Annotated in this window: 98 protein-coding genes, 1 tRNA gene and 1 other RNA gene (1 of these 100 cut by a window edge); 60 read left to right on the top strand and 40 right to left on the bottom strand. The window is 40.6% G+C overall.

All coding sequences use genetic code 11. The features are described from left to right. Positions 1–49 precede the first annotated feature (49 nt). Positions 50–1,183, top strand: coding sequence for a zinc-binding metallopeptidase family protein (locus ACYVIL_RS06605; RefSeq protein ID WP_460311965.1), 1,134 nt, complete (start codon positions 50–52; stop codon positions 1,181–1,183). 136 nt (positions 1,184–1,319) lie between these two features. On the opposite strand, the gene ACYVIL_RS06600 is transcribed toward ACYVIL_RS06605, so the two are convergent. Next, positions 1,320–2,054, bottom strand: a complete 735-nt coding sequence (locus ACYVIL_RS06600) for a peptidase (protein WP_303473594.1) — start codon at positions 2,052–2,054, stop codon at positions 1,320–1,322. Positions 2,055–2,245: 191 nt separating this feature from the next. Between ACYVIL_RS06600 and ACYVIL_RS06595 the strand changes: the two genes are divergently transcribed. Beyond that, positions 2,246–3,700, top strand: coding sequence for a circularly permuted type 2 ATP-grasp protein (locus ACYVIL_RS06595; RefSeq protein ID WP_303473596.1), 1,455 nt, complete (start codon positions 2,246–2,248; stop codon positions 3,698–3,700). Between the two features lies 1 nt (position 3,701). Continuing rightward, on the top strand, positions 3,702–4,622 hold the full coding sequence (locus ACYVIL_RS06590; RefSeq protein WP_303473598.1) for an alpha-E domain-containing protein: 921 nt from the start codon (positions 3,702–3,704) through the stop codon (positions 4,620–4,622). A 58-nt stretch (positions 4,623–4,680) separates the two neighbouring features. Here ACYVIL_RS06590 and ACYVIL_RS06585 read toward each other — a convergent pair whose 3' ends face one another. From ACYVIL_RS06585 to ACYVIL_RS06560, 6 genes are all read right to left on the bottom strand, one after another. Further along, positions 4,681–4,830 (bottom strand): entericidin A/B family lipoprotein, encoded by a 150-nt coding sequence (locus tag ACYVIL_RS06585; RefSeq protein ID WP_460311964.1) that lies wholly within the window; start codon positions 4,828–4,830, stop codon positions 4,681–4,683. A 543-nt stretch (positions 4,831–5,373) separates the two neighbouring features. Further along, on the bottom strand, positions 5,374–6,357 hold the full coding sequence (locus tag ACYVIL_RS06580; protein ID WP_460311963.1) for a DUF3080 family protein: 984 nt from the start codon (positions 6,355–6,357) through the stop codon (positions 5,374–5,376). A 98-nt stretch (positions 6,358–6,455) separates the two neighbouring features. Next, on the bottom strand, positions 6,456–6,668 hold the full coding sequence (locus ACYVIL_RS06575; protein WP_303473603.1) for a CPXCG motif-containing cysteine-rich protein: 213 nt from the start codon (positions 6,666–6,668) through the stop codon (positions 6,456–6,458). A gap of 8 nt (positions 6,669–6,676) precedes the next feature. After that, on the bottom strand, positions 6,677–7,420 hold the full coding sequence (locus ACYVIL_RS06570) for a pteridine reductase (protein WP_460311962.1): 744 nt from the start codon (positions 7,418–7,420) through the stop codon (positions 6,677–6,679). Between the two features lie 107 nt (positions 7,421–7,527). Next, positions 7,528–8,388 carry a fructosamine kinase family protein gene (locus ACYVIL_RS06565; protein ID WP_460311961.1) on the bottom strand — a complete coding sequence of 287 codons (861 nt, stop codon included), beginning with the start codon at positions 8,386–8,388 and terminating at the stop codon, positions 7,528–7,530. A gap of 94 nt (positions 8,389–8,482) precedes the next feature. Next, a complete protein-coding gene (locus tag ACYVIL_RS06560) occupies positions 8,483–9,157 on the bottom strand; it encodes an START domain-containing protein (protein ID WP_303473609.1) in 675 nt (224 codons plus the stop codon). Positions 9,158–9,340: 183 nt separating this feature from the next. On the opposite strand from ACYVIL_RS06560, the gene thrS reads away from it, so the two are divergent. The 10 genes from thrS to ACYVIL_RS06510 all read left to right on the top strand — a co-directional run bounded on the left by thrS (position 9,341) and on the right by ACYVIL_RS06510 (position 19,655). Continuing rightward, positions 9,341–11,257 carry a threonine--tRNA ligase gene (gene thrS / locus ACYVIL_RS06555; protein ID WP_460311960.1) on the top strand — a complete coding sequence of 639 codons (1,917 nt, stop codon included), beginning with the start codon at positions 9,341–9,343 and terminating at the stop codon, positions 11,255–11,257. A 4-nt stretch (positions 11,258–11,261) separates the two neighbouring features. Continuing rightward, a complete protein-coding gene (infC, locus tag ACYVIL_RS06550; protein ID WP_303473613.1) occupies positions 11,262–11,816 on the top strand; it encodes a translation initiation factor IF-3 in 555 nt (184 codons plus the stop codon). 141 nt (positions 11,817–11,957) lie between these two features. Beyond that, complete coding sequence (gene rpmI, locus ACYVIL_RS06545; RefSeq protein ID WP_216047299.1) at positions 11,958–12,155, top strand: 50S ribosomal protein L35; 198 nt, start codon at positions 11,958–11,960, stop codon at positions 12,153–12,155. Between the two features lie 18 nt (positions 12,156–12,173). Next, positions 12,174–12,530, top strand: coding sequence for a 50S ribosomal protein L20 (gene rplT / locus ACYVIL_RS06540; RefSeq protein WP_216047298.1), 357 nt, complete (start codon positions 12,174–12,176; stop codon positions 12,528–12,530). A 189-nt stretch (positions 12,531–12,719) separates the two neighbouring features. After that, entirely contained in the window at positions 12,720–12,989 is a 270-nt protein-coding gene (locus ACYVIL_RS06535; RefSeq protein WP_303473618.1) for a FeoA family protein, read from the top strand. Positions 12,990–13,058: 69 nt separating this feature from the next. Then, a complete protein-coding gene (gene feoB, locus ACYVIL_RS06530; RefSeq protein ID WP_460311959.1) occupies positions 13,059–14,909 on the top strand; it encodes a ferrous iron transporter B in 1,851 nt (616 codons plus the stop codon). Between the two features lie 349 nt (positions 14,910–15,258). After that, positions 15,259–16,239 carry a phenylalanine--tRNA ligase subunit alpha gene (pheS, locus tag ACYVIL_RS06525; RefSeq protein ID WP_216047295.1) on the top strand — a complete coding sequence of 327 codons (981 nt, stop codon included), beginning with the start codon at positions 15,259–15,261 and terminating at the stop codon, positions 16,237–16,239. 14 nt (positions 16,240–16,253) lie between these two features. Next, a complete protein-coding gene (gene pheT / locus ACYVIL_RS06520) occupies positions 16,254–18,641 on the top strand; it encodes a phenylalanine--tRNA ligase subunit beta (protein ID WP_460311958.1) in 2,388 nt (795 codons plus the stop codon). A gap of 4 nt (positions 18,642–18,645) precedes the next feature. Beyond that, positions 18,646–18,945: an integration host factor subunit alpha gene (locus ACYVIL_RS06515; RefSeq protein WP_303473625.1), complete on the top strand. Its 300-nt coding sequence runs from the start codon at positions 18,646–18,648 to the stop codon at positions 18,943–18,945. A 122-nt stretch (positions 18,946–19,067) separates the two neighbouring features. Further along, positions 19,068–19,655 (top strand): hypothetical protein, encoded by a 588-nt coding sequence (locus ACYVIL_RS06510; RefSeq protein WP_460311957.1) that lies wholly within the window; start codon positions 19,068–19,070, stop codon positions 19,653–19,655. A gap of 64 nt (positions 19,656–19,719) precedes the next feature. Here ACYVIL_RS06510 and ACYVIL_RS06505 read toward each other — a convergent pair whose 3' ends face one another. Continuing rightward, complete coding sequence (locus ACYVIL_RS06505; RefSeq protein ID WP_460311956.1) at positions 19,720–22,335, bottom strand: bifunctional diguanylate cyclase/phosphodiesterase; 2,616 nt, start codon at positions 22,333–22,335, stop codon at positions 19,720–19,722. Between the two features lie 616 nt (positions 22,336–22,951). On the opposite strand from ACYVIL_RS06505, the gene nagZ reads away from it, so the two are divergent. Both nagZ and ACYVIL_RS06495 read left to right on the top strand, forming a co-directional pair. Then, positions 22,952–23,953, top strand: coding sequence for a beta-N-acetylhexosaminidase (gene nagZ, locus ACYVIL_RS06500; RefSeq protein ID WP_460311993.1), 1,002 nt, complete (start codon positions 22,952–22,954; stop codon positions 23,951–23,953). After that, positions 23,943–25,322: an SLC13 family permease gene (locus ACYVIL_RS06495; RefSeq protein ID WP_303473634.1), complete on the top strand. Its 1,380-nt coding sequence runs from the start codon at positions 23,943–23,945 to the stop codon at positions 25,320–25,322. Before nagZ ends, ACYVIL_RS06495 begins: the two co-directional genes overlap by 11 nt. A 17-nt stretch (positions 25,323–25,339) precedes the next feature. On the opposite strand, the gene ACYVIL_RS06490 is transcribed toward ACYVIL_RS06495, so the two are convergent. The 4 genes from ACYVIL_RS06490 to ACYVIL_RS06475 are packed head-to-tail and all read right to left on the bottom strand — an operon-like array spanning position 25,340 to position 31,316. Next, positions 25,340–25,870 carry a cob(I)yrinic acid a,c-diamide adenosyltransferase gene (locus ACYVIL_RS06490; RefSeq protein ID WP_460311955.1) on the bottom strand — a complete coding sequence of 177 codons (531 nt, stop codon included), beginning with the start codon at positions 25,868–25,870 and terminating at the stop codon, positions 25,340–25,342. A gap of 18 nt (positions 25,871–25,888) precedes the next feature. After that, entirely contained in the window at positions 25,889–27,226 is a 1,338-nt protein-coding gene (locus ACYVIL_RS06485) for a CsiV family protein (protein ID WP_460311954.1), read from the bottom strand. After that, positions 27,223–30,714: a transcription-repair coupling factor gene (gene mfd, locus ACYVIL_RS06480; RefSeq protein ID WP_460311953.1), complete on the bottom strand. Its 3,492-nt coding sequence runs from the start codon at positions 30,712–30,714 to the stop codon at positions 27,223–27,225. The genes ACYVIL_RS06485 and mfd overlap by 4 nt, the downstream gene beginning before the upstream one ends. Beyond that, on the bottom strand, positions 30,714–31,316 hold the full coding sequence (locus tag ACYVIL_RS06475; protein WP_303473642.1) for a PilZ domain-containing protein: 603 nt from the start codon (positions 31,314–31,316) through the stop codon (positions 30,714–30,716). The genes mfd and ACYVIL_RS06475 overlap by 1 nt, the downstream gene beginning before the upstream one ends. Positions 31,317–31,571: 255 nt before the next feature. Here ACYVIL_RS06475 and ACYVIL_RS06470 point away from each other — a divergent pair, with 255 nt between their 5' ends. Both ACYVIL_RS06470 and ACYVIL_RS06465 read left to right on the top strand, forming a co-directional pair. Next, positions 31,572–32,771, top strand: a complete 1,200-nt coding sequence (locus ACYVIL_RS06470) for a lipoprotein-releasing ABC transporter permease subunit (protein ID WP_460311952.1) — start codon at positions 31,572–31,574, stop codon at positions 32,769–32,771. 139 nt (positions 32,772–32,910) lie between these two features. Continuing rightward, entirely contained in the window at positions 32,911–33,474 is a 564-nt protein-coding gene (locus tag ACYVIL_RS06465; protein ID WP_303473646.1) for a phosphoribosyltransferase, read from the top strand. A 56-nt stretch (positions 33,475–33,530) separates the two neighbouring features. Here ACYVIL_RS06465 and ACYVIL_RS06460 read toward each other — a convergent pair whose 3' ends face one another. Together ACYVIL_RS06460 and xthA are read right to left on the bottom strand one after the other, a co-directional pair. Then, positions 33,531–34,184: an energy-coupling factor ABC transporter permease gene (locus tag ACYVIL_RS06460; protein WP_303473649.1), complete on the bottom strand. Its 654-nt coding sequence runs from the start codon at positions 34,182–34,184 to the stop codon at positions 33,531–33,533. Next, positions 34,185–34,994: an exodeoxyribonuclease III gene (xthA, locus tag ACYVIL_RS06455; protein WP_460311951.1), complete on the bottom strand. Its 810-nt coding sequence runs from the start codon at positions 34,992–34,994 to the stop codon at positions 34,185–34,187. It lies immediately after the preceding gene. Between the two features lie 181 nt (positions 34,995–35,175). Between xthA and recC the strand changes: the two genes are divergently transcribed. Genes recC through recD form a run of 3 tightly spaced genes read left to right on the top strand, consistent with a single transcriptional unit; the run spans position 35,176 to position 44,107 of the window. Continuing rightward, positions 35,176–38,544 carry an exodeoxyribonuclease V subunit gamma gene (gene recC / locus ACYVIL_RS06450; protein WP_460311950.1) on the top strand — a complete coding sequence of 1,123 codons (3,369 nt, stop codon included), beginning with the start codon at positions 35,176–35,178 and terminating at the stop codon, positions 38,542–38,544. Next, the gene (gene recB / locus ACYVIL_RS06445; RefSeq protein WP_460311949.1) at positions 38,541–42,197 is read left to right on the top strand and encodes an exodeoxyribonuclease V subunit beta; all 3,657 of its coding nucleotides are present in this window, start codon (positions 38,541–38,543) and stop codon (positions 42,195–42,197) included. Before recC ends, recB begins: the two co-directional genes overlap by 4 nt. Further along, complete coding sequence (gene recD / locus ACYVIL_RS06440) at positions 42,191–44,107, top strand: exodeoxyribonuclease V subunit alpha (protein WP_460311948.1); 1,917 nt, start codon at positions 42,191–42,193, stop codon at positions 44,105–44,107. The genes recB and recD overlap by 7 nt, the downstream gene beginning before the upstream one ends. Here recD and ACYVIL_RS06435 read toward each other — a convergent pair. Then, the gene (locus ACYVIL_RS06435; protein WP_460311947.1) at positions 44,104–46,317 is read right to left on the bottom strand and encodes a tetratricopeptide repeat protein; all 2,214 of its coding nucleotides are present in this window, start codon (positions 46,315–46,317) and stop codon (positions 44,104–44,106) included. The two genes, recD and ACYVIL_RS06435, sit on opposite strands and share 4 nt — an antisense overlap. A gap of 199 nt (positions 46,318–46,516) precedes the next feature. Here ACYVIL_RS06435 and ACYVIL_RS06430 point away from each other — a divergent pair, with 199 nt between their 5' ends. Further along, positions 46,517–47,038: a M15 family metallopeptidase domain-containing protein gene (locus ACYVIL_RS06430; RefSeq protein ID WP_460311946.1), complete on the top strand. Its 522-nt coding sequence runs from the start codon at positions 46,517–46,519 to the stop codon at positions 47,036–47,038. A 149-nt stretch (positions 47,039–47,187) separates the two neighbouring features. Here ACYVIL_RS06430 and ACYVIL_RS06425 read toward each other — a convergent pair whose 3' ends face one another. Next, complete coding sequence (locus ACYVIL_RS06425; protein WP_460311945.1) at positions 47,188–51,477, bottom strand: hypothetical protein; 4,290 nt, start codon at positions 51,475–51,477, stop codon at positions 47,188–47,190. A gap of 120 nt (positions 51,478–51,597) precedes the next feature. On the opposite strand from ACYVIL_RS06425, the gene ACYVIL_RS06420 reads away from it, so the two are divergent. The 3 genes from ACYVIL_RS06420 to ACYVIL_RS06410 all read left to right on the top strand — a co-directional run bounded on the left by ACYVIL_RS06420 (position 51,598) and on the right by ACYVIL_RS06410 (position 55,428). Beyond that, positions 51,598–51,981 (top strand): DUF2750 domain-containing protein, encoded by a 384-nt coding sequence (locus ACYVIL_RS06420; RefSeq protein WP_303473665.1) that lies wholly within the window; start codon positions 51,598–51,600, stop codon positions 51,979–51,981. A gap of 140 nt (positions 51,982–52,121) precedes the next feature. Continuing rightward, the gene (locus tag ACYVIL_RS06415; protein WP_460311944.1) at positions 52,122–53,819 is read left to right on the top strand and encodes an aminotransferase class V-fold PLP-dependent enzyme; all 1,698 of its coding nucleotides are present in this window, start codon (positions 52,122–52,124) and stop codon (positions 53,817–53,819) included. Positions 53,820–53,871: 52 nt separating this feature from the next. Next, positions 53,872–55,428 carry a bifunctional GNAT family N-acetyltransferase/carbon-nitrogen hydrolase family protein gene (locus ACYVIL_RS06410; protein WP_303473669.1) on the top strand — a complete coding sequence of 519 codons (1,557 nt, stop codon included), beginning with the start codon at positions 53,872–53,874 and terminating at the stop codon, positions 55,426–55,428. A gap of 23 nt (positions 55,429–55,451) precedes the next feature. On the opposite strand, the gene ACYVIL_RS06405 is transcribed toward ACYVIL_RS06410, so the two are convergent. After that, a complete protein-coding gene (locus ACYVIL_RS06405) occupies positions 55,452–56,708 on the bottom strand; it encodes a glycosyltransferase (RefSeq protein WP_460311943.1) in 1,257 nt (418 codons plus the stop codon). A gap of 106 nt (positions 56,709–56,814) precedes the next feature. Here ACYVIL_RS06405 and ACYVIL_RS06400 point away from each other — a divergent pair, with 106 nt between their 5' ends. Then, a complete protein-coding gene (locus ACYVIL_RS06400; RefSeq protein ID WP_460311942.1) occupies positions 56,815–57,840 on the top strand; it encodes a 2-dehydropantoate 2-reductase in 1,026 nt (341 codons plus the stop codon). Between the two features lie 112 nt (positions 57,841–57,952). After that, the gene (locus ACYVIL_RS06395) at positions 57,953–58,801 is read left to right on the top strand and encodes an HDOD domain-containing protein (RefSeq protein WP_303473795.1); all 849 of its coding nucleotides are present in this window, start codon (positions 57,953–57,955) and stop codon (positions 58,799–58,801) included. A gap of 15 nt (positions 58,802–58,816) precedes the next feature. Here the strand turns inward: ACYVIL_RS06395 and ACYVIL_RS06390 are convergent, their stop codons facing one another. Then, positions 58,817–59,626 carry an acyl-CoA thioesterase gene (locus tag ACYVIL_RS06390; protein ID WP_303473675.1) on the bottom strand — a complete coding sequence of 270 codons (810 nt, stop codon included), beginning with the start codon at positions 59,624–59,626 and terminating at the stop codon, positions 58,817–58,819. A gap of 258 nt (positions 59,627–59,884) precedes the next feature. Here ACYVIL_RS06390 and ACYVIL_RS06385 point away from each other — a divergent pair, with 258 nt between their 5' ends. Beyond that, on the top strand, positions 59,885–61,210 hold the full coding sequence (locus ACYVIL_RS06385; protein WP_303473677.1) for a spinster family MFS transporter: 1,326 nt from the start codon (positions 59,885–59,887) through the stop codon (positions 61,208–61,210). Between the two features lie 106 nt (positions 61,211–61,316). Here ACYVIL_RS06385 and ACYVIL_RS06380 read toward each other — a convergent pair whose 3' ends face one another. Beyond that, a complete protein-coding gene (locus tag ACYVIL_RS06380; RefSeq protein ID WP_460311941.1) occupies positions 61,317–61,616 on the bottom strand; it encodes a hypothetical protein in 300 nt (99 codons plus the stop codon). Positions 61,617–61,852: 236 nt separating this feature from the next. On the opposite strand from ACYVIL_RS06380, the gene ACYVIL_RS06375 reads away from it, so the two are divergent. Continuing rightward, positions 61,853–62,656 carry an alpha/beta fold hydrolase gene (locus ACYVIL_RS06375; RefSeq protein ID WP_460311940.1) on the top strand — a complete coding sequence of 268 codons (804 nt, stop codon included), beginning with the start codon at positions 61,853–61,855 and terminating at the stop codon, positions 62,654–62,656. 66 nt (positions 62,657–62,722) lie between these two features. On the opposite strand, the gene glgC is transcribed toward ACYVIL_RS06375, so the two are convergent. After that, the gene (gene glgC, locus ACYVIL_RS06370; RefSeq protein ID WP_460311939.1) at positions 62,723–63,985 is read right to left on the bottom strand and encodes a glucose-1-phosphate adenylyltransferase; all 1,263 of its coding nucleotides are present in this window, start codon (positions 63,983–63,985) and stop codon (positions 62,723–62,725) included. Between the two features lie 228 nt (positions 63,986–64,213). Between glgC and ACYVIL_RS06365 the strand changes: the two genes are divergently transcribed. The 3 genes from ACYVIL_RS06365 to ACYVIL_RS06355 are packed head-to-tail and all read left to right on the top strand — an operon-like array spanning position 64,214 to position 66,674. Next, positions 64,214–65,152 (top strand): GlxA family transcriptional regulator, encoded by a 939-nt coding sequence (locus tag ACYVIL_RS06365; protein WP_303473686.1) that lies wholly within the window; start codon positions 64,214–64,216, stop codon positions 65,150–65,152. A 12-nt stretch (positions 65,153–65,164) separates the two neighbouring features. Further along, positions 65,165–66,130, top strand: a complete 966-nt coding sequence (locus tag ACYVIL_RS06360; RefSeq protein WP_460311938.1) for a nucleoside hydrolase — start codon at positions 65,165–65,167, stop codon at positions 66,128–66,130. Between the two features lie 16 nt (positions 66,131–66,146). Then, positions 66,147–66,674 (top strand): SRPBCC family protein, encoded by a 528-nt coding sequence (locus tag ACYVIL_RS06355; protein ID WP_460311937.1) that lies wholly within the window; start codon positions 66,147–66,149, stop codon positions 66,672–66,674. 701 nt (positions 66,675–67,375) lie between these two features. On the opposite strand, the gene ACYVIL_RS06350 is transcribed toward ACYVIL_RS06355, so the two are convergent. Both ACYVIL_RS06350 and ACYVIL_RS06345 read right to left on the bottom strand, forming a co-directional pair. Further along, positions 67,376–67,669 carry a type II toxin-antitoxin system RelE/ParE family toxin gene (locus ACYVIL_RS06350; RefSeq protein ID WP_460311936.1) on the bottom strand — a complete coding sequence of 98 codons (294 nt, stop codon included), beginning with the start codon at positions 67,667–67,669 and terminating at the stop codon, positions 67,376–67,378. Further along, entirely contained in the window at positions 67,669–67,908 is a 240-nt protein-coding gene (locus ACYVIL_RS06345) for a type II toxin-antitoxin system ParD family antitoxin (protein ID WP_460311935.1), read from the bottom strand. The genes ACYVIL_RS06350 and ACYVIL_RS06345 overlap by 1 nt, the downstream gene beginning before the upstream one ends. 182 nt (positions 67,909–68,090) lie before the next feature. On the opposite strand from ACYVIL_RS06345, the gene ACYVIL_RS06340 reads away from it, so the two are divergent. Further along, complete coding sequence (locus ACYVIL_RS06340; RefSeq protein WP_460311934.1) at positions 68,091–68,387, top strand: hypothetical protein; 297 nt, start codon at positions 68,091–68,093, stop codon at positions 68,385–68,387. 221 nt (positions 68,388–68,608) lie between these two features. On the opposite strand, the gene ACYVIL_RS06335 is transcribed toward ACYVIL_RS06340, so the two are convergent. Then, a complete protein-coding gene (locus ACYVIL_RS06335) occupies positions 68,609–68,752 on the bottom strand; it encodes a hypothetical protein (RefSeq protein WP_303473798.1) in 144 nt (47 codons plus the stop codon). 147 nt (positions 68,753–68,899) lie between these two features. Between ACYVIL_RS06335 and ACYVIL_RS06330 the strand changes: the two genes are divergently transcribed. Together ACYVIL_RS06330 and ACYVIL_RS06325 are read left to right on the top strand one after the other, a co-directional pair. After that, positions 68,900–69,394, top strand: a complete 495-nt coding sequence (locus ACYVIL_RS06330; RefSeq protein ID WP_460311933.1) for an AAA family ATPase — start codon at positions 68,900–68,902, stop codon at positions 69,392–69,394. Positions 69,395–69,862: 468 nt separating this feature from the next. Continuing rightward, positions 69,863–70,534: a cold shock domain-containing protein gene (locus ACYVIL_RS06325; RefSeq protein WP_303473690.1), complete on the top strand. Its 672-nt coding sequence runs from the start codon at positions 69,863–69,865 to the stop codon at positions 70,532–70,534. Positions 70,535–70,791: 257 nt separating this feature from the next. On the opposite strand, the gene ACYVIL_RS06320 is transcribed toward ACYVIL_RS06325, so the two are convergent. Both ACYVIL_RS06320 and ACYVIL_RS06315 read right to left on the bottom strand, forming a co-directional pair. Next, positions 70,792–71,031, bottom strand: coding sequence for a DUF2061 domain-containing protein (locus ACYVIL_RS06320; RefSeq protein ID WP_303473691.1), 240 nt, complete (start codon positions 71,029–71,031; stop codon positions 70,792–70,794). A 273-nt stretch (positions 71,032–71,304) separates the two neighbouring features. Further along, a complete protein-coding gene (locus ACYVIL_RS06315) occupies positions 71,305–71,889 on the bottom strand; it encodes a DUF922 domain-containing Zn-dependent protease (protein ID WP_303473692.1) in 585 nt (194 codons plus the stop codon). A gap of 212 nt (positions 71,890–72,101) precedes the next feature. On the opposite strand from ACYVIL_RS06315, the gene ACYVIL_RS06310 reads away from it, so the two are divergent. Together ACYVIL_RS06310 and ACYVIL_RS06305 are read left to right on the top strand one after the other, a co-directional pair. After that, positions 72,102–73,514 (top strand): substrate-binding periplasmic protein, encoded by a 1,413-nt coding sequence (locus ACYVIL_RS06310; RefSeq protein ID WP_460311932.1) that lies wholly within the window; start codon positions 72,102–72,104, stop codon positions 73,512–73,514. 19 nt (positions 73,515–73,533) lie between these two features. Continuing rightward, the gene (locus tag ACYVIL_RS06305; RefSeq protein ID WP_460311931.1) at positions 73,534–74,754 is read left to right on the top strand and encodes a glycine betaine ABC transporter substrate-binding protein; all 1,221 of its coding nucleotides are present in this window, start codon (positions 73,534–73,536) and stop codon (positions 74,752–74,754) included. A 47-nt stretch (positions 74,755–74,801) separates the two neighbouring features. On the opposite strand, the gene ACYVIL_RS06300 is transcribed toward ACYVIL_RS06305, so the two are convergent. The 6 genes from ACYVIL_RS06300 to ACYVIL_RS06275 form a co-directional block, all read right to left on the bottom strand. Beyond that, the gene (locus tag ACYVIL_RS06300) at positions 74,802–75,704 is read right to left on the bottom strand and encodes a hydroxymethylglutaryl-CoA lyase (RefSeq protein ID WP_460311930.1); all 903 of its coding nucleotides are present in this window, start codon (positions 75,702–75,704) and stop codon (positions 74,802–74,804) included. 5 nt (positions 75,705–75,709) lie between these two features. Further along, on the bottom strand, positions 75,710–77,740 hold the full coding sequence (locus ACYVIL_RS06295) for an acetyl/propionyl/methylcrotonyl-CoA carboxylase subunit alpha (protein ID WP_460311929.1): 2,031 nt from the start codon (positions 77,738–77,740) through the stop codon (positions 75,710–75,712). Beyond that, on the bottom strand, positions 77,737–78,558 hold the full coding sequence (locus tag ACYVIL_RS06290) for an enoyl-CoA hydratase/isomerase family protein (RefSeq protein ID WP_460311928.1): 822 nt from the start codon (positions 78,556–78,558) through the stop codon (positions 77,737–77,739). Before ACYVIL_RS06290 ends, ACYVIL_RS06295 begins: the two co-directional genes overlap by 4 nt. A 13-nt stretch (positions 78,559–78,571) precedes the next feature. After that, positions 78,572–80,179 (bottom strand): carboxyl transferase domain-containing protein, encoded by a 1,608-nt coding sequence (locus ACYVIL_RS06285; protein ID WP_460311927.1) that lies wholly within the window; start codon positions 80,177–80,179, stop codon positions 78,572–78,574. Between the two features lie 72 nt (positions 80,180–80,251). After that, complete coding sequence (locus ACYVIL_RS06280) at positions 80,252–81,421, bottom strand: isovaleryl-CoA dehydrogenase (protein WP_460311926.1); 1,170 nt, start codon at positions 81,419–81,421, stop codon at positions 80,252–80,254. 12 nt (positions 81,422–81,433) lie between these two features. After that, a complete protein-coding gene (locus tag ACYVIL_RS06275; RefSeq protein ID WP_303473702.1) occupies positions 81,434–81,856 on the bottom strand; it encodes a MerR family transcriptional regulator in 423 nt (140 codons plus the stop codon). A gap of 320 nt (positions 81,857–82,176) precedes the next feature. Here ACYVIL_RS06275 and ACYVIL_RS06270 point away from each other — a divergent pair, with 320 nt between their 5' ends. Both ACYVIL_RS06270 and kynU read left to right on the top strand, forming a co-directional pair. Continuing rightward, positions 82,177–83,061: an alpha/beta fold hydrolase gene (locus ACYVIL_RS06270; protein ID WP_460311925.1), complete on the top strand. Its 885-nt coding sequence runs from the start codon at positions 82,177–82,179 to the stop codon at positions 83,059–83,061. 38 nt (positions 83,062–83,099) lie between these two features. Then, a complete protein-coding gene (gene kynU / locus ACYVIL_RS06265) occupies positions 83,100–84,371 on the top strand; it encodes a kynureninase (RefSeq protein ID WP_460311924.1) in 1,272 nt (423 codons plus the stop codon). A gap of 70 nt (positions 84,372–84,441) precedes the next feature. Here the strand turns inward: kynU and ACYVIL_RS06260 are convergent, their stop codons facing one another. Next, a complete protein-coding gene (locus ACYVIL_RS06260; protein WP_303473705.1) occupies positions 84,442–86,079 on the bottom strand; it encodes a response regulator in 1,638 nt (545 codons plus the stop codon). Positions 86,080–86,404: 325 nt separating this feature from the next. Between ACYVIL_RS06260 and ACYVIL_RS06255 the strand changes: the two genes are divergently transcribed. The 4 genes from ACYVIL_RS06255 (at position 86,405) to gmhB (ending at position 89,853) form a co-directional block, all read left to right on the top strand. After that, positions 86,405–87,562, top strand: coding sequence for an acyl-CoA dehydrogenase family protein (locus ACYVIL_RS06255; RefSeq protein ID WP_303473706.1), 1,158 nt, complete (start codon positions 86,405–86,407; stop codon positions 87,560–87,562). 109 nt (positions 87,563–87,671) lie between these two features. Beyond that, complete coding sequence (locus ACYVIL_RS06250) at positions 87,672–88,433, top strand: SDR family oxidoreductase (RefSeq protein WP_303473707.1); 762 nt, start codon at positions 87,672–87,674, stop codon at positions 88,431–88,433. Positions 88,434–88,501: 68 nt separating this feature from the next. Further along, complete coding sequence (locus tag ACYVIL_RS06245; protein WP_303473708.1) at positions 88,502–89,317, top strand: putative RNA methyltransferase; 816 nt, start codon at positions 88,502–88,504, stop codon at positions 89,315–89,317. Further along, on the top strand, positions 89,317–89,853 hold the full coding sequence (gene gmhB, locus ACYVIL_RS06240) for a D-glycero-beta-D-manno-heptose 1,7-bisphosphate 7-phosphatase (protein WP_303473710.1): 537 nt from the start codon (positions 89,317–89,319) through the stop codon (positions 89,851–89,853). The genes ACYVIL_RS06245 and gmhB overlap by 1 nt, the downstream gene beginning before the upstream one ends. 1 nt (position 89,854) lies before the next feature. Here the strand turns inward: gmhB and ACYVIL_RS06235 are convergent, their stop codons facing one another. Both ACYVIL_RS06235 and ACYVIL_RS06230 read right to left on the bottom strand, forming a co-directional pair. Further along, positions 89,855–91,387: a DUF3413 domain-containing protein gene (locus tag ACYVIL_RS06235; RefSeq protein ID WP_460311923.1), complete on the bottom strand. Its 1,533-nt coding sequence runs from the start codon at positions 91,385–91,387 to the stop codon at positions 89,855–89,857. Further along, positions 91,388–91,612: a YejL family protein gene (locus tag ACYVIL_RS06230; protein ID WP_303473712.1), complete on the bottom strand. Its 225-nt coding sequence runs from the start codon at positions 91,610–91,612 to the stop codon at positions 91,388–91,390. A 121-nt stretch (positions 91,613–91,733) separates the two neighbouring features. On the opposite strand from ACYVIL_RS06230, the gene yejK reads away from it, so the two are divergent. The 4 genes from yejK to ACYVIL_RS06210 all read left to right on the top strand — a co-directional run bounded on the left by yejK (position 91,734) and on the right by ACYVIL_RS06210 (position 95,052). Next, on the top strand, positions 91,734–92,783 hold the full coding sequence (gene yejK / locus ACYVIL_RS06225; protein ID WP_460311922.1) for a nucleoid-associated protein YejK: 1,050 nt from the start codon (positions 91,734–91,736) through the stop codon (positions 92,781–92,783). Positions 92,784–92,884: 101 nt separating this feature from the next. After that, on the top strand, positions 92,885–93,760 hold the full coding sequence (locus tag ACYVIL_RS06220; protein ID WP_460311921.1) for a 6-pyruvoyl trahydropterin synthase family protein: 876 nt from the start codon (positions 92,885–92,887) through the stop codon (positions 93,758–93,760). Next, on the top strand, positions 93,753–94,565 hold the full coding sequence (locus tag ACYVIL_RS06215; RefSeq protein ID WP_460311920.1) for a M23 family metallopeptidase: 813 nt from the start codon (positions 93,753–93,755) through the stop codon (positions 94,563–94,565). Before ACYVIL_RS06220 ends, ACYVIL_RS06215 begins: the two co-directional genes overlap by 8 nt. Before the next feature lie 85 nt (positions 94,566–94,650). Beyond that, complete coding sequence (locus ACYVIL_RS06210) at positions 94,651–95,052, top strand: hypothetical protein (protein ID WP_303473716.1); 402 nt, start codon at positions 94,651–94,653, stop codon at positions 95,050–95,052. A 172-nt stretch (positions 95,053–95,224) separates the two neighbouring features. On the opposite strand, the gene ACYVIL_RS06205 is transcribed toward ACYVIL_RS06210, so the two are convergent. Beyond that, positions 95,225–97,012 carry a M61 family metallopeptidase gene (locus tag ACYVIL_RS06205; protein WP_460311919.1) on the bottom strand — a complete coding sequence of 596 codons (1,788 nt, stop codon included), beginning with the start codon at positions 97,010–97,012 and terminating at the stop codon, positions 95,225–95,227. A 256-nt stretch (positions 97,013–97,268) separates the two neighbouring features. Between ACYVIL_RS06205 and ACYVIL_RS06200 the strand changes: the two genes are divergently transcribed. The 4 genes from ACYVIL_RS06200 to ACYVIL_RS06185 all read left to right on the top strand — a co-directional run bounded on the left by ACYVIL_RS06200 (position 97,269) and on the right by ACYVIL_RS06185 (position 100,643). Continuing rightward, positions 97,269–97,949 (top strand): flagellar brake protein, encoded by a 681-nt coding sequence (locus ACYVIL_RS06200; protein WP_303473718.1) that lies wholly within the window; start codon positions 97,269–97,271, stop codon positions 97,947–97,949. A gap of 121 nt (positions 97,950–98,070) precedes the next feature. Next, the gene (locus tag ACYVIL_RS06195) at positions 98,071–98,532 is read left to right on the top strand and encodes an Mpo1 family 2-hydroxy fatty acid dioxygenase (protein WP_460311918.1); all 462 of its coding nucleotides are present in this window, start codon (positions 98,071–98,073) and stop codon (positions 98,530–98,532) included. Between the two features lie 217 nt (positions 98,533–98,749). After that, entirely contained in the window at positions 98,750–99,829 is a 1,080-nt protein-coding gene (locus ACYVIL_RS06190; RefSeq protein WP_303473720.1) for a sensor histidine kinase, read from the top strand. After that, the gene (locus ACYVIL_RS06185) at positions 99,819–100,643 is read left to right on the top strand and encodes a LytR/AlgR family response regulator transcription factor (RefSeq protein ID WP_460311917.1); all 825 of its coding nucleotides are present in this window, start codon (positions 99,819–99,821) and stop codon (positions 100,641–100,643) included. The genes ACYVIL_RS06190 and ACYVIL_RS06185 overlap by 11 nt, the downstream gene beginning before the upstream one ends. A 189-nt stretch (positions 100,644–100,832) precedes the next feature. Here the strand turns inward: ACYVIL_RS06185 and ACYVIL_RS06180 are convergent, their stop codons facing one another. After that, a complete protein-coding gene (locus ACYVIL_RS06180; RefSeq protein ID WP_460311916.1) occupies positions 100,833–101,831 on the bottom strand; it encodes an ATP-dependent 6-phosphofructokinase in 999 nt (332 codons plus the stop codon). Positions 101,832–102,043: 212 nt separating this feature from the next. On the opposite strand from ACYVIL_RS06180, the gene ACYVIL_RS06175 reads away from it, so the two are divergent. The 3 genes from ACYVIL_RS06175 (at position 102,044) to ACYVIL_RS06165 (ending at position 106,243) form a co-directional block, all read left to right on the top strand. Continuing rightward, positions 102,044–102,895, top strand: coding sequence for a DUF6279 family lipoprotein (locus tag ACYVIL_RS06175; protein ID WP_460311915.1), 852 nt, complete (start codon positions 102,044–102,046; stop codon positions 102,893–102,895). 264 nt (positions 102,896–103,159) lie between these two features. Next, a complete protein-coding gene (locus ACYVIL_RS06170) occupies positions 103,160–105,232 on the top strand; it encodes a TonB-dependent receptor (protein ID WP_460311914.1) in 2,073 nt (690 codons plus the stop codon). Between the two features lie 87 nt (positions 105,233–105,319). Further along, positions 105,320–106,243: a DMT family transporter gene (locus ACYVIL_RS06165; protein ID WP_460311913.1), complete on the top strand. Its 924-nt coding sequence runs from the start codon at positions 105,320–105,322 to the stop codon at positions 106,241–106,243. 88 nt (positions 106,244–106,331) lie between these two features. Here the strand turns inward: ACYVIL_RS06165 and ACYVIL_RS06160 are convergent, their stop codons facing one another. Beyond that, the gene (locus ACYVIL_RS06160; RefSeq protein WP_460311912.1) at positions 106,332–107,339 is read right to left on the bottom strand and encodes a LacI family DNA-binding transcriptional regulator; all 1,008 of its coding nucleotides are present in this window, start codon (positions 107,337–107,339) and stop codon (positions 106,332–106,334) included. Between the two features lie 146 nt (positions 107,340–107,485). Between ACYVIL_RS06160 and ACYVIL_RS06155 the strand changes: the two genes are divergently transcribed. The 3 genes from ACYVIL_RS06155 (at position 107,486) to ACYVIL_RS06145 (ending at position 112,225) form a co-directional block, all read left to right on the top strand. Then, positions 107,486–109,267 carry a sodium:solute symporter family transporter gene (locus tag ACYVIL_RS06155; protein ID WP_460311911.1) on the top strand — a complete coding sequence of 594 codons (1,782 nt, stop codon included), beginning with the start codon at positions 107,486–107,488 and terminating at the stop codon, positions 109,265–109,267. Positions 109,268–109,343: 76 nt separating this feature from the next. After that, positions 109,344–111,407, top strand: a complete 2,064-nt coding sequence (locus ACYVIL_RS06150; RefSeq protein ID WP_460311910.1) for a DUF4962 domain-containing protein — start codon at positions 109,344–109,346, stop codon at positions 111,405–111,407. Between the two features lie 53 nt (positions 111,408–111,460). After that, a complete protein-coding gene (locus ACYVIL_RS06145) occupies positions 111,461–112,225 on the top strand; it encodes a 2,5-didehydro-3-deoxy-L-galactonate 5-reductase (protein WP_460311909.1) in 765 nt (254 codons plus the stop codon). A 106-nt stretch (positions 112,226–112,331) separates the two neighbouring features. Here the strand turns inward: ACYVIL_RS06145 and ACYVIL_RS06140 are convergent, their stop codons facing one another. The 3 genes from ACYVIL_RS06140 to ACYVIL_RS06130 form a co-directional block, all read right to left on the bottom strand. After that, positions 112,332–112,637 carry a hypothetical protein gene (locus tag ACYVIL_RS06140; RefSeq protein WP_303473730.1) on the bottom strand — a complete coding sequence of 102 codons (306 nt, stop codon included), beginning with the start codon at positions 112,635–112,637 and terminating at the stop codon, positions 112,332–112,334. A 221-nt stretch (positions 112,638–112,858) separates the two neighbouring features. Further along, positions 112,859–112,994, bottom strand: a non-coding RNA gene (locus tag ACYVIL_RS06135) — RtT sRNA. Between the two features lie 45 nt (positions 112,995–113,039). Further along, positions 113,040–113,124 (bottom strand) — tRNA-Tyr (locus ACYVIL_RS06130). A 97-nt stretch (positions 113,125–113,221) separates the two neighbouring features. On the opposite strand from ACYVIL_RS06130, the gene ACYVIL_RS06125 reads away from it, so the two are divergent. The 4 genes from ACYVIL_RS06125 to ACYVIL_RS06110 all read left to right on the top strand — a co-directional run. Continuing rightward, the gene (locus ACYVIL_RS06125; RefSeq protein ID WP_303473731.1) at positions 113,222–113,692 is read left to right on the top strand and encodes a VC2046/SO_2500 family protein; all 471 of its coding nucleotides are present in this window, start codon (positions 113,222–113,224) and stop codon (positions 113,690–113,692) included. Positions 113,693–113,809: 117 nt separating this feature from the next. Next, the gene (trhO, locus tag ACYVIL_RS06120) at positions 113,810–114,802 is read left to right on the top strand and encodes an oxygen-dependent tRNA uridine(34) hydroxylase TrhO (RefSeq protein ID WP_303473732.1); all 993 of its coding nucleotides are present in this window, start codon (positions 113,810–113,812) and stop codon (positions 114,800–114,802) included. A 67-nt stretch (positions 114,803–114,869) separates the two neighbouring features. Further along, entirely contained in the window at positions 114,870–115,118 is a 249-nt protein-coding gene (locus ACYVIL_RS06115; RefSeq protein WP_460311908.1) for an EF-hand domain-containing protein, read from the top strand. 87 nt (positions 115,119–115,205) lie between these two features. Continuing rightward, positions 115,206–115,343: the 5' portion of an FMN-binding negative transcriptional regulator gene (locus tag ACYVIL_RS06110; protein WP_460311907.1), read on the top strand. It continues 480 nt past the right edge of the window; only the first 138 of its 618 coding nucleotides appear in the window; its start codon is at positions 115,206–115,208; the stop codon falls past the right edge of the window.

The raw sequence follows: 115,343 nt of genomic DNA, 5'->3' as shown, positions 1-115,343 counted from the left end.
CTAATATGCGGCTTTAGATATTGTACTAAAGTGAACTTTTCATTTTAGGTTGAAGTTGTATCAGGACGCATTTTTGAAAACATTTACATGCCAATGTGGGAATACATTACATTTCGCGAACGTTCAATGCGTATCGTGTGGTTTAATGTTGGGTTTTATTCCGCAAGAAAACAGGCTGAGTGCTTTTACCACTAATCAGTATGGTAATTTACAAGCCTCCAGCAATGGTAAGTTATATAAACAGTGTAAAAATTATTCTGAGCACAATGTTTGCAACTGGATGGTTCCCCTCGAAGATGATCATGATTATTGCGTTTCCTGTCGACTCAATGAGGCAATTCCTGATTTAAATGATCCTGAAAATAAAGCCTTATGGGCGAAAATGGAACAGTCAAAAAGACGTTTGTTGTACACCTTATTAAAACTCAATTTACCCCTTGTTGATCGTGTGCAGGATCCAACCAATGGATTAGGCTTTGCATTTTTAAGAGACAAAACTCAAGATTCATTTGGCAATGAATTGACGGTGAAAAGCTTTGTGACCACAGGCCATGCAAATGGATTGATCACCATTAATCTAAATGAAGCAGATGATTCGGCTCGCGTGGATATGCGCGAGAAAATGAATGAGCGATATCGCACACTGCTTGGCCATTTTCGACATGAATCAGGGCATTATTATTGGGATAGATTGATATCCGGCACAGATAAAATAGATGAATTTCGCAGGTTGTTTGGTGACGAACGATTAGATTACGTGCAATCTATGGAAAGTTACTATCAAAATGGCCCTAGCGAAAATTGGCAGAGTGTCTGGATAAGTGCCTATGCCAGCATGCACCCCTGGGAAGATTGGGCCGAAACCTGGGCACACTATTTACATATGCTAGATACCCTTGAAACTGCAAATGATTACGATTTTTCGATTTCAGGTAATAAAATAGCCAGCCCGATACCGAATACCGATAGCGTCATCGACCAAATTTATACTTCAACCTCGTTCACCCACTTGTTTAATGATTGGTGTCAATTGACTAAGGTATTGAATGCTCTGAATAGAAGTATGGGCTTAGATGATGCTTATCCTTTTGTTATTTCTATATCTGCCCTAGATAAACTGCGATTCATTCATGAAGTAGTATTAGATACTGATATGCTTAAATTAACAGAAGGGGCCGCTTGAACTCGGGGCGCTTTTGTATCTGTACCTTCACTTTTTGATAAACTGATGATGAATCAGTGATTCAACTGAAATTACCATTGTTTCTTCTAACCCCGTATATCTTCGGTCTTTGCCTAATGACACCCTAGGGGAGAAGTTACTTCTCCCAATCGAAACGGGGGAGGTTCTCAAACGCTTTCTTTAGCCCTTCGTTCCACTGCTTCTGCACTGATCTGTACATGTTACTATTTGTGGTCAATACGTTGTGATAAGGCTCTTCAATATGGTCATTGCGATGAATCGCTATTTCAATTGGTGGCCCAACAGAAATGTTACTGCGGATTGTGGAGTCTAATGAAACGATTGCACATCTAGCTGCGTCTTCTAAAGAAGTACTAGGGGTAATAATACGGTCTAAAATAGGTTTTCCATATTTATTTTCGCCTATTTGCAAATACGGTGTTTCATCTGAGGCAGAAATATAGTTTCCTTGGGGGTAGATTAGGAAAATCTCACTTTTATTCCCTTTAATTTGGCCCCCTAATAAAAAGCTAGATTCATTGCTGGTCTTTGACTTCTCCATGGCGTCCGCATGGCGATTTTGTTCCTGTTGACTCAAGTCACCAATATACTGGGCTACTTCATGAAGATAGTTTCCTCGACTGATATCAAAGTCAGCGTTGGGATTTGCTAAGTCGCGCTTTATGGCGTTAATCACCGCTTGAGAAGTGGCTAAACTGCCAGAGGTGGTTAACACTATTGTGCGATTATCTGGAAACACGAAGGTCGTCATTTTACTGTAAGTGGCAACGTAATCTACCCCTGCGTTTGTGCGAGAGTCAGAGGCAAAAACTAAACCTTTATTCAAGGCAATGGCTAAACAGTAAGTCAATTGGCTTCCTTTTGATGTTGTGGTGGTTAAAAACCTTTGGTTATCGACAAAATCTTGTTCTTATAACTCTTTTTCGATATTTTGAACTCTGGTGAAATTAAAAACAATAGAATTTTAAATATAGCATCTATCAAATCATAACTAGTTGAGTATACTGATATAAAACAACAATAAATCAGCGCGGAGGATCTATGGCGATTAGATGGGGAAACTATGCAATAGGTCAATTCTACGATGAGCTGATACAGGGGCGTTCTAAACCCAGAAAACATGCAAAAGATTTGTGTGATTATCTCAAAGGGTTATCCGATAACGAAATAAAAGAGTATAAAGCGGCCTCTGATTCTGCTATTCAAGTCATGGGAATTACCTTCAGAGTATATAATGATGAAGAGGGATCGATTGACCGAGCTTGGCCTTTCGATATTGTTCCACGCCTTATTGAACTCAAAGAATGGCAACAAATTGAACTGGGCCTTAAACAACGAGTGAAAGCCCTGAATATGTTTATTGATGATCTCTACAATGATCAGAACATAATAAAAGATGGAGTGTTTCCAGCCGACTTATTAAAGAAATCGAAAAACTTTTTAAAAGATTGTATTGGCGTAAAACCACCGCAGGGGATATGGGCGCATATTTGTGGCTCTGATTTGGTAAGGGACCACAATGGCACTTTTTACGTTCTAGAAGACAATTTACGTGTTCCGTCAGGTGTTTCATACATGCTTGAAAATCGCCAGGTAATGAAACGTGTTTTCCCTGAAATGTTTGAAAAGTACAATATTCTTCCTATCGATAATTACCCTTCAGACTTATATGACATGTTGGCAAGTCTGTCGCCACGGGATGTAAAAGAGCCTGAAATTGTCGTACTCACCCCTGGAATTTATAATTCAGCTTATTTTGAGCATGCTTATTTGGCCCAACAAATGGGGGCTGAATTAGTTACCGGTGATGACTTAGTGGTTAAGGATGATGATTGCGTTTACATGAGAACCATTAACGGATTGAGTCGTGTAGACGTGATTTATCGTCGAATCGATGATTGGTACATAGATCCGGAAGTATTCCACCCAGATTCTCAATTAGGTGTTCCTGGGATCATGCGAGCATGGAAAAAAGGCAATGTAGGTTTAGCCAATGCACCAGGTTCCGGGGTTGCCGATGACAAAGTTGTTTATAGCTATGTTCCAGACATTATCAAATACTATTTAAATGAAGAGGCATTACTGCCGAACGTTCCAACCTATCGTTGTATTAACCCCGATGAACGTGAGTATGTTTTAGAAAATATTGAACAAATGGTGGTCAAACCGGCAAATGAATCCGGGGGTTATGGCATGTTGATTGGTCCACATGCATCGAAAAGAGAACATCAGAAATTTCGCCAATTAATAAAAAAAGATCCACGCAATTATGTGGCACAACCCATGTTACTGCTGTCAACGGCACCCACTTTGATAGATAACAAAGCGGAAGGTCGTCATTTGGATTTAAGGCCATTCATTTTAAGCGGGCAAGATATTAAAGTTACCATGGGAGGGTTAACCAGAGTTGCAATGACTAAGGGCTCTACAGTGGTTAATTCATCCCAAGGTGGTGGTAGCAAAGATACATGGATTGTTGATATGGAGGGCGATTAATATGTTGTCACGTGTAGCCAGTAATTTGTGTTGGATGGGGCGTTATCTGGAACGTGCGGAAAACACCGCAAGACTAATTAATGTTAACTTTAATTTACTATTAGATCTCCCGAAAAGTATTGTTCTAGGTTGGGAGCCCCTAGTTGATATTGTCTCTAATCGAGACGAGTTTTACGCTAAATACCAAGAAGCCAATGAGCGTAGTGTTTTGAATTTTATGGTGGGGGATACTAAAAATTTAGGGTCTATTGTGAGCTCATTAAATGCTGCACGAGAAAACGCTAGAACTATCCGTGAAATTATTCCTAGAGAGGCTTGGGAACAAATTAATGAGTTGTATTTGTTTGCCCACAGCAATCGTCAAAAAGCCATCGCTCGACGTTCTCGCTATGAATATTTGACGGAAATTATTGAGTCAAATCAGAAAATAACCGGCATACTTGTTAGCACAATGACCCGCGATGAAGCTTATCAATTTTTGCGTATAGGTCGCAATTTGGAAAGAGCCGATATGACAACGCGGATCATTGATGTGCGTTCGGCATCCTTAGTGCAAGATATGGAAACAGAACAATCCGCTTTAGAAAACCTGCAATGGATGAGCGTGTTAAAGTCACTGACTGCTTATCAAATGTATCGTCGAGAAGTGCGTTTCAAAATTCGACGCCCCGATGTTTTAAAGTTTCTTATGTTGGAGAGCCGCTTTCCCAGAGCACTGATTCATACTTTGCAACAGGTTGAATATTGCTTGCGGGAACTGCCTAACTACGAGCAGTGTGTGGAAATGACGTCAATGGTAGAAAAGCAATTGATGGAAGCGAACCCGCAATTACTTATTCAAGATAAACTTCACGAATTTATCGATGAAATGCAACTTGGTTTGATTAAGGTATATAACAAGATAGACGAAACCTACTTTTAATCATGTTTGTATTTAGCTAAAAAGGCTCAACATTCACCAGATGTTGAGCCTTTTTTCGTTAGTTTGCCCCATCGTTGGCTGCGTCTTGTATTGCATCGCCTGCGCTTTCGATATCTTTACCAGCACCTTCTATGGTGGCGCAACCTGATAGTAAGAGTAGGGGGGTGATTAATGTAACAATAATTTTAGTTTTTGATTGTAAATTCATAATGTTGCCTCACTGAAATTAAACAGGGTATTTTCGTTTTCGCAAAAACTTCATTTTGCTTAAACTCGCTTTCCAGTATTCATAAAGCGAGTATAGTGCCAATAGTTAAGTTTATGAAAATTAACAGGTTTATTTTTTTGTTAATATTTTGAGGGTAAAGCTTTTTGCATTTTTTCATACAAATCGGAAGATTTTACACATCAACACTAATGAAAATGTAGCCGATTTAGATTACGCATTTGTTGGTCAAAGACGATCATGTTGATAACTGTGGTAGAGCTTCCCCCATTGCCATGAAAGCCCTAAATTGCATAGTTTTAATTGAATTTCACTTGGCTGGTCAGCACTGTTTATAGGTAAATCTGACGATAAATAGCGCACTCGCCAAATTCCAATGTTTGCGTCCCGCTGAAACTGAATCTTGCCGATCAATTGATTTTGTTTATAAACAAAACAAGTGCGTTTTGAGTAGCGAATTTTACTGGTCTGCATAACTGTTATTATATACAGTATTGTGTGTTTGGCTAGATTTTTTCTGAATCACTAACAGCGATTAAACAGCTCTTGCCACAGGCTCTTATGGATACGAAGTGCCTCAATATAATCTTCAAAATCTAACTCTCTTTGTCCTAGAAAATCTGTGAATGGTTTCGCCAGTATTGGGTTTTCCTGCAACTTTTTAAAATGAGGCGTTAGTAGACTGGCAACATCAATTAAACGATCAGTTGTTGGTTGTATCTTCTTTATAAAAGTGTCGTCGTATAATTTTTTAAGGTTTTCTAATTGAGTGGAAGTGGCGGTAGACGTGCATGAAACGTCATTAAACTGTTGCTGTAAGTGCTTATTCATATCATTAAGCCAACGCGTCAACTGTCTTTGCGAGTACCATAATTGCGCCGCCAACGACTGTTTTCGCAAAGTATTTAATGCCGATTCTAAGTTTTCTATATCTGATGCTGTAGGTGAGTAAAGGGCAACTAATAGTCTTAGGGAGTCTTGATAGCTGTGTAGTTGTTGTTGGCCTATTTGGCTAAATAGTTCTGTTTTGGTAGTAAAAGAACCCCTGATTTCGCTACTGTGTAGGACCATGTGCGCCCAAACCAAAGGCAGCATTTGCTGTTTCTGCGCTATCCATTGCCTTAACTGTTGTTGCTTATCTTTTTCATGAGTGCGTTGAAGGCAGTCTCTAAGACCCTGTATTAATTGAACTTCATAGGCAAACCGTTTAGAGGGCAATTGAACCTTGCCCAGCGCCGTATTTCGTTGTGCTATTAACAGGGAAACAGAGCAATGTTTTAAACCATAAAAGTCACTTAGCTTTATGGTGGTTTCAGGAATGATAACTTTGATGTCCTCTGAAGAGGGATAGCGAATAGCGACGCGGTCAGTGTTAAGCTGTATTGCAATGTTAAATTCGTCACTAATTTGATTTTGGTAATCACGAAAATTTGACTGAATAGAGTGTTGACCGCACGCATTAACTAACATTAAGCAACAGAAAAGTAGCAGCAACTGAACAGTTGACAAATGAACCCCCTTTTTGGCCTGTTTAAAGTCGCGTCTGCTATGGCTTTAAACAAGCGCAGTAAATGATGTTAATTATTAGCTTACTTTAAATGGCTACTCTAATAAAACTGCTCATCATCCGAATTAACCTTAATTTGAAGTTTATGGTTAAGCTCATCAATATGCAGTTTAACGTGAAACTCGTGACAACAATTTGGACATTCTTCAAAAAAGTCTTGATCACCATTACTGCAATCGACTCTTATATGCAGGTGATGCCCGCACTCTGGACAAGTAATGGTTTGTTCGGTTTCAAATACTTCAGTACTCATTAATTCTCCTATGCGACACTAGGGTTCGCTATGCTACGACCTCCATCAACCGCTAATATCTGTCCGGTGACATATGAAGCCGAGATTAGAAATGCGATTGCTTCAGATATATCTTTTTCGCTGCCTAATCGGCGCAAAGGTATCTGCGACAGAATCGCACTTTTCTCATTTTCAGGTAGAGCAGTGTCTGGCCACAAAATTGCGCCAGGAGCAACACCATTTACACGAACTTGAGGGGCTAATTCCTGTGCAAGTGATTGGGTCAGGGTCACTAAAGCTGCCTTCGCCATGCAATATATAGTATGGCCTGACAATGGACGTTGTGCATGAATATCTACCATATTGATTACAACGCCTTGATTTTGTATAAGTTGTTTTTGCAACTTTTGAATTAAAAATAGTGGTGCTTGGGCGTTACTCCCCATGAGAGCTTGCCAATCTGTTGAGTTGAAGTTGTTCAAAGGAGTAGGGTAGAAAGCAGAGGCGTTATTAATTAACACATCTATGCGCCCAAAGGCGTCAATTGCTGATTGGGCAACCCTATTTAATTCTTTTAAGTTGCATAGGTCGCCTTGAACCCATTTTGCTGAGTCAGCACGTTTTTCATTTAATTGTGTGGATAAATCTTTCACTTGTTCAATTGAATGGTGACAATGCAATACTATTCGATATCCTAAATTATGTAGAAATTTTGCGCTGTATGCGCCAAGACGCTTCGCGCTTCCGGTAATAAATACGACTTTGTTTTCCATAATGCCTAATTGTTTACGTTAGTGTTTCAGTTAGTATGGTTGAGAAGATTATCTGGGAAAGAATTTAGGTACAAGTTTGCTTTTAGCTTTGCACCCTGCTGCATGATTTAACCTTGCATGTTTTTCAGTATTGATTTCGCGGTTTGCAGATAAGTGCCACCAAATAACAAGGCGTGATTTAAAATATGGTAGAGCTGGTATACCGGCTTTCTGTAGGCATATTCATTACTCAGTGGCCACACTGTATTATAGCCATCATAAAATGCCCCTGGGAATTTGTTGAATAGTTCGGTCATCGCAATATCTGTTTCTCTATCGCCATAATAAAATGCCGGATCAAATATCACCGGCAAGTCATGTTGAAACCCTGTATTACCTATCCATAAATCACCATGCAGCATAGAAGCGGCTGGATTATGGCCATGTAATAGTTTTTCAACAGAAACCACTACCTCATCGATTGCTGCAAGAGCATGCCCTTGTTCTGCCAGAAGCTGAAGCAGGTAACCAATACGCTGCTCGGCAAAAAATTGTGGCCACTTCTTGGTCCAGGGATTAGGTTGAGGAGTTAGGCCAATAAAGTTATCTTCTTGCCAGCCAAACATGTTCTGAGTTTGAGTTTGGTGCATGCAAGCTAATTTAGAGCCAAAGCTATACCAGCTCTGCTCATTTCCTTGGGCTAACCGCAGGTATTCTAATACTAGGTAACTTTTGTTTTCTGACACCCCATAACAGATCACCTTAGGTGTTTTGAAAATATTAGCTTTTGCAATGTGTTCTAAGCCCTCAGCTTCAGCACTGAAATTTAATATTTTATCTTCATCATTGAGTTTAACAAAAAAACGTTTGTGACCGTCTGAAATTCGGTAGGCGCTGTGAGAATCGCCTTCGGTTATTTCTCGGATATCATCACAAATAAATTCTTGGTTTAATTGTTGACTAATTTGCTCGCTAACAAAATGCCACATAGTTTTGACTTAATTTAGCTGTAAATCCTGAGTATGGAACACGCAAAAATAATTGAAGGTATTTTTAATTATTAAAATGCGCTTATTATAACTTTTAGTGATTTGGTGAAGGTGGTGCACCTAAGGTTTCTCCTAAATTGCGAAACGTTTTAAACATAGAAGATAGGGCTAATTTATTGGCGAGCCAAATGGGAATATTACCTGAGGGCTCACCATAGCCGATATACTCAATCTTCATTTTATTAGTCCCAGTGCTTTGTATTAGCCAATTGCCTTTCACATTCTGCATCTGAACATATGAAGGGCGGGGGGGATAATGCTCAGAATAATCTTCTATTCGAATCCGAATGGTCTGGCTTTGAGGATCAATTTCAGTGAAAGACTGAGTTATCATTTCTCGGTTTTTGACTGGCCAAGGCGCGTTGAAAGTGGTTCTAACTATTTTCTCAGTAGTTGAAGAGGTGGTAAGAATTTCAACTTTTTCGCAATTATCAATCCAACTGGCGGCTATGTCTGTATTGTCTAGAAGGGTTAAAAAATCGTTGGGTTGGCCATGAACTAAAACAGAGGCTTTAAGCCAAACATAACCACTTTTGTCTTTTGTTGTATGTAGACTGACATGTTCTTTTTGTTTAACCAACAACCACTTTGCGTTTGCAGGCTCAGCAAAGGTTTGAATAGGTAACATCAAGGAAAAGCAGGCAAAGGCATATTTTACGTATGCAATTGTCTGTTGTGATTGCATCGCCAGCAACATTTTAGGTATCATATAGCCTCCTCCCTGATCGTAGCAGGGCTGATTTTTTTATTAACTTATCTATTTTTCGGTTTAAGTTACTTAAACACCCATATTTGGGTGTTTTTTATTGCTTATACATTAAGAGCCGAAAAATAACTTTATAATTCACAAGTGGCGCTTGGTAGGTGTCACCACTGTGTAAAGGATTATTCAATGCTTACAATTACGCTTCCTGATGGCAGTCAACGCCAGTTCGAACATTCCATTTCTGTATTAGATGTAGCCAATGATATTGGACCAGGGTTAGCGAAAGCTACCATCGCTGGCAAAATAAATGGCGAACTGGTCGATGCAGTCGACATGATCACCGAAGATGCTAGTTTACAGATTATTACCGCCAGAGATGAAGAAGGTCTAGAAATTATTCGTCATTCCTGTGCGCATTTGATTGGACACGCCATTAAACAACTCTACCCAGATGTGAAAATGGCCATAGGTCCAACTATTGATAACGGTTTTTATTACGATATCGATATGGAACATTCTTTAAATGAAGATGATTTGTTAAAACTTGAAAAGCACATGTTGAAGCTGGCTAAAACCAGTTATGACGTAGTCAAGAAGAAAGTGAGTTGGCAAGAAGCTCGGGATACCTTCGAAGCCCGTGGCGAGACTTATAAAATGGAAATTTTGGACGAAAATATCAGTAAAGATGACCGTCCAGGACTATACCATCATGAAGAATATGTCGATATGTGTCGTGGTCCTCACGTACCTAATATGCGTTTCTGCCAACACTTTAAAATTATGAAAGTGGCTGGGGCGTACTGGCGTGGCAACAGTGATAACAAAATGTTGCAACGTATTTACGGCACGGCTTGGGCAGACAAAAAACAACTTAAAGCTTATCTCAATCGTTTAGAAGAAGCGGAAAAGCGTGATCACCGTAAAATTGGTAAAGCCCTTGATTTATTTCATTGGCAAGAAGAAGCGCCAGGTATGGTGTTTTGGCACAACGATGGTTGGAGCATATACACCGAGCTAGAAAAGTACATCCGTGAAAAACAACGTGAATATGGCTTTGGTGAAGTGAAAGGGCCCTTGATGATGGACCGTGTACTTTGGGAAAAGTCTGGCCATTGGGACAAATATGCGGAAAACATGTTTACCACTGAGTCAGAAAAGCGCGAGTATGCTATCAAACCGATGAACTGTCCGGGTCACGTCCAGATTTTTAATCAAGGCTTGAAATCCTATCGCGATTTGCCGTTGCGTATGGCCGAATTTGGTTGCTGTCACCGTAATGAACCCTCTGGTGCATTGCACGGTTTAATGCGCGTTCGCGGCTTTACACAAGACGATGCGCATATTTTCTGTACTGAAGATCAGATTGAAGCAGAAGTCGCAAGTTGCATTGAAATGATTTACGAAGTCTACAAAGTCTTTGGATTTGAAAAAATTGTAGTGAAATTGTCGACTCGTCCTGAAAAACGGGTTGGTTCAGATGAAGTCTGGGATAAAGCGGAACAAAAATTGGCCGATGCACTCACGTCAAAGAACATTGATTTCCAATATTTGCCAGGAGAAGGGGCGTTTTATGGTCCTAAAATTGAATTCACTCTACATGATTGCTTAGATCGAGCTTGGCAATGCGGTACCGTGCAGCTTGATTTCTCCATGCCTGAGCGTTTAGGCGCGACTTATGTTGCCGAAGACGGTGAGCGTAAAGTGGCTGTTATGATCCACCGTGCAACATTAGGCTCGTTAGAGCGTTTTATCGGTATCTTGACAGAAGAATACGCCGGTTTGTATCCAACATGGTTGGCACCCACACAAGTTGTGGTAATGAATATTACCGACAAACAGGGTGAATATGCGGCAAATGTAGCGAAAAAATTACAACAAATTGGAATTAGATCGAAGTCGGACTTGAGAAATGAGAAGATAGGCTTTAAAATCCGCGAGCACACTCTTAGACGTGTTCCATTTTTATTAGTCGTAGGCGACAAAGAAATGGAAGCAAACGAAGTAGCGGTGCGCTCTCGCAAGGGTGATGACCTCGGTAAATTCTCAATAGAAGGGTTTATGGAGTTGATTAATCAACAGGTCGCATCTAAGCAATTAGATTAATTTCGTGGAGGAACGACATATTAAAGGCGCTAATAATAAGGCTCAAGGCGATAAAGCCAACATCAATGAAGAAATCACAGCGACGGAAGTTCGCTTAATTGGTAAAGAAGGTGAACAGCTAGGGATAGTATCTCTAGGAGAAGCTCAAACTCTCGCCGACCAAGCTAGTTTGGATCTAGTAGAGATAAGTCCGAACGCTGAGCCGCCTGTATGTAAGGTAATGGATTACGGAAAGTTCCTTTTCGAGAAGAGTAAAGCTCAAAAAGAGCAGAAGAAGAAACAAAAGCAAATTCAGGTCAAGGAGATTAAATTTCGCCCTGGCACTGATGAAGGCGACTACCAGGTAAAACTGCGCAACCTGCGTCGCTTTCTAGAAGGAGGTGATAAGGCCAAGGTAACGATTCGTTTTCGCGGACGTGAAATGGCCCACCAAGAGATCGGCATTGAGCAACTGAAACGTGTTCGCACGGATTTAGAAGACATTGCCAACTGCGAGTCTTTCCCTCATAGGGTAGAGGGTCGTCAGATGATCATGGTGCTTGCCCCAATTAAGAAGTAGTAAAGGTTTACAAGTAACTGAGGACCGTAAAATCGGATCTGCACCTTAAGTTCACCTTGCTACTATGTTGAAACATCGACCCCAGAGTAGTCATGCAAAGCATGTCCTCAAGTGTGGTCTTAACAATGCGGAGTTTTAGCAATGCCTAAAATGAAATCCAATAGTGGAGCAGCCAAGCGTTTTAAAAAAACCGCTTCAGGTCGTTTCAAAAGCAAGCAGTCTCACTTGCGTCACATTTTGACCAAGAAGAGCTCTAAGCGTAAACGTCACTTGCGTGGCAAGAAATTAGCCCATTCAGCTGACACTGCGTTGATTCAACGCATGTTACCTTACGTTTAAAGCACAGGAGACTAAAAAATGGCAAGAGTAAAACGTGGTGTAGTTGCCCGTGCCCGTCATAAGAAGGTACTAAAGCAAGCCAAAGGTTATTACGGAGCTCGTAGTCGAGTTTATCGCGTTGCTGTCCAGGCAGTAACAAAAGCAGGTCAATATGCATACCGTGACCGTCGTCAGCGTAAGCGTCAATTCCGTCAATTATGGATTGCACGTATTAATGCTGCGGCACGTCAAAATGGCATGTCTTATAGCCGTTTCATTAACGGTTTGAAGAAAGCGTCTGTCGAAATCGATCGTAAGATCCTTGCAGACATCGCTGTGCATGATAAAGGCGCGTTTACTGCATTGGTTGATGCAGCAAAAGGCGCATTGGCTTAATTTTTTAACAATTAAGTTTAAGTTCTTTCGGAAAAAGGCGAACCAGGATGGTTCGCCTTTTTTCGTTTTAGGTCTTCAGTAGCCAAGCTCGGAGGATAAGGTGAAGCAAAGTAAACAGCTAAACCCTTAAAAAAAGTGCAAAGAGGCTATTCAGAACTTGCCTTTTAGTATGAGTTTATAAGATAATAAATGAAAATAGTTCTCATTTGTGGTCAGTTAATTATGTTGCAAAATACAGTGTGGGAACTTCCTACAAAAAAATCCGCTAAAATCGTTGGATTACAAAATGGATTGTCGGTTGCGATGAGTAATCGACTCAAAGAAATGGGCTTTTGTGACGGAGAGACTATCTCATGTCTAAAACAATGTCCGTTTAATGGTCCAAAGGTCGTGGAGTTGGGTGGAGCTATCTTGTCAATTGACAAAGAAATAGCACAAAATATCAAAATAAAAATGTAACGCAAATTCGACGAAGTAATTTAACCGTTATTTTCTACATTACTAATTCTCACTAAACAGGTACCCGTAGTGTCTTCAACTGTTTCAGATAATCATAATAGTGCTCAACAAAAGGTCGTTTTAATTGGGCGGCCGAATAGCGGTAAAAGTTTACTGTTTAACCAATTAACTGGCTTGCAGCAAAAAGTGGCTAATTTCCCTGGTGTCACAGTAGAGCTGAAGTCTGGAAAAATGAAAGATCTAACCATTGTTGATTTTCCGGGAACCTATTCATTACACAGTTTTTCTCAAGATGAGCAAGTGGCAGTAGACGCAATTTACAAAGCCTTAGATAGTGATGAGACTAGTTTAATCGTCTGTGTTTTGGATGCATCTCGCCTTGAACGCAGTTTGGTATTTGGTTTACAAATTCAAGCATTAGCTAAAAAGCATAATAAAGGCTTTGTGTTTGTAATTAATATGATCGATGACGCATTGCGTTTTGGTCATGAAATTGATGTACAGGGACTTTCCGCAGAATTAGGCTCGCCAGTTTTTGCATTGTCGGCAAAAACACTTATAGGATTATCTGAGTTTCAACAAGCATTACCTGATTTAGTCGAACAACAGACCTGTACTCCACAAAACGTGTGTGAAAATCATGATGAGGTGATAACACAAAGTCGCCACCTCGCTTATAAATACGGCATGAACGCCAATGTTGTGTTAAAACAGCAAAATAGAATTGATCAATTCCTACTGCATAATTGGTTGGGTGGTATCGCTTTCATGGCGATTATGTTCCTGTTGTTCCAAAGTATATTTACCTGGGCCACGCCGTTAATGGATGCAGTAGAAAGTGGCATAGGTATACTGGCTACTTTTGTGAGTGGCGCACTCCCAGAGGGGGTTATAAATGACTTCTTAAATGATGCAATTTTTGGCGGTGTGGGTTCTTTCTTAGTCTTTGTACCGCAGATTATGGTGTTAACCTTTATCATAGGGTTGTTAGAAGACAGTGGTTATCTAGCCAGAGCGGCGCTAATTTGTCATAAACCCTTAAGTTTCTTTGGTTTGTCTGGTCGAAGTTTTATTCCTTACTTATCGGGTCATGCCTGCGCCATACCCGCCATTATGGCGGCACGTACAATTGAATCACCTCGTAAGCGTTTGATTACAATGATGACGATTCCCCTCATGTCATGTTCTGCACGCTTACCCGTTTATGCCTTGTTAATTGCCGTATTTATTCCACAAACTCAGTATCTAGGCGGATTAGTGAATACCCAAGGTATGGTGTTTTTTGGTTTGTATATGACCGGCATCATGACAGCACTGATTGTCAGCTTTGTTATGGATAAAATGCACTTTGCAGACGGTGATAAAAGCGAAATGCCATTTATATTGGAATTACCCAGTTACCGTTTACCCCATTGGAAACCACTGATGTATCGCGTATTTAATAGCGCTAAGTATTTTATACGTCGTGCCGCTCCGGTTATTTTTATGGTTGCTGTGGGGATCTGGTTTTTGGGGTATTTCCCAATCCATGAAGGGGGATTAGAAAATTCTTATTTAGGTCATATTGGTCACTTTATTGAACCTTTGTTTGAACCTCTTGGTGTGGATTGGCGTTATGGTGTCGCTATTCTGATGTCCTTCTTAGCCAGAGAAGTATTTGTGGGTACCTTAGGCACTTTGTTTGGAATTGAAGGTGCAGATGAAAATATTGCTGGTTTGGCTGCCAATATCCAAAACGATGGTTTAACCTTTGGTGCTGGAATGGGCTTACTAATCTTTTATGTTATTGCCTTACAATGCGTGGCTACAGTTGCAACCATTAAAGCTGAAACCGGTAGTCAAAAAATTGCCTGGGGCTTAGTGGTCGGTTATGGGGCACTTGCTTATTTAATGGCCTTTATAGTGAATTCTATTTTTTAAGTATAACTTCATTACAACCAGCATTAAGTCATCTGATATCGACTTTTTGAAACATGTAAAAATACAAAAAAGTGACAATATGATTGTCACTTTTTTTGTTTTACCGCCATTCAAATTGTTCATTATTAGTTAAATATAATTTCACTAATTTACTGAACTGCCAGCTTTCACCCTTATTTATCTTCCTTATCACCTAAATATACAAAAAATTGTTGATCAAACATAGCCTGATGCTAGCTATAAAGGTCTGATTTCGTGTAGAATTACCGGTTCTTTTTCAAAGTACACTTATCAGGTTTGTGAAGATAGGCCTTTAATTTATTAAGTAAAATTCCAATCCGAGGAAGCTATGGATCTCGACGCCATAATTGAACAGGCACAAATTAAAATTAACGATGCACAAGATGCGGCCACTTTAGACGCTGTGAGAGTAGAGTTTATGGGTAAAAAAGGTCATATGACTGATTTACTCAAAGGACTCGGAAAGTTATCTGCTGAAGAGCGTCCTATTGCCGGACAAAAGATAAACTTAGCGAAGCAAAAAATCCAAGGGCTTATTTCAGTTCGTGGTGAATATTTGCGAGATGCTGAGCTCAACGCAAAACTAGCTGGTGAAACCATTGATGTTACCTTACCCGGCAGAACGGAAAACTTAGGTGGATTACACCCCGTAAGTCGTACTATTCGTCGAATAGAAAGCTTCTTTGGAGAGCTTGGTTTTACAGTGAAATCTGGACCAGAAGTAGAAGATGGTTTTCATAATTTTGACGCATTGAATATACCGGCTAATCACCCGGCTCGAGCTGATCACGATACCTTTTATTTCAATCCTGATGTGATGCTTCGTACGCAAACATCAGGTGTGCAAATTCGCACTATGGAAGTTGAGAAGCCGCCACTGCGAATAATCTCTCCAGGTCGCGTATACCGAAATGACTATGACCAAACCCATACGCCTATGTTTCATCAGGTTGAAGGCTTGATGGTTGATAAAAATGTCAGTTTTGCTGAGTTAAAAGGCGTTTTACATGACTTTTTAAATAACTTCTTCGAGGCCGACTTGCAAGTTCGTTTCCGTCCATCTTACTTTCCATTTACAGAGCCTTCTGCTGAAGTGGATGTGATGGGACAAAACGGCAAATGGTTGGAAGTGTTAGGGTGCGGTATGGTTCATCCAAATGTCTTAAGAGCAGTCAATATTGACCCAGAAGAATATACTGGATTTGCCTTTGGAATGGGGGTAGAGCGTCTAACCATGTTACGTTATGGTGTGAACGATCTCCGAGCCTTTTTTGAGAACGATCTTCGTTTTCTTAAGCAGTTTAATTAAGAGTATTCGAACAAATGAAATTCAGTGAAAAGTGGTTGAGAGAATGGGTTAACCCAGCGGTATCAACGGAACAATTATCAGAACAGCTGAGTATGGCCGGCTTGGAAGTTGATGGACTTGAACCCGTAGCAGGCGAGTTTTCAGGTGTTCTAGTGGGCGAGGTTGTCGAGTGTGGGCAACACCCCAATGCAGATAAATTACGTGTAACTAAAATTAATATCGGTCAAGATGAGTTAATTGATATTGTTTGCGGTGCGCCAAACTGTCGTCAGGGTATCAAGGTTGCCGTAGCAACGGTTGGCGCTGTGCTGCCAGGGAACTTTAAAATTAAAAAAGCCAAATTACGTGGTGAGCCTTCCTTTGGCATGTTGTGTAGTTTTTCTGAACTGGGCATTAGTGAAGATCATGATGGTATTATTGAACTACCGAGTGACGCACCTGTTGGCCAAGATATCCGTGACTACCTAGCATTAGATGACGTTACTATCGAGGTGGATTTAACCCCTAATCGTGCGGACTGCTTAGGAATTAGAGGTGTTGCGCGAGAAGTGGGTGTTTTGAATCAGGTAGAAGTGACAACACCAAAGATTGAAAGTGTTGAGTGTCAAATTGACGATACTCGTGACATCCAACTTGCTGCTCCAGATGCTTGTCCAAGATACTTAGGACGAGTGATTAAAGATATTAATGTTAATGCGTCATCGCCGTTGTGGATGCAAGAAAAACTTAGACGAAGCGGTATTCGTAGCATTGATCCTGTGGTAGACGTAACCAATTACGTGTTACTCGAACTGGGTCATCCAATGCATGCATTTGATTTGGATAAATTAGATGGTGACATCATTGTCCGTTTTGCAAATGAAAAAGAAACGTTAACCCTTCTTGATGGTAATGAAACGACTTTGAAAACCAATACATTGGTCATAGCCGATCAACGTAAAGCCTTAGCTATGGCGGGTATTTTTGGTGGTTTACAATCAGGTGTTACTGCTGAATCCAAACACATATTTTTAGAAAGTGCGTTTTTTGCGCCAGATGCAATTATGGGTAAGGCCCGTCAATATGGTTTACATACTGATGCATCCCATCGTTATGAACGTGGCGTTGACCCACAATTACAACGCGTGGCAATGGAGCGGGCAACCCAACTTCTTGTTGAGATTGTTGGTGGTAAAGCTGGCCCTATTACTGAGTCAGTTAGTCAAGAACATCTACCAGCAGAAAAGACCATCGAATTACGCGCTGCTCGTCTTACTCGTATCCTTGGGATCCATGTTGAAGACTCGAAAGTAACAGATATCCTTATGCGCTTAGGGTTAGAGGTTAATTTTTCTAACAATAAGTGGAGTGTTGTTGTTCCTGCGTATCGTTTCGACATCAGCATTGAAGAAGATTTGATTGAAGAGATTGCCAGAGTATACGGATACAACAGTATTCCAACCATAGCGCCTACGGCGAAGTTAAAAATGTCAGTCCATAAGGAACAAAACCTTAGTGTAGACAGACTAAAACAAACATTGGTTGAGCGTGATTATCAAGAAGCCATTACGTATTCGTTTGTGGATCCTAAGGTACAAAGTGCTTTATTTCCTGACATGATTGGCATGCAACTGCCACATCCAATTTCTTCGGATATGTCTGCGATGCGAGTTAGTTTATGGACAGGATTATTACAGTCGGTGTCCTATAATCAAAAACGCCAACAAAGTCGCGTTAGATTGTTTGAGACGGGGCTGCGATTTGTACCAGATAGCAGTGAAAAAACCGGTGTAAGGCAAGAAGTCGTGATCGGTGGTGTTATCTGCGGTAACCGCAACAATGAACATTGGAATGTGGAAGATCGCGCCGTTGACTTTTACGATATTAAAGCAGATGTAGAAGCGCTATTACAGACCACAGCGAATCTTTCTGAGTTTAGTTTTAAGGCTGCTGAACACTCAGCTCTTCATCCTGGTCAAAGTGCGCAAATATATCGTGGCCAAGAATTGGTTGGCTATGTGGGAGCTGTTCACCCAAAATTCACTAAAATTTTGGGCCTAAACGGTAAAACCTACGTATTTGAACTTGATTTTAATGCAATCGGCGGTAAAAAATTGCCTATAGCACAAGAAATTTCAAAATTTCCTGCTAATAGACGTGACATTGCCATCGTTGTAGAGGAAGATAAAGTTGTAGGTGAGATAATTTCTTACATCGAAAAATTTGGCGGAAATCAACTAGTTGGCCTAAACTTATTCGATGTGTACAAAGGTAAGGGAATAGAGGCCGGTTATAAAAGCTTGGCAATCTCTCTTATTTTACAGGACCAAACAAGAACGCTTGAAGAAAATGACATTCAAGCGGTAGTTGAAGATATTCTGTCCCAGTTAGCAGAAAAGTTCGGGGCATCATTGAGGGAATGACTTTATGGCGTTAACCAAAGCTGAAATGGCTGAACATTTATTCGAAAAATTGGGTATTAATAAGCGGGATGCTAAAGATCTTGTTGAATCATTTTTTGAGGAAGTCCGAGAGGCACTTGAAGACGGAGAGCAAGTAAAATTATCCGGCTTCGGCAACTTTGATTTACGTGAAAAAAATGAGCGTCCAGGTAGAAACCCTAAAACTGGAGAAGATATTCCCATTAAAGCACGCAGAGTTGTGACCTTTAGACCAGGTCAAAAACTAAAAAGCCGTGTTGAAAATACGGAACCTTCAGACTCCTAGAGCAAACTGGTCACACCCTTAACGCCATAAGGGTGTGAAACCTAACAAGTAAATTTCATTGTCGCTGACTTCTAATCAGGAAGTTGACTGAACCCGCTGATTAAACAGAAATAGTAATATCCATGTCTAAAAATCTTATACTGATTGCCATCGTAATTGTTGCAGCTATTATTGCGTTGACACAATTGAACCATTTCAATTTGGATTTAGATTCAACGACTGACACAACACAAGGGCAATCGGAAAAACAGCCAAGTTCAATTAAACAATACTCATACAATGATATTTTGAATAATGATGAGTTCAAACAAAGTATGCAGCAAGCCGTTGAAAATAACGATATGGAACTTGCTAAATCATTACAAAAAAGAGCTATTGAAATAGCTGAAGCAGCCAACTTGCCCGATACCGAAATGTCGCTAATATCAGGGGATAATGGACTGAGGTTTATGCAGTTTTTAGCCAGTAGACAACTTTTTGTAGATAAATTCCAGAAATACTACCTTAGTTTCAAAGATATTCAGCAGTTAAAGCGTGATTATCCTGAAGCACAAGATTTGTTTGAGCGTTCTGATGAACTGATTGACAAAAGAGACAAACAAATTCAGGCATTAGCAGAGCAACTTGCGCAAGAAAGTGGTGAAGAGGTTGAGATGTATGTGCAGTTGGCGAAGGAACAATGGCAAGAGCGTCAGTCAAAGATCCCTTAAAAGCAGATATTAAAACCAAAATTATTAGAATATAGCACTATCACTAACGAATTAGTGAGGCTGTTTAATCCTCAAATCTCCAAACTTTTTCTTTTTCCCAGCTTGTGATCCAATTTGGTATTTTACTCGCCAACATAGGTTTAGCGATTCCATATCCTTGGGCCAATTCACAACCTAGATCTAATAGCGCTTTACCATGAGCAATGGTTTCCACACCTTCTGCGATTACTTTTCGCTGGAAAGCATTGGCTAGGCTTACCACACCTTGAACAATGGCTAAGTCATCATTATCTTCCAACATATCACGCACAAAGCTCTGATCTATCTTAATTAGATATGCGGGTAAACGTTTGAGATAGGTTAATGAAGAGTAACCAGTGCCAAAGTCGTCAATGGCAAATCGAACTCCTAGCTCTTGGCATTGGATCATTGTTGTTGAGACAAGGCCAGTATCGTGCAAAGCACTGGTTTCAAGTATCTCCAGTTCTAAACGGTTTGGATTGACTTTAGGGTGGGCGCTTAATAGCGTCGCTAAACGAGAGGTAAAATTACTTTGCTGTAATTGATAAGCACTAATGTTAACACTAATGGGCACATCTAAACCTATTTTTCGCCATTGGTGTAGTTGAGACAACGCATTTTCAATAACCCATTCGCCCACCTTTAAACTGATGCTGTGTCCTTCTATCAAGGGTAAAAATTCTAACGGTGGTATCAGAGTATTGTCACTACGTTGCCAACGTATAAGTGCTTCAGCGCCAATAACCTTGCCTGTTCGCATGTTAATTTTGGGCTGGTAATGCAATAGGAATTCACTATTGTCTAAGGCGAGTTGTATATTCTCTATACTTTCACGTTGAGTATTAATGGCCATATCATGGGCAATATCAAACTGGTGATAGCGATTTTTACCGGCTTGTTTAGCCATATACATAGCTTGATCTGCATGTCGAATGAGTTGATCGGCATCTACATTGTCATGGGGATAAAGCGTCACGCCAATACTGGCTGAAACTTGCATTAACGCATCACCGACTTTGACGGGATCTGACGCTGCCTTTAATAACCGTTTTAACACCAGCTCAGTATCTTCAAATTGGTGTAAATCAACCATTACGGCAATAAATTCATCGCCGCCAATGCGTGCCAGAGTATCTCCTTCACGAAGGGCGTCCTTCATGCGTTGTGATACAGCTATGAGCAGTTCATCTCCTACATTATGCCCATAGGTATCATTGACGCTCTTGAAGCCATCTAAATCCATAAATGCAACGGCTAACGACTGATTGCGTCGCTCACACTGCATTGTTGCTTGTTTTAACCTATCTGCTAACAATACTCGATTAGGTAGGTTTGTTAAGGCATCATAGTGGGCTATGCGCTCAAGTTGTCCTTGATATGTTTTCATCGGCGTAATATCTGTGGACAATGAAACATAATGCAGAATTTCACCTGCGGCATTCTTTACTGCACTGATGGTGACTAATTCTGGATATATTTCGCCATTTTTACGCTGACTCCAAATTTCGCCGCGCCAATGACCGTGGGTCTTGACGGTATTCCACACTTCTTTATAAAAATCTGCGGGGTGACGATCGGAGCGAAAAATACTCGGGTCTTGGCCTTGAACATCTTGGAGTGAATATCCAGTTATCTGCGTAAAGGTATCGTTGATTTCAATAATTTTTACATTGGAATCGGTAATCATGATGCCTTCTTGGGCATGGGTAAATACGCTTGCCGCGCGTTCGAGTTTTTCTTCGGCTTGTTTTTTTTCTATGGCAATACTGGCCAAATTTGCAGTTTGTTCGATTAGCAACAGATCTGCGCTAGTCGGTCGGTGGGATTTTTGGTGATAGATTGCAAATGTCCCAAGCACATTCCCATTAGTGGAACGTATTGGCTCTGACCAACATGCACCTACGTCAGCCGCTTTTGCGAGTTCTTTATATGGGGCCCAGTAAGGGTGGCTCTCAATATCATCTACAATCACCCGTTTATTTGTAAACGCTGCCGTTCCACAAGATCCGACGCCAATACCAATCTCTATGCCGTTAAGTGCGTCATTATAGAATTGGGGTAAGCTGCTAGCGGTGCCAATAACTAAACGTTTTTGCGATTCGTCAAGTAATAAAATGCTACATAGCATTTTTGGATTTTCTTGTTCTACTACCCGAACTATGGCGTTCAAAATGTCATTTAAAGGCTTGCCCCGGGAAATCAGTTCCAACACATGACGACCCGACTTTACCCGCATCTCCGCCTGTTTGCGTTGGCTAATGTCGTGAATGATACCGACTAAAAAATGTTTTCCATGGGAGTCGGTAAAGCGGTTTTTTTTGGTCAGTATGGTTTTTTCTTCGTTTCCTTCTACGGTCAATGTTTCTTCACATAGAATTTCTTTTCCTGTTTTTAACACCTCTTTGTCAATGGTTAAAAAATGCGCTCGTTCTTTAGCCGTGACTCTTTCTTCAAGTGTTTTGCCTAATACTTCTTTTCTTGTCAGCCCGAAGAGCTTACAAAATGCATCGTTTACAAGTAACAATCTGCATTCTTGGTCTTTAACAAAGAGTGGGTCGCCTGTGATATTGAAAGCAGCATTAAAGTACTTTTCAATTTCTCTTGGTTTTTCAAAAAATTGATGCAACGGAGGAGCATTTTTAGGCTTATTCGATGTCATGATACAAACTCCCAGTCAGATAATGTTTAGCAAAAGATATAGACTAATGCGGCTGACCTTTGTGACGATTTAACATTTTTGGTTCTGATACGCATCAACCTCGAATGCTATTATATTTTCCTTGGAATTAATGTTAATTATACATTGGTTATAGACAACTAGCATAAAGTTTACGAAATAAAGATTATCCCATCAAAAATTATGCTGGTCTTTGAGTGAAAATCTATTGCTAAGTAACTCGATGGCGTAAGTTGAGTATTATTAAAGAATGATTGATTGCTAATTAGCGTTAATTTTAGTTGGTTTATAAAGATTCATTAAGCTAGCTCTTAATACTAAGCCAGGTTAGGGTGAAAATAAGAAAATACTTTCCGCAGATCACACATAGCATATTCTGCTGTTACTTTTATGAAGGCATTGTGTCTAAAGTGCTTTGATTGAATAGCAATATGCGAATGCATTACTTAGAAAAACAGAAAAACAGAAAAACAGAAAAACAGAAAAACAGAAAAACAGAAAATCGAGAATGGTGAATTTAACTTTCGTTATGTTATTCATTCTTATATAGTTTTATTTATATCATCAATTTGCTTAAGAGGCCCCAATGGGACCAATAATGCTAGATGTCGAAGGGTACGAAATCAGTCCCGAGGAAAAAGACATCTTAGATCATCCACTAGTTGGCGGAATCATCTTATTTTCGCGAAATTATCACGATCAATTACAACTGAAAGCCTTGGTTACTGAATTACGCAAAAATGCCCGTAATGATGTGTTAATTGCCGTTGATCATGAGGGCGGCCGGGTACAACGTTTCCGCGACGGATTTAGTGCGATTCCAGCCATGGGCAGCTTATGTAGCAAAGATGAAAATCTCACCGAAAGGATTTTAGCCCAGTCTACAACCTTTGGTTGGCTGATGGCAGCGGAATTACTCGCCTTTGATATTGACATGAGTTTTGCACCAGTGTTGGATATACACGGTATATCGGACGTTGTTGGCGACCGCAGCTTTCATCAAAATTCTCAACATGTGATCTCTCTTGCTGGCGCGTTTATACAAGGCATGCACAACGCCGGTATGAAGTGCACAGGCAAGCACTTCCCAGGTCATGGGAATGTAAAAGAAGACTCCCATGTGGCAATGCCGGTAGATAGTCGTAGCAAAGAAGAAATATTTCAACTAGATATGACGATTTTTGACAAGCTAAATCAACAAGGCTTGTTAGATGCAGTGATGCCTGCTCATGTTATTTATCCTGATGTTGATGCCTTACCCGCAGGTTTTTCGCCTACTTGGGTTGGTCAAATTTTACGTAAACAACTAGGATTTAACGGTGTGGTTTTTACTGATGATCTGTCGATGCAAGGGGCAGTGCAATTGGGCTCAATTGTAGAGCGTGTCAAAACCGGTTTAAATGCTGGCTGTGATATGGCATTGGTTTGCAATAGTCCCAAAGATGCTGCTCAGGCTATCGATGGTTTACCCAGTGATTATACCTCTACGGGACGCGCAAAAAGCATGCGCAAGAAGAAGGTTTTAGATTTCCAACAATTACGAAAGACCGATAAATATCAACAGGCACTAAAAACACTAGGCGAATTTTGTGAAGCTTAATTATCCGGTTATTTGTATTGCATTTGTGATTTCTGCTGCGGTTTATACAGGTTTATATTTATTTTTGCAGCAAGATCACCTTATTGCCATTACCGCTTCTATCACCTTGTTCATTGCCACATTATGGGTATCAGAAGCCTTGCCCATTCCGGTAACCTCACTAATCCCATTTTTCGCCTTTCCAATGGCGGGAGTGATTACCCATAAAGAAGCCGCATCAGCACTTGGCAGCCATGTGATCTTGCTATTGATGGGGGCCTTTATGTTGTCAAAATCGTTGGAGCGCTCTAATGTCCACAGTCGATTAGCATTGTATATGATAAGAATGACGGGAAGCCAAAGTCCCAGACGTTTAGTATTAGGTTTTATGTTAACCGCCGCTCTTTTGAGTATGTGGATTTCTAATACAGCGACAACCTTGATGTTGCTGCCCATAGTTTTGGCTATTGTTCCCCACATAAAACAGCAAAAGATCGTTGTTGCTTTGTTGCTGGGAATCGCTTACTCAGCAAGCTTAGGCGGGGTAGGTACACCAATAGGAACTCCGCCAAATATTATTTTCATGAGCGTTTATGAAGAAGTTCAGGGGCATGAAATTGATTTTTTACAGTGGATGAAGACAGGTGTGCCCGTTGTCATTATTGCGATTCCCCTAATGGCAATCTGGCTAACCCGTGGCTTAAAAACCATGGAAGATTGTCATTTACCGAAAGTTGGACGTTGGCAAATAGCGGAAAAACGCGTATTGATTGTCTTTTCCTTTGTCGCGTTAGCGTGGGTATTAAGACCTTATTGGACAAGCTGGTTAAATATGCCTTTTGTTGGCGATAGCACCATTGCACTATTAGGGGTAGTGCTAATGTTTCTAGTGCCAAATGGAAACTTAACAAAATACGGTAAAAAGGAAACTCTTTTGGATTGGCCTACTGCCAACGATATTCCATGGGGAATGTTACTGCTATTTGCCGGAGGTATTTGCATCGCTAAGGCATTTAGCGCTTCTGGTTTGAGTGAGGTAATGGGAGGCTGGTTAAATGGATTGTCAGCGCTTCCTGTCCCTATATTAGTTTTGTCAATTTGCCTTTTTGTGACCTTTCTTACGGAGATAACATCCAATACCGCAACCGCGACTTTGTTGATGCCCATTTTAGCTACAGCAGGCATCGCTGCAGGTGTTGATCCTGCGCTCTTAATGATGCCAGCAGCAATGAGTGCCAGTTGTGCCTTTATGCTACCGGTAGCCACCGCGCCAAACGCCATCGTTTATGGCACGGGTAAATTCAGTATTCAAACCATGGCCAGAGAAGGGTTTATGTTAAACATCATTGCCGCTTTAGTTATCACTGGTGTCAGTGTTGTGACTTTCTAAGTAAATTGAAACGCTATCTAGGAAACCTTTGTTTCTTCGACGACGTAGTGATGGTTAATCGCTCTGGCCAATACAAATAAGTAATCTGACAATCTATTTAAGTATTGTAAACAAATATCAGGTACTGGATAGTTTGTCAGTAAAGCCACCAAGCGTCTTTCTGCTCTTCTGGCTACAGTTCGACAAACTTGCGCTTGTGCAGCAATAGGATGACCGCCGGGTAAGATAAAGTGGGTTTGTGGCGCTAATTGAGCCTGTAAAGTATCGATATGGGTTTCAATGGTTGTAAGGGCGCTATCGTTTAAAGCCGCATTGTCTGAAATGGCAAACCCGATTTGAAACAAGTTTTTTTGAATATCCGTTAATAATTCAGTCTCAGCGCTGATCACCGGACAAAGACTATTGCTTATTAACAGGCCTACATTGGCATTCAGTTCATCTAAGCTTCCATAGCACTCTAAAACATCATCGTTTTTAGGCAAACGAACGACTTTATCCGCATAAATTTGGGTTTTACCTGTATCGCCTGTTTTTGTATAAATTTTCAAATTAATTGCTCTTTAATTTTAATGGTTATCAAATGAAGCAGGTAAATCATAACGTCTGATTTGGATAATCATGCCGAACAACGGATGATCAAAATAATGCACTTGCTTGCTGATCACGCGGCGTAATTGCTTAAATGGGTAGCTTTGTAATCGGTCTGGTTGGGGTAAAGATTGCTGTACCTGATTTGCTGCAGCGTCTTCTCTGAGATACGCCGGAGAGTCAAAAACCGGTGCTCTGAAATCAATATCACTATCGATATGCAGGTACGGTGTACGCTGAATATAACGCAAAAAGACTTTCACTGTGCCATCTAATTCCCAAATATCATTACTATTTAGCGCTGCATCGTCAGAGGATACTTGGTTTTCATTGAGCACATCTAAGGCTGGCAATTTAAATTCAAATTTGTCATCTTCTAAAGCCAATTTAATGTGTTCAATTAAATCCGTTTGTTGATCTTGTGGTGCCTGCTCAATTGCAGTTAAGCCAAATGAAGTGATGCCTTCGCTCTGATCAACTGACAACCTGTCTGCCAAGTTAGTCAGTGGTGAATTATTGCTATCTTCTTTCAGCCTTAAACCCGTTAAGGCATCGTATTCTTGACCATAGTTTTTGCCTGCAAATAAGTGCAGTGCTATGGCGTCATCTTGGCCGAAAACAGTTTGCTGTCGCCAGCCCATATGAAGAATGGTTGATAACCCTCTTTGTCGATTAATGTCTCTTGCCAGCTCATTTAATTCAAAGCTATCAGATGAAAGTAATTGGGTTGCATGTAGCGCCGGATCTTCAACATGACTTATTACGCTGGGGACTTTTTCAATGAAAGGTTTTAGGGGCTTTTCACCTTCTATTCGACATAAAAGATTGTCCGGTAATCTGACGGGTTCTAACGGCAAATCAAGTTGCCAGATATCCAGATAAGCCAACGAGTCTGTTGGATTTTCATTTTTGTCTTTCTTAATAAATTGCTCTTTATCAAATGCTACAAAGTTACCAAAGCTGTCGTTGAGTATGATTTCAGAACTGATAGTTTGTTGCTGTGAGGGTTTTGAAAAACACAATGGAAGCCCAACGAATACCTGTTCTAAATCAGGATATAGGTAGTCATGTAAGTTTTCAAAACCGACAGGGGGAGTAATAGTGCTTATTTTGTCAGGAAATTTTTCGACAATAGAGGATGGGTCGATATTGCGTTTGTAGACAATCACTTCCACATCAAACCACCACTGTTTTTCTTGACTGCTGGCAACACCGCTAATTGACAAAAATAGCCCAGCTAACATGGCTTTAGGGATGTACGCCTGACTTAATCTAAAACATTTTTGAGAACAGAACACTGCTAATCTACCTTTCATGCTGCTTTTACCTGACGGCTAAAATCATTCAGTAAGTTTTCGATAACGTCTATTCGGCTTTGAGCTGAATCATTGTTAATGATGACTTTTAATTTATCTGGACCTTCTAATTTAAACTTATTAGGTTTCGTTTGAATCATACGGATAATATAGCCAGGTTCAATTTTAGTGGCGTCTGAAAATTCAATTACAGCACCTTTAATTGTTGCATCTATTTTATTTATTCCCACTGATTTAGCTTGAAGTTTTAATTCCGCGACTCTAACTAAATTCTTAGCAGCATCGGGCAATAAACCGAAACGATCAATCAATTCAATTTGAAATTCTTTTATTTCGGTTAAATTGGAACATCCTGCCAGCTTTTTATACAAAGATAATCGCGTGTTTACATCCCCAATATAATCTTCAGGTAACAATGCGGGTATGCGCAGTTCAATTTCAGTTTGTGCTGACAGAGCATCATCTAAAGAGGGTTCTTTACCAGCTTTTAGGGCTTCTACAGCTTGTTCCAGCATATCCATATACAAAGAAAAACCAACGGTAGCGATTTGTCCAGATTGATCGTCACCTAACAATTCTCCTGCACCGCGAATCTCCAGATCGTGTGTGGCTAACGCAAATCCTGCACCCAAATCTTCCAGGTTAGCAATGGCATCTAAGCGTTTTTGTGCATCCTTGGTCATTCGCTTGGGTGGCGGAGTGAGCAAATACGCGTAAGCTTGGTGATGGGAACGACCCACACGACCGCGTAATTGGTGCAACTGAGCCAAGCCTAAATGATCAGCTCTATCCATAATTATGGTATTCGCTGATGGCACATCTATGCCAGTTTCAATGATTGTTGTACATACCAACACATTAAAGCGTTGGTGATAAAATTCGCTCATCACTCGCTCTAGTTCACGTTCTCGCATCTGTCCATGTCCAACGGCAATGCGCGCCTCGGGGACAATCTCAGCAATTTCAGCTGCGGTTTTCTCAATGGTATCCACTTCATTGTGAAGAAAATAAACCTGTCCACCGCGCAATATTTCCCGCATTATTGCTTCCCGCAGAAGCTCTTTACTGCGTTGATGAACAAAGGTTTTAATCGCCAAACGTTTAGCCGGAGCTGTGGCAATAATGGATAAATCACGCATCCCGCTGAGTGCCATATTCAAGGTTCTGGGTATTGGCGTTGCAGTGAGTGTTAAAATATCCACATCTGAGCGCAAGGCTTTGAACTTTTCTTTTTGACGCACGCCAAATCGATGTTCTTCGTCAATAATAACCAAACCTAAATCATTAAATTTTAAATCATCCTGCAATAATTTGTGGGTACCAACAATAATATCCACTTTGCCATTGCCAATACCTTCGATCACTTGCTTTTGTTCTTTCCCTGTAACGAAACGCGATAACACTTCAATTCGAAAAGGGCAGTTCGCAAATCGATCTTTGAAGTTCTCAAAATGTTGCTGTGCGAGCAAAGTAGTGGGCACAAGTATGGCAACTTGTTTACCTTGATTCGCTGCCAGAAAAGCCGCGCGCATAGCTACTTCTGTTTTACCAAAACCAACATCACCGCAAACCAATCTATCCATGGCATTCGGGCTCCCCATATCTTGAATGACTGCATTGATGGCTTGTAACTGATCGTCTGTTTCTTCAAATGGAAAACTATCGGCGAAAGCTTGGTATTCTGGCCAGTCAATTTTATAGGCAAACCCGGGTTTAGCTGCTCTTTTAGCGTACACATCTAATAATTGCGCTGCTACATCGCGGACTTTTTCCGCTGCTTTTTGGCGCGCTTTGCTCCAAGCATCTGAGCCGAGGTTATGCAAGGGAGCGTGATCTAAATCGCCGCCACTGTATCGACTGATTAAATGTAATGAAGCAACAGGTACATAGAGCTTCGCTTCCTTAGCATATTCGATGGTCAGATATTCAGTGGTTAACCCCCCGGCATCTAGGGTTTGCAAACCTAAGAAGCGTCCCACACCATGTTCTAAATGGACAACGGGCTGGCCTTGTGTCAGTTCAGCAAGATTACGTATGATTGCACTTTCATCGGTAGCCTGACGTTTTTCTCGTAAGCGTCGTTGACTTACCTTATGGCCTAGCAGCTGGGTTTCGGTGATAAATGCCAACTCGCCATCAGCCTCTAAAAGCTGGAAACTGTTCTCTGCCAAACCAATGGCTATACCAATAGGTTCGTGGCTAGCTAAGAAATCATGAATGTTTTCAAACGCTTTAACTTGAATTTGCGCTTTATGTAAAATCTCTAAAAGACTTTCTCGCCGCCCTTGAGATTCCGCACAAAACAGTACTTTTTGACCTTTGTTCTGCCAGTTTTTAACGGATTCTTTTATACTCGTCCATGGCACTTTATTTTGATGCTTAATGGCTATTTCGCCAATATCATCCGTGGCTAGATTGATTCTGCCTGCCTTTTCTTCCAATTTTTGGCTAGATAAATTGATTCGAGGCCATTGTTTAAACCCCGAAAATAGCTCTTCATAACGTTGGAATATTTGTTGCGGTGGCAATAGCGGACGATCAGGGTTGTAACGGTGTTGTTCATAACGTTCATTTAAATCTGCCCAGTAAAAATCACATGCCGAAGATAAATCACCATAGGTCATGAGTAAGGTGTTAGGGTGCAGATAATCAAACAAAGTCGCTGTGTCATCAAAAAACAAGGGTAAATAGTATTCAATACCACCTGGCATGAGTCCTTTGCCCACTTGGTAGTATATTGAATTTTTACTGTTATTGGCGTCAAAAGCATTGACGTAGTTTTCACGAAAGCGTTTTATGGCTTCTTTGTCCGTTGGAAACTCTCTGGCTGGTAATAAATTAATACCTTCAACTTTGTCACCAGAGCGTTGATTGTCTGGATCGAAGTGACGAATTGAATCAACTTCATCATCGAACATGTCAATTCGAAACGGTTGATTGCTGCCCATGGGGAATAAATCAATAATGCTGCCTCGAATGCTGAATTCACCATGCCCCATGACCTGATTTACGTGTTGATACCCCGATTTGTTTAAACTGAGTCTAAACTCATCTATATCTAAGGTTTGCCCAGTTTTTAATATCAACAAGTAACGCCCCAAAAAGTCTACGGGGGGCATTCTGAGTAATAAGGTGTTTACCGGCACAATAAAAATGCAGCGTTTATTCTGGGTCAGCTCAAATAAGGTTTCTAAGCGTTGGGAGATAATATCCTGATGGGGAGAAAAGTTATCATAAGGTAAGGTTTCCCAATCGGGTAACAACTTTACTTCTAACTGGTCGTCGCCGGCACCGGCGAGAAAAAAGTGCAGTTCTTTTTCCAGTTTTAATGCCGTTGGGGTGTCTGCAGTAACCAATAGAGTGGAACCAGGATTACGTTTAGCGCCATTAGCAATTGCCAATGATAAACTACTACCATGCATATTGCCCCAGTGCACAATATTGCCGGATTTTTTAGGTAACTCAGGGGTAAAAATACTTATTGTCATTAATTTGAATCATTGTTTTGTTGTTTCGAGCGGGCGCGAAGTTGCAGTGTCTGCAAATGTAAACTGGCTCTAACTAGCAGTTCTTGGTCTTCTTCGCGAATTCGCCTAAAGAGTAAATAAATATGGTAATCGTCACCATTAGGTTCAGCTTTGATGACTTCTGAATAACAATAAACAGCAGCGGACTCTTCAGTTAAAAATACTTTGAGTTCTACAACTGTGCCTTCAGCCAAGGGGGCATCTCGTTTTAATATAATGCCTCCACCGCCAAATTCCACCGACATATATCGATGTTTTGGATCATCTTGTTGCTGCAGAATATAAGACATCATCAAATCTATTTTTTTATTTTGATGATTGAGAAAATCAGTGAGATCTTTGGCATGTTCACTCAGATTACGTAACGGCCTAATAGCTTGCGAGTCAACATTTGATACTTCTGCAGCAATTTTAAATGCATAGGGCATTTGACTCACTAAATCTTCTAAATTGGGAAGTTGAAAATCATCACTGACAGGAGTCATATTCACACTGAGTTGATGTTTTATGGTAAAAAACTCATGAAACTGAGCCATTTTTTGTTCCAAACTAAGTGGATCCATGTATTCCCCATTTGATTCGATTTTAACGACTTTGTTTTGATAAATTTAGTTATCTATTAAATTACTTCAATTTAACCCCATAGTCGCTGTAAGTCTTTGATTATAGTTTACCAAATTGAGCTAATTTTGTTTCTTGTTTAGCTGATCTCAAACACGTATTATGCCAGTTTATGGTTCACAATGAACAGCCAAAGGCTAAATATTGTGTTCAATATGTTGGTTTAATTGATTTCCAAAAAGGCTAGATACCCAAATATGTCTTATCCTGTATCCACCTTTATCGGCTTTAGATACGCAAGAGCCAGTAAAAGTAGTCATTTTATTGCCTTTATTAATTTGTTCTCTGTGGTCGGTATTGCGTTAGGGCTCATTGCCCTGATCACCGTTTCATCCGTTATGAACGGATTTGAATTGCAATTGAAAAATAGAATGTTAGGCATTACGCCTCATATAGTCGTTGATACTCGTCAAGCTACACCTGACAAAATCACTCAGTTGGCGGAAATTGAAGGGGTAGAAGGGGTTTCCGCTATTATTGAAAGTGAAGGGATTGTGCAATCTCGCCGGGGTATCCAAGGCGTGCAAATACATGGTGTTTCAGCAGATTTTATGCAGCAACATTCTATCGTTGCTGAGAATATGATTTTTGGGCAGTTTGGGCAACTAAAGGCCGGGCAATACAATATAATATTGGGCCGAGCGCTGGCCAGTAAGCTCAGTATCCGTCCTGGTGATCAAGTGCGCATAATATCAGCTGGTGCTAGTTCTTATTCTCCCATGGGCAGATTGCCCAGCCAGCGCTTGTTCACAGTAGTGGGATTATTCGATTTAGCATCCCAGTTAGACGATAAAGTGGTGTACATTGATATCCAAGATAATGCCAAATTATTGCGTAAATCGGCAGATAAGTTACAACAAACCCGATTATTTTTAGAAGACGCTTTTCAATACCAAAAAGTTGAACAGCAAATCGATCTACCCACTGTGGATTGGCGAGTGCGACAAGGCCCTTTATTCGACGCGGTAAAAATGGAAAAAAACATGATGTCGTTGATGTTACTACTCATCATTGCTGTAGCAGCGTTTAACATTGTTTCGGCATTAGTAATGGTGGTCACTGAGAAACAAGGCGATATTGCGATTCTACGTACTCAGGGAATGCGCGGCAGCAGCATCATTGTTATCTTTTTAATCAATGGTCTATATAACGGCATTAAAGGAACGGTTATTGGTCTGATCTTGGGCATTTTACTGGTCACCCAGTTAAATGCGATTTTAACGGTTTTAGGGATACCAATTGCGGTAGGAGATGGACAGGGTTTGCCTGTTGATATTCGTTGGCAGCAAATTGTTTCTCTGGTAATACTGTCCATAGGTTTGTGTTTTATTGCAACCCTTTATCCAGCGTACAAAGCGTTAAAGGTGCAACCTGCTGAAGCATTAAAATACGAGTAGGGGATAAATTGGCTAGGATTTCTCAACACTTTATCCAATGCTTTCGCTATAATTGTCAACAGACAGAAAAATCCTACTCAAAAAAACAACAGGTTTTAGCCAAAACCGTTTTTGAGTCTTTGTAAATTAAGGTTAATTAATGCAAAAAACGTATATAACTGCACAAAAATTGTTGGAAGATTCTTTTCGTTTAGCGGCAAAAGTTTATCAAGACGGATTTCGTCCGCAATTTATTGTCGGTATTTGGCGTGGGGGAGCTCCCATTGGTATTGCAGTGCAAGAATATTTTGATTATAAAAAAGTAGAAACTGATCATATTGCAGTACGTACTTCTTCGTATTATGGGATTGATAAACAGTCTAAAGAAATCAAAGTACACGGCCTACATTATTTAATTGAAAATGCCAACGCAAGCGATGGGTTATTGATTGTAGATGATGTGTTTGATTCAGGACGTAGCGTAAATGCACTCATTGAACAAATTAAAAAGCTTTCAAGACTGAATATGCCCGGAGATATCCGAGTCGCCTGCCCGTATTACAAACCAGAGAATAATAAAACTGAAATGGTGCCAGATTATTTCATCCATGAAAGTGATGAGTGGTTGGTTTTCCCCCATGAAATTTCAGGTTTAACACCGGATGAAATTATTGAAGGTAAAACGGATCTAAAAAACGTTCACGATATTTTGTTTGACGAGTAAGTCACAAATTTGTTGAACAAAGGGCGGCATTATCCGCCCTTTTTTAGTTTTTGGATTCACTTGCCATGTAAGTAGTATTTATCGTAAAAAGTGTACACCCACGTAGGCTTGTAGATGACCAATATGGTCATGGTCCAGCCGTTGAGCATACCTTCAGACATCAGCAATAAAGGTATTAACAGCAAGTAAGAGTTGTACAGTGTGTCGGCGTCATAAATACCATCCACATAATAATAACCAGCCATTAGTAGCATTTTTACTGCGATCATCGCGGCACCTGCGAAAAACGAACAGACAAACACATACACAAAAAAGTGTCTGGGAAATTTGTGAAAGGAAAAGTTGTAAATCAAATAACTGGTTACGATGGGAATGCTGATCCCCAAGACACCATTAATCCCGAACATGTGCCAACTGTCATAACCCGCTACGGTAGACACAATGAGGGTGCAAAACCCGGCTAATAGTGCCCAGCGTAAGCCCAGCAATAGAGTCATCGCGGTAAGCCACAAAAAATGAACATCCAGTCCAGGCTCCACGCCAACTCGGAAAAGCCATAAACCAAAAACGGACACTGACGAGCCAAGGACTAAATGTTGTAGCTTTTTGTTCTGCTTAAATTGGGCGAAAGATACCCGTGTTAAAACAAATCCAATGCCGAGTACATAAATAAGCCAAGCTGCACTTTGAAGTATGGTTAAATCAAACATTTAAAACTCGTAGGTTGCCCAAATTGGCGCGTGATCTGAAGGCTTTTCAATTCCTCTAAGCTCATAATCAATGCCTGCTTCTAAGAGCTTTTCATGGAGTTTGGGGGTGGCCAAAATTAAATCAATGCGTAATCCTCGATTGTCATTGAATCCCTTAGAACGATAGTCAAACCAGCTGTATTGTTCGCCACCAGCAGGATTTAATGTTCTAAAACCATCTTCGAATCCCCAATCAAATAACGTATTTAGCCATTCACGTTCTTCTGGCAAAAAGCTACACTTTTTCGTTCTTAACCAACGTTTACGGTTCTCTTCACCTATGCCAATATCCAGATCTGTGTGGGATATATTCACATCGCCCATTACGATGACATTTTCATCAGGAGTATGGTTTGCGTTTAAATACCCCATTAAATCTTTATAAAATTTACGTTTCGCTGGGTATTTCGTCTCATGGGTTTGATTTTCACCCTGGGGGAAGTAACCATTTAAAACGCTTACTTTCTCGCCATTGGGTAATGGATAAGTCACCATGATCATTCGTCGTTGGGCATCTTCTTCATCGCTAGGAAAACCATACTGCACGTCAATAGGCTTTTCTTTGCAAAGCATCGCCACACCATAATGACCTTTTTGCCCATGGAAATAAACGTGGTAACCCATTGCAGTGACATCTTCCACAGGAAATTGGTCGTTATGTACCTTGATTTCTTGCAGTCCTATGACATCGGGTTGATGTTTTTCGATAAGTGCCTGCAATTGATGCAATCTGGCTCGAATACCGTTTATATTAAAGGAAATAAATTTCATGTTTCTACCATCGACTAAAATTTGCCGATGATTCTAACAAACAAAGCTACTGAGTTGAAAATAAAGATAGTCAGCGGTTTTGAAAACGCGGTTATTTGTGATTGCTGGAACTGGTTTAAACGCGCTAACATAACTTCTGATAAACCGATAAGTTGTGGAATAAAATGGAAAAGGGTGTTGTGTGTTACATTTAATTCAGTCAAATAAAATGGAAGTGTTACTGGCTGATTTGTTAGATAAGTTATCACCAAAGTCGTCGCCAGACGTTTTCCAACAGCAATCGTATAGCGAAAATTTGAACGCTTTACTTATTCCTGACACCATCATTGTACAGAGCCCGGGTATGGCGCAATGGATTAAAATTGCCATTGCCGAAACTCTAGGCGTGGCGGCTAACATCGAATTTCCACTACCGTCGAGTTATATCTGGCAACAATACAAATGCTTTTTTAATGATTTGCCTGAAACTTCCGCATTTACTAAACCTAATATGGTTTGGAAGTTAATGAGTATTCTTGAAAATTTTCTAGACGCCCCTGAATTTAGTGAAATTAATCTTTATTTAAATGGAGACCGAGACCTAAAGTTCTATCAACTCTGTCAAAAAATCGCCGACGTGTACGATCAATATCAAGTGTATCGGCCCGAGTGGATTAACCTGTGGGAAACCGGAGAAAACAGCGTTGATGGTAAGGTGCTCACTTCACACCTTTGGCAACCCATTCTTTGGCGCGCCTTGGTGGCACAAACCCAAAAACTACATGAGTCTGTTTATCATCGTGCCAATTTGCACGCGCAGTTGCTTCAACGAATCGCACAAAGTGAGCCGGAGTCTGAGCAAAAGCCGCTGTACGTGTTTGGCATATCTACCTTGCCACAACAACAACTAGACGTATTTCAAGGTTTAGCTGAACATCGTGAAGTATTTTTGTTTTGGTGTAATCCCAGTCAACATTTTTGGGGCGACATTGTGGATGAAAATACCTTGAGTCGGCATAAACTAAAAGAAGGTGACACCCACTCAGAGCGCAGTGCATTGTATGACGTGGGCAACCCGTTATTGGCGAGTTGGGGAAAGCCCGGGCGTGATTATTTTGAAATGCTAATGGAAAGTCATGCACAACCCACTGATATATTTGTTGAGGTGCAGCCCAATACATTGTTGGATTGGCTACAGCATGAAATATGTGAATTAACCATGCGTGATACGCAGCCGCCATTGCATGCAGATGAGTTATTGAGTAATGGGCTGGCTTACCCCAAAATTGAAATAACAGAAAATGATAAATCGCTGCAAATTCATAGTTGCCATTCGAAAGTCAGAGAGCTTGAGTTGTTACACGACCATTTACTGCAACATTTTTCGCAAGATGCAGAATTAAAGCCTTCGGATATTGTGGTAATGATGCCTGATGTGGCGGCTTACGCCCCTTATATCGATGGCGTTTTTGGCAGTGCGGAGTCTGAGTTGTTTATTCCCTATGGTATTTCTGACCGCAACGCCTCCCAAGAATCTCACATTATAGAAAGCTTCATTAATTTATTGAGTTTACACCACAGTCGCATCAGCCTGTCTGAATCACTGGTGTTTTTAGAAATCCCAGCTATCCAAAAATGTTTCGATATTGCTGCCAATGAATATGAAGATATCCGCGATTGGTTAATTGAAGTTGGTTTCCGTTGGGGGTTGAGTGGTGCGGATAAACACCGCTGGTCGGTGCCAGAGGAACCACAAAACACACTGATTTTCGCACTTGAACGTTTATTGTCAGGTTACGCATTAAGCGGAGACTTTCTATTTGCCCGGGCCGAATCTGATAGCCCACCCATTGCCCCATACAAGAATATAGAAGGACAACGTGCCATAGCCCTAGGGAAGCTATATCGTTTTGCTTTATTACTGCAGGATATACTCACCTTTTGCTCAACAAGCGACACCTTAGATAATAAGGTAAAACAGAGTTTATCTTTTATCGAGTGCATTTATGCGGTTGATGAAAATGAGCAGGTCTATTTAAATCAATTACGTCAAGCATTGGAGAGTATTCAGGGGCACGTTAAACAGTTTAATCAACAAGTGAGTCAGGACATTTTTGTGGCCGAATTATCCCAACGCCTGCAAGACAAAGGGGTAGGGCAGCGCTTTTTAGCTGGCAAAGTGAATTTCTGTACTTTAATGCCAATGCGCAGTATTCCCTTTAAATTGGTCTGTTTACTGGGGATGAACGACCAGGACTATCCACGTCAAACTGTGCCAATCGGTTTTGATTTAATGCGTGAAAGCCAAATCCGTAGAGGGGATCGCTCCAGAAGAATGGACGATCGTTATTTGTTTTTAGAGGCAATCTTATCTGCTCGTAATGAGTTATATATTAGCTTTCTAGGCAATAGTAGCCGCGATAACTCAGAACGAAACCCTTCGATTTTGGTGACTGAGTTATTAGATTACTGCCAGCAGGTATTTTGTCTTGAAGACACGCTAGCTTTGCCAGTTGAGCAAACCCAACAACAACTCAATGGCCACTTACTACAAAAACACGGTTTACAGCCATTTTCAAAACAGTATTTTGATAACAGCAACAGCCTGCAAAGTTATCAGTCGATTTGGTTAAACGTATTAAATGCGAAAATGATCGAAAGTGAAAACGCTCACTTTTTTAATCACAGCTTACCCAGTCAATTAGAAGATGATGGCCCAGTGGTAGAATTGAATGATTTGATTGCGTTTTTCCAAAATCCCCCAAAGTATTTCTTTCGTCAACGTTGGCGAACTAATTTATCGTTGTACTTTAATGAATTGGTAGATGAAGAACCTTTTGAAATTGATTCTTTAACCCGGTTTCAGTTAAATGAAAGCATGTTAGAGGCAATGCTCAAACATGATATGGATGAAGCGGCCTTTAAACAACAGTTTTATGAAGACTACCTGGCACAAGGCAAGCTACCTACAGGTACAGCAGCACCTTTGAGTTTTCAACAAGTTTGGCAAGCATCTGAGACCCTTCGTAGCCAATTGATTGATAATGTGAAAGCTAAAAAAGCCAGTTTAGTGGAAGTTGATCTCGTGTTAGCTAACGGCACTATTCAAGGTTGGTTAAAGCAAATTTATAGCACTGATTTAGTGCTATACCGAGGGGCTAAAATGCGCGGTAAAGATATCATTGAACTTTGGTTGAAATGGCTATGTTACTGCGCATCCTCTGAACGAAACAGTGGTGTAGCGCGGTATTTAAGTATTGAAAAACCTTTCGAGCTGTCGATTGTACCCCAAAAGCAAGCATTAGCTCTGTTAACCAGTTTACTAACGATTTATAGGGAAGGTTTGAATAAACCTCCTATGTTTTTTGCTAATAGCGCGAAAAAATGGTTTGAGACCCAAGATATAGACAAAACCTTAGCTGAGTTTAATGGCTCGAACTTTAGTACAGGTGAAGGTCAAGAAACCAATATTCATCGAGTATGTCCTGATTTATCCGTTAACTTTGCTGAATTTCAGCAACTGAGTGAAACAATTTTAGCGCCAATTTTTGATTATAAGGTATCGAAATGAACCCTCTTGATACTTATTCCTATCCACTTTTAGGCGCATCGCTTATTGAAGCGAGTGCAGGCACGGGTAAAACTTACACCATCGTTAACTTGTATTTACGCTTATTGCTGGGACACCAATGCGAGGGGTTAAGGGATGCAAAATCCCATCAACGCCTGGGGTTGGGTGTTGAGCAAATTTTAGTGGTGACCTTTACCAATGCTGCTACAGCAGAGCTTAAGCAGCGCATAGGTCGACGTTTACAAACTGCTTATTTGGATTTTTATCGAGGTAGCAGTAGCGACGACTTTATTCAGCAGTTAATCGACGATACCTCTGATATTGAATTGGCATGTGAAACTTTGTTGCTAGCGTCTCGACAAATGGATGAAGCTGCTATTTTCACTATTCATGGTTTTAGTCAGCGCATGTTGTCGGAGCACGCGTTTGCCAGCGGTAGCGTGTTTGATGAGCAGTTGGAATTAGATCAATCGACCTGGATACAACAAGCGGTAGAAGACTATTGGCGCAGTGCCATTGTTCCTTTGTCAAAAAACATGGTTGAGTACATTCGTAATATTTGGTCCGGGCCCGAGCAATTAATTAAGTCGTTAAAAGGGATTTTGGAGCGCGAGTTTTTACCCAGTAAACAGGTAACAATCGCCGATGCCCAAGACTTATTAGCGCAACTCAATGAGCAAACAAATAGCCTCAAACAGTGGTGGCTGACGGAAAATGTCTCAGCGCAATTACAGCAAGCAAAACTTAAAGGGAATACTAAGCTTGGCAAACCTAACATCTATCACAGCATGGACGCATTCTGCCAAAGTGACTCTTTGGTTTGTCCTTTCGACAACGGATGGACCGACTTTTTCCCAGAAAAAGTGGCAAAGGCCCGGTCTAAGGCTAGCCCTGAATTAACAAATCTGGATTTCCAACGATTTGAACTCACTGAAACGCTGCGGCAAACATTCATCAGTACACTGAGTATTGGCGTTCAAAATAGTGCGTTAGTACAGGTACGAAGTAACTTAGAAGAGTTTAAAGCTAGAAGCAGTAAACTATCGCCCAATGACTTACTTACCCGTTTAAATGATGGTTTGCTGGGGGAAAATGGTGCAACGTTAGGGGAGCTCATTCGTCAGCAGTTTCCCGCCGCCATGATTGATGAGTTTCAAGATACCGATCATTGTCAATTGAGTGTATTCAGTCAAGTTTATCCACTTCACGACGACCATCAATTGGCTTATTCATTAATAATGATTGGTGATCCTAAACAGGCAATTTATGGATTCAGAGGCGCGGATATTTACACTTATATTCAAGCTAAGCAGCAGATTGGCAGTCAAAAGCAGTTTACCTTGGCAACCAATTGGCGCTCTCAGCAAGCCTTGGTTGATGCCGTCAATCAATTATTCGTCAACAGTGAAAATGGTTTTCTGTTTGACCAGGCCATTCCATTTTTACCGGTCGCGGCGGCATCTTCGTCTACGCAATTGCGCACTAATGAAAGCCACTACGCCAGTTTAACCTTCTATCACTTACAGGGTGCCAAAGAGATAATCAGTAACAAAGATGCTAAAAATGAGTTAGCTGGTCATACAGCCAATATCATCGTCGATTTGTTGCAACAGGGTGAATTAGTAAAACAAATAGAAGATGAACAGCAAAAATGCAAACTGAAAGCCGGAGAATGTTGTGTTCTGGTGAAAGATCGAAATGAAGCCAATCTAGTTAAACAGGCATTGGCGATGCGGGGAGTCGATAGCGTATTTTTGGTTCGCCACAGCGTTTATGCTACTGAAATTGCCATGGATTTATACCGACTTCTAGATGCCTTAGTAAACCCGTCTGATGAGCGACGAATTAAAGCCGCGTTGACCAGTGAACTCATGTGTTTTAACAGTGATGAACTAGATCAGTTATTTACCGATGAATCAGCATGGCAGCAGATTGTGGAATCATTTGTTCATTGGCAACATAACTGGCAGCGTTTTGGCATTATGATGGCGCTAAACCAAGTTATGCAGCATTTCAATGTGTATACCCGCTTGATGACACATTGCAATGATGGCATGCGCCGTTTAACGGATCTCAGGCATTTAGTGGAAATGTTGCAGCAGCAAAGTGCTGTCACCCCAGGTGATAATCAACTGTTGTATTGGCTAGGGCAACAGATACAGCAGCCGGACCATAACAATGAATCCCATCAATTACGTTTGGAAACCGATGGTAATTTGGTACAGATCATTACTATTCATGCTTCCAAAGGGCTAGAATTCCCTTATGTCTTTGTACCTTTCGGGTGCTCTTTTAAGCTTGCAACTGAGGCACTATTCCATGATCAAAATTTAGATTTGACCATGGATTTTGAAAATACCCCTGAAAATCTGGAGAAAGCAGATTTTGAACGTTTGGCCGAAGATACTCGGCTGTTATATGTTGCGCTCACCCGCGCGGTTTATAATTGTTTTGTAGGCGTGTGGAATCCATCTATGGGGAAAAGTCAGTCTCGTTCTGGTTTATTTCATTCTGCACTAGGTAAATTACTGTGCTCGGCAAGCAGTGAGCCAAGCAACACTTATATCGGGCAACAAATTCGCAGTTTGCAGACTATTGGGGACATCGGTTACCAAGAAGTGTCTGTTGGCGCGGAAGTATTGCAATATCGGGGAGAAAAGTCCCAAGATGAAGCCCACTTGGCAGTTAATCAACTAGACACTCCCATTGATGGCAATTGGCGAATTACCAGTTATTCGGCTATCGCGCGCAACCAATTTCACGTTGAACATGAGCAGCCTGGAACCGATGAAAGTGAAGGGGAGGATACTATTGATCCTAATCACGTTGCAGAACTTGGCAACAATCCTTTAACCGCTGAACAACCATGTCTAAATCGATTTGAGTTTACCCGCGGCGCACAAGCAGGTTCGTTTTTGCATGGTGTATTAGAAAATATTGATTTTCAGCAACCCAGTCAACTTTCGCAGATGATAGAGCAACAGGGGAGTTGGTTCGGTATTGATCCTCAGTGGAACGCTACTGTAGAAAGCTGGCTGACAGAGGTGTTAAACACCCGAATAGCCCTTCCTACTACACAAAATGCGAATCTTGAGTTTAGTCTGGCATCTTTGAGCAAAGCTCAGGTTTGTCCAGAAATGGAGTTTCATTTACCGCTTAAATCAGTTCAAGCAGAGCCTTTCAATCAATTGATCAACAAAGTATTTAAGACCAGCAAGCGGCAATATCAATTTTCTCAATTACATGGGATGTTAAAAGGTTTTATCGATTTAACCTTTTGTATTGATGGGTGTTTTTACGTTGCAGACTATAAATCTAATTACCTAGGGTCAGATTATGCTGACTACAGCGAAGAGAAAATGCAAAGAGCCATGGTCGAGCATGATTATCACTTGCAGTCTTTACTCTATGTTTTAGCTTTGCATCGTTTTCTGAAAAGTAAGTTAATCGATTACGATTACGACCGGCACGTTGGTGGAGCCTATTATTGGTTCTTGCGTGGAATGTCTGAGTATCATAAGGGCAGTGGAATTTATTTCTACAAACCAGAAAAAAGTATTATTGAATCCTTAGATAGGCTTTTCCAAGGAAATCCCGAAACGTCCATAACGTCCCAGCAAAGCAGTACTCAGGAGCAGATGGATTTATGGTAAATAGTCTATTGAATACGCATTTTTTTGATCGCTGTAAAGGTGAGATTAGCGCTCTTGGCCTGTCAGATTTAGACAGTGCGTTTGCGCATTTTATCTATCAGCATGAAAAGCACTTAAATGACAAAATCGCGTTGTTGGCAGGTTTGGTGAGTCAACGTTTGAGTCAACAGCATAGCTGTTTAAACTTAAATGAACTCTCCTATAAGCAGCTTAAATTGCTGGGTTTTTCGAATATTAACGAGCTGATTGATGCACTTAATGAGAGCTATTGCGTTTCAGCTTCTAGTAATGAAGATCCTCAAAAACCACTCATATTTGAGCAAAATGCGGTGTATTTACAGCGTTATCATCAATACGAACTAGGCTTAACCCATATTATTCAACAAAAATTAAGGGTAGAAACTAACGTATCTGTTGAAATTGTGAAACCGATTATTCATGAATTGTTTGCACAGCCTAATCAGAAAACATCCACAGAGCAGGTTGAGCATTCACTATTACAAGTACAAACAGAAATAGATTGGCAAAAAGTGGCCGTTGGCATAGCGGCAACACGCAATTTTAGCCTGATAACCGGCGGACCTGGTACCGGTAAAACCACCACAGTGGCAAAACTATTGGCTTTGTTATTTGCCCTGCAAAGGTCTGATGGGAAAGAACTAAAAGTACAATTAGTTGCGCCAACGGGGAAAGCGGCGGCCCGTTTAACCGAATCCATAGTCTCTGTTGGACAAAAACTACCAAAAGCCTACCAAGCAGGACTAGATCTGCAAACAAGTACCATTCATCGGCTGTTAGGGACACAAACGGGCAAAATTGAGTTCAAACATAATGCCGAAAATTTATTGCATATGGATGCATTGATTGTGGATGAAGCTTCAATGGTCGATTTACCCTTAATGTACAAATTACTTAGTGCCGTTCCCAAGCAAACAAAAGTAATATTACTAGGTGATCATAACCAGCTTTCCTCCGTTGAGACTGGCAGTGTGTTGTCTGATATTTGTTATGCGGCCTTGCTAGGTAAAACAAACCCCGAATATTCAGTTCACACCGGACAACAAATTACGCAGATGTGCGAGCAACATATTCCTCAACGAACAGATGATAAGGTGAACAGCCCTATTGCCGATTGCTTAGTTAAGCTACAAAAAAGTCATCGATTTCCATCCGATAGTGGCATTGGTTTGTTGGCTGAGAAAACCATTGAGGGTGACGTAGATGGCGTGTTATCAGTGCTGTCGGATAGTAATCAGGAAACCTTAAGTTGGTATCAAGAGGGCAATATAAATATATTTGCCCGTCAGTATGCTAGTCAATTAAATGCCTATTTTTCGTCTGTGAAAAAAGCGGATTTAAAGCAAGGCTTTGTGCACCTATTAAATCAGCAAATCCTGTGTGCCCATAAATCCGGTGAGTGGGGAGTGGACAATATTAATTATCAGGTCACTTTGGAGTTAGACCGCCAAGGCTTTATTTCAAAGGATGAAAAAGATTACGTAGGCAGACCTATTATGCTAACACGCAACGACCATAACTTAGGGTTGTTTAATGGTGACGTCGGTATTGTGATGCCGGATCCTGAAAACCCAAAATTAAAAAAAGCTTGGTTTAAAACCGCAGAAAGTGGTTTCAAGGGGGTGCTGCTGAGTCGTTTACCGGAACATCAACCAGTTTATGCAATGACTATTCACAAAAGCCAGGGGTCAGAATTTAATCACGTGTACCTGTGTTTGCCTGATGTCAGATTAAACCCTGGGGCTAAAGGCTTAAGTCGTGAATTATTTTATACCGGACTCACGCGGGCCAGGGAAACCTTTGTCTTATATAGCGATCCACAAAGCCTGCAAACGTGTATCAATAATGTCTGTCTGCGTAGCAGCGGCTTAGCACAAAGGCTATCTGATTAGATGTCTTCGCCCATTGACGTCAAGGAAAGCGAGTTGTTGGAGTCTTGAATATTGCCAGTAGGCACTATCCAAACAGGATTAGGTGACGCTAATTGGGCTTTAATTTGGCCTTGATATGTATCCCTCAATGCTCCCATGGCATTTTGGGTGTCTTGGAATTCGGGATCACTTCTTACCTCATCAAAAATAGGATCGATAAAGGTCATAACATAACCCAAAGATATCATTCGCTGAATCCATCTATAACTTTGTAGTTTGTTGCCGGTGAGCATTGCCAATAAGGTACGTTGTTTAATCTCATTGACGCTATCAACTTGCTCAGTGGGTTTATCCTGCAGGTAATCAGATAGCATGCTTAACAGCTGTTCGTTGTTTTCTCCTAACACTTTTCGGGTTTGTGCCAAAGCAATCATAAAGTCCGCGCTGGCTGCGCTTTCAATCGGTCTGTCGAGTAATTGGTAAGCTTCAATATACCCGTTGACAATTTGATTGGTCTTTTCATAGTCTCGCAAATAATATAAAAACCAGGCAATATCTGTCATGTCTTTCACCTTGCTTAGCTGCTTACTTGCTAAGCCTAGGTCGTCTGTGTAAATGCCATACCAAACCTGGCTTGTCGCGCTGTCGTTATACCAGAGGGCATGCTGATATAGCCCCACTAAATTGTACAATCTTGCTAAGTTTCTGTTGATGCTGGTACTTTGTTGATTCAAGGCATAAGCGCTTTGTAGCATGTTATGTGAGTTGGAATAGTCTCCATTTTTAAACGCCAGATCGGCTAAAACACTATAGCCAAAGGGCTGATTAGGGTGCAGTCTAACTAAGTCGTCACCAATGATTTTGGCGTTAATTTTATCGTCAATGAATAAATAAATACGGCCCAGATTACTTAAAATATTACTCGACAACGGATCCAGCAATCTTGCTTTCTTGTACTGTTTTATTGCTGCCTGTAACTTACCTTGCTCCCACAAAATACCGCCTAAAAGAAAATAAGCATTGGCATAATTATGATTGGCTTCAATGGCTAAGGTGGCATAGTGTTGCGCTTGTTTGATGGAAGCGGCTGTATTTTTATCTTTAGCTAAGTATGCTGCTCCAGAGAGTACCTCTGCAGAGTTAGGCGCTAACTCAAGTGCCCGGGTCACTAGCGGTGTCGCCTTTTGTTGGGATGCTTGTTTATCCATACCGGCGTAAGCTTCCATCAACAAATAGGTTTCAGATAAACCGGAGTAGGCTGGGGCGAAATTGGGATCTAAATCAATGACCTTGGTAAATTTCTGAGCGGCTAGGGCTAAACTTTCCGGTGAGCGTAACTTTTGACTTTCACGGGCTTGCAAATAAAGTTCATAGGCTTCTAAAGACAGAGTTTTATCGGAGTCTTTTAACGGCACTACCGTCAATTTACCTTTCAGTTGTTGAATTATTTTACTGGCTATTTCGTCTTGTACGGCAAATAAATTTTCTGCTGATAGGGGACGATCATATGTTTGTGACCAGATATGCTCATCGGTTTGCCCATTAATCAGTTGAGCCGTAATGCGGATAGTATTACCCGACTTTCGTATGCTTCCTTCTAAGATGTGTGCCACGTTAAGGGCTTTGGAGATTTCACTTACGGTTGAATCTTTGTCAATAAATGCAAAAGAAGAAGTGCGGGAAACAACTCTTAGTCCTTTGATACGGCTTAATAAATTAAGCAACTCTTCAGAAATACCATGACCAAAATAGCGTTGGTCATTACTTGCAGAAAAGTCGTCAAAGGGTAATACGGCAATTGACTGGGTGGCAGAGCTGGAAACCGGATTGATTGGTGGCTTTGGACTAGGCTGCTGATTTTCTGTATTGGCATCGACCAAGGAGGTCTTTCCCAAATGCAGCCACATAAAGGTGATCAGCCCTGCGCTAATTATTCCCGTAAGCGTAAAAACAGTAATGGTATTTTTGGAATTGACCCCTTTACTTAATGCAGGGTTTTTGGGAGTGCGAACCAGTCCTTTGGCGGTAAACTGAAAAATCCAAGCGAGCAATAGTGCAATAGGAAAGCCAAAAATAACTAAAATGGTCGCCACTGTGTCAAACCATACAGGTAAGTGCAATGCACTTTCCAGTACAACGGCTAATTGCATAATTAACCATCCAACCACCGCATAACCTGCGATAACATTGAATACATTGCGTCTTCTCAACTCTGCAATAAAGACACTCATTAGGTTTCCTTTTGATGACAATGTCTTGTGGATGACGTAAAACTTTTATTAAAAGTATAAACCAAGGTGGTTAAAAAATATGCAACTATTGAGTTTAAGTGTAAAGTAATGATGTTTATAGTGATTTTTTAAAGTAGTGCATAAAAATTTAACGCAATATTTGCGTTTTTTTAAAAGCAGGAACATAAGGAAAATAATCATGACACTCAATACGCTTCTTAACAACTTACACCCTATCATGCGTGAAAAAGTACAAGGATTGATTACCCATCTTGGACAAAAAGATAATCCTATACAGTTAATTGAAGGCTACCGTACGCCGGTGCAACAACAAGAACTTCACACCCAAGGAGCCGCTGAAAAACCTTGGTTGTCTGTATTTCAATATGGTCTGGCGTGTAAATTTGGGGTAGTGCTCCCACAGCAAGGAACACCATTAGAGAGTTCTGAATTAGATAATTATTGGGCACAATTTCACAAATTCGCCAAAGCTGCTGGTCTGGAAATTATGGATTCTGAACCTTCTCAATTGCAGTTTCCTGGGGTGAGTGCTGAGGCATTAATCAAAGGTCAGTATCCTGCTGGTGGGGATGAAAGTTGGCAAAGTAACTTAGAGTTGCATATTACCTATTGGAATGAATACCCTAAACCTCCCGTGCCAATGTTAGGTAATACGCCTATTTCTCATTTAAATGAGCGAGATGAAAAATCCACTCAATAAGCTGTTGCCCTCATTATCCCTAGTACCCTTATAGCCGTGCTTGGTTACCTTGTAGTGTGGTAACCATGGCGGTTAGCCCGGTAACTAGTGCTGTCACTTTTAAATTATTAGGGGGCAGTTCCACTTATGACGACCTCGGTGTTGAAACGTCATTCTCGCATTTGCCCGCGCAATAGGTTGGCACTGTTGGTGACACTGGCAATCGTGCCCAATACACCGGCCATTGACGCTGCAATGATATAGATTGACTCCCCAGAGGTTAGGGCAATACCGCCAATAATTAATATGATGATAACGCCGAGGGGAAGTCGATAATTTTTCCACAAACCTTCTTCGCCTTGTTTCACCAATTGGTTCAATGTTGCTTTTGTCTCTGCATGTAAAATGAAATGGGTAAAACTACGGTTTATGACTTCAATATTGCCTTTACGGACGGTAATTAACCCATTTAATGCTAAGTGTTCAATCATTTGGGTGTTGGCAGGATTGAGTTTCTGACGTTTAGCTAAATTCAGCAACGCCAGTTTCTCTGCACTTGAACATGATTCCCACTTAAATCGATAAAGGGCTTCTGCATTAAGCAAAATATAGTTGATAGTACTCCAGCGGCTTTCAATGTTTAGTTGTTCATCTCGCCTCCAAACATGGTTCCAGGAGTCTTGTTGTTCCCCTTGTTCAAATTCCTCTTGCAGGAATTGCAACTCTGGAAATCCATTGACTTCTTCTCTGACCATTTGCCAGTCAATACCTTGCTTAAAGCTATCGGGGATCACAACGATAAAGTCCATCAAACATTCTGCCCAGGATAGATATTCGGCGTGATCCAGCACGCTGCTCTGATCTAACATTAGTGGATCTTTCATTTTCACTCGTTGTAGACTGTGGAACCCCGTAAAAATGGTAAAACTATCCAGTTGTCCTGATAGGGTTAGGGATTTTATCTCCATGATTAATTCGAGTAATAATTGTCTAAATTTACTTTTTTCCAGACAGGTCTCTATATCCCAAATTTCAACGGCGATTTTGCCACTCTCTTTTTGCACAATATTCAGTTTTAAATTAGGCAAAAAGCTATTTTCCACACTGAAGTTTTGTAAACAGGGGCTCATTGAAAATAAGGTCTCAAACCCAGCTAGGAGATGGGTTACTGGGCGATCCTTATCAGTATTCGCTTCTTGTAAAGCAATACTTCGTAGTAGTAGAGATAATCCAATGCCATTTAATTTAATGGTGTCACATTCAATTTTTAAGTTGTGGTTGCGCTGCTCTAACTGCAATGTTTGGACTGAACGCGTCATTCTATTGATATGCTGTAAAAAGCGTTCAGGGCAATACAAGCGATTCCACAACAGTTGTGTATTAAACCGAAACCATGCCCAGATAATTACCGCGAAAAGCGCAATGTAAAATAAGATAGAACTGACTAACCCCTCAGGCTCAGTGTGCTCGAATGTTCGAAAATCAGAGTTTGGCTGATAATTAGCGGCAAGTTCCCGGTCTAGAATATAGATATTTATCCATTGCCATAAGTAAGTGGCGCTAAACACCGAACTTAAACTAGGATAATCGTCTGGGTGAATTTGGGTTGATAGATTCTGACAATCTCCGCCTTTAGAGGTTAAGTGCTGACGCCAATTCGAGTCAATTGGAAGTAAGTTAACGGGTGGTATGCGATTTGACGTAATTGAATTGGGATAGCGGCTCAAGCCGATAGAATTGATTTCTTGACGTTCATAATTAAGCCAGTTACAAGCAAGTTGTTGATAGTGAAAGTTGATGGATTTTTCTGGGGTATTCGCGGTTTTTTGTAGATACAAAAAGTGAATTGCTATGGCTATTAGCACGGCCACAATTAATTGTCTTGAACCGCGTTTTGCAGAGTGCAAGGTCGAAGTATCTAGTTGATTAAAAGGGAAACAAAAGTGATTGTAACAGCCTCGATAAACAAAGACCGTGGCAATTGATAACCCTATAATCGGCAACCAGAGTGACCAATTTATACCTTCAAAGTGGTTAAAAAGGGAGTCGATATTATGCCCGATGAAATACAAACAATAGCTTGCACTAAAAAGTACAGAGCTGACTAACATGACCAGTCGTACATTAAGTTTGGCTGGTAATCTGAGTTTTTCTTTAAGGGTACTGGTCCAAATAAAATGGCGAACGGCGTATATTCCCATGACCATCAAGGCAATAATCACCGCGAATGTGGTCATTACATAAAGAAATTGATTGGTCATAAAGGTTTGTAAGCTATCGTTGGGGTAGAAAACGACAATTGCCCACCTGTCGACGGCGGTGCTGGAAATGGCAAAGCGTCCACTTTGTCCATGGTATGTGCCTTGCAGAAGTTCTTTTCCTAATTCGGGATAATGATCTAAGCCTGCTTTGAGCCATTTACTGAGGGCTGAATGATTATCCCCGGTAAAATACAAATTTTCGACTAAGGAACGGCTTGAATCATTGTGAAATAACACGTTCCCAGTACTGCGATCAACCACCATGTAATTAAAGTCGTACGGCGGAGATTGACCTAAGGTCATTGAGGGCAATAGTACATCGGCAGCCAAAATATAATCATAGGTTTTGCTATTTTTTAGGGGGGAGATAGGCATTGAGATTGTTGTACCGCGAGTACCATTGGTTACATTTAATAAACGCTGAATAAAAACGTTTTTGAATAGGGTAGAAGAGGCACTTGTGGACTCAACACCTTGTTCGTCAATTTGTGGGGATGAATTATTCGCCTGAACGCTGGGTACGTGTCTTTCAATATCCCAGCCTTTTTGATCTCGCACTTTTTTATAATAGTTTCGATGTGACAAATTAAAGGTTGCCGGTAAGGCATTGCTCTCTTGAAAATTCAAAGACGGAAGCACCGAGTTGCCTTCTTTGTTGATGGCGAATGAGGATAATATGCTACGGGATTGATGTTGTAAAAATGGCGCTACAACTGAAGTGTTCAATGATTCTTCAGGAGTAAGTTCAAGCTTCTGATTATTGGAATAAAAATCTAAGGTGACATCGTCAGCTTTGTTTGAACGAAAGGCTTTCAACATCACATTTATCGCATGCTCATCGAATGCTAACTGCATAAATTGCGGATCATCTGGGGATAGTGAGCAATCGTAATTGATATCATAGGTTTTATTTGGGGTACTGGCACTACCCGGCAGCCAATAAGCAGGTTTGCCGTTAATACAATGTTCTGCATTGAGACTGAGAATCGCTTTTTTCATTGATTGGTTAAAGGTATTGAGGTCGTCACTTGTAAAGTCGGTATAAGCTTGCGAAAACGCTGAAAAAGTCCCTAAGGTTTGCAGAATCTCCGTATAAAAGGTTTTATATTGTTCTAATCGAGTGAAAACGTCATTGATATCTTTTCGTAGTTTTTGGTCTAAATAATGGGCGTATTCAGTCGCTTTTTGATCTTTTTCTAATTGCAATAATGACTTTTGCATGTAGCCCAATGCTAAGGCTATGATGACAACAAAAAAAGCGTAACTTGAAGCCACTGTCAATAACCGAAATGAGCGAGTAATAGATTGATTTTGTGGCAGTAAAAATAACTTTAATAAGCACCATATGAACAATAAACTCACTAGGGTGACAACCAACAAAGACAGGTTCCAATCGTTATTTTCCCTATTGCTGAGTTTGCTTTGTGGTAGTAACCCCACAAGATATAACTTGTCCAGTTCTACTATTTTCTTCTGATCACCGTCTTTTTCTACAGCAGAGGTTTTTTTCAAGGGTATTTCTAATGCAAATGGAAATACAAATACGCGAAATTCACCATAGGATATTTTCATGTCTACATGATTGCTGTAACTGGGTAGGGGCGGAGTATCGGAGCTTTCACCTGCTTTCTCAGATTCACTGAAGTTAAACTGGAACTGCTTGTTCTTCCGTTGTATTTGTTGGTTAATACTGCGTAACTCAACGATGGAAATGGTATTTTCATCCCCCACAGTCGCAATCACTTTACCGTCTTTATCTGCGAATAAATACTGGCTGAATCCTCTCTTTGGATTGGGAAGAATATCTTCAAAAGATAATTCCGCTTGGAATGGTTCGTTCTCAGTCTCTAAATCAGCGCTAACCAGTAACGTTTGTCCCGCGATGGAGTATTGAAAACCATCAGCATGTAAAAGGTTTTGTTCCGAATCGGCTTTTCGGGTATAACTCGGAAGCAATGAGCGTATGGATGAAACACCCTCTTTGTAGCGGTGCATACTGTCTAATTTATTTAAATTTTCTTTAAATTCATTGGAAGCTTCATAAAGCACTCTATAATAGTCATGGTTAGCGGTGCGATCCTTTTGATTTAGAAGAGTGTAGTAACCTAATGCTGCAAAGATCAGCAGAATCAAAACGCCATATACCCAAGTTTTTCGATTGGGTGAGGCAAAAGACGATTTCACAGTTTCCAATGGCATAATAATTTTCCCTATTAGGATAATTAAGCTATCAAATTGTGTATTTTGCAAGCTAAATGATTAAATTTTGGTCTAATAAGTTGCAGTTAATGAAATTTGGCAATGTAAAAGGAAAATGTGATGCCAGAACCATCTACGGAAGAGTTTATTAATATCAGTAAATTACAACCTGAAGCACGCTTTGAATATGCGTTATCTAGAATCATTGAAAGCAAAGAGTTGTGGGGATTGTTTGGTGAAAATGGTTGGCTTTTACTTCAAGCAGAAGAAGACGCCTGTTTACCCATTTGGCCCAGTGAATCCTTTGCGAAAGCATGGGAGAAGAATGATTTTCCAGATTGTAAGCCTAAACAGATCACGCTGGATGATTGGTTACAACAATGGTTACCTGGAATGGAAAAAAATGGAACTTTGATATTGGTCTTTCCACTGAGTGAAGACGAAGAAGGCATTATGCTTGATGCTAAAGAGTTGACCGAGTGTTTTGAGGAGCAAATGGAATAGCTATTTATGACACAGAAAATAGAATGAAACTATCTTCCTTATTCTTCTGTTTTCACCTTGTTTGTGAATATCACCCAGAAAAACGTTCTGGGTGATATTTAAACTGATTTTCACCCATATTAGTGCTAAATAATACCCCTATGAAAGATACTTCTCTACGTCATCTGTTTCCGTTTTTTCAACATGCAAATAATGCTGAACTAATCTATTTTGATAATGCTGCAACTACCCAGAAGCCGCAGAGTGTGTTGGCCAATATTCACGATTATTATGTATTTAAAAATGCCAATGTGCATCGTTCGTCATTTGCGTTAGCGAATCAGACAACGGCTGATTTTGAAGATGCTAGGGCCTATGTTCAGCAATTCATCGGGGCGCAACAAAAAGAGCAAATTGTATTTACCAAAGGTGCAACTGAAAGCATCAATTTGGTTGCTAAATCATTAGCTGAAATAGACTTTCCTGCAGGCGGCCGTATTTTACTATCTGCCACAGAACATCATGCCAATATTGTTCCTTGGCAAGTGCTTGCAGATAAAAAGAACTTACAAATCGATGTGATCCCCATTGATCAGTCTGGGGTTTGGGATCTAGAAAAAGGATTGGCTCTGTTAACGGAGAAAACCTGTATTGTTGCTCTAGCATTGGTGTCAAATGCCCTAGGCAGTATTCAACCAATTGAACCATTTCTAGTTAAGGCCAAAGCCTTGAATGCGATTTCCTTAATTGATGCTGCACAAGCTGTTGCACACTTGTGCATAGATGTAACTAAGTTAGATTGTGACTTTTTGGTGTTTAGCGGTCATAAGGCATTTGCTCCAACCGGCACAGGCGTGCTCTATGGCAAACAAAAAGCACTTGAAAAGTTACCGGTGTTTCTCACCGGCGGTGAGATGGTCAAAACCGTTGACTTTCATTCAACCACTTATCAGCCTAGCCCTCTGAAGTTCGAAGCCGGGACCCCACATATCGAAGGCATTTTAGCCCTCAAAGAAGCGTTGGCGTTTATTGATAACCACCGAAGCCAAATTATTCAACATGAAACAGCATTAATCGATTATTTACTCACTCAGATTAAAACCATACCTGAGGTTAGTGTGTATGGCGATCTAGAGAATAGAATTGCGACCTTATCGTTTACCGTAACAGGCCAGGATAGTCAGGATATTGGTATTTTGCTTGCTGAAAAAGGAATAGGCCTAAGAGTAGGGCATCACTGTGCCATGCCGATGATGAAAGCACTGAACATTTTGGGCACCATTAGGGTGTCGTTAAGTTGTTACAATACCTTTGCTGAAATCGAATTTTTTATTGCTCAACTAAAAGCCGCCATTCATCAGTTACAGCAACCTGATGCTACCCATGTAAATCACCAAGATAATAGCCGTAAAACAAACATAGGGTCAGAGAGTCGCCCTATTTTAAGTGATGCTAAGCAAGCGATTCCATTAACGGATTCCATCAAATCTGCTCGGGGATGGGATCAAGTTTTTCGGCAAATTATGTTGGCGGGAAAAACTCTGGCCCGTTTAGCTGAAACCAAAAAAACGCCTGATTCAGAAGTATTTGGCTGCGAGTCTCAGGTATGGCTGGTTTGCCAAACCAGCCCTTCCAATCGTTTAATATTTGAAGTGGATGCAAGCAGTAAAATAGTCCGCGGGCTGTTAGCTATCATTTTAGAACCCATCCAAAACCAAACGGCAGAATTTGTTTTAGCATTTGATTACAAATTATATTTGTCTGAGATACAGTTAGACCGACACCTTAGTGAATCCCGTGGCAATGGTCTTGCCGCGGTAATTGAGAAAATCCAAGATTATGCCAAGAAACACGGCTAAACCTTGGATTTAGTTGTGCTTAGCAATTCTGAAGCCTAATGATAGGAAATATATGTCTCAAGAAAATGAAGTCAAATTACTCGCTCGAAATCTAACCGAATCTGATTTTGACGTGCTCAAAATTATCATGAACAAGGTTTACCCCAATTTAGGAGGCTCAATTACCAAAAAACGTTACTTGGCGATGCTAAAAATCTTCAGGGATGGTCAAATCTGCATCGAGGATGACGGTAAAGTGGTGGCCGCGGCTTTTTCAGTTATTGTGGATTACGATAAATTTGGTGATGAACATACCTATGATGAAATTACCGGGAATTCGTATTTAACTACACACGATCCCAATGGTGATGTTCTTTACGGAATTGAGGTGTTTGTCGATCCAGAGTACCGAAATTTACGACTTGGCAGACGGCTTTACGAGGCGCGTAAAGAGTTGTGTCAAAGTTTAAATTTACGCGCCATTATTCTAGGTGGACGTATTCCCAACTATAAAAATCATAGCCATGAACTTTCGCCTCAAAAATATATAGAAGCGGTGAAACGCAGAGATTTATATGATCCCATTCTAACCTTTCAATTATCCAATGATTTTGAAGTAAAACGCGTTCTGCGTGGTTACATGCCTGAAGACAAAGAGTCTGAAGGGTATGCAACGTTGTTGGAATGGTTCAATATCTATTATGAACCTAAAGAACGTAAGCTCTTTGGTCATCAAAAAGATTCAGTGCGAATTGGTTGTGTGCAGTGGCAAATGCGTGAAATGGAAAGTGTGGAGGAGTTGCTACAACAGTTCGAATATTTTGTCGATGCTTTGTCAGACTATCGTTGTGATGTGGCGCTTTTCCCTGAGTTTTTTAATGCTCCGTTAATGGGGCTGGGTGATCAGAGCTCCTCAATTGAAGCCATTAAGCATTTATCAACCTATACCGAAGAAATACTTAATGCAGTTTCCCACATGGCGGTAAGCTACAATATCAATATTATTGCCGGTTCAATGCCCCTCATTGAAGAGGATTTATTGTATAACGTAGCCTACATTTGTAAACGCGACGGTACCATTGAGTCTCAATATAAACTCCATCCAACCCCGTCAGAGAAGAAAGATTGGGCCATGGAAGGGGGCGATAGACTGACATTATTCGATACTGACTTTGGTCGTATTGGCGTGCTGATTTGTTACGACGTGGAATTTCCTGAACTTGCCCGTTTGCTTAGTGAAGAGGAAATGCAGATATTATTTGTGCCATTTTGGACAGATACAAAAAATGGGTATTTGCGGGTAAAACGTTGTGCTCAAGCCCGCGCCATTGAAAATGAATGTTACGTGGCAATTGCAGGTAGTATTGGCAACTTACCCAAGGTTGATAACGTTGATATTCAATACGGGCAAACCGCCGTATTTTCACCTTCTGACTTTGCCTTCCCCCATGATGCGGTAATGGCGGAAACCACACCCAATACTGAAATGACCTTAATTGTTGATGTTGATTTGAATAAGTTACAAATTTTACAAAACACCGGTTCTGTACGTAACTTTTTAGATAAACGGCGGGATCTCTACCGGATAGAATGGTTAGGCGAAAAAAGTATCGTTAAGCAAGTCAAATAAGCAAATGTGAGATAATCAATAGGTCACTTTGGATGGGCGTTTTTCGCTTCTATCCACTGTGACATATATTGGGTACTTTTGTGAAAGTGGTGTTGCAACATCATCCCGGTAAAATTATTTAATCTTCGCTGCGCTAAAGTTTCAATGCAATTTGCTACTTTTGCCAGGAGTTGCCCTTGAATGACGTCTGAGTCGAAACGCTCACTCAACACTTGATAGCCATATTCAGAGGCAAGTTGCCACTGTTCAGCATCTTGGTATAAACGCACAGCATGAGCTGCTATCTCTTGTGGATCATCAGCAATAGCTCCAGGCCATTTTGAACCATCATTCATTCCTTGACTACCAACACTTGTCGTCACTGACGGGGTGCCTGTCCACATCGCATCAGCTAATTTGCCTTTTAAGCCTGCGCCAAAACGCAAGGGCGCAATACAGACTTTGCTTTGTTGTAATACAGTGAATGCATCTTCAGCCCATCCATCTACATAAAAACCGGTCTTAGGACTGTGTAAATCGGTGGCTTTAGGTGGCGGATATGCACCATATATGTGTAATTCCGCTGCTGGAATTTGTTTGCGAATTAACGGCCATATGCTTTGTTTTAAATATAACACTGCATCCCAATTTGGGGCATGGCGGAAGTTGCCGATACTGATAAAATGTTGGCGTTGGCTAAAGCTTATTGACGATGGTTTTAGTTGGCTAAGATTTAACATAAAAGGGCAATAATGCAGTAATTCTGCTGGCACCTTGAACTGTTCCTGCAACATCGCCATTTCATAATCTGAGATTATCAAGGTTAGGTCACAACGATAGATTGCGGCAATTTCACGCATGGCCATATCACTTTTTAAGTCTAACTCGGTTACTTGTCGCGATTGTTTATGGGCTTTATGGCGAGCATCTCGCAAGAAATGCAGATCTTCGGTATCTAAAATTCGTAATGCATCAGGACAGTTTTTAGCTACGCGCCAGGAAAATTGTTCTTCCATCATAAAACGATCAAAAAGCACTACTTGGGGATTGAGTTGACGAATAAACTCATCGAAAGAGCTATGATTTAACGCAATACTTACTTCTTCGATTCCCAGTTTAGCTAGATCAATTTTGTGCTCGCCTTGGGCGGCTGGACTGGCAAAACAAATCTGATAACCCGCAGTTTTAAAGGTTTCCAACAAGCTTAGCATATGCTTTCCGGCAGCCGATGAATTTGGTTCAGGCCATACGTATCCTATGGCTAAAAGCTGTTTAGGTTTGTTGGTAACGGGTTGGCTCATATAACTATCTAATCTTCGCTATTTAGTGGAGGTCGTGGATGATAACGTTATGTAGTAAAGTGGGAAAGACCTAAGATAGTCGAAAAGAGAAAACAACGGACAGGTTATGTCGAAACATTTAGTCTTTGGTGCAGGTTTAATAGGGTGTTATTTGGGGGGAAGTTTAGCCCACAAAAAGCAAAATGTGACTTTATTGGCCCGCCAACAGATCATGGATAAGCTCGCTCAAGGAATAGTTTTAACCGATTACCTTCAGCACAAAGTGACAATTGAGAATTTAGCATTTTTGTTATCCCATGAGGCATCCGCTCAGGATTTTGATGTGGTATGGCTAACGGTAAAATGTACGGGAGTAGCAGGCGCATTGACGCAATTACAATCTGTGGTGCAGCCGCAAACCACTATTATTTGTTGTCAAAATGGTCTTGGATCAGAAAATATCATCAAACAGACGTTTCCTAATAATCGGGTATTACGCGCCATGGTGCCGTTTAACGTGGTTGTATTAGGCGATGCTCACTATCATCGCGGTTCCGAAGGTATGTTGACAATCGAGGACAGTAGCGATGATGAGCAATTCACTGAGCAGCTCGTCGCTTGTATTGATTCGCCAATTCTGCCCGTTACCCGTTGTAATCAAATGACTGAATTATTGTGGGCTAAGCTACAACTTAACCTTGGAAATAGCGTTAATGCATTGGCTGATATTCCAGTAAAGTCGATGCTCCAGCAACGAAAGTATAGGTTAGTGATTGCACAAATGATGCGTGAGCTACTGTTAGTCACTGATGCAAAGGGGATTGTGTTACCCAAAGTGACCTCTGTTGCAGCTAAATACTTGCCACTAGTATTGAGCTTACCTGATGGTATATTTAAAATCCTCGCCAATAAAATGTTGGCTATTGACGAAAACGTGAGAACCTCAATGTGGTGGGATATTGCCAATGGCAAGCAAACGGAAATTGATTACTTAAATGGCGTCATTGTGGAGCAAGGAGCAAGCTTAGGTATAGATACACCAGTAAATAAAAAAGTGATTGGATTAGTCAAGGGGCTAACCAACCATCAAGCAACTAATAGGAAGTCATTTTCTGCAGAAGACTTGTATAATTTAGTAGGAAAGCATGAATAATTACGATTTGGAGTATTTTTTACACCGAATGGATAATAAAAGTTCCCTCTTTAAGGTAAAATTTGTTAAATTAGCTACACTGAAATTGAAATGGTTGAACGGAGAGTAATTGATGCATGCATTGGACTATGCTTCTGAAGCGAAAGACATTTTCGTGTTGCCTGATTCAGTAATTAAGGTTAGAAAATTGATCGATGATGATTCTAGCTGCATGGATGACATTGCTAGTGTAATCAATTTCGATCCAGCTTTAACTGTTCAAATTTTAAAAATAGCCAACAGCGCGCTCTACAAATTCCCTAACAAAATAGAAACCGTTTCTAAAGCCATTCAGGTGATTGGCACCAATTCCGTATATGACTTAGTGGTGGCCTTTAGTATTTGCAAAACCTTTGCTGAACTAGATTCCAGCGTGATTGACTTAGAGCGCTATTGGGAGAATGCAGTTTGTTGCGCTTTACTGTGTAAATACTTTGCTGAGCGTAAAAAGCTTAGGGAGTCTGAGCGAATCTTTGTATCTGGTCTTCTGCATAATGTGGGAGAGCTGATTATGATCCGGTTTAACCCTGATATCGCCAAACAATGCGCTCAAATCAATGAAAACGAAACGCCACTGGAGCTGCAACTTAAATTATTGGGTGGAGCATCTTATGCGGATATTGGCTCTACCTTGGTTAAAATGTGGGGCATACCCGAAGCGATAATTGCGCCCATACGTAACCAACATTTTAGTCAACATGAAGCGACAGATGTCGAACAGCAAATAATGCAATTAAGTTATATATTGGCCTTAGATAATTGTAATCCAGAAATTTATTCTGGACACGCCAATTTAGAAGTCGAGTTGTACGAAAAATTAGGATTAGAAGACAGTGATCTAGATGCAGCTTTGAGTCATGTTGGCATGCAAAGCTTAAGCGTTCTAGCGATGTTTAACCCCGCTGCTGCGTCTGTAATGTAAACTACCACTAATGTGTTAGTCGAACACGCCCACTGTTTGGCGACTGATTGCAATGAGCTCTCCCTTTTGATCCCAAATATTCCCTTCTGTATGGGCATATCCATCCGCCGCTTGTCTGGTGATAATATTGACGGCAAACCAGTCTGAAGGTGATAAGTCTTGATGAGGATGAATAAACTCAATATTCCAACTCATTGTACTTGCGGGGGCCGGTAAACGTAACATTTGCAGTACCGCGGGAGGCCAGGCATCAATTAAGCTGATTAAGTGTGCATCGGACATTTCTTTAGGTGGATTTTTAAATCGCATCCAGCCATGTATTTTGCTCTTCTTACTGCCAGTGAAAGGCATTCGACCCTCCACAAGGGATAGATCATAGTAACGCAAAAACTTTGGGGTTAATTTTGGAATTTGCGGCAAAAACATCCCTTTGCGTGGCTTTTCCATGGTGTGAGTATCATTGTTCTTCACCACAACTTTTGATTTTCTCGCGACTCCAAAACAAACTTGGCAAGAAACACATGTTTTTCCATCTTGAATAATTCGTCCCAGCGCTTGAGTGGCATTTTTACCCTGACGCAAAATCTCTACAACTATCTCGAATTGGGTATCGACAAGTAACGGACCAACAAAATTACAATTAAACGAGCGCATCACTCTATCATCATCAACCTGTACCTGTATTGCCGCATATAAAATGGCTGCAGATAATCCGCCAAATACTGTCCTGCCTTGGCCCCATTCTTTTGGAATTGTCAAACTGGTTTGGTCTTCTGTATGAAGACTATGGGTTTTAGCCTGAGCGAGAAGTTCATCTATTGTCATATATTTTTTTCCTTAAAAGAGGTGCTTTTATAACGACAAACTGGTCGGATGTCCAGCTTGGTTTTAAAAATTTGCAACTCGCTAGATATGAGGAATAGAGATTTCCAATCTCGCTGCTTTTGATACTGCGGATTAACTGAACTATCAATCTTTATGATGATAATTATTTTATTTACAAATAGTTAACAAGTTTCCTTGTTATTTTTAACCTTAGGTCATTAGTATGAAGACAGTTTTGAATACTAAGTGGGAGTTTACATGTCGAACAACGGGATAAAGGATGCTAATGGCGAGGTTAAGCAAGGGGAAGTGAGCAGTAAATACCGAATGTATGTGTTAGTCATATTAACCTTAGTTTATGCATTTAACTTTATTGATAGACAAATTATCGGCATTTTATCGCCCATGATAAAAGCGGATCTTGGGTTAGATGATGCTCAACTAGGCTGGTTGAAAGGTATCTACTTTGCTTTGCTATATACCTTTGTTGGTATTCCAATTGCCTGGTTGGCTGATAAATATAGCCGGGTCAACATCGTTGCCATTTCTCTCACTCTTTGGAGCGGTTTTACAGCGCTGTCTGGACTCGCTACTAGTTATTTTCAACTTGCCATAGCGCGAATTGGTGTTGGCATTGGTGAAGCTGGCGGCAGTCCACCTTCTCATTCCATGATTTCTGATCTGTTTCCAAAAGACAAACGAGCAGGTGCGTTAGCCTTCTATTCATTAGGTATTCCATTTGGGGTTATGTTAGCGTTTTTTGCCACCGCATTTCTTATCAAAGGGGGTAGTGCAGATTGGCGCTTGGTTATGATTAGCGTTGGCCTACCGGGGGTTGTATTAGCCTTGCTGTTAAAGTTTACAGTAAAAGAGCCAGTGCGCGGTGGAGACAACAAAAATGCAGATATGCAGGCGGTACCTTTCAAGCAAGCAATTAAAACCTTACTCACTATTCCGTCGTGGTGGGGAATGTGTATCGGTATTTCGTTTGGCTCTTTCGGCAACTACGCCATTTCTACCTGGGTAATTGATTTCTTTGTTCGTGCTCACCCTGATTTTAGCTTTTTCAATCTACTTATTTTTATGGGGATCAGTAATGGAACGGCATACGCCGCTGGTGTTTGGATTGGTGGAGCTTTAGTTGATAAGTTAGGGAAGAAAAATAAAAAAGCCTATGGTTTAGTACCTGCAGGTATGTTGATGGTAGGCACCCCTGCGCTGTATATTGCCTTACAAGTTGGTAGTCCTATTGTGGCGTTAGTGTTATTAACCATATTGCTGTTTACCAGTGGAGCATATTTAGGCCCGTCATTTGCGTTGGCTCAAACCCTTGCACCGGTTCGCGTTCGCGCGATGTCTACGGCGTTATTTTTCTTCGTGTTAAATATCATTGCCTTAGGTGGTGGACCTACTTTTATTGGCATTCTTAGTAATATGTTAAGTGAACGCTATGGTGAGGTAGAATCTTTACGATTGGCACTGAGTTGGTTAATCGTGCCTTATATTTTGTCTATTCTCGCGTTCTATTGGACGTCAAGACGGGTCGATAGAGATTGGGAGTTAGCGGAGCAAAGAAACGGATAAAAAAATGCCGCTCCGGGGAGGAGCGGCGATTTCCATCAAGGGATGGGAAAGTACCACTAAGTATCAAAGGAAATGGTTAGGTTCTAAATTGGATTATCCAATTCGTTTAATCGGCTGAACTTACGAGTTGCTCGTCGTTTGATTTTTTCGACGAAAGACCTGTATTTTCTAATTTTGTATTTAACAACAACTGCTTTCCGTTACAAGACGTCACAGCAAAGTGTTGTGACATTAATGTTGAGGAGTTAACTGTTTCCTCAGATAACTTTCTTTCGGTCTTGAGCGTAGAAGCATGTGCGTTATGACAAACCATTTCCATAGAGGTATTAATTGATGCATTTGCAAAGGTAGAAACACCTAAAGTTGCGACGCTGGCTGTTATAAGAAGCTTAATCTGCGCTTTCATATTGACCTCAATTGAATGGTTTGTTGTTTAACTTGAGTTGATTTTGGTACAACGGCGTGGATAAATAAAGCTAGCAAGTGATACTTAGGTATTCGTACTTATACCTAAAAAAGTAAACAAAAAATCCTTACAAAACCCTTATTTAGTCGTTAGATTATGTTGCTAGTCGTTAGATTGTACTGATAGTAGATAGATTTTACTGTCACCTAAATAATAAAGAGAAAGCTTAAATAATAATGACCACTCGAACTAAAATTCACTTTGCCCATGCTAATGGGTTTCCAGCGGGAAGTTACCGTCTTCTATTAAATTCTATGAGGAGCCATTTTGATGTGATCGCCATAGAAAAGTTGGCCCATAATCCAAATTTTCCGGTTGATATAGGGTGGCAAAATCAAGTCTCCGAAATCGTCCATTTTTTACATGAAAATCAGGCGGAACCTTGTTACTTAGTGGGCCACTCCTTTGGCGCTGTGGTGTCATATTTAACCGCTTGTCTGCATCCGCATATGGTGAAAGGATTGGTGCTCCTCGATCCGCCATTAATTACTGGCTTAACGAGTTTATTATTTGGAAGTGCTCGAAAGTTGGGATTTGCCGATAGATTATCGCCGTCCAAACAAGCGATGAACAGATGCACATCTTGGCCTAAAGAGACAAATGTCGAAAATTATTTTAAAGGTAAGGCCTTATTTAGAGATATGCATCCTGAGTGTATTGCCGACTATGTTGGTAGTGCAGTCAAAGAAATGCCTGATGAGTTAAAACTAGACTTTGACCATCATATTGAAGCCACTATTTTTCGTACGATCCCGTTAAATTTGCGCCGCTATAAATTGCCCTATCATATACCTGGGTTAATTATTACAGGAGAGAAAACCAAAGTCTGTAAGAGCTCATCTATTGCGCCCTTTGTCAAAAAGAATAATCTTGAACATCAAGTGGTGAAAGGTGGGGGGCATATGTTTCCCTTAGAACAGCCCATGTTGGTTGCATCAATGCTTAACGATAAAATCGCCCAATGGGAGTCCCAAGACTAAAGGTGAAAAGTAGTTTGAGATTTGAACATTACTATGTCGAACTCAAACTACTTTATCTGTCAAAATTTAATATCCTACCGGTAATCCTAGCATTTCTCTGGTAACCAAAGTGACGCCTTTCTCTGTTACCCGGAAGCCTCTCGCTTCATCATCTTGGCGACTATGGCCTATAACGGTTCCTTCAGGAATAATGCAACCACGGTCAATGATTGCACGGCGTATTCTACAATGACGTTTGATTTCCACATCAGGTAAAATAACCGACTCATCCACTACGGTATAAGAGTGCACTCGTACATTTGAGAAACACACACTCTTTCGAACTGTAGCACCGGAGATTATACATCCCCCTGACACCACCGAATTAATTGCCGCGCCACTTCTATTATCTTCTTCCCATACAAACTTAGCAGGAGGAAGTTGCTCTTGATAGGTCCATATTGGCCAACGTTTATCATACAGGTTTAGCGCGGGAACAGGCTGAACCAATTCCATATTTGCGGTCCAAAACGAGTCTAATGTACCCACATCGCGCCAGTAGACTTCACGCTGATCAACTTCATCAAAAGCATAAGCGTAAACGGGTTGATCCTTAATAATATCAGGGATGATATCTTTTCCGAAATCCCGATCTGAATTCGACTTCTCGGAATCTCGTTTGAGTTGCTCGAATAAAAACTCGGTATCAAATACATAGTTCCCCATAGAGGCTAAACACATATCTGGATTACCGGGGAGAGGGGATGGATGTTCAGGCTTTTCTTCAAAACCGTTAATTCGCATTGACTCATCCACTGACATTACGCCAAATTGACCGGCGGCTTCTTCAATCGGCACAGGCATACAACAGACTGTCATTTTTGCGCCTGATTCAGCATGACGCGCGAGTAAAGTTCCGTAATCCATACGATAAATATGATCACCAGACAACACCATTACATACTTGGGTAATTCATTGCGAATGATATCAATATTTTGAAACACTGCGTCTGCCGTTCCTTGATACCAATTATCAGAAGAACGTTGAGAAGCAGGTAGAATTTCCACAGATTCGCCTAATTCTTTTTTGAAGTGCCCCCAACCTCTGACCAGGTGACGAATTAAAGAGTGAGATTTATATTGTGTAACTACACCAACTCGACGAATACCTGAGTTAATACAATTAGAAAGTGGGAAATCGATTATTCGAAATTTACCACCAAAGTATAAAGCGGGTTTTGCTCGCCAAGTGGTTAATTCATGCAACCTAGAACCACGGCCGCCAGCTAAAATTAGTGCATATGTATCACGAGTCAAATTACTGATATAACGGGGGTTCTGTCCTTCCATATAATGACTTCCTCAAACAATGAATAAGAATGTTGGCTCAAAGTGATTGTAACTAAAGTTTTTTCTTTGATGTAATGAGTTTGGCACGTACTTTAGTCAAAAACAATTTGAAATGTTAAAAAATTATTAAATATACTTCCCCTAACTCTTGGATACACTGGCAAATTAATTATTATTCGCTAATATTAGGCCAGTTTTTATCGTTGCAGTATCGAAAAGGAATCGAAAATGCACCATATGGCCATTTTAGTGACGGATAATTTCCCAGTTTTTGAGCTAGGGTGTGCATTGGAAGTATTTCACTTGCCAAGACAGGAGGTATCTCCGTGGTATAAGTGCGATGTTATAAGTTTTGATGGCAAATTGTTAGCGTCTTCTAGCGGATTATTGATGCAGGTCAATGAGGTAACTGAATTACTTCACTACGATATTTTATTGATCCCCGGGTGGGACACCCATTCCCGTAAAATAAAATTATCCCTGGCGGAACAAATTGTTGCTTTCCATAGTTTGAATAAACGTATTATTACCTTTTGTTCAGGGGCTTTTTTACCAGCACAATTAGGCCTATTGAATCATTGTAAAGCTACTACTCACTGGCGATATGCAGAATTATTTAAACAGCGATTTCCTTTAGTCGAGTATATAGACAATGTGCTTTATACTCAGCAAGATAATATATATTGTGCGGCGGGCAGTGCATCTGGTCTCGATTTATCGTTAGAGGTGGTGCGCCAAGACTTCGGGCATGAGATCGCAAACTTAGTTGCCAGACGATTAGTTATTTCTCCCCATAGAGCGGGAGGGCAGGCGCAATTTGTAGAAACGCCCTTGCCGCAAAAACACCACAAGTTTGCGAGAACCTTGCAATGGGCAATTAAAAAGCTAAATAAGATTTCTAAAGTGGACGATTTGGCTGACCACGCAAATATGTCCAGACGCAGTTTTGATCGCCACTTCAAAGCTTCAGTAGGCATGCCGCCAAAAGAATGGTTAAATCAACAACGAATTCGATTGGCCAAAGAAATATTAGAGCACCATCATATATCGATGGACGAACTTGCATCTCGTGTCGGCTTTGATAACACCGTCACCTTAAGATTTAACTTCCATAAATTTGTGGGTATCTCTCCAACAGAGTATCAACAACAGTTTTACCAAGGTTAGTAAGAGAAATTAATGACATTACAAAATCAACAAAATTCGACCACAGAAAAACAAAAAGTTATTTTCGATCATGATGGGGGAGTAGATGATTTACTATCCCTAATGTTGTTGTTAACAATGGATCATATCGACTTGTTAGCCGTTACTATTACGCCAGCAGATTGTTACCTATCAGATGCCACTATATCTACGTTAAAAATATTGTCTATGTTCAAACGCACCGATATACCTGTAGGCAAAGGGAATCTTCATGGTGAAAATGCCTTTCCAGCAGACTGGCGGGCACAACCTAAAATATGCAATGTGCTGCCGGATATGTTGGCGCAAAGCTACAACGAAAAACAAGTTTCAGATTTATCCGCGGAAGAGTTGATTAACGCCTGTTTAACTCATGCCGACAACGTCAGTGTTTTGATGACTGGCCCATGCACAAACTTGGTAGCCGCCTTTGAAAAGCAGCCAGAATTAAAGCAGAAAATTAAAGACGTTATCTGGATGGGGGGCGCAGTGGATGTGCCTGGCAATGTGGCCATGTACAACCATGATAAAAGCGCAGAATGGAATGCCTATTGGGATCCGATAGCCAGTCAAAAGCTTTTCGCTTCCGGCGTAGTGGTAAAATTAATTGGTTTAGATGCCACTAATTGTTTGCCTGTAAACATTGACTTTTTGAGTCAATTGGCCGCACAAAAAGAGTACCCTATTTCAAGTTTGGCTTGTCAGTTTTGGGCAACCACAATTAATACTATTCCTAGCTATGAATTCACTTATTTTATGTGGGACGTACTCGCGACTTGCGTGTTAGCCCTACAAGGAGATGAGATAACCTTTGAACCTGTTAAGTTAAATGTGGCGACAGACGAACCGAATGCAGGTCAAACATACCGAGATCCAGACCACGGTTTTGATATTGATGTTGCGTTTAAAGTGGATAAGGATGCCGTTCTAAACTACATATTAAAACAATTTACCTGCTGAACGAGGAGTATTGACCATGGCAATTCTTAAAAAAGTTATATTTTCACTTTTAATACTATTGACGGTATTTATTGTCGTTGGTTACTTTTTGCCATCTGAATACCGTGTGCAACGGAGTATTTCAATCAATGGAGCGGCAGATAAAATATACCCGCAAGTGGCGGATCTTAGAAACTGGCGAGATTGGGGCGTTTGGTATCAACGGGATCCCAATATGCAGGTTGAATATTCAGGAGATAGCATCGGCATAGGCATGAAATCTTCTTTGAAGAGTGCTACTGAAGGCGATGGTTCAATGACGATCATCGCATTAGAGCCCAATCAAAGTGTGACCTATGAACTCTATTTCTCTGGTTTTGATATGACATCTCAAGGTCAGTTAACATTTCAACAAAGCGATGGCCAAACGTTAGTGACTTGGACTGGAACCGGTGACGTCGGTTTTAATGCTATCAATCGGTATTTTGCGTTAGCTATGGACTCGTTAATTGGCCCCGATCTGCAACAGAGCTTAGATAACTTAAAAGCGGTTATGGAAGATTAGACGTTAGCTAATCCGTTAAAAAAACGAAGGTCACATTAAAGAATGGGGCCTTTGACTAATTGTTGACACATGTTTTTGTCTGAGATCCCAAGCCAAGAAAAGAACCCTTGTTAGTTGATGATAAATTAAAACTATCTTCTGCTTATATATCGTTTATAAAGTCCGAAAAATGGCTAAGAAACGTCCTCGTATCATGCTCAAGTTTGTTAGTAATTTTAATCGCTTCAAGAATACTATTCATACCTGACAATAGTATTTTTGTAGGTTGGCTACTATTTGGCTATCTTATTGTCACTGGTTTTGTTTACTTCCTGCTATTTAAGCATCAACGAGGAAAAGAGGCTTTTTCAAGGTATTATCAAGCTAATGGCAGCTAGCAAGCCACTTAACACACTCACTTCGTTCGCGAGGACGCATGCATGCAGGGTGGCTTCGCCATTATGTCCTACGTGCCTGCACCTGTTATTGGAAAGTTAGTGTTTAAACGGAAATTATTCATGGCATAGGATTTTGATGTATGAAGAAAAAGGTTCGTAGCGAGAAGCGATCTGACTACAGAGTTGATTCATCTCACTAGCTCAAAATCTTCGGAAAACAATGATGCATTAGATGTTTTATTCGATTCTTTATTCGAAGAAACTTGTCGGAAGCACTACATCCTCAGGCTCCTCAGTAATGGGCCGCTCTACCACCATTATTTTTCAGAGTGCGCGGTCAGCATCCATACTTTTGTGCAATATTCTTACAATTAAAATTTTGTTTGTTTCGTGTTCTTTGTAATAAATTATGTGACTACCTTGAGGCCGTTTTCGATAACCTTCTCTTATATAATCGCAATTATTTCCTTGCGTAGGTTCGGCTGCTAATTGATGGAAAGTACTATCTAACAGTTTTAAATAATCATTTCTTTGGGCAGCTCCCCAAGTTAACTGCGTATACTTGGCTATTTTTATTAGATCACTTTTGGCTTTTCCCGATAATTGGAATTTCGACATTAGTGATTATCACTATCCAACTCTGAGATCAAAGAATCATACGAATAATCGGCAACACCACTATTTTCACCTTCAACAAGCATGTTACGTAAATTAAGTATTTTTGTTTCCTGATCTTCTAATGCTCTTAAACCAGCACGAATAACTTCACTTGCAGAGCCATAACGACCGGAGTTAAGTTGTTGAGTTATGAATTTATCAAAATGTTCGCCTAATGTTACGCTCGTATTCTTAGCCATAATCCAACCCCTTAAGTACCAAAATATATTTAATTATGGTATGAAAAATATAACAAGGCAATCAAATGGGCAAAAAAATTGGCTTTTTTCTCATTCTTCGCTAATCATAAATAATAGGTTTGTAGTATTGATTGTAAGCTTAGAATTTCGACCCTAGAAAACATTCAATGGAGAGTGTATCAATGTCTAGAAAGGTGATTATGACTTGCCCTGCTAGCGGCTGGTTCTTCTTTCAAAAGAACAAGAGCGACAGAGACCCTTACAGTTATTTTCGGTTGGTAGCTTGGGCTACACTTGAGGACGGAGAGTCAGTAGGATTACTCTCAATCCAGAAAAGAGGTACATTCTATCTTGATACTCCACCTGAGGGCGCTGATGGTGGGTACATTCATTGGGATGAGTTAAATCTAGAACAACAAAAAGAGGCACTTTTACAAGGCAAAATAGCTGATACTACTCATCCTGCTAGTAATAAGTAAAAAGTTGACAAAGCCAAGTAAAAGACAATTCGGCTTTTCGTCGCTTAAGCGCTTTTGCCACAAAATATATCTACTTCAGTTGGCTTTCGATAGCGGCCTTGGTACGAGTCCCCGTGGCAATTGAAACCTAACAATCTTGCCTAAATCTTTTTAAGCTTATTTATATTCCTCAAATTCGTTTGTTTTTTACTCAGTTTGCCTTTTGGATTAAAAATAGAAAGTCATCGCCAGGTGTTTTGGGGATAAGTGATGAGGCCACGACTATAATGCGCAGCACTTATATCTCGCTGATCTTCACAATAAGCCACTTCGTTAAATTCTTTGTGGGTATCTAATCCTAAAAAAATTATGCTATGTTTGTTCATGCCAGCCTCCAAATTGATTTAGTCTTGAACAAACCAATTCTAGTTCCGGCCAGCACTCCGGTGGTTTTTTGAGCTAACCCACGAAAATGTGGAGGCTAACATTTCTTAGGGACTTATTGTGTCTATGCGTCAAAATAGAGAGCAACTATGAACAAAGGAGAATTGACCTTTTTCTGTGGAAAGATGGGGGCAGGAAAATCTACCAAAGCTAGGGAGATCGCACAGAAAAGCAATGTAGTATTGCTTTCAGAAGATGAATGGCTTGCGTCACTTTACCCAAATAAGATTTCATCACTAAATGACTATATCGAATATTCAAATCTACTTAAGCCACAAATTAAAAAGCTTGTTCAATCCATGTTGTCTGCAGGAACAAATGTAGTCATGGATTTCCCCGCAAATACTCTGTCACAAAGAGATTGGTTTCGGAGTATTTTCTCCGAGATTGAAGCTCCACATAATTTGGTATACATCGATCTGTCAAATGAGATCTGTTTAAAACAGATTGAAAAACGGCGCAAAGAACAGCCTGAAAGAATGGCAACTGATACACCAGAAATGTTTGAGCAGGTTACAAAATATTTCATGGCTCCCACGGCGAAGGAAGGTTTCAATACAACCAAAGTGGCGCGAAATGCATAACAATGCGCTGCTAAGGAAAATTTACTCGCTATCGATCCAACATTTCCGCAAAGCGCGGCGTTAAATTGCATAAGCCTTTCAGGTTATCGTCTAACGCCAAGGCGGATATCTTCCGTATTTCTCCGAGTTAACGACTGCTTTTTCCACAATTTCCCCGTGGTTTATTCAATTCAATATACTTCCTTCTCAAATCGTTTTTATACAAACCTGTTCACAGTAATGTTTATCAATAGTTGCAGTTTTCTGGCAGTTTGGTTTAGTCTAGGGTAATAATTTTAAACATGTTGTTGTGTAAATTGCTTGTGGCGGCAAAGCTACGATAGTGAAGTGGTTGGCGCAATAACAAGCGTATTTTTCTGATGCAAACTCAATGGCTGTGGCTCATTCTCTAAGTGTAGTTGGCTAACAAGATTGTGTCGTAAATACAGGACGTTAAATTACCTAATGAGAATGGAGTCTTTAGACGATATGAAAGGAACAATAAGTCAATGGAAAGATGATAAGGGGTTTGGCTTTATAACGTCAGATGACAATCAAAAGGTCTTTTTTCATATTTCTAGTCTTACTACTAAAAGCAGACGACCAGAGATCGGTGATATTGTTGTATTTACTGAAAAAATGGATAATCAGAATAGATTAAAGGCAACGAGTGTTGCAATTGAAGGTTTGTCTAAAACAAACCATTATAAGAGCAATACCGATGTTGAACCTAAGACCAAAAACTTTTTTGATTACCTCCTAATTCTTGTTCTGGTAAGTTCTATAGTATTTACTGCATATATATATTTTAAATCAAACAATATAGAAGGCTCGATAATATTTGTTATTCCTGCGGTGATTGCGTTAATTTTATTAAATCGTCAAAAGAAGCCAAAAAGTAGTTCATTTCGTTGTACTCGATGTAAAAAAATTGAATTATATGATTCTAGAACTATTAGTGCCTGGAACAGAGGTTTCACTCGTTTATATTGCAACTCTTGTCATTTGCAATGGTTAAGAAGTCGGCCCAGGCATGAGCAAGAAAAAGTGTACTCTTCAAATAAAAGTGGAGGCTGTTTAGGTACATTTACTCTAATTTTAACAACTTCCTTTTTGGGTGGGTATTCAGTGGTGCATTGGCTAGTGCAAACTGTAATTTAAACAGAACAAATAGCAGTGGGTTACGTTTGCTTCGCTATACATTTTAACCCACTATTTCTGTCCGCTTAATCACCTACATCCCTAAAAATCAATTTAGTAGCAGAAATCCTACATCCCTAAAAATCAATTTAGTAGCAGAAATCCTAAGTTCAGTGAACTAAAAAGCAAATACGGTAAGCATCATCAAGTCAACATGGGACGTAAAAATCAAACTATGCCCGTTTAACCTATTTAGCCACCCTTGGTACATGGGTGACTTAAGAGACAAATGTCATATCATTTGATGAGAAAGCCTGCTCGGAACTGTCATTTATTTTATTAGCTGACTGGCTTTCAAATTTTTTCCAAACACGCTCGTGAAAATAGAATACCACTGTATTAACTGCGGGCTCTACAAGGGCGACTGCGCCACCGATTACTGCACTGCCAGTTAATAAATAAGCGACTGTGAAGGCAACGGTAAAGTGTAAACATGCAAACGTAATTGTCTTTTTCATAATGTTGTACTCAATAATAGTTTAGATTTGATAATGAGAATTATTATCAATAAGCAGCAAAAAAGATAATTGATTTTTACGAACAACATCATCGAATAATTTAATCAATGAAATTTGGATATCATTCCAAGACAATTAAGGAAATAGAATCGAATAAGCATATGAAGTTTGACGGCGGGAATTTTAGCGCCTCTGAAAATTCAACTATTTAACCTTGCTTGAAACCTTATTACAAAAAACGCCAGTCGTTTTCCGTCTAAGTATTGCAGGGGGTTATTTGCCAGATATAAATACACCCTGGGTTTTTCCATGTCCAGTTTCTAGGTCATATTGCTTATTCTGTTGTTGATAATATTTTACTAGATCTGAGACTTGCTTGGTCGCTTGGGATTTTAATTGGCTGCATTGAAAATGGGGAGGCATGCTTTTTAGTTTGCGTTCAATGGTTTCACCGGCCTCAATCCAAATAGCCTGATGGCCTTTTTCATGATCCAATAAAGCTGCGTAATAATTATCAAATGAATGCATTAAACTTTGTGATGCGGTTTTTCGGTTGGTCATTTCAGGCATAGTGTAAATCCCTTCTAGATATATCTTTATTCCCACTATTCGACAAAGATTACCCGTGGATTGCAGGCCAAAAACAGGGGTTAGTTGCCATTGGGTGCGGCCATGAAATAATTGGTTTTCTTTAACAATGGGTGAGTTTAAACGCAATTCACTTTTTATTTCTTGAAGGTTCGTTGGAGCAATTGAATAGTGCTCAAACTTTTCCGTCAGCACTACCTCGGAAGAGGCATTGAAGCTTGTAACTAACAATAGGCCGCAGAACGCGAGTTTTACGCCATCAAAAAGCATGAATATTTCACCGTGACATTGTAATCATCCAAACCCTAAATTAAGGCCTAATGGTATAGATTAAAAGGGGTTTCACCCATCTTTTCCAATCTGTTTGCATAAATACCTGCCATAATTGCCATTAAGATAGCAGTCAACCTGACAAATGCCCATTAATTGTATAAGGTTTAAACAGGTTGATTGTCATCTACTTTGCTGGAAAGGTTAACACTTTGGAAACAACTCGCACGAAATATAACCCTATGATTATGGTTAGTTTGATTGGCGCTCTGTTGCTTTTAATCGCGGCCATTGTGTATTTGAGTACACAACCTAGTTCAGGGCCTAAGGTTATTCATTTATCTTCTGGGGAATGGGCTCCGTACTCGGGGGAAACGTTACCGCAAAAAGGTATTGCGAGTGTCGTTGTTAAAACCGTTTTTGAACAGATGGGGTACAGTGTCGACTTACAATTTATGCCGTGGGAGTTGGCGTATTCTAAAGCGCAATTAGCGCAGCAAAATAGTCAAATTAGGGGAACCTATCCCTACATTAAAACGCCTGAAAGGGAAAACCAATTCTATTTCAGTGATCCTATTATTGATGTTCCCAATGGGATTTTCTTTCATTTGCAACATAATCCTTCTGCCGCAACCATTAGCCATCCATCTGATCTTCAAAAGTATGCAGTCATCACCTTGGCGGGATATGAATATACGCCAAGATTACGTCAATATATGCCCAAAAACACCTGTCAATTAAAAGATACTCAGCAGGGGTTTGAGATGTTAGATGGCAATCAACAATGGTTACTGCTAAGTGCTAAAAAGATCACCCAAGGGCAATGGAATGAGGTTGCAAAAAGCCCAGAGGCAATCAGGTTAAAACTATCCCAAAGACTATTGCAAATTGCCCCTAAGGCTCCGTTAACTTATCGCCATTTAGAGGATCAGACTTTTTATGTGTATCAATTCGGTAATTCCCCTATAGACAACGTTAATGAGTTAATACAAAACAGTAACCTGATTGTGACCTCTGATAATGTGTTAAATACGCAAATCAAGTCAGCTGGCTCCTCAGCGTGTAAATTATCTATTTCTGAGGCGTTAGTGTGGTTAGCTTATTCCTCTAAACCGAAGGTTTTAATTGAATCTCAGACAGTCGGGGAGTCGGTATTAACCCAGTCTATGCCTACATTATCCGCTAAAATAGGATTTGCTGACTATATTGATTATGTGCCTCACAGCGTATTGTTTACGAAAAACAACCCGAATAACCTTGCCCTAAAAAATCAGTTTAATGACGTTCTCAATAATTTAAAAAGCAACCCTCAAGCCTTTACTAGTTTATTGACCCAAGTGACCAATGAAATCGATATGGCCGATTCAGTTAGACTCGTTGCAACGGGCAGCAAACAACTCGTGTTGGGGCAACGTTATGATCGACAATTAGTTCGATGTTTGCCTAACGAGGTTTATACCTTTCCCAAGGGAACCAAAGCGCTAGTCAGGCAATGGCCCGAATTATTCTTAAATAATGTTCAAATTTTTGCTCAGCAAAAAGTGATTGCCAATGTATTGAATGGTCCATTGGCGTCAAAAACCAACTTGTATTGTTTCGAGCCAACCGCGGTGCAGTTGCAATAATGTATCTAATGGAGAACGTATGAAACCTAAAAAAAACAGTAGTTTCCTATCAAAGTCCGCTCCTTATTTACTCATTATTTATTGTTTAGCGGTACTGTTGTTCTTTCTCGCGGAGTTAAAACTGTTTGGACTGGATGAATATTTAAGGGCCACCAATCAGGTGTTGATCCTATTTGCACTGTTGATAATGCCGTTTGTCATTATCAATATGCCGAGTTTTATTCAGTCTTTAACTTTAAAGGTGTCTGATAAAGAATTTCATGTTCAACTTAATGAATTAGAATCTAATTTCAGTCAAACTATCGGAAGAGTGCAACAACAAGTCAGTACTTCTGAGCAATCATTTTGGCCAATACTCGCCGGAGAAGACATATTGGCGTCTAACAGATTAGAAGGGCCAAATCCTAAAATTATCATAGGTGCAAAAAACGATCTCTCACAAATGTTTTTTACCGAACTCTTAGCCTTAGCGATAACCCATGAAAATCCACATATTAAGTGTGAAATCCGTTTTCCCAACGGTGACAGCATGCATAACTTTGCGGAGCTAAAATATAGATGGCTGGATATTTACATGGACTATACCGGTACGTGTGTACAGTATTTTAATATTCATCATAAAACTGAAAACAATGGGATCAAATCACCCCATAAATTAACGGAAGAATTGAATCATTATGGTCAAGGCTTAGGCATTAAGTGGCTGCCTAATCTTGGCTGTAGCGAAGATTATTGTTTGGTGATGACACCAGAATTAGCAGAATCTGAAGAAATTACCACTATCAATGATTTAAAAACCAAAGGCGCTAAGTTGACGTTTAGCGCAGATCCAGAATTTATGAACAGAAAAGATTGCTTATTGGGATTGTTAGATTACGGTGTTAAATTTAAATCGGTATTGCCGTGCAGCGTGACTGATCGCTATTCTGCAAAGGAAAGCGGTGAAGCTGAAGTATTCGTAGGATACGAGTCCGATCCTCAAGTAACCAGTGGGGAAGTGATTATTTTAAAAGATACTGAGCAGTTTTTTCCTCGCTATTTAGCCCAACCTTTAATTTCAGCAGCCGTTTTGAAAAAATTCCCGGATATTGAACATCGCCTGAAAATATTGCACGACTGCATGAGTACTGAGGATTTAAACAACATCGTTGCCAGAATTGGCAAATCTAACAACGATCCTGTGAGAGCAAAAGAAGAGGCGAAAAAAATCTTTAAACACGCACTGGAGAAGCAACATTAACGATGGCTCCTCTGTTACCCATTATGCATCCCTATGGGCTCATGTTTTTAAGATAACAATGCGTTGGCGACCTTTGACGTTGATTGTCGACCTAGTGCTGCCATGATATTGCTGCCTGCTTGCACTAGTTTATTCAGATCAATGCCGGTTGCTATCCCCATACCGTTCAACATAAATACCACATCTTCCGTGGCAACATTACCTGAAGCACCTTTGGCATAAGGGCAGCCGCCTAAACCTGCTACTGCGCTGTCAATGGTGCTTACGCCTAACTGTAACGCAACTAATATATTGGCTAATGCTTGTCCGTAGGTATCATGGAAATGCACGGCAATTTTGTCTTGGGGAAGGACTTGTTGTACTACCTCTAACATGTTTTTGGTTTTAACCGGCGTTCCCACACCGATAGTGTCGCCAAGTGACACTTCGTAACATCCCATGTCCAGCAATCTTTGACTCACCTCAGCCACACTTTGCGGCGAAATATCGCCTTCATAGGGGCAACCTAAAACACAAGAAACATACCCTCGAACGGGTATGTTATCTTTTTTGGCTTGTTCTACAACGGGCAAAAAGCGATCTAAACTTTCAGCAATTGAACAATTGATATTTTTTTGCGAAAAGGTTTCAGATGCCGCGCCAAATATAGCCACCTCATCAACCTTAACTTCTTTGGCTCTGTTATAACCCTGTAGGTTAGGGGTTAAGGCCGAATAGGTAACACCGGGTTGACGATCTAACTCGTCAAATAACGCACCGCTGTCGGCCATCTGTGGAACCCATTTAGGTGATACGAAGCTCCCAGCTTCGATAAATTTCAATCCAGCTAACGCCAATTCATCGATCAACTGTAGTTTATTCGCCAATTTGATCAGTTGCTTTTCATTTTGCAAACCATCTCTTGGGCCAACTTCAACAATTTTTACCTGTGTAGAATAATGGCTGGTCATTGGCATTACTCCTTGGCTTCAAAGTCAAGCAAGATTGCGCCGCCATCAACAAGGTCTCCGGCAACGAAATGGAACTTTTTGACCACCCCAGCTTTGGGGGCTTTGATGGCATGTTCCATTTTCATTGCTTCCATTACGATTAACGTTTGTCCTTTTTCTACTTCGCTATTCTCTTCTACAACTTGACTGACAATGGTGCCATTCATGGGCGCTTCAAAACCACCATGGTGATCATCTGCATCATGTAATCCTAAGTCAGGTTCATTGAGTTTGCACTGAATCGCGTATTCTTGGGTAAAGAGGCTAGTGTACCCTTGATGGACTTGCAGGGTTGCTTCTACCTGTTGTTTATCTATTGTGGCGCTAATATGATCACCTTTGAGTTCACCAACGCACTCAAAACATCCTTCGGGTGTGGTCACTTTGAAGGCTTGCTGGTGTGTTTGCGAACACAAAAAATACTCAACCTGAACGGCTATGTTTTGTTGTTGAATATACACATTTAACTCTTCTGAATATTGTTCATTCATGCGCCAGTGATTGTGCTTTATCCAAGGTGATTGTATGGTGGATGTTTGCTTCTGTGATGTTAAGGTCAAAGCCTGACGTTGCAATAGTAAGTAGGTTACGGCCAGCGGAGTTAATAATGCTCGCTGTAGCGCATCACTCACAAATAACTCAGTTTCATGCTCGTCAATAAAATGCGTGCTCAACTGAGCTTCCTTGAAAGCGGGATGAGTGGCCAAGTTATAGAGGAAATCAATGTTTGTAGTCACGCCATCCACTTGATAATGACTTAAGGCGTCAGCAAGTTTAGCAAGGGCTTTGTCACGATCATGATCCCAGACAATTAATTTGGCTATCATAGGGTCGTAAAATGGCGAAACATCATCTCCTTCTAACACACCAGTATCAACTCGGACTTCATCGCCTTCGACGGGGGGTATTAAACGAGTTAACGTACCTGTAGAAGGCAAAAACTGATTGTTTGGATCTTCAGCATAAATTCTTGCTTCAAAGGCATGCCCATTTATTTGTAGCTGCCCTTGTTGCATTGGCAGCGTTTCGCCTTTGGCCACATGGAGTTGCCATTCTACCAAATCTTGACCTGTGATCATTTCCGTTACAGGGTGTTCTACCTGCAATCGTGTATTCATTTCCATGAAGAAAAACTGATTGTTACTATCCAACAAAAACTCGACAGTACCAGCACCAATGTAGCCTATCGCTTGGGCAGCTGTTAACGCCGCTTGTCCCATTTGTTGACGTAGCTCTTCTGTCATTCCTGGCGCTGGGGCTTCTTCTATCACTTTTTGATGGCGTCGCTGCACAGAACAATCACGCTCAAACAGATACACGCCATTTTCATGACTGTCACAGAACACCTGGATTTCTACGTGACGAGGTTGAATGAGGTACTTTTCAACCAACATAATATCGTCACCAAAGCCCGACATAGCTTCACGTTTTGCGGCATCTAGAGCATCAAAGAACTCTTTACTATCAGAGACTTGTCGCATCCCTTTGCCGCCGCCGCCAGCTGCTGCTTTCAACAGTACAGGATAACCCATGTTATCGGCATGTTTTTTTAACAGCTGTGGTGATTGATCATCGCCGTGATATCCCGGCACTAAAGGAACACCTGCTTGCTCCATAATGTGTTTAGCCGCTGATTTAGAGCCCATGGCTTCTATTGCGCCAATGGGTGGGCCCACAAAAATAATATTATGTTGTTCACATAAACGACAAAATTGTGAATTTTCCGACAAAAACCCATAGCCAGGGTGGATCGCGTCTACATTGAGTTTTATCGCCGCAGCTATAATTAATTCACCTTTTAAATAGCTTTCTCGAGAGGGAGCCGGGCCGAGTCTTACCGCTTCATCGGCCATTTTCACATGCAGTGCGTTGGCATCTGCATCGGAATAGACGGCGACGGTTTTAATGCCTAATTTTTTGGCTGTTTTAATGATGCGACAAGCAATTTCACCGCGATTAGCAATCAGTAGTTTGTCTATTTTTTTTAGCCCACTCATAATTTTTCCCGCCATGCTGGTTGTCTTTTTTCCAAAAATGCAGTTAAACCTTCTTGCCCTTCTTCCGAAACTCGTATTGTGGCAATACGTAAACTGGTTTTTTCGATAAGCTCCTCGTCCAGTGGCTCATCTTTAATATCAAACACGAGCTGCTTGGCCGCTGCCACTGCAATTGGCCCATTATTGATGATCTGGGTGACCAACAAACTAACCGTTGAGTCTAACTCTTCTTCGGTAACAGCTTCGCTGACTAAGCCCAAGCGACGAGCTCTGCGGGCAGAAAAGACTTCGGCGCTCATAAAGTAGCGGCGCGCGACTCTATCGCCAATGGCATCAATGACATAAGGGCTAATTGTGGCCGGTATCAAGCCTAATTTAACTTCACTGAGACAGAATTTGCTTAACCGACTGGCAATGGCGATATCACAGCAAGAGACTAAGCCCACCGCGCCGCCAAACGCTGCACCTTGAACTTTAGCGATGGTAGGTTTAGGAAGGGTATACAGTGTATGCAACATCTTGGCTAATGCATTGGCGTCTTCAACATTCTCATCATAACTATAGCTTGCCATGCGCTTCATCCAATTTAGATCGGCACCGGCACAGAAACTTTTGCCATTGGATTGCAAGACCAGTACGCGGGCATTGTCGTCCCTTGCCACCTGATTAAAATAATGGGTAAGCAATGCAATGGTGGTGTCGTCAAATGCATTGTGTACCTCAGGTCGGTTTAAGGTGACTGTTGCCACACCTCTAGAGTCTAGGGTGTATAGTACATCTTCTGAATGTGCTTTTAAGGAATTAGGAATATCATGCATAACGAGAATAGCCTTACATTCTAAACACGCCAAAGCGCGTTTCTTCGATGGGTTTATTAAGTGCCGCAGAAATTGACAGGGCAAGCACAAAACGTGTATCTGCTGGGTCGATTACGCCGTCATCCCATAGTCGCGCAGATGCATAATAGGGATGACCTTGTTGCTCATAAGTATCAATAATAGGTTGTTTAAACGCCTTTTCTTGTTCAGCACTCCAGTTTTCATCGTTGCGCTGTTTTTGATCACGTTTAACTTGGGCTAACACGCCAGCAGCTTGCTCGCCACCCATCACTGAGATCCGGGCATTGGGCCACATAAACATAAACCTTGGATCATAGGCTCTGCCACACATACCGTAGTTTCCAGCTCCAAAACTGCCACCAATTAAAACCGTGAATTTCGGTACTTTGGCACAGGCTACAGCAGTTACCATTTTCGCCCCGTGTTTGGCTATTCCTCCCGCTTCATATTGTTTTCCCACCATGAAACCGGTGATATTTTGTAAAAACACCAAAGGAATTTTTCGTTGGGAACACAACTCAATAAAGTGTGCACCTTTTTGAGCAGACTCGGAAAATAAAATGCCATTGTTTGCGACTATCCCCACGGGATATCCAAAAATTCGTGCAAAACCGCACACCAAGGTAGTGCCAAATAGGGCCTTAAACTCATCGAATTCTGAACCGTCCACGATTCTGGCAATGATTTCTCGAACATCAAATGGCTGCTTACTGTCTTTAGGGATAACACCGTATATATCCGTTGTTGGATAAGCAGGATCTTGGGGTTCGGCGAGGTCTAGATAATTGGGTTTGGTTCGATTTAAACGGGCAATTGCGTTTCTGGCCAGTTGCAATGCATGATGATCATTATTCGCAAGGTGATCGACCACACCTGATGTACGACAATGAACATCGCCTCCACCTAACTCCTCAGCACTTACTACTTCTCCCGTCGCGGCTTGCACAAGAGGGGGGCCTCCTAAGAAAATCGTACCTTGGTTTTTGACTATAATCGATTCATCAGCCATGGCCGGAACATATGCACCACCTGCGGTACAAGAGCCCATTACAACCGCTATTTGTGGAATGTTTTGAGCGGATAAATTCGCCTGATTATAAAAAATACGACCAAAATGTTCCCGATCTGGGAATACCTCGTCTTGCCTTGGCAGATTCGCGCCACCAGAGTCCACTAAGTAAATACAGGGTAAGTTATTTTGTTCTGCGATAGTTTGCGCACGCAAATGCTTTTTAACCGTAAGAGGGTAGTAGGTTCCCCCTTTTACCGTCGCATCGTTTGCCACTATCATGCATTCTACGCCGGACACCCGACCAATACCTGCTATGACGCCTGCGGCAGGTATATAATCTTCGTAAACGTTCCAAGCGGCTAGTTGTGACAATTCCAGAAATGGCGAGCCGCTGTCTAACAATGCATTGACTCTGTCTCTGGGCAATAATTTGCCTCTAGCAGTATGCCGATCATTGGCTTTGTCACCGCCACCTTGTTTTACTTTAGCGATAACTTCTTTTAAATCGTTAACTTGCTGAGCCATGTTGGCTGCGTTATCGATAAATTCCTGACTTTTAACATTTAACTTGCTGACGATAGGGGGCATGCAATCGCTCCTAATCCATTTAATAAAATTTAACCTCACTGTGATGACACCTAGATGTCAAAAGCCGGAGATTTAGTTTGTTTCGTTAAATAATTCGCGGCCTATCAACATGCGACGAATTTCCGAAGTACCTGCACCAATTTCATAGAGTTTTGCATCTCGTAACAAACGGCCAGCTGAGAATTCATTGATATAACCATTTCCACCTAACAATTGAATGGCATCTAAGGACATTTTAGTTGCCAATTCTGCAGAATACAGAATCGCTCCAGCGGCATCTTTGCGGGTAGTTTCACCGCGATCACAGGAACGCGCTACCGCATAAACATAGGCTCTGGCAGCATTCATTTGGGTATACATGTCGGCAACTTTGCCTTGTACCAATTGGAACTCACCTATGGATTGACCAAATTGTTTTCTGTCATGAATGTAGGGAACGACTAAATCCATACAGGCCTGCATGATCCCAAGAGGTCCACCGGAGAGCACCAGTCGTTCATAATCCAGGCCACTCATTAATACACGAACACCGCCACCTTCTTCGCCAAGAATGTTTTCTGCAGGTACTTCACAGTCTTGGAATACCAATTCACAGGTATTTGAGGAGCGCATGCCTAATTTGTCGAGTTTTTGTGCTTGGCTAAAGCCTGCAAAGGATTTTTCGACCAAAAATGCAGTAATGCCTTTAGAGCCTGCTTTGCTATCGGTTTTTGCATAAATAACAAACGTATCGGCATCCGGACCATTGGTTATCCACATTTTGTTGCCATTGAGAATGTATCTATCACCTTTTTTATCAGCTCTTAGCTTCATGCTAACGACGTCTGATCCGGCATTGGGTTCACTCATTGCCAGAGCACCAATATGTTCTCCGGATACGAGTTTGGGGAGATACTTTTGTTTTTGTGCCTCAGTGCCGTTTTTGTGGATTTGATTAACACACAGGTTAGAATGGGCGCCGTAACTTAATCCTATTCCCGCAGAGGCTCGGCTCACTTCTTCCATCGCGATGGTATGCGCAAGATAGCCCATATCAGAACCACCATATTGTTCGGCTACGGTTACTCCTAACAAGCCCATATCGCCTAATTTAGGCCACAAATGATTAGGGAAGGCATTATCTTCATCAGCTTTTTCTGCCAAGGGGGCAATTTCAGTTTGGGCAAAGTTGTAGACGTGATCGCGAAGCATATCGATATCTTCGCCTAATCCAAAATTGAGAGTAGGGTAGGAAGTATTCATGCTATTTATCCTTTATTTATTTATTTGTTCAAGTTCATCTTGGCAGCGTGACTCAACCTCATCCAACTCAATCATCAATACATTGATGTCTTCGAGTTGCTGAATCAACAAGGCTCGTTTTTCTTTGGTCATTTCCAACATTGCTTGAAGTTGGACTTTTGAATTCTGATGGCTGTCATAAAGGTTAAAAAGGGTGCGGGTTTCAGCCAAAGAAAACCCTAAACGCTTTCCTCGCAATATCAGCTTTAGTCTGACTTTATCTTTATTTGTATATATTCGTGTTTGTCCTGAGCGCGCTGGAGACAAAAGGCCCTGCTCTTCGTAAAAACGTATAGATCTAGGGGTGATATCGAATACTTTGGATAACTCGCCGATACTGTAAGTTTTATCGTGTCTGGAAGTGGGGTACTTATCTGTTTGTTTTACAACATTCATTTTTATATCCTAACCGGGTTAATGCTTAATCTGTGTGTATCACTAGGGTGTACCACTAACTTTGCAACGAATTGCCAAACGCAATATTTTGTTTACTTTTCGCTCTCTACTTTTACCTTTACCTTTACGTTCACGTAAAGTTGGAAATAAAGTTAACATAGTGTTAACGGAAGGTCAAATGTTGAAAAGGAATCTCTATTTAAAATATTGATGAAATGATTAAACGCCATGTATATCATAGCTCCCAAAGCAATTTTGCTAGCGAAAATAACGTATCACCTTTATGCTGAGATCCCTTTGGCCATAACGAAAAAGTGAATATGAGTATTTTGAAATTTCTTGTTGTCCTGATTGTTTTGTTCTGTTCCCATCTTAGGTGCACAGAATCCTTCGCCAATACATTACAAAATATTCAATACACTCAAGTGCTCGGTGCAGAGTATAATGAAGCCGATAAAACCTTAAGCTACGGACCCGAAAAATTACAATTCGGTAAACTCTGGTTGGCGAACAATAGCCTAGAAAATGAGTCCAAACCGCTGGTTATATTTATCCACGGAGGATGTTGGTTAAATGCCTATTCAATTGACCATAGTTTTGCATTAACCAGTGCCCTTGCTGACAACGGTTTTATGGTGTGGAGCTTAGAATATCGACGTGTTGGTGACGAGGGGGGCGGATGGCCAGGAACCTTTGAAGATATTCAACGTGGTATTCAATTTATTTTATCCCAACACAAACACCTCAACTTCGATCCGAAACGTATATACCTACTCGGACATTCTGCTGGTGGTCATCTAGCTTTGTTAGCAAATGACAAGGTTATTGCCGCAGATGTAAATGAAACTTTTAAAATTAAGGTTATTGGGTTGGCTGCCATTACTGACATTATTCAATATTCTAAAGGGTCAAATAGTTGTCAAACCGCCGTGAGCCAATTTATGGGAGGGCAATATGAAGACACGGACACGAGCAAAAATAAGGGCATTGTCATGGACTATAAACATGCCACCCCAAGAAACGTTGCTGAAGTGACTTTGTTCCATGGTGAGCAAGATCAGATCGTTCCGCTGTCACAAAGCACTGATTTTAGCTCTGAGGTTGTGCGTATTCCCGGGGCCGGGCATTTCGATTTTTTACACCCAAAAACGAAAGCTTTTGAATTATTGCTGGAACACATTCAGCAATCTGGCAAAACACACTAATTCCAAACTTAAATTACGTACTTATACAGAGTAACTAAATGACAAATCAAATTTCTGCTTTCACTTCATTAGAGGAATTAAAAACTGCTGCTGCAACGTTAGATTCTGAAGATAAACTTGAGTCTTATGGGGCGTTATTTGACTTGCCTGATGATTGTATTTATTTAGACGGCAATTCTTTAGGTGTATTACCCGTTAGTGCTAAAAAACGCGCCAAGGAAGTGGTTGAGCAACAATGGGGCAGAGATTTAATAAGCAGTTGGAACACCCATAATTGGATTGATTTACCTTTCATCGTCGGCGAGAAAATTGCAAAAATAGTTGGAGCAGCTCCTTCGCAAACCCTGTGTTGTGATTCTATTTCCGTTAATTTATTTAAGTTGCTGTGTGGCGCGTTGAACATGCGTCCAAATCGAAAAGTCGTGCTGTCACAACAAGACAATTTTCCAACAGACCTTTACATGGTGCAGGGGGTTGAATCACTTTTAAGCAGTCAGCGCTGTATGTTAAGAACAGTAGATTCAAATAACCTCGAAGCGTCACTGAATGAAGAGGTGGCGGTGTTATTATTAACTCAAGTGAACTATAAAACCGGTTACATTCACAATATGGCAAAGTTAACGAAATTAGCCCATGAAAAAGGAATTTTAGTTATCTGTGATCTTGCCCATAGTGCCGGTGTGTTAGATCTCAAACTAGATGAATGGGAAGTGGATTTTGCCGTGGGTTGTACTTATAAGTATTTAAATGGTGGGCCAGGAGCACCAGGTTTTGTGTATGTTGCACAACGTCATTTAGCCCAATTTAAACAACCCCTAAGTGGATGGATGGGTCACAGTAATCCATTTCAATTTTCCCCCAACTACCAGAGCAATGAGAGTATTTCTCAGTGCTTAACGGGTACCCCAGCCATTATTTCAATGAGTATATTAGACGCCGCATTAGACGTATTTAATAACCTAAGTATGTTGCAGGTAGTGGAAAAGTCTCAAGCACTTACTGAATTTTTTATTGCAGGTTTAACCGCATTAGAATTAGACACAGATTTAATTTGTATATCACCTCTAGAGCCAGAGCTTAGAGGCAGTCAAGTGGCTGTCACTCATCCTAACGCTTTCGCTATTTGTCAGGCGCTTATTAAGCGCAATGTTGTCGCCGACTTTCGCGCCCCTAACGTGCTTCGCTTCGGCTTTGCACCTTTGTATATTGGCTTTTCAGATGTTGTTAGGGCTTTAGAAAGTCTAAAACAAATTATCGATAATAAGGTGTATCTCAACCCGGAGTTCGAAGTGAAAAGTAAGGTAACTTGAGGTGAGGTAAAGGGAGGCTTTGAGCCTTTGTTGTTGCTGTGTTTGAGTTAGTTATGTATTTGTAGAGAGGTTATTCTGGCTTTTCGTTGATAATGAATTGTTCTTTATCTGCACTAATTCTGCCACCAATTTCATTTAAACGTTTGCGATTACTGATACTTAATTCGCGACTATCTAATTCGTTAAACAACTTGATGGTTTTTGCTTTTTTGTATTCTGCCAAGTTCGACTCCAATAGCCCTTGTAACAGGTTTAAACCAAATGCCGCTTCTTTGGGAAACAGTAAGTAAGCTTGGTAAAAATAGTCTACAGATTCTAGGTAACGCTGTTGATTGTGCAGATGCAACCCTTGTTTATTAAACTTAAGGGCTCTGGGTCGTCTTTCCCCTAATTCTTCCTCTTGCTGAGCTATAACCATTGAAGAGATGGTTTGATCTGTGAGGTCTTCGGTGTCTAACATTTTTTCCTCACAATCAAACAAGATTTGAGCTGCCCGCATCTCATCACCCACCCCCAGCCACCCCTTGATGGCGTCAGTCATGGTAGGAACATCTGCTGCTTTAAAGTCTTTTTGATCGGCTTCTGTTAAAAGCGCTAAAGCTTTGTCTTGATCATTTTCTAGTATTGCCACAAGAATGTTCATGTAATCACGTTTAATCGCGAGATTCTCTTCTAAATAATTGCGTCCAGCATTACCGATTAAAAATCGCGCCACTTGTAAAGCATTGGCTCTTTCATGGCTTTTTTTCGACTCCGCTATCGTGAGATAACAGCGGGCCAATTCCAATGATAGTTCTGCATATTTCTCTCGAATATCCTTTGCATTTAGACGTTTCCGCTCTAACAAATCAATGGCTTTATCCATTTTGTTTTGTAATTGGTAAACGTAAGACTTTAATTTAGCTGCAGGCATTGAAAGCGCGCTTTCTTTGATTAAATCAATATATTCCTCAGCTACCTCATATTCTTTTCGACCAATGCAAATCCGGGCTAGCCATTCGCAGGCTTTGTCATTGGTTAAATGGGCACCTAACATGTCTTTTAGCAATTCTTCGCTAATTTCTATTTTGCCGGCTAAATACTGGGCATGTATTAGTCCCCATTTGGCCCAAATTACATTTTCGGCACTTTTTAAGACGCCACTGTACAGTGCAGCCGCTTCATCATACCTGGCAAGTTTCAATAATAATCTTGCACGTATTTTTAATAGGTTAGTGCGTGATTTTGGTAAGGCATTATTTTTCGCTATTTCTTCGAGTTTGAGCAGAGCGAGATCCCACTGTTTTTCATCCATCAAAGCTAAAACAGGCATCAATTGTCTGCGTACTTTCAAGGTGTTAGCGATGGTTTTTTCGAGGATGCGAATGGTATAGGGTTTGATGACTAGATCGTCGGGATGAATGTCAACAATTTGTCCAATTATCAGGGGTAGTCTGTCAGACGTGACAAAAATCAAACCTGTAGTATGCTTTAATAGTTTTTCACGGCTTAATTCTTGAATGACTTCCACACCATTTTTGTGATTGCCAAGGTGGAAGTCCATTAAAATTAGATCAAATGGACGGACTTTCAAGGCTTTCTTGAGTTCTCTACCATGAATAAAACAAGAGACATTAGAGTAACCCATTTCTAGTAAATGGTTCCGTAAAAGAATTCGGGCCATGCCATTATCTTCAACTACAGCGATGTTGATTTTGGGTACAACCACAATGATTTCTTCTTTCTGATCAATTTATTACGACAATATAACAAGCATAGTATCAAAATAACAATGTACATTGCTATGGATAGTTATTTCACCACAAATTAATTATGCAAGTATCAAAATATGCTGCTCAAGATATTTCGATTGAATAGGCTAACCCGAGAATCGAGGCTAAAATAAGACAATAAAACCTCTGACATACAAAAACTGTATACAGATGTTGGCAGTTTTTGGTGATATTATTTTTTCTTACGTTAACGTTAAGGTAATTAGTTTGGTATTCTATTTACAATACTTTAACATGAACGTTTTTATAGGTGTCTAGCATATGAATTTTGATTTAACCGAAGATCAAATCGCTTTCGTTGATACAGCAAAACAATTTGCTGAACAGGAACTTGCGCCCCATGCAGCCCGTTGGGATAAAGAGCATATATTTCCTAAATCAGTCATTCAAAAAGCAGGAGAGTTAGGCTTCTGCTCACTTTACACTCCAGAAGATGCGGGAGGGTTACAGCTTAGTCGCTTAGATTCCGCCCTAATTTTTGAACAATTGGCCAGTGGATGCACTGCGACTACGGCAATGATGACTATTCATAATATGGCGACTTGGATGATTGCAAGCTGGGGAACAGAGTCGGTCAAATCGGCTTGGTGCCCAACCTTAGTCACTGGCGAACACCTTGCCTCTTATTGCTTAACTGAACCCGGATCGGGATCTGATGCCGCGTCTTTACGGACGTCAGCGGTAAAAGAAGGAAACAACTATCGCATTAACGGCGCTAAGATGTTTATCTCAGGGGCAGGTGAAACGGATGTGTTAGTCGTTATGGTGAGAACCGGTGATAATGGGCCCGCTGGTATCTCTGCGGTCGTGATCCCTGCAGATGCTGAAGGTGTTATTTATGGTAAGGCCGAAGAAAAAATGGGTTGGAACGCCCAGCCCACTCGATTAATTACCTTTGAAGATGTGTTAATACCCATCGACAATTTACTGGGCAAAGAAGGTGAAGGATTTAAATTTGCTATGATGGGGCTTGATGGGGGCAGGGTAAATATTGCCACTTGTTCCATTGGAACTGCCCAGCGAGCGTTGGAAACCGCCACTGAATATATGCAAACACGTACCCAATTTGGTAAACCATTAGCCGCCTTTCAAGCACTTCAATTCAAACTCGCAGATATGGCGACAGAACTCGTTGCAGCTCGTCAAATGGTGCGACTCGCAGCCTATAAAATAGATAGTCAGAGCCCGGATAAAACCACTTACTGTGCTATGGCTAAACGATTTGCCACTGATGTTGGTTTTCAAGTTTGTAATGAAGCGCTGCAAATCCATGGTGGCTACGGTTATATTCAAGAATATCCTTTGGAACGTCATGTTAGGGATGTACGTGTACATCAAATTTTAGAAGGCACTAATGAAATTATGCGAATGATAATTGGAAGACGATTATTAGCAGATAGTGATAATCAAATTCTCTAAAGGCGTAGGATAAAATGAGAATTTTCAAGGTTGAAGGCAAGGGATCTTTATCCTTTAATACGTTTTACAGTCGTAAATAGTAGTAACCCTATAGTTAAAAAGGTGAGTTATGGAACTTAAGAATAAAGTAATTGCGATTACCGGAGCGGCGCAAGGACTTGGTTTGGCAATGGCTAAAACCTTCGCTGATGCAGGTGCTCACGTGGCCATGCTGGACGTTCAAGATATTGTGGTGAAAGGTGCAGCGGAACAAATTTCCGAGTTAGGCGTAACCGCTAGAGGCTATGCGGTTAATGTGACTGATGAGTCGGATGTGGAATACGTCTTTTCTCAAATTAAGCATGATTTTGGTCAGTTGAACGGCTTAATTAACAGTGCTGGCATCATGCGTGATGGCATGTTACTTAAAATCAAAGACGGCAAAGTCGTCGATAAAATGTCAAAACAACAGTTTCAATCTGTTATTGACGTGAATGTCACCGGAACGTTTTTGTGTGCTCGAGAAGCCGCCACAACCATGATAGAAACCAATAGTTCTGGCGTCATTATCAATCTATCTTCTGTGTCCCGAGGTGGCAACATGGGGCAAACTAATTATTCTGCTTCAAAGTCAGCTGTGGCAACCATGGCGGTAACATGGGCTAAAGAACTAGCTCGATATAATATTCGTACCGGTTGTATCGCTCCTGGCCTGGTAAACACAGCCATGGCAGCGCAAATGCGGCCTGAAATGATAGAAAGATTCCTATCTACCGTACCTGTAGGTCGACTGGCGGAAGCTGAAGAATTAGGCCACGCGGCAAAATTTATATTCGAGAATGATTATTTTACGGGGCGGACACTTGAATTGGATGGTGGAACAAGGGTCTAATAGCCTACTTTCTATTATCGCCGGGCTGTTACTGAGTTTGGCATCAAATTTAAGGTAGTCTTAATTACATGTGGATTTGTCCAGCTTGTCGTCTTCCATTGTCATTGGATGCGGGTACGTGGCGTTGTGCCGCAAATCATTGTTATGATCGCGCTAAAGAGGGGTATGTCAACTTACAACTGGCACAAGAGCGCAATAGCAAAGCCCCAGGCGACAATAAAGAGATGATATTGGCCCGCCGTGAATTCTTGCAACACGGCTTTTACGACCCTCTAATAGAGCGTATTGCTGAGTTAATTCAATTGCATGGTCAACACCCGGATTTGGCCTTGTTCGACGCTGGTTGTGGCGAAGGGTATTACTTAGCGCAGCTTTGCAGGCAATTAAAAAACGCCGGTTATCAGTGTTCTGCATCAGGCTGTGACATATCAAAAGTGGCTGTTCAGCGTGCGGCTAAGACACATAATGATTGTCAATTCGCGGTTGCCAGTACGTTTAAAATTCCTGTTGAGGATCATACTATCGATGTGGTTGTGCAAGTTTTCGCGCCTTCTAGTGAGGATGAAGTGGCACGGATCTTAAAACCCAATGGCTTATGGATTTTAGTCAATCCCGGACCAATGCACCTGCAGCAACTTAAAGAATCCATCTATGCAGAATCGAAACCCCATACGCTGAGCCAAGTAGATAGCCAAAATTTCTCGTTACACTGCAGAGAATCATTGGCATTTGATTTGAACTTTCAGACACCGGAGCAACGACTTGCATTGTTAAAAATGACACCTTACTACTGGCATACTAGTGAACAGAATAAACAACAATTTTTGCAAGCTGAAAATAATTGTCAGACGGAATTTGATATCCAAGTATTGAGAAAGATGTAATGACACCTAAAGCGTTATTCTTAGACCGAGATGGTGTGATTAATGTTGATCATGGTTATGCATCTCGTCCCGAACAAATCGACTTTATTAGCGATATTTTTCCACTTTGTAAGTGGTTTCAACAACAAGGTTACATCATCATTGTGATAACCAATCAGTCGGGGATTGGTCGTGGTTATTACACAGAAGATGATTTTCATCAGTTGTCAAAATGGATGCAGTCAGAGTTTGAAAAGCGAGGCATTAAGGTTACGGAATTTTTTTATTGTCCCCATCATCCCACAAAAGCCAAAGGTAAATACCTGCAATCATGCGCTTGTCGAAAGCCAAACCCCGGCATGCTCGAACAAGCGCAAAAAAAATTCGATATTGATATGTCACACTCGGTGATGATTGGAGATAATAAAACCGACATGTTGGCCGCGTCTCGAGCAGGGGTGGCCCATCGTTACCTCTACTCAAGCACCCCCATGGCCGATGACACTAACATTGGGTTTAAATGGGTTGATAGTCTAAATCGTATATACCCTATTTAGCCTAATAAAAATGCATTAAGTGTTTAATCGCCTGACTTAACAACCCTGTATTGAGGCTATCAATACTTTCTTCGCCAGTCTGTCGGTCATAAATTTTGTAGCTGCCATTGGCCAATACTTCAATGCGATTATCATTTTGCATGACAATGACCTTACTACCTTTGGTTCCAACCAACCAATTGCGACGAGGGCTCTGCATTGGCTGACCTACGGCGTAATCATCGGAAAGAGCTTGGCAGCCTAGATTTTCTAACACTGTGGCTGGAAAGTCTAAGTGACTCGATAAGGTTTTGTTGAGTTTAAAGTTCGCATACAAGGGCACTTGTTGAATATCATCACGGTTAGCAGCAAGTTTAGAGATAATCACTTGATTGTTATCTAAGACACCTGAAGCTATTAATTGTTTAATGTTTGCACTCGATACAAATCCAACAGCTAGTTTAGGTTGATCAGAAACACTTGCTTTAGCAAAGGTCTCAAAATCCGTGTTTAATTTTGCTAATTTCGCATTTTCTAGAGGTAAATCAGAATACAAAAATACGGGTAACCCGAGTTTTTGCGGCAGCTCTAACATCAATGGAGTTTTGTTCTCAAGCTCAGAAGTATAAATCTCTGGCAAGCCAAATAAGCTCGAAAATTGAGATGAGTGATGGTTGGAGCTCAAATCATAATGATTGTCATAGGCGATGAGCGTGGGGCTCTGTAACGTTAACTCTGGCTCATCGGTTTGAATGAGTAACACAAAACGTTTGCTAATATTAATACTGCAATACACAGGTTTAGCCGGGTAGTTAATACCGTGAACGCTGCGATCAAATTGCAATGCTTTACGCTGTTTATAATTTTCTATGTCCAACAAGCCGTATTTGGACATGAGTGCTTTAGCCGTGGCTGGATATGACAAAGGGAATAAATTATCTTGTTTGACTATGGGCTGATATAAGTTTGCGTCAGCCCAAATATGCAAAGCATGACTACATACAAAACAAGCAACAAATAAACTACTGATAGGGACACCCAGGCGAAACTTTTGAAGTCGTTCAATTCGTTTCCAAAGGGCATTTGCCAGTATAAGTTGGAACGAAAGCCAGACGACAAATAATAACAGCAAAAAGCCCCATTGCTGCCAGCCAAATGCATTGATTACCGGCTGAGTTTCACTTTTGATTAAGTCAGCAGAGCCAAAGTTGAGATGTAAACCATATTTAGTATATAGCAGTGCATCAAATGCCAATAACGCTAAGCCCAACGCGGCTATAGTTGACGCAGCTCCACGTATAAAACGTGACTTTGGGAATCCATAAATCAGCGGTAACACTAAAATGACAAACGCAAAAAAGGTTAAAAAGCCAATATGACTTACCCAGTTTACTAACAGGAAAGTAATCCCCAGTAAGGATTCAGGTAAAGGAGATGCAAAAACGTAAATTCCTGCGATCACTAAAGCAATGACAATATTGGAAAGCGTAAACCAGTGACCCCAAGTGACTAACTTGGTTAACATAATACGACGGGGTGTTTCTGAGAGTATCATTTATTTTTGTTTTCCATTGATACTTTTCATCAAGATTTGTGTAAACTGAGCGGCCATTTTTTCGCGCTGGTTATCGTTTACTTGATGCAAAAAGATGTTGGTGATGACATTTCCTAACGCCATTAAAGATAAATCTCTATTTGCTTCATTTTTTTCCAGAGCAAATACGATGTCATTCATTAGCGCTTCAAATTGAGCGTCTGAATATTTGGATTGTTGCGGCATGTTTGAACCTTTAAACCGATTTAGGTAAATAGTAACAAGTATTCGAACAGATAGTAACTAGGTGCTGTTTATTCAATGGTCGGTTTTTTTATTTTTTGTCACTTTATAAGGTTAGATTTTCATGAGCGCTGTTATTCAACACTTTGTGGTACATCAATTAGGGATTAATGAACAACAAGAGTTAACGGTTGTTCCCAAAAGTACTTGTTTTGACGTCACGCCTGATATTGAAACACTGGCACAGCAAATTAATCAAGTGTTCAACCAAAAGCCAGGTAAAGGGGTGGGGAGTTTTATTGATCCGACTTCACCTTCTGATGAGTCATCTGATGAAAATGCGATTGAGGCGAATGATCAGTTTCGTTCTGAATTATTAGCGATGATAGCGGACCCCGATACCTTTATTGATTTTAGTGTTGCCAGTTGCGAAAAGCTCAAGAAAAGCATGGTCGAAATGGCCACGGTAGAAACGGGTTTTGTGATCTTTAGTCATTATGAATTTTTAGCCACTGAATATTTAATGATTGCGCTGTTAAACACAAAACAGCACGTAGAAATTACCGAGGGTTTAGAATTGACTTACAGCGATCATCTAGACTTAGCAAAGATGCAATTAGCCGTCAGAATAGATTTAACCCAATTAAAGACGCAACCGGAACAAAACCGTTATATCAGTTTCATCAAAGGACGCATGGGCAGAAAGGTCTCAGATTTTTTCATGCATTTTATTGGTTGTGAAGAGCTGGTCGATATTAAGCAGCAAAATAAACAACTGTTGAAAACCGTAGATGAGTTTATTGCTTCTGAGCAGTTAGACAAAGAAGAGCAGCAGCAAACTCGACAAATTGTGTCTGATTATTATAAGGCTAAGTTAGAACAAGGGGATGATATTCAGATTGAAGAGTTGTCGCAAAGCCTGCCTCAAGAAGAAGGACGTAACTTTGTAGACTTTAACCAACAGGCTGAAACCCCCTTGGAATCATCGTTTCAAGCAGATCGTAGTGCGTTAAAAACCTTAGCCAAATTCAGTGGTCAAGGCGGTGGTATTAGTTTGAGTTTTGACAGAGTGTTATACGGTGATAGAGTGCAATACGACCCAAATTCCGATACTTTATTGATTAAGGGTATTCCACCTAATTTAAAAGATCAGCTCACTCGGAATAACAACTAGTTTTAACCAATACAAACATGCCGTCGTAATCTGAATACGATATACTTGAGCAACCTAAAAAGTTTATTAACTACATTAAAATTACAGGACTACTTTACACTATGCAGCTTTTTGTAAACGACTTAACCGTAATGGATTTTTCCTATCTTTGTGCACAAAGAGGAATGGTTGGTGAAAGTTGGATTGTGGATGTGATTTTAGATGGTGAACTTAATGAAGAAAGCATGGTGCTTGACTTCGGAAAAGTTAAAAAAGAACTAAAGTTTCTTATTGATGAATATGTTGATCACAAGTTACTTGTACCCGCAGAACATGCTTTTAGTATAATTGAGCGCGATGCCAATAGCGGCGAAGTGAAAGTGGACTTTTTGAGGCCGAATGGGAAGTCAATTCATCTCTTATGTCCTGCTGAAGCATATGCTTTCGTCTACGCAAAAGAAGTGGATATCGCGTCTGTCGGTCAATATCTAAAAGACGTTATTGCGACACACCTTCCGAGTAACGTTGATGGTATCGAATTAATATTACGTCCAGAAGTTATCAATACGCCCTATTATCATTACACCCACGGTCTCAAAAAACACGATGGTAACTGTCAGCGCATTGCTCACGGTCACCGGTCGAAGGTAGTGGTGTATGAAAATGATAAGTTGAATGTAGATTGGCAGGAATATTGGGCCAAACGTTGGCAAGATATCTACGTCGGTAGTCAAGAAGACATTATTGACGGTCAACAAAGTGCTTTATCGGAACAAATTGAAGACCTTTCAACTCACTTCTTTTTTAACTATGAGTCATCTCAAGGTGAATTTTCACTGGCTATTCCAAAATCTGAGTGTGACATAGTTGATACCGACTCCACGGTGGAATGTTTAGCGCAGTTTATGGCGATGGAATTGAAACAGCAAAGGTCACAGAGTCGCTTTAAAGTGCTCGCATTTGAAGGGGTAGGAAAAGGAGCTATTGCTTATGCTTAAAGTCGTAATTACAACCTTATTCAGTTTGCTGATCAGTGTTAACGTCATCGCCATTGAACTTGAAGGGGAGCTATCTCAGGGCGCACTCATACGCGGCAAGGCACCAAGTGGCAGTCAAGTATGGTTAGATGGCAAAGCATTAACGGTATCTGAGCAAGGCTATTTCGTTTTTGGTTTTGGCCGGGATGCAGAGCTAAAGCACGAACTGAGCTGGCAGGCACCAAAGCAACCTAAACAACAACAAGATGTGATTTTAAAAAAGCGTGAATATGATGTTCAGCGGATTGAAGGGTTACCCCCTAAAATGGTCACGCCTCCCGAAGATGTGTTGGCTAGAATTCGTTTAGATAACCAACAAGTGGCTAAGGCGCGATCGCGCCGTGATCCGCGCGTTGACTTCATGCAGACCTTTATCTGGCCAGCTGAAGGGCCGATTAGTGGTGTGTATGGTAGTCAGCGTGTGTTAAATGGCCAACCCAAAAGACCCCATTTCGGCGTTGATGTGGCTGCGCCTACAGGTACTCCTGTTTATGCTCCAGCTGATGGGATAGTGACCCTTTGGGTGCCAGATATGTATTATTCTGGTGGCACCATGATTATTGATCACGGCCACGGGGTTTCTTCTACATTTTTACATCTGCATGCCGGTCATGTAAAAGTGGGCGATATTGTTCAGCAAGGTCAATTGGTTGCAGAAATTGGTGCCACTGGTCGGGTGACTGGTGCGCACTTGGATTGGCGAATGAATTGGCAAAATCAACGAGTGGACCCCGCTTTACTTGTTCCTCAAAGGCCTTCTAATTAATCAAAAATCTTTGCTAAAAACTGTACCATGGGTAGCTTGTTTTGATGATATATTTTGTATGGAGTCAAAAATAAAGGTTGCTGCAATGAAATACGACATGGCCATGAGCACGATTATTGGTATCAAACCCATGAAAGCATCTGAAGTGGTGAAAATACATCGAGTACTCGATGGTTTTGAACCCAATGGTGTCGCTTTCGAAGATGTCTTAAAACAAACTAAGATGGATCCCGTTCGCTTAAGAGATTTGTTAGACAAATACCATTTTTATTTTACTGAAGTGGGGGATTCGTCCCGTTATATTGTTAACAGATATCATTACGATGAAGCTGATTTAGATGAAGTCATTGATAGTATTGAAAGGCGAAATGTGCGCTTTGCCATTGCTAAATTTACACCATTTTTTGTCATTGGCTTGATTTTATGTAGTGCGACAATCGGTTTTATGCTTTCAGCAATAGTGAATAAAAATGGCGGTTATTGGTAGCTAACATCTTGCCGGTTAACAACCATAACCCGCTTTCTAGCATTGAACTTGTGTGAACCGTTTTTATAGGATGGTGTCTGCACTGGATAAACACAAAGGTAAGATAACCGAGATGTTTATTTTACCTTTGTGTGTTGCCCCTAGGGCGTTTCGGGTTTTTAGACTGCCGTTACTAGCTGTTTAACCATAGAACCTGCTTCTGCTCATTTGACGTCGTTAAATAGAGGGTATCTTTCACTGCACTTCGTATTGGCATCGTGAAGGTTTTTAGTTTACCGTCACGGAATACGTGCAATCTGACCTGAGATTGATCTTGATAATTCTCCAGAACGTTGAAAAACGAATCTTTACTCACTTGCCATTCTTCTATTGCTATTAGGTTATCTTTAACTTGTAATCCTGCTTCATAGGCTGCTGAGTCTTCTAAAACCTGCATGATAGAAATGCCTGTTGCGGTGGCCTCAAAAGTCGCACCGAAATCAACTGACAGAGTCTCTTGTGCGGGCATTCCGCCTTTATCAGCAACATCTTTTCTTGCTCTGCAATGCAAAGTAACACCGAACTCTGCCAGCAGTTGCTCTGTGGGGATAGGGAATGTTGAATACAAAGCCCGCTCTAAAAAGTTATCTAGGTCGACATGTAAATCGTTTTTCAAAATTTTATGAATGGAATCATTCTGAGTCCCAATATTGACACTGCCAAATCGTTGCCACAGTATTTTTAATAAATCGAAAATACTGTAGTTGTTGTTGGATTCTTTGCGGATTAATAAATCTAAACACAATGCGATTTCAGCTCCTTTGGCATAGTAGCTGACAATATTATTTGCAGCACTCGCATCCTGTTGATAAAAGCGTGTCCAGGCGTCATAACTAGATTCAGTCACGGTTTGTTTTAAATTACCAGGGTTGCGTTTTAGTCGGGTTAATGTTTGGCCTAATACTTCAAAGTAACTAGTGACGTCGATTAAACCGCAACGCAATAAGCTTAAGTCATCTATATAACTGGTGAAGCCTTCGTAAATCCACAGCTGCTCAGAATAGGTTTCTCGACTCAAGTCTAAATTGATAAACTCCGCGGGTTTAGTGCGTTTAACGTGCCAAGTATGGAATAACTCATGGCTGCACAAACTTAAGAAGGTACGATAACCGTCTGGCATTTTATGTTGTTGTGCTTTGCTTGGAAGCTGATTGCGCGGGAATTGCAATACTGTTGAGTGGCTATGCTCTAATCCACCAAATCCTGCTGCACATAGCAAGGTAATAAACAGATAACGCTCCACTGGAGTATTTTCATCAAATAGGGATAGATGGTGGTCACATATTTTCGGTAAATCTCTACAGATCCTGTCCATATCAGCTTGATGAGAACCGGTTAAAATAAATTCAAATTTAACGTCTTTTACTGAAAAATAAACAATATCAAGTTCACCTAGTATAAGCGGATGGTCAATAAGACTTTGGTAGTTGTCCGCTTTGAAAGATTGAGTTGATTTGTGAGTATGGGTTTGTAACATTGCCGTTGCAATAGACCAGCTATCTAGTTTCGCGTCTGGAATGCTAACGTCGACGCTGCAAGGACCAGAATAGCCCTCGACTTCAAAGAATACACTAGTCCCATTAAAAAATGCATATTCATCGCATATGTAAGCACTTCTCACTGACAAATCAAATGCATAGACAATGCTTTCAATATGAACCTTGCCTTTGCCTGGGGTGACTTGCCAGCTTTGTTTATCTAATTTTTCGATTTTCAAGCTTTGTAGATCATCGTCATAGGCTTTGAGGGACACAACATTCTTGGCAAAGTCTCGGATCATGTAACTTCCGGGGATCCAAGCGGGGAGTTTGAACTTAATATTACCTTGATCAGTGATATTAATTGTTTGCACGATTTTAAACGTGTGACCGGCAATTGAGTCAACAGTAACGGAATAATGAACTTGTTCAGATGTTTGCAAAGTTGTGCTCTATTTATGGTTTTACATTGTTAAGAACCACCAGTTTGGTATACGCAACTGGTGAAAAGACTGTCGTTAAGGATAACCGATAGCCTGTGTTGAGTTAAGTATTAAACAGCTAAGACATTGATATTATTCTCTGTTACAGCAGTTAAAAGTTGTAGAGTCGAAGTTTAAATGATAAAAAATATACAATTCATAGGGATTTATGGCTTCAGAGACAGGCAACTGCTAACTTATAGGAGATTTCCAACCAGTGGCAATAACGCAAGACAAAGCAGGCTTAACTCGGCAGGATTTACGTAAATTACGTGCAATGCGCCCTGGATTAGCTCTAGATCTGCAAATTATGGCTGCATCGGGGGTCACCAGAATTAAGACTGAATTTGTTGGGATGGATAGTAATCGCTTTTTAATAATTAAGTATCCTGATGAAACTCGTTGGGGGAATTTACGCGATGTGATATACCCTGATGCGGTTTTAGTCGTACGTTATATTCATGAAGACGACGCGGGTGAAGTGGTTGCATTTAAAGTTAAGATTAGTGTCATAGTTAATAATCCAGCGAGTTATATATTTACGACTTTTCCACAATCGCTTCAATGTCATGCCCTCAGAAGTGAACAGCGAGCACAGGCCCACGTAAATGTGACCGTAGTGGAAAAGGAAACGGATTTACTGTTATTTGATGGTCTCATTGTCGATCTGTCTTCCAGTGGTTGTCGTGTATCGGTTGATCGTCAATTGGTTAAGCAGAAACTAGCGATTAAAACTCTAATTACGTTAGCGATTAAAAATCCAGACGGAAAAATATCCGAATTAACTGGTATAGTCATGAATCAGAAAGTGGATGAGATTCGGTTTTACTTAGGTGTAAAATTTGAAGCATCTGAGAAAGTTGTGGAAGGATTGCTGCATCAATTGATGATAGCGTGACTTTCTACTGGGTGACATTATAGGCGTTGTCGTGGGGATAACTCCTAATTAGGTGGCATCACAATTAATAATAAAAAAAATTTACATTGTGCAGAGCTAAAGCTCCAATTAAGAGGTATTTATGCGAAGAGTCGAAATGTTATTAAACGAGTATGGTGAAAGTCATACAAACAAAACCAATATTCTCATTCACGGGATAGCCGTACCGGCTATTTACTTTGTGACTTTTGCACTGATTTGGTCTATTCCAACCCCTGAGTTTTTGAATCATTTCGACATTACTTGGGCTCATGTGATTTCTATTCCTGTACTTTGGTATTATTTTAAGTTGTCAGGTCCTATTGGCGCAGCAATGACATTATTGACTATTTTGTGCTTTGGCGGCGTTCGCTTGTTGTCCTATCTAGGTATTTCGGTTTGGCAATTCAGTTTAGCGTTGTTTGTGATCATGTGGATCTTACAATTTGTTGGCCATAAGATCGAAGGAAAGAAACCTTCATTTTTTAAAGATTTACAGTTTTTACTAGTGGGGCCTGCGTGGTGGTGGGTGCATTGGCTAAAGCGCTTTAACATTCAATATTAAAGGCTGTGTAGCTGTTTTAGATTAGGTTTTCTTGTCATCTAATAACGTGAGCCAGGCAGGTAGAATATGGCTTTGTCAAACAGACAAAAGCTAATAGTCCCCTTTGGTTACCCTCCTGCCTTTGCGACAAACCTAACTAAGGTTGGGATTAATAACGAGTTTTTTAATTTAAGCAGGCGTATACTCACTGCTTAATATGTTCACTTGAGATCTACTATTGTTCAATTGGCAAAAGCTATACGAAAATCGTGAAAGACTATTTTGGACCCTGCATACAGGAGGGTGGTTTGGATTCGCGATTGTTTATTATATCGGCTCATTCTTACACGACGTTCGCGGCATTTGGATATTTGTTATTGCACTTAATGCTATGGCAGGTTGGCTGTTAACTATCCCCTTGCGATACATCTATCGTTGGGCTCATCAGCAAAGCGCGTGGAAAATGCTACTTACGGTAGCGAGCAGTGCGTATTGCATCGCTTTATTCTGGGCGGTTTTAAAAAACATTAACTTTTGGGAAATATATAAACATGGCTATCGACCAGAAGCTTGGTTTATGTATTTTACCAATACCATCAATTCACTGATTATGGTGGTATGTTGGAGTGGCCTGTATTTTGGAATTAAAAACTTCCAAATGCTGCAAAAAGAAAAGCAAAATGCCCTTAAGGCATCGACAATGGCCCATCAAGCCCATTTGAAAATGCTTAGGTACCAACTTAATCCCCATTTCCTGTTTAACACATTGAACGCCATCAGCACGCTTATCTTGGTGAAAGATAATAAGAGAGCAGAGGCTATGGTTAGTCGTTTAAGCGATTTTTTACGCTATTCCCTAGACAAAGACCCCATTAAAAAAATCTCTCTTAAGCACGAAATACAAGCGTTAGAGTTGTATTTAGAGATAGAAAAAGTACGCTTTGATGAGCGTTTAGATGTTGAATGGGATATTGAAGATGATTGCAATGATGCCTTAGTTCCAAGTCTTATTTTACAACCCATAATTGAAAACGCGATTAAGTACGCTATTTCCAAAATGGAGAAAGGCGGTAAAATAAAAGTGGTTGCCAAATCCTTTGGGCGAGACTTAATGCTAGAGGTAAGTGACAACGGCCCTGGTGCGAATATTGAAAATGGGCAACTAAATCGAAGCAATGGAGTCGGGCTGCCTAACATTCAGGAAAGGCTTAGCTCATTGTATTCAAATAACTTTTCTTATGTCGTGTCTCACAATCAACCAACCGGTATAAAAGTGAGCATTCGAATTCCTTTTGAGGTGAATGACGGTGACAACTAAAATTAAAGCGTTGATTGTAGATGATGAACCCCTAGCCAGAAAAGGCTTGGCAGTGAGGTTACAAGAGTTCGACAATATAGACGTTTTGGGAGAATGCCAAAATGGTCTAGAAGCTGTCTCAGCCATTCCTCAATTGCGGCCTGATTTAGTGTTTCTTGATATACAAATGCCAGGCTTGAACGGTTTTCAAGTGATTAATAAGTTGAGAGAGTTACAGCAACCTATTCCCATCATAGTATTTGTTACAGCTTACGATAGTTATGCCATCAAAGCCTTTGATATCCATGCTTTAGATTATGTGTTGAAACCCATTGATGAAAAACGTTTACGGGTAGCAATAGATAAAGTAACCGCTGTATTTGGGCAAACGTCTGAAGGTGAGCAGAAAATTAAACTGGCAAAATTGGTGGCAGAATTCACCGGTGATGATTGCGAGGATATTTTACAGCGTTTGGCATCAGGTGAAAGTCTTGAGAATAAGCGTTACCCGTCAATTCTTGCAATTAAAGACGGTTCCGAAGTTACCCGAGTTGCTGTAAACGATATTCAATGGATTGATGCCGCGGGGGATTACATGTGTGTTCATGCGCTTGATGGTACCCACATTATGCGTCGTACCATGAAAGAACTTGAGGAAGAATTAGATCCCAGAAAATTTGTTAGAGCCCATCGCTCAGCAATCGTCAATATTCAGTATGTAACTAAAATGGTCAGTCATGTTAGTGGCGAATACCATCTGGTGCTGAGTAATGATACTGAGCTTAAAGTGAGCCGCAGTCACAGAGATAAAGTGAAGGAAATGATCAGGGTTTAGGCTTAACTCAAAACTTAGGGTAAACAAGTTTAGTTTACATCCTAGCTAGTTCTTTTATGTTTATATATGAACAATTTTAAGTGCCGCTTCTTTGTCATATGCAGCCCTGGCTCATTAGTTCACTGGATGCTATCAAGACGGTCGGTCTCAATAGGTCATTTATGACACAGATTTCAATTTAATTTGCGTTTAGGGACGTTTTAATATGTCGAATAAATCTTGTTGGATTTTAACTAAATAGGGATCTAACGTCTTATTTTGTTGCCAACTGGTTGCTAAATCATGACAAACCAATTGTTGATTTATCTCGCCGACCATAACGCCTGTTTTGCCTTCTAATGCCATTTCAACCGCAAAGGCCCCTAGTTTAGTGGCCAAAACTCTGTCTTGGGACACCGGAGAGCCGCCCCTTTGAATATAACCAAGAATGACTGGGCGGCAATCAATCTGGGTTTTTTCTGTGAGCACTTCAGCAAGGTTAGTGATGCCTTGAGGCCATAAATTTTCGGTTACCACAACAATATAGCTAGAATTTCCCCTGCGTTTTTTTACCGCTTCAATATGGTCTATTAAGTTTTCTAGTTCATGCTCACAGCTACGGGATAATTCGGGCAATAAAATATGATCTGCGGTAGAGGCAATGGCAGCATTGAGGCCAATAAATCCTGCGTGACGCCCCATAACTTCAATAAGAAATATTCGTTCAAAGGCATCGGCTGTATCTCTGACTTTATCAATGGAATCTAACGCGGTTTCAATGGCCGTGTAGTAGCCTATTGTTGCGTCTGTTCCATTTACGTCGTTGTCGATAGTGCCGGGAATGCCTATGACTTGTCCTGACCAATGTTGAGATAAGTGCTTCGCGCCTCGAAACGACCCGTCTCCACCAATAACTATTAGTGCCTCAATCCCCAGTGCATCAAGATTTTTAGCTGCCATTTTAGCGGCATCATCTGCTTTAAAACTCAAACATCTAGCACTGTTTAAAATAGTGCCACCGCGTTGAATGATGTTGGTTATGTTTGTAGATCTTAACTTTAAATACTCTTGTTCAAGTAATCCATTGAAACCATGGCGATAGCCATAAACTTGCAGTCCGTAACGTAAACTTGTTAACACTATGGCGCGGATACAAGCATTCATTCCCGGTGCATCACCGCCTGACGTGAGAAGCGCAATTTTACGCATATAAATTATCTCCTTGCTTGGACTAAAATGATAACTCCTTGTTAAACATAGTCCTTATACAAGAAACTATAAAGATTTGCACGGTTCAGGCGGTCAAAAAAGCAGGTATTGCAAAACTGTAATAATTGATGAATTACCCTTGCCTCACTGAGTCTTGTAAGCAATGATGTCAAATATATGCATACCACATAGTGAAATAAGAGAATATTTTAATGATGTTTAAACATGTAGTTATCAGTGTTTGTTTAGTCGCAATACTATTGCTCAGCGGCTGTACTTCAAAATTTGCTTATAACAATATTGATTGGATGATGTATTGGTACATAGATGATTATATTGATTTAGATAAATCTCAAAAAGGCTTACTTGATGAAAAAGTTGAAAAATGGTTAAAGTGGCATCGCCAACAAGAGTTAGCCAATTATCGTCAGCATTTAATAGATGTAAAAGCGGATATTCAATCCGGTTATTTAACCTCACAAGAATGGTCGAATCATATGGAGCGCGGCAACCAACACTGGGCGCGCTTTAGAAATGAAATCAGCCCCGAATTAGCTGAGTTATCCATTCATCTTAGTGACGATCAAATACATGAAATGTTTGACGCATTAGAAAAGGAGAACCAGAAAAAAGAAGAAAAGCGGAATAAAAAATCTAAAGAAGAGCGTCGGCAGGACGCCATAGAGGACACCCAAGATCAAATAAAAAAATGGGTGGGTAAATTGTCCAATTCACAAAAAGAACTGATCCGCACACATGCCACTAAATTCCTCTCCACCTTTGAGCAATGGATAGCGTATCGTCGCAGTATTCAAGCATCCGTTAAAAATATCATGTTATCGCGGCATGAAGTGCCGAATTATGCTGAAGAAGTAAATTATATGTTTCAGCACCCAGATCTATTCAAAAGTCCGGAATATCTGCAGGCAAGTGAACACAATCGTAGAGTTTATATTCAATTATTAGTGGAGCTACAACCCACGTTTACTGAAAAGCAAACTAAACATATTCAAAATGAATTAGATGACTTGATTGACGATATAGACGACTTAATTGACGATTAGTCATTTGTACATTCTATTTGTGGCCTCGGCTGAAAAAGAACTGATCAAACAATTGCAACCATAAAATAGGTTAGTTTAATAACTTAGCTTTCTAGATTTCTTCGCTTCTAATTTAATAGCTTAATTTCTTCACTTATCTTTTAGTGCTGACATAAAGCACTTGCTGCTTTCGTTATAATGTATTATTAACATGTCAATGCATTGATATTTCATTAATGTTTTATACCACGCTCTATCACAAACCCAAACCCCAAGGAACGTAGCATGAATATATGTGATAAAAAGAATACCTGCTTGATGATCGGGAAACTGCTTCTGGCCTCGTCCGTAATGTTGAGCTATCAAAATGTTAGTGCTCAAGAGTTAGAACGAATTACTGTTAAGGCGCAATATAAAGAGGAAGACCTGCAAACCGTTCCAATTGCTATTACGGCGTTAAGTGAAGAAGAAATTGAATTGCGAAATATGACTGATGCGTTATCGATCAGCAATGCGGTGCCCAATATCTATATCGCTAAAAACGTTGGGGCAGCAAGTGGAATGAAAGTATTTCTGCGTGGCATAGGTGAAGATGAATCTCGGGTTGGTGTGGATCCTGCGGTAGGTATCTATGTGGATGGTGTCTATATTGGTCGTCAAACTGGTGCTTTGTTAGATTTAGCGGATATCGAATCAATTGAAGTATTACGGGGGCCACAAGGGACTTTGTACGGTCGTAATTCGAATGGTGGTGCAATCAGAGTTACCACTAAACAGCCAAGTATTGATGATAGAACTATTTTAAAAATGTCGTTAGGTTCAGATCAGTTGACTGATGGCTATCTTATGGTTAACAAAGGTCTAACGGATAAATTAGCCGGTCAGGTATCAGTATTCAGTAAAAGTCGTCGTGGCTTTATTAAAAATACCGATAATGGTGAATACCTTGGGGATGTCGATAAAATAGGCGCACGTGTTGCCCTTGCATATTATGGTGACATATGGGATTTGTCTTGGTCTGCTGATTTTATGCGAGACAACTCAGAACCAGGATATTCTTCAAAAATAGAAGACGATGATGGGGATATATTTACGATTAATCAGTCGGAGTTTCCCATCACTGGATTAATCAATGGAGATACCGAACTTGGTGATTTTTATAATCATCTTTACCAAAGTGGCACGAGTTTAAAAGCTCATCGTTCGTTTGGTGATGAAATCTCGTTTGATTCGTTAACTTCGTATAGAAGGTTGGACCAACGAATGTTAACCATTGTTGTGCAGCCTTTTTTCCAAGATGTGCATCAAAATCAATTTAGCCAGGAGTTTAGATTCTCTCATGATGCAGAGGATTATAGTTGGGTAACAGGCGTCTATTTATTCCGAGAAAAAGCAGATCAATACACAGAGTATTTCTTTGGTGGTGCTAACATCGATCTATTGACTGAATCAGTTGGTTTATTTGGACAATATACGTATAACGTGACTGACAAACTGCACCTAACAGGTGGTCTTCGTTACACTTGGGAACAAAAAGATTTTGACAGTGAAACGACCGATGATTATTGGAGTTCTTTAGGTAGAGCGAATCAAGGACAGCAAAGTGAGCAATGGGGTAAAATGTCATGGAAAGGTGTTATTTCATATGATGTTAATGAAGATGCGATGACATATGCTTCTATTACAACTGGATTTAAATCAGGTGGTTGGTCGCCAGATAGTTTTGACCCAGTACAAGAAGAATCTGTTATTGCTTACGAAGTGGGATTGAAGAGTGATTTATCTAAATCGTTTCGTTTGAATGTAAATGCTTTTTACAATGACTATACCGATTTACAAACTAGTGGTTCGACTACTAATGGATTTACTCGTATTAATGCGGGTGACGTTGAAACATATGGTTTGGAAACAAATATCACCTGGCAGGCTACAGATGACTTAACAATTGATGCCTTTGTTGGTTTGTTAGAAGCTAAATATACGTCTATTACTGAAGAAGCATCGTTCTTTATCGAAGAAGATTTTGACTTAAAGCAAGCACCACCAGTGAGTTATGGGGTCAACTTTAACTATGTTAAGGAGCTTGGTGATGGTCAATTAATTTACAATGTGCAGTACTCTTACACCGATGATCAATACAACGATTTGGCCACCACTGAACTTATTAAGCGTCAAGCAACTGATATTCTTAATGCGCGTATTGCTTATAAATGGGGTACAGAGGTTGAGTATAACGTTGCTTTGTGGGCCAAAAATGCATTGGATGAAGAATATGCCGCATCGGCAACTACTGGGAATTTAGCCATTTACCCAGGTGATCCACGTACCCTTGGGATAGATTTTTCAATTAACTATTAAAAACAGCAATAAACACTTTTGGTTTAGATAACAATAGGGTTAAATAGCGCAATTGAACCATCAAGAATAGTTAGCGGTATTAAAAATATGAGATTAAGATTAAATGGATTTTTTCTTTCTTTGATTACGGCTGTTCTGTGGGGAGTTCTCCCTGTATTTTTGCAAATATGTCTGCAAGCCCTAGATAGTATGACTATTACTTGGATTCGTTTTCTGTTCGCTGGGCTTGTGGTGTTTGTGTTGTTAGTGAGTCGCAATGCGTTGCCGAATATATTGAAACAGCTGCCAAGATCTCAATTTATCTTGTTAATTGCCGCATTGGCTTTAGTCGTAAACTATGTATCTAACGTCAAAAGTCTTGATTACGTCAATCCAGAAACTGTGCAAGTGGTGATGCAAATAGCGCCTATTTTATTAATGCTCGGTGGCATAGTGTTTTATAACGAACACTTAAATCGCCTTGAAATAATCGGCGCTATTATATTATTCGTAGGCTTGGGTTTATTTTTCAGTCCTAATTTAGGTCGGTTGTTTTCTTCAATTAATGCTTATAACGCAGGGATATTGTTAGTCGTGCTTGCTGCTGTTTCTTGGGTAGCTTATGCGCTTATGCAGAAGGTTCTTTTAAGGTCATTTACTGCTAAACAATTAACCTTACTAATTTACCTAATCGGTATCCTCGTTCTCACCCCTTTTATACATTTATCCGCAATAACCGAATTGAATCAACTGCAATGCTTTGCGTTACTTTTTTGCTGTTTAAATACGGTAATTGCCTATGGTTGTTTTACCGAAGCATTAAATGTATGGAGCGCCGCTAAAGTGAGTGCGGTCATTGCAACTGGCCCCGTGTTTACATTTATAAGTGTGGTGATTGCCCAGCACTTACTGCCAGAGCAATTTAGTTTAATTGCCCTTAATGAATTTGTGATTTTAGGTGCTGCTTGCGTTGTGTGTGGCTCTATGACGACTGCGTTAGCAAAGCGTAAAGTCGTAAAACCCGTTGTTTAGGCAAATTGCTTCACTCAAGGAATTGTATAGTAAAGATGTAGACATCATTTACGTTTAACCATACTCCCTCGAAAACTCACTGTAATGATTAAACTTGTTTACAAGATAACCTTTTTATTAAAGAACATGGGATCATGATCTTTTCCGAAGTGGGGGTTTTACTGTTAATGTTGTTTAGCAATAACTTAGTCGCTTGTCGTCCAATTTCGTAGGGGTTTTGCGTGATAACCGTGATTGGCACCTTAAAGTATTCCGCCATTGGTATATCATCAAAACCTAGCAAAGAAACATCGTCAGGGATGACGATATTAGCAGCATTCAATACTGATAATAATTCCGTAGTAATGGCCAAATGTTGTGTAAAAAACACGCTAGGTGGATTTTCCGTGTGTAAATACTCTATTGGCGATTGTTCAAATCCAGTTTCTCGGTGCCAATATTTAATGAGGCTTTGATCCATTGGAATAGCATGCTTTTGCAAGGCATCTACATACCCAAGAAATCGATCTTTTCGCGACTTAACTTGATTGAAATCTTGGGTTACAAAGCAAATTCGCTTGTGCCCTAACTGAATAAGGTATTCGGTTGCTTCAAACGCCGCTTTTCGATAATCGGAAATAATAATATTCTTTTCTTGGCCATCATGTTCTAACTGGAAATGCACTATGGGTAAGCCGTTATCACTGTATCGATTAATTAAACCTGTATTCTGCCCAGATGACGCAATAATAATCCCATCTACTCGTAATTGATTAAGGGTGTCTAAGGATTTTGCTTCTACCTTTGGATCCACATCCGTGTTGTAAATTAATAAGTTGTACTCACTATTTTTACAGTAATCGTCAATGCCTCTGATGGTTCGGCTCGTATAAAAACCGGTTATATCGCGAACAATTACACCAATGGTTTTTGTCTTATTCATTTTAAGGCTGCGGGCAATGGGGTTGGGGACGTAATCCAGTTCGCTAATGGCTTTTTGGATCCTCAACTTTGTTTTCTCTGACATATAATCGAAACGACCATTCAAATATTGAGAGACGGTACTATTTGACACTCCAGCTCGTTTAGCCACATCAATAAGTTTTGTTTTTGCCATTTATTTATTTCTTTAAAAAGTACTAATTGGTCGGATATTGACATTTTGCAACAATATGTTAACTTAATCAACTAAATCGTTTTAGTAAAACCTTTTAGTTTTTATATCTTATTGATAATGTTAGATAATGTTTCGAGAGGAAAAGTGTGGAAATTTCTAATATTGAATACCTGGTAATTATTGGTTATCTAGCGTTAATTATTATCGTTGGTTTTGTTTTCAAAAAGTTTTCAGCCAATACAGATGATTATTTTAAAGGCGGCTGTAAGGGCACTTGGTGGTTAGTGGGTAGCAGCGCCTTTATGAGTGCGTTTAGCGCCTGGACGTTCACAGGTGCAGCAGGTATCGCTTACGAATCTGGCTTTTCCGCCATGTTTATCTTCTTTGGTAACGTCCTTGGCTTCTTCGTTAATTTTCTGTTTATGGGGCCATGGTTACGACAAATGCGAGTGACCACCTTTCCAGAGGCGATTGCCAGTCGTTTTGGTGAAACTACCCGGGATTTTTATGCCTACTACGAGGTCCCCATTCGTATTTTATATTCCGCAATGGCACTTTACGGGCTGGGCATATTTTGTTCCGCCGTCTTTGGCTATGACATCAACTACGTGATAGTGGTGTGCGGCATTGTGGTATTGCTCTATTCGGCAACGGGCGGTCGCTGGGCGGTAATGGCCACCGACTTTCTACAAGGGTTAATCTTGGTGCCTTTAACCCTAATTGTTGCTTGGTTGTGTTTGGATGCACTTGGGGGCGTGGGCAATTTATTTGCAGAAATAGAAGCACAAGGTCTCAGTGAAGAATATAGCATGGTCAATTCTGCGACTTTATTTGGAGGGGCGTACACTTGGGGCTGGGCTAGTGCAATGATGGCAAAACAATTCATTGTGTTTAATTCTATGAATGCTGCACCACGTTACTTTTCTGTAAAAGATGGTAAGGAAGCCCGCAAAGCGGCCTTGTTTTGTTCAATATTAATGTTATTAGGCAGTCTGATTTGGTTTTTACCACCAATAACCGCGCGACTTCTCTATCCCGAACTGGTAATGGCCTTTGATATTGCTAAACCGGCAGAGGCCAGTTACGCCGTGGCTAGCATTAGCTTGTTACCGCTGGGATTGGTTGGCTTGATAGTCGTGGCTATTCTTGCTGCAACTATGAGTTCTATGGATACAGGTTTGAATACGAATGTAGCCATTTTAATTAAAGATATCTATCCAAAACTGGCTCGCAGATTACGCTGGCGGTCTAAAGGGGAGTTGGAACTCTTAAACTACGGGCGGATGTTAACTTGGGTGATGGGCTTTCTAATTGTTATTTTAGCTCTGTATTTTGCACAACAAGATGGTTCAGGCATTTTTGAGATCATGTTACAGGTGGGCACTCTGCTATCTATGCCCATTACAATTCCGCTGTTGCTTGGCATGTTTATTCGGCAAACACCATGGTGGGCAGCACTGTCTTCTATCGCTTGCGCGTTAATATTTTCTAGTTTGGCATTCTTCGAAGTTCCCTTAAGTTACTTTGGATTTTCCCAAGCTTATAGCGATGGGTTTGATTGGAACTTCCAACAGCAATTTTTTGGGGTGTTGGGTACAGGCACATTTGGCTTTCTAATCTCTATGTTGTTTGCACCAGATGCCAACTCCGCACATCGCAAAATGGTTGATTTGTTTTTCAAAAACATGAAAACACCAATCGATTTTGAAAAAGAAATTGGAGAGGGGAATGATTTAAGTCAATTAACCGCAATAGGTCAGTTTGGCGCGGCAGTAACAGGGTTTATCGCGTTAATGTTGCTTATCCCAAATCCACTAGAAGGCAGAATCGCGATACTGGTGCTTGCAATCATTATTGGAGTCATCAGTGCGTTAATGCTTAGAGCCGGCAGATCATCAGTTAGGCAAGTTAAATCCCCTCCGTCTTAGGTTAATTGATGGCGAATGATTATTTAACAGCTTGCAGCTTATCTATGAAAATGAATTTTGATTACAGGAAGAAACCATGAACTATTTGCTTATCAACGAACAACTCGATGCCCTTAAGGCTGAGATTAAGACCACTCGCAAAGAGCATTTGACTCGTCTTATTGAGCAGTGTCGGTTGTATGAAGATGAGGTACTTTCAAAAGACCATCCCAAAACCAGTATTACCTATATGGGAATGGCCGCTGCAAATTTAAGTTTGGCGTACTTGCTGACTGAACAGGAGCATTATCTGATTGAGGCGAAGCGTTGGATTTTCACCGCCGTAGATTACGATGTATGGGGATATGGTTTCCTCGTGGATGTTGACCTTAGTGCGTCGTGGATGTTGTTTGGACTAGGATTATCTTACGACTGGCTCAAAGATCATCTAACGGAAGAGGAGCGCACTAAGTTTCTTAACAAACTAATTTTACAGGGAAATAAAATATTCGACTATGGTCAAGAAAACCTTGGCCATTGTTGGTCTACAAATTATTGGCAGAATCATAACTGGATAAATTATTCAGGATTGTTGACCACGGCTTATGCTATTCGCCCTGAGCATGAAGGTGCACAGCTATGGATTGACGAAATTAAGGATAACTTCGACAAAGTTTTTGATTATTTACCTGAAGATGGCTCTAACTACGAAGGTACAGGATATTGGCGATTTGCAATGAACTTCTTCTTAGTCGCCGCTGATCTGATCCGCAAAGATGGCGGCACGGATCACTTTAAAACCGGCTTTATGGAAAATACATTTGACTACCGCCTGTACCAATCAGCGCCGAATTGGGAAGAAAATATTAACTTTGCTGATGTACACGACAAGCGCAGTTCCCATTCCATTTGTGCCTATTACAAGATTGCATCAGAGTACAACAATGGCCAAGCGCAGTGGTTAGGGGAAATGGTCCGGACTAAATTTCTGTTTAGAGAAGCCTATCAAAGTAAAATTTTTCCTGGGATCCTGCCTGAGGCGTTTCTTGAATTGATATGGTACAACCCTGAAATAGAGCAGCAATCACCGGAAAATTTACCCCTCACTAAATATTTTCCTGATCTTGGACTGGTAGTGATGCGCTCAAGTTGGGATACGGATGCTACCCATTTATCCTTTAAATCGAGTCCTGCTGGAGGTCATAAACAATGGGAAATGAGTTGGGAGCTGGATAAAAAGAACGATTGGAAGACCCGTAGCCTTACTCATTATCATGTAGATTTTAATCAATTTGTATTGGTGCATAATGGCGCCTCTTTAGTGATTGATGAAGGCTACAATCGAACATCTAAGGCTGAAATTCATAATCTGGTGACCGTGGATGGTACCGGCTGCGTAGGTGAAAAAATATGGGAAGAAGGGGATTTGAGTGACCCTGTACTTTTTGATTTAAACTGCAAAGGAATCCATAACGTTTGGCGAGATGTGCCGGAAGAGGCCATTGCCCAAGTGGAAGCTTTTTCTAATGAAGGTGGTTATACCTATGTCGTTGGTGAATCCAGTCGTATGTACTACCCAGAAATGCAACTTACCCGTAACGCCAGGCATATTATTAACAGTGAGTGTGGGTATTTCATTTTATTAGATGAATTGGAAAGTCAGTTGGAACATACCTATACATGGCGAATTCACTCTGAAAAGTATGCCCATAAAATTGCTGAAAATCAGTTTGAGATAGTCAATGGAGAAGGGGCCTTGAATGTGTTTACAGTATTTCCGGAAGCCCGTAAGACAAAAATTGACGAGACGTTAGTTGAAGAGATCATGACTCCTCAACGGCCCGACGACATACGAAGAATTAGTTTAAAAACTCTGTTAATTGAAAATCAGGAAAAAAGTAAGAACACCTATTTCTTGAACGTTTTCCAACCTAAAGATGCAATTCAATCAGACCAGAATCGTGATATTTCAATACGATCCCTTAAAGGAGAAAACTGTATTGGCGTTGAAATTACGTCAAAACAGTTCGTTGAAACCTTTTTATACTCTAGTGACAATAAAATAGCCTACGGCGATATTCATGGCCAAGCGAGGTGGATATCTATCTTACGAGATAAAGCCGGTAAAATTGTTAAAACAACAAGTTACGATGGTGTTTGATAAAAGGTTACTGAAAAATTAACTTAAATGAGATTTATTATTAGGAAGAGTAAATGTTAGATCAATTTAGTTTAGAAGGAAAAGTTGCTTTAGTAACCGGCTGTAAGCGAGGAATAGGCAAAGCAATTGCGTTAGGGTTTGCCGCTGCTGGCGCTGACATTATTGGTGTTTCAGCAAGTTTAGAGCGACAAGGTTCAGAAGTAGAACAAGAAGTGAATGCTCTTGGCCAAAAGTTTAAAGGTTATCAATGTGACTTTTCAGACCGTAAAGCACTGTACAAATTTATCGACGAGGTTAAATCGGACTTCCCCCAAATTGATATTCTTGTGAATAATGCTGGTACGATATTACGCGCACCGGCCGCTGAGCATGGTGATGAACTTTGGGATAAAGTAATTGACGTCAATTTAAATTCTCAATTTATTTTAAGCCGTGAAATTGGTAAGGAAATGGTTGCTCGAGGTCAAGGGAAAATCATCATTACCGCTTCTTTATTGACCTTTCAAGGTGGCATTACGGTTCCTGGCTATGCCGCCAGTAAAGGCGCCATTGGCCAATTAGTTAAAGCCTTATCGAATGAATGGGCGGGTAAAGGAGTGAACGTTAATGCCATTGCACCAGGTTTTATCGATACCGACAATACGGAAGCTCTACGCAATGATCCAGCTCGTGCTGCCAGTATCCTCGAACGCATTCCTCAAAATCGATGGGGAACCCCTGAGGACTTTAAAGGGCCGGCTGTATTCTTAGCTTCTGAGGCGTCTAGTTATGTCAACGGTACTGTTCTGCTAGTTGATGGCGGTTGGATGGGAAGATAATCAGCTGGCAAGGTGATGCAATCATCTAAAATTAACTGTCCTTTGGCCTACCTAATTCACATTTTTGGCAATTAGGTAGATCACCCGTATTCTCAGTCCAATCTGCTCATTGTTCTTTTGGTTTTTGACCAATGGGCGTGCCATCTTTTTTGCAAATTGTATCAAACTCATCGCGATAGTAACGCAAGTTAACACAAGCCTCTTCATATCTGAGCTTAGCCGTTAGCGCTTGCTGAGGATAATCTGTTTTTTGCATGACTTTACGCAGTCTTTCACAATCTTGATGTTGTTGTTTAACTTCCAAAATTTCTTCGCAGGGATTGTCGTTACTCACACAGGCAGATAATGCAATTATGCAAACGCAGGTTCCAACAGTTTTTATTATTTTTTGAAAAGGACGGCAATAATCCATGGAATACTCACAGCTGATTGAAATTCATCAGAAACGTTACTTTCTTTCACCTTAACCGAGTAAGGCGGAAAAAGCCATTGAATAAAAAAGTTACCTGCCTGGGTTACACAACAAGGACAGACAAAATAGTCGAACTGCGGATCGCTGCTTCTCGTCCGGTCCCTTCAGGGAAAAATTTATTTTTGCGATTTGAGTTTAAACGGATGTCGTTTAAAGAAAAGTGGTGGAGGGGGCAGGATGACTTCGGACATCCTGTCCTACGCCCTTCGGGCCATGCTGCGCATGTTCTATTTTGTTCCAGACAAAATAGTCGAACTGCGGATCGCAGCTTCTCGTCCGGCCCCTTCAGGGAAAAATTTATTTTTGCGATTTGAGTTTAAACGGATGTCGTTTAAAGAAAAGTGGTGGAGGGGGCAGGATTCGAACCTGCGAAGGCTGAGCCGGCAGATTTACAGTCTGCTCCCGTTGACCGCTTGGGTACCCCTCCAAAGAGGCGCGTATACTAACAGGAAAATTGAGTCTGTAAATAGAATTAAAGATTTTTTTTTAATTAACGATAAAAAGTAGATTAAAAGGAAAATACTTTGGCTGTTGAAATTACCCCAGAATCTAAAGTGGTTGCATCCGATCTTGAATGGTCTGGAACCCTCAATCGTGCCTTGCAGCAAGGGGAAAAGTTCGCATTGTTATTGGCAATGTTGGAAGACAATTATCTGCAACGCCCAAACATTCATGACGAAGACCATGAGCCTAGCCATTTTCCTAGTAGTATTAGCAAACACCACTATCCGCAAACGCCACTTGAAGCAGAACCCCGAGACTGGTCATTTGCGCGCACCACAAGTGAGCTAATGACACAAAATATCAGTGACGCTATTCTTTGGCAAAAAATGCATCCCCAGCCATTGGCCACCTTGAATGATGCGAAAAGAATTGAACCCGAAGTGATTATTAATTGTGGTTTTCAAACTCAACAACGATTCCATTGCAATGAAGCAAGCAAAATTGATGTAGATGAAACCAAACTCTACGATATTTTAAATGGAATGAATTGATTAGTTATATTTAACCTTAATGAAATTATGGTTTTTGCAAAATTATTACTAGTTGGTATAATCCGCGCCGCAAAAATATGCTTTGGTTTTACGTTCCAATTCGCAAAAAGGTAAAATATGTCTAAATTCATTGTTTGCGCAATGTACAAATTCGTTGCGCTTGAAAATTATAAAGAAATGCGTCAGCCACTCCTTGACGTGTTAGAAAGTCACAATATCAAAGGAACTTTGCTACTTGCTAGTGAAGGTATTAACGGCACGGTATCTGGTACTCGGGAAGGCATTGATAGTCTCATTGCCTACCTCAATAGTGATATCCGCATCAACCCCATTTCCTGTAAAGAATCTCTGGACGACGTGCAGCCGTTCTACCGCACCAAGGTGAAACTCAAAAAAGAGATTGTCACTATGGGCGTTGAAGGAATTGACCCGCAAAAAACAGTAGGGACTTATGTGAAACCTGCCGACTGGAACGCGTTAATATCCGATCCAGAGGTGTTACTTATCGATACTCGCAACGATTATGAAATTGAGATCGGGACGTTCGAAAACGCAGTCAATCCTAAAACTGACTCATTTCGAGAGTTTCCACAGTACGTTGCTGATAATCTTGATCCTAAAAAACATAAGAAAGTTGCTATGTTCTGCACAGGTGGTATTCGTTGTGAGAAATCGACTGCGTTTATGAAAGAACAGGGATTTGAAGAGGTTTATCACTTAGAGGGTGGGATCTTAAAATATTTAGAAGACGTTCCCGAACAAAATACCATGTGGAAAGGGGATTGTTTTGTCTTTGATAACCGCGTGGCGGTTGATCATAAATTGCAAAAGAGCCATTACGAAGCCTGTTATGCTTGTCGTTTACCTATTACTGAAGAAGATAAACAGACGCCAGAGTATGAACCAGGGGTAAGTTGCCCTAAGTGTTTTGGCAAACATACAGAAGAGCAAATAGCACGTTTTCGTGAGCGTGAGAAGCAGGTGAATTTGGCTAAAGAGCGAAATGAAGAACATGTGGGATCAGAAGCGAGAAAGGCAACAAAACTCCGTCGACAACAGAAAGCCGCTGAGCGCAGAGAAAGACGCATAGCAGCAGGTAAGTCAGCATAGACAGACGCAGTTATATCGCGTTAAACTGATGTTTGAATTAATTTAGTAAGTATTATAAGACTTAAATATGACCGACAAAACACCATTGGATGACAGCAAAATTGCTGAAATTCGCAAAGAGTTCGATTTTTTTGACCATGATAAAAACGGTCAAATTGATTTACCTGAGTTTATTGAACTTTTAACCATTCTTTCGCCAAAAACGAAAGCGAGCCATGTGCAAGAAGGGTTCTCCCTTATTGATGAAAACAACGACGGGTTCATCGATTTCGAAGAGTTTTTAGAGTGGTGGCAAGAAGCGTGGTGGGAATATTAATTCCATAGATTGATAAATCTATATAAGGGCCCCGTAAGGGGCTTTTTTATGTTCGATAGTGATAATGTGATCTAAGGAAAGCTATTCATGCATGTTGAGAAACATTTTCAACTGACAGATCTCGGTGAGTTGCAAAATATCATTGCACAAAATAGCTTTGGACTGTTGGTAACCGCCGATTTAAATGCTACTCATTTACCCTTTGTTTGTGAGTTAGACGAAAAC

Source organism: Aliiglaciecola aliphaticivorans (genome assembly GCF_054782055.1).
Note: the sequence above shows the minus strand (reverse complement) of the source record. Positions and strands in the feature narration are given on the sequence as shown.

Excerpts from the sequence above, each read along its gene's own strand:
- recD (WP_460311948.1), top strand. The coding sequence starts at position 42,191 with ATGGTAAATAGTCTATTGAATACGCATTTTTTTGATCGCTGTAAAGGT.
- ACYVIL_RS06150 (WP_460311910.1), top strand. The coding sequence starts at position 109,344 with ATGAACTATTTGCTTATCAACGAACAACTCGATGCCCTTAAGGCTGAG.
- xthA (WP_460311951.1), bottom strand. The coding sequence starts at position 34,994 with ATGAAATTTATTTCCTTTAATATAAACGGTATTCGAGCCAGATTGCAT.
- ACYVIL_RS06510 (WP_460311957.1), top strand. The coding sequence starts at position 19,068 with ATGTCTAAAAATCTTATACTGATTGCCATCGTAATTGTTGCAGCTATT.
- ACYVIL_RS06325 (WP_303473690.1), top strand. The coding sequence starts at position 69,863 with ATGAAAGGAACAATAAGTCAATGGAAAGATGATAAGGGGTTTGGCTTT.
- ACYVIL_RS06515 (WP_303473625.1), top strand. The coding sequence starts at position 18,646 with ATGGCGTTAACCAAAGCTGAAATGGCTGAACATTTATTCGAAAAATTG.
- ACYVIL_RS06470 (WP_460311952.1), top strand. The coding sequence starts at position 31,572 with ATGTCTTATCCTGTATCCACCTTTATCGGCTTTAGATACGCAAGAGCC.
- ACYVIL_RS06475 (WP_303473642.1), bottom strand. The coding sequence starts at position 31,316 with ATGGATCCACTTAGTTTGGAACAAAAAATGGCTCAGTTTCATGAGTTT.
- rplT (WP_216047298.1), top strand. The coding sequence starts at position 12,174 with ATGGCAAGAGTAAAACGTGGTGTAGTTGCCCGTGCCCGTCATAAGAAG.
- ACYVIL_RS06330 (WP_460311933.1), top strand. The coding sequence starts at position 68,900 with ATGAACAAAGGAGAATTGACCTTTTTCTGTGGAAAGATGGGGGCAGGA.
- ACYVIL_RS06565 (WP_460311961.1), bottom strand. The coding sequence starts at position 8,388 with ATGTGGCATTTTGTTAGCGAGCAAATTAGTCAACAATTAAACCAAGAA.
- ACYVIL_RS06255 (WP_303473706.1), top strand. The coding sequence starts at position 86,405 with ATGAATTTTGATTTAACCGAAGATCAAATCGCTTTCGTTGATACAGCA.
- ACYVIL_RS06305 (WP_460311931.1), top strand. The coding sequence starts at position 73,534 with ATGAAACCTAAAAAAAACAGTAGTTTCCTATCAAAGTCCGCTCCTTAT.
- ACYVIL_RS06220 (WP_460311921.1), top strand. The coding sequence starts at position 92,885 with ATGCAGCTTTTTGTAAACGACTTAACCGTAATGGATTTTTCCTATCTT.
- ACYVIL_RS06230 (WP_303473712.1), bottom strand. The coding sequence starts at position 91,612 with ATGCCGCAACAATCCAAATATTCAGACGCTCAATTTGAAGCGCTAATG.
- pheT (WP_460311958.1), top strand. The coding sequence starts at position 16,254 with ATGAAATTCAGTGAAAAGTGGTTGAGAGAATGGGTTAACCCAGCGGTA.
- ACYVIL_RS06415 (WP_460311944.1), top strand. The coding sequence starts at position 52,122 with ATGAAAGATACTTCTCTACGTCATCTGTTTCCGTTTTTTCAACATGCA.
- rpmI (WP_216047299.1), top strand. The coding sequence starts at position 11,958 with ATGCCTAAAATGAAATCCAATAGTGGAGCAGCCAAGCGTTTTAAAAAA.
- ACYVIL_RS06280 (WP_460311926.1), bottom strand. The coding sequence starts at position 81,421 with ATGAATACTTCCTACCCTACTCTCAATTTTGGATTAGGCGAAGATATC.
- ACYVIL_RS06400 (WP_460311942.1), top strand. The coding sequence starts at position 56,815 with ATGTCGAAACATTTAGTCTTTGGTGCAGGTTTAATAGGGTGTTATTTG.
- thrS (WP_460311960.1), top strand. The coding sequence starts at position 9,341 with ATGCTTACAATTACGCTTCCTGATGGCAGTCAACGCCAGTTCGAACAT.
- ACYVIL_RS06535 (WP_303473618.1), top strand. The coding sequence starts at position 12,720 with ATGAAAATAGTTCTCATTTGTGGTCAGTTAATTATGTTGCAAAATACA.
- ACYVIL_RS06175 (WP_460311915.1), top strand. The coding sequence starts at position 102,044 with ATGATGTTTAAACATGTAGTTATCAGTGTTTGTTTAGTCGCAATACTA.
- ACYVIL_RS06435 (WP_460311947.1), bottom strand. The coding sequence starts at position 46,317 with ATGAGTGTCTTTATTGCAGAGTTGAGAAGACGCAATGTATTCAATGTT.
- ACYVIL_RS06575 (WP_303473603.1), bottom strand. The coding sequence starts at position 6,668 with ATGAGTACTGAAGTATTTGAAACCGAACAAACCATTACTTGTCCAGAG.
- glgC (WP_460311939.1), bottom strand. The coding sequence starts at position 63,985 with ATGGAAGGACAGAACCCCCGTTATATCAGTAATTTGACTCGTGATACA.
- ACYVIL_RS06195 (WP_460311918.1), top strand. The coding sequence starts at position 98,071 with ATGCGAAGAGTCGAAATGTTATTAAACGAGTATGGTGAAAGTCATACA.
- ACYVIL_RS06170 (WP_460311914.1), top strand. The coding sequence starts at position 103,160 with ATGAATATATGTGATAAAAAGAATACCTGCTTGATGATCGGGAAACTG.
- ACYVIL_RS06395 (WP_303473795.1), top strand. The coding sequence starts at position 57,953 with ATGCATGCATTGGACTATGCTTCTGAAGCGAAAGACATTTTCGTGTTG.
- ACYVIL_RS06405 (WP_460311943.1), bottom strand. The coding sequence starts at position 56,708 with ATGAGCCAACCCGTTACCAACAAACCTAAACAGCTTTTAGCCATAGGA.
- ACYVIL_RS06235 (WP_460311923.1), bottom strand. The coding sequence starts at position 91,387 with ATGATACTCTCAGAAACACCCCGTCGTATTATGTTAACCAAGTTAGTC.
- nagZ (WP_460311993.1), top strand. The coding sequence starts at position 22,952 with ATGCTAGATGTCGAAGGGTACGAAATCAGTCCCGAGGAAAAAGACATC.
- ACYVIL_RS06425 (WP_460311945.1), bottom strand. The coding sequence starts at position 51,477 with ATGCCATTGGAAACTGTGAAATCGTCTTTTGCCTCACCCAATCGAAAA.
- ACYVIL_RS06315 (WP_303473692.1), bottom strand. The coding sequence starts at position 71,889 with ATGCTTTTTGATGGCGTAAAACTCGCGTTCTGCGGCCTATTGTTAGTT.
- ACYVIL_RS06295 (WP_460311929.1), bottom strand. The coding sequence starts at position 77,740 with ATGAGTGGGCTAAAAAAAATAGACAAACTACTGATTGCTAATCGCGGT.
- ACYVIL_RS06165 (WP_460311913.1), top strand. The coding sequence starts at position 105,320 with ATGAGATTAAGATTAAATGGATTTTTTCTTTCTTTGATTACGGCTGTT.
- ACYVIL_RS06345 (WP_460311935.1), bottom strand. The coding sequence starts at position 67,908 with ATGGCTAAGAATACGAGCGTAACATTAGGCGAACATTTTGATAAATTC.
- gmhB (WP_303473710.1), top strand. The coding sequence starts at position 89,317 with ATGACACCTAAAGCGTTATTCTTAGACCGAGATGGTGTGATTAATGTT.
- ACYVIL_RS06335 (WP_303473798.1), bottom strand. The coding sequence starts at position 68,752 with ATGAACAAACATAGCATAATTTTTTTAGGATTAGATACCCACAAAGAA.
- ACYVIL_RS06210 (WP_303473716.1), top strand. The coding sequence starts at position 94,651 with ATGAAATACGACATGGCCATGAGCACGATTATTGGTATCAAACCCATG.
- ACYVIL_RS06365 (WP_303473686.1), top strand. The coding sequence starts at position 64,214 with ATGCACCATATGGCCATTTTAGTGACGGATAATTTCCCAGTTTTTGAG.
- kynU (WP_460311924.1), top strand. The coding sequence starts at position 83,100 with ATGACAAATCAAATTTCTGCTTTCACTTCATTAGAGGAATTAAAAACT.
- pheS (WP_216047295.1), top strand. The coding sequence starts at position 15,259 with ATGGATCTCGACGCCATAATTGAACAGGCACAAATTAAAATTAACGAT.
- ACYVIL_RS06560 (WP_303473609.1), bottom strand. The coding sequence starts at position 9,157 with ATGATACCTAAAATGTTGCTGGCGATGCAATCACAACAGACAATTGCA.
- ACYVIL_RS06505 (WP_460311956.1), bottom strand. The coding sequence starts at position 22,335 with ATGACATCGAATAAGCCTAAAAATGCTCCTCCGTTGCATCAATTTTTT.
- ACYVIL_RS06465 (WP_303473646.1), top strand. The coding sequence starts at position 32,911 with ATGCAAAAAACGTATATAACTGCACAAAAATTGTTGGAAGATTCTTTT.
- ACYVIL_RS06420 (WP_303473665.1), top strand. The coding sequence starts at position 51,598 with ATGCCAGAACCATCTACGGAAGAGTTTATTAATATCAGTAAATTACAA.
- ACYVIL_RS06410 (WP_303473669.1), top strand. The coding sequence starts at position 53,872 with ATGTCTCAAGAAAATGAAGTCAAATTACTCGCTCGAAATCTAACCGAA.
- ACYVIL_RS06145 (WP_460311909.1), top strand. The coding sequence starts at position 111,461 with ATGTTAGATCAATTTAGTTTAGAAGGAAAAGTTGCTTTAGTAACCGGC.
- ACYVIL_RS06250 (WP_303473707.1), top strand. The coding sequence starts at position 87,672 with ATGGAACTTAAGAATAAAGTAATTGCGATTACCGGAGCGGCGCAAGGA.
- ACYVIL_RS06595 (WP_303473596.1), top strand. The coding sequence starts at position 2,246 with ATGGCGATTAGATGGGGAAACTATGCAATAGGTCAATTCTACGATGAG.
- ACYVIL_RS06385 (WP_303473677.1), top strand. The coding sequence starts at position 59,885 with ATGTCGAACAACGGGATAAAGGATGCTAATGGCGAGGTTAAGCAAGGG.
- ACYVIL_RS06215 (WP_460311920.1), top strand. The coding sequence starts at position 93,753 with ATGCTTAAAGTCGTAATTACAACCTTATTCAGTTTGCTGATCAGTGTT.
- ACYVIL_RS06275 (WP_303473702.1), bottom strand. The coding sequence starts at position 81,856 with ATGAATGTTGTAAAACAAACAGATAAGTACCCCACTTCCAGACACGAT.
- ACYVIL_RS06350 (WP_460311936.1), bottom strand. The coding sequence starts at position 67,669 with ATGTCGAAATTCCAATTATCGGGAAAAGCCAAAAGTGATCTAATAAAA.
- ACYVIL_RS06180 (WP_460311916.1), bottom strand. The coding sequence starts at position 101,831 with ATGCGTAAAATTGCGCTTCTCACGTCAGGCGGTGATGCACCGGGAATG.
- ACYVIL_RS06340 (WP_460311934.1), top strand. The coding sequence starts at position 68,091 with ATGTCTAGAAAGGTGATTATGACTTGCCCTGCTAGCGGCTGGTTCTTC.
- ACYVIL_RS06300 (WP_460311930.1), bottom strand. The coding sequence starts at position 75,704 with ATGACCAGCCATTATTCTACACAGGTAAAAATTGTTGAAGTTGGCCCA.
- ACYVIL_RS06140 (WP_303473730.1), bottom strand. The coding sequence starts at position 112,637 with ATGGATTATTGCCGTCCTTTTCAAAAAATAATAAAAACTGTTGGAACC.
- ACYVIL_RS06160 (WP_460311912.1), bottom strand. The coding sequence starts at position 107,339 with ATGGCAAAAACAAAACTTATTGATGTGGCTAAACGAGCTGGAGTGTCA.
- ACYVIL_RS06585 (WP_460311964.1), bottom strand. The coding sequence starts at position 4,830 with ATGAATTTACAATCAAAAACTAAAATTATTGTTACATTAATCACCCCC.
- ACYVIL_RS06485 (WP_460311954.1), bottom strand. The coding sequence starts at position 27,226 with ATGAAAGGTAGATTAGCAGTGTTCTGTTCTCAAAAATGTTTTAGATTA.
- ACYVIL_RS06290 (WP_460311928.1), bottom strand. The coding sequence starts at position 78,558 with ATGCATGATATTCCTAATTCCTTAAAAGCACATTCAGAAGATGTACTA.
- ACYVIL_RS06375 (WP_460311940.1), top strand. The coding sequence starts at position 61,853 with ATGACCACTCGAACTAAAATTCACTTTGCCCATGCTAATGGGTTTCCA.
- ACYVIL_RS06360 (WP_460311938.1), top strand. The coding sequence starts at position 65,165 with ATGACATTACAAAATCAACAAAATTCGACCACAGAAAAACAAAAAGTT.
- trhO (WP_303473732.1), top strand. The coding sequence starts at position 113,810 with ATGTCTAAATTCATTGTTTGCGCAATGTACAAATTCGTTGCGCTTGAA.
- ACYVIL_RS06285 (WP_460311927.1), bottom strand. The coding sequence starts at position 80,179 with ATGCCCCCTATCGTCAGCAAGTTAAATGTTAAAAGTCAGGAATTTATC.
- ACYVIL_RS06270 (WP_460311925.1), top strand. The coding sequence starts at position 82,177 with ATGAGTATTTTGAAATTTCTTGTTGTCCTGATTGTTTTGTTCTGTTCC.
- ACYVIL_RS06390 (WP_303473675.1), bottom strand. The coding sequence starts at position 59,626 with ATGACAATAGATGAACTTCTCGCTCAGGCTAAAACCCATAGTCTTCAT.
- recB (WP_460311949.1), top strand. The coding sequence starts at position 38,541 with ATGAACCCTCTTGATACTTATTCCTATCCACTTTTAGGCGCATCGCTT.
- ACYVIL_RS06430 (WP_460311946.1), top strand. The coding sequence starts at position 46,517 with ATGACACTCAATACGCTTCTTAACAACTTACACCCTATCATGCGTGAA.
- yejK (WP_460311922.1), top strand. The coding sequence starts at position 91,734 with ATGAGCGCTGTTATTCAACACTTTGTGGTACATCAATTAGGGATTAAT.
- ACYVIL_RS06115 (WP_460311908.1), top strand. The coding sequence starts at position 114,870 with ATGACCGACAAAACACCATTGGATGACAGCAAAATTGCTGAAATTCGC.
- ACYVIL_RS06460 (WP_303473649.1), bottom strand. The coding sequence starts at position 34,184 with ATGTTTGATTTAACCATACTTCAAAGTGCAGCTTGGCTTATTTATGTA.
- ACYVIL_RS06380 (WP_460311941.1), bottom strand. The coding sequence starts at position 61,616 with ATGAAAGCGCAGATTAAGCTTCTTATAACAGCCAGCGTCGCAACTTTA.
- ACYVIL_RS06590 (WP_303473598.1), top strand. The coding sequence starts at position 3,702 with ATGTTGTCACGTGTAGCCAGTAATTTGTGTTGGATGGGGCGTTATCTG.
- ACYVIL_RS06320 (WP_303473691.1), bottom strand. The coding sequence starts at position 71,031 with ATGAAAAAGACAATTACGTTTGCATGTTTACACTTTACCGTTGCCTTC.
- ACYVIL_RS06355 (WP_460311937.1), top strand. The coding sequence starts at position 66,147 with ATGGCAATTCTTAAAAAAGTTATATTTTCACTTTTAATACTATTGACG.
- mfd (WP_460311953.1), bottom strand. The coding sequence starts at position 30,714 with ATGACAATAAGTATTTTTACCCCTGAGTTACCTAAAAAATCCGGCAAT.
- ACYVIL_RS06570 (WP_460311962.1), bottom strand. The coding sequence starts at position 7,420 with ATGGAAAACAAAGTCGTATTTATTACCGGAAGCGCGAAGCGTCTTGGC.
- ACYVIL_RS06245 (WP_303473708.1), top strand. The coding sequence starts at position 88,502 with ATGTGGATTTGTCCAGCTTGTCGTCTTCCATTGTCATTGGATGCGGGT.